Annotated in this window: 87 protein-coding genes, 1 other RNA gene, 3 pseudogenes and 1 riboswitch (1 of these 92 only partly in view); of the genes and pseudogenes, 32 read left to right on the plus strand and 59 right to left on the minus strand. The window is 44.4% G+C overall.

Annotated elements, in window-relative coordinates; genetic code table 11:
• From recB to AB4558_RS01020, 4 genes are all read right to left on the minus strand, one after another.
• Nucleotides 1–933, minus strand: partial view of an exodeoxyribonuclease V subunit beta gene (recB, locus tag AB4558_RS01005; RefSeq protein WP_372157699.1) — the start only. The gene continues 2,742 nt to the left of window position 1, outside the view; 933 of the gene's 3,675 nt are visible here — the first part of the coding sequence; it begins with the start codon at nt 931–933; the stop codon falls past the left edge of the window.
• A 240-nt stretch (nt 934–1,173) separates the two neighbouring features.
• On the minus strand, nt 1,174–1,314 hold the full coding sequence (locus tag AB4558_RS01010) for a hypothetical protein (RefSeq protein ID WP_372157797.1): 141 nt from the start codon (nt 1,312–1,314) through the stop codon (nt 1,174–1,176).
• 27 nt (nt 1,315–1,341) lie between these two features.
• Nucleotides 1,342–4,818, minus strand: a complete 3,477-nt coding sequence (recC, locus tag AB4558_RS01015; protein ID WP_372157702.1) for an exodeoxyribonuclease V subunit gamma — start codon at nt 4,816–4,818, stop codon at nt 1,342–1,344.
• Nucleotides 4,819–4,945: 127 nt separating this feature from the next.
• Nucleotides 4,946–5,896: a TDT family transporter gene (locus AB4558_RS01020; RefSeq protein ID WP_372157705.1), complete on the minus strand. Its 951-nt coding sequence runs from the start codon at nt 5,894–5,896 to the stop codon at nt 4,946–4,948.
• Nucleotides 5,897–6,104: 208 nt separating this feature from the next.
• Here AB4558_RS01020 and AB4558_RS01025 point away from each other — a divergent pair, with 208 nt between their 5' ends.
• The 5 genes and pseudogenes from AB4558_RS01025 (at nt 6,105) to AB4558_RS01045 (ending at nt 10,392) form a co-directional block, all read left to right on the plus strand.
• Nucleotides 6,105–7,001: a LysR family transcriptional regulator gene (locus AB4558_RS01025; RefSeq protein ID WP_372157708.1), complete on the plus strand. Its 897-nt coding sequence runs from the start codon at nt 6,105–6,107 to the stop codon at nt 6,999–7,001.
• A gap of 88 nt (nt 7,002–7,089) precedes the next feature.
• Nucleotides 7,090–7,383, plus strand: coding sequence for a YebG family protein (locus AB4558_RS01030; protein WP_004735185.1), 294 nt, complete (start codon nt 7,090–7,092; stop codon nt 7,381–7,383).
• 154 nt (nt 7,384–7,537) lie between these two features.
• Nucleotides 7,538–7,621, plus strand: a riboswitch (Fluoride riboswitch).
• Between the two features lie 194 nt (nt 7,622–7,815).
• Complete coding sequence (locus AB4558_RS01035) at nt 7,816–8,508, plus strand: iron-sulfur cluster assembly scaffold protein (protein ID WP_017068533.1); 693 nt, start codon at nt 7,816–7,818, stop codon at nt 8,506–8,508.
• 24 nt (nt 8,509–8,532) lie between these two features.
• The gene (locus AB4558_RS01040; protein ID WP_372157711.1) at nt 8,533–9,522 is read left to right on the plus strand and encodes a GGGtGRT protein; all 990 of its coding nucleotides are present in this window, start codon (nt 8,533–8,535) and stop codon (nt 9,520–9,522) included.
• A gap of 228 nt (nt 9,523–9,750) precedes the next feature.
• Nucleotides 9,751–10,392, plus strand: a pseudogene (locus AB4558_RS01045) (MarC family protein).
• 84 nt (nt 10,393–10,476) lie between these two features.
• On the opposite strand, the gene ushA reads toward AB4558_RS01045, so the two are convergent.
• Nucleotides 10,477–12,177 carry a bifunctional UDP-sugar hydrolase/5'-nucleotidase UshA gene (gene ushA, locus AB4558_RS01050; RefSeq protein WP_017064205.1) on the minus strand — a complete coding sequence of 567 codons (1,701 nt, stop codon included), beginning with the start codon at nt 12,175–12,177 and terminating at the stop codon, nt 10,477–10,479.
• Between the two features lie 505 nt (nt 12,178–12,682).
• On the opposite strand from ushA, the gene dapD reads away from it, so the two are divergent.
• The 4 genes from dapD to AB4558_RS01070 all read left to right on the plus strand — a co-directional run bounded on the left by dapD (nt 12,683) and on the right by AB4558_RS01070 (nt 19,146).
• Nucleotides 12,683–13,714 (plus strand): 2,3,4,5-tetrahydropyridine-2,6-dicarboxylate N-succinyltransferase, encoded by a 1,032-nt coding sequence (gene dapD, locus AB4558_RS01055; protein WP_017059885.1) that lies wholly within the window; start codon nt 12,683–12,685, stop codon nt 13,712–13,714.
• 509 nt (nt 13,715–14,223) lie between these two features.
• Nucleotides 14,224–14,598 (plus strand): EF-hand domain-containing protein, encoded by a 375-nt coding sequence (locus tag AB4558_RS01060; RefSeq protein WP_372110118.1) that lies wholly within the window; start codon nt 14,224–14,226, stop codon nt 14,596–14,598.
• Between the two features lie 124 nt (nt 14,599–14,722).
• Nucleotides 14,723–16,045: an efflux RND transporter periplasmic adaptor subunit gene (locus AB4558_RS01065; protein ID WP_032545691.1), complete on the plus strand. Its 1,323-nt coding sequence runs from the start codon at nt 14,723–14,725 to the stop codon at nt 16,043–16,045.
• Entirely contained in the window at nt 16,042–19,146 is a 3,105-nt protein-coding gene (locus AB4558_RS01070) for an efflux RND transporter permease subunit (RefSeq protein WP_017063782.1), read from the plus strand. Before AB4558_RS01065 ends, AB4558_RS01070 begins: the two co-directional genes overlap by 4 nt.
• 372 nt (nt 19,147–19,518) lie before the next feature.
• On the opposite strand, the gene purL is transcribed toward AB4558_RS01070, so the two are convergent.
• Complete coding sequence (gene purL / locus AB4558_RS01075; RefSeq protein WP_229647790.1) at nt 19,519–23,442, minus strand: phosphoribosylformylglycinamidine synthase; 3,924 nt, start codon at nt 23,440–23,442, stop codon at nt 19,519–19,521.
• 329 nt (nt 23,443–23,771) lie between these two features.
• Here purL and mltF point away from each other — a divergent pair, with 329 nt between their 5' ends.
• Entirely contained in the window at nt 23,772–25,340 is a 1,569-nt protein-coding gene (mltF, locus tag AB4558_RS01080; protein ID WP_065584391.1) for a membrane-bound lytic murein transglycosylase MltF, read from the plus strand.
• Between the two features lie 316 nt (nt 25,341–25,656).
• Complete coding sequence (locus AB4558_RS01085; protein ID WP_017059878.1) at nt 25,657–25,788, plus strand: hypothetical protein; 132 nt, start codon at nt 25,657–25,659, stop codon at nt 25,786–25,788.
• Nucleotides 25,789–25,849: 61 nt separating this feature from the next.
• On the opposite strand, the pseudogene tadA reads toward AB4558_RS01085, so the two are convergent.
• The 7 genes and pseudogenes from tadA to AB4558_RS01120 all read right to left on the minus strand — a co-directional run bounded on the left by tadA (nt 25,850) and on the right by AB4558_RS01120 (nt 32,765).
• Nucleotides 25,850–26,454 (minus strand): annotated as a pseudogene (gene tadA, locus AB4558_RS01090) (tRNA adenosine(34) deaminase TadA).
• 86 nt (nt 26,455–26,540) lie between these two features.
• Complete coding sequence (locus tag AB4558_RS01095) at nt 26,541–27,830, minus strand: hemolysin family protein (protein ID WP_372157714.1); 1,290 nt, start codon at nt 27,828–27,830, stop codon at nt 26,541–26,543.
• A 214-nt stretch (nt 27,831–28,044) separates the two neighbouring features.
• Nucleotides 28,045–29,607: an AbgT family transporter gene (locus tag AB4558_RS01100; RefSeq protein WP_017059875.1), complete on the minus strand. Its 1,563-nt coding sequence runs from the start codon at nt 29,605–29,607 to the stop codon at nt 28,045–28,047.
• A 298-nt stretch (nt 29,608–29,905) separates the two neighbouring features.
• Entirely contained in the window at nt 29,906–30,355 is a 450-nt protein-coding gene (locus tag AB4558_RS01105) for a prepilin-type N-terminal cleavage/methylation domain-containing protein (protein WP_372157717.1), read from the minus strand.
• Nucleotides 30,345–31,649: a hypothetical protein gene (locus AB4558_RS01110; RefSeq protein WP_017062784.1), complete on the minus strand. Its 1,305-nt coding sequence runs from the start codon at nt 31,647–31,649 to the stop codon at nt 30,345–30,347. Before AB4558_RS01110 ends, AB4558_RS01105 begins: the two co-directional genes overlap by 11 nt.
• Nucleotides 31,646–32,278 (minus strand): PilW family protein, encoded by a 633-nt coding sequence (locus tag AB4558_RS01115; RefSeq protein WP_029235082.1) that lies wholly within the window; start codon nt 32,276–32,278, stop codon nt 31,646–31,648. The genes AB4558_RS01110 and AB4558_RS01115 overlap by 4 nt, the downstream gene beginning before the upstream one ends.
• On the minus strand, nt 32,259–32,765 hold the full coding sequence (locus AB4558_RS01120; protein WP_017067642.1) for a GspH/FimT family pseudopilin: 507 nt from the start codon (nt 32,763–32,765) through the stop codon (nt 32,259–32,261). Before AB4558_RS01120 ends, AB4558_RS01115 begins: the two co-directional genes overlap by 20 nt.
• A gap of 102 nt (nt 32,766–32,867) precedes the next feature.
• On the opposite strand from AB4558_RS01120, the gene AB4558_RS01125 reads away from it, so the two are divergent.
• Nucleotides 32,868–33,299 (plus strand): type IV pilin protein, encoded by a 432-nt coding sequence (locus AB4558_RS01125; RefSeq protein ID WP_372157790.1) that lies wholly within the window; start codon nt 32,868–32,870, stop codon nt 33,297–33,299.
• Between the two features lie 135 nt (nt 33,300–33,434).
• Here the strand turns inward: AB4558_RS01125 and AB4558_RS01130 are convergent, their stop codons facing one another.
• The 7 genes from AB4558_RS01130 to grpE form a co-directional block, all read right to left on the minus strand.
• Nucleotides 33,435–34,277, minus strand: coding sequence for an IS3 family transposase (locus tag AB4558_RS01130; protein WP_371721134.1), 843 nt, complete (start codon nt 34,275–34,277; stop codon nt 33,435–33,437).
• A complete protein-coding gene (locus AB4558_RS01135; RefSeq protein ID WP_029235845.1) occupies nt 34,274–34,783 on the minus strand; it encodes a helix-turn-helix domain-containing protein in 510 nt (169 codons plus the stop codon). The genes AB4558_RS01130 and AB4558_RS01135 overlap by 4 nt, the downstream gene beginning before the upstream one ends.
• Nucleotides 34,784–34,898: 115 nt before the next feature.
• On the minus strand, nt 34,899–36,047 hold the full coding sequence (dnaJ, locus tag AB4558_RS01140; protein WP_017068546.1) for a molecular chaperone DnaJ: 1,149 nt from the start codon (nt 36,045–36,047) through the stop codon (nt 34,899–34,901).
• A gap of 284 nt (nt 36,048–36,331) precedes the next feature.
• Nucleotides 36,332–38,245 (minus strand): molecular chaperone DnaK, encoded by a 1,914-nt coding sequence (gene dnaK / locus AB4558_RS01145; protein ID WP_017059868.1) that lies wholly within the window; start codon nt 38,243–38,245, stop codon nt 36,332–36,334.
• A 389-nt stretch (nt 38,246–38,634) separates the two neighbouring features.
• Nucleotides 38,635–39,672, minus strand: coding sequence for a polysaccharide lyase family 7 protein (locus tag AB4558_RS01150; RefSeq protein WP_017059866.1), 1,038 nt, complete (start codon nt 39,670–39,672; stop codon nt 38,635–38,637).
• Nucleotides 39,673–39,928: 256 nt separating this feature from the next.
• Complete coding sequence (locus tag AB4558_RS01155; protein WP_017072011.1) at nt 39,929–41,203, minus strand: dicarboxylate/amino acid:cation symporter; 1,275 nt, start codon at nt 41,201–41,203, stop codon at nt 39,929–39,931.
• 388 nt (nt 41,204–41,591) lie between these two features.
• Nucleotides 41,592–42,173, minus strand: a complete 582-nt coding sequence (grpE, locus tag AB4558_RS01160) for a nucleotide exchange factor GrpE (RefSeq protein WP_017069543.1) — start codon at nt 42,171–42,173, stop codon at nt 41,592–41,594.
• Between the two features lie 143 nt (nt 42,174–42,316).
• Here grpE and nadK point away from each other — a divergent pair, with 143 nt between their 5' ends.
• From nadK to bamE, 3 genes are all read left to right on the plus strand, one after another.
• Nucleotides 42,317–43,201 (plus strand): NAD(+) kinase, encoded by an 885-nt coding sequence (nadK, locus tag AB4558_RS01165; RefSeq protein ID WP_136974100.1) that lies wholly within the window; start codon nt 42,317–42,319, stop codon nt 43,199–43,201.
• Between the two features lie 281 nt (nt 43,202–43,482).
• The gene (gene recN, locus AB4558_RS01170; RefSeq protein ID WP_017059862.1) at nt 43,483–45,147 is read left to right on the plus strand and encodes a DNA repair protein RecN; all 1,665 of its coding nucleotides are present in this window, start codon (nt 43,483–43,485) and stop codon (nt 45,145–45,147) included.
• A gap of 167 nt (nt 45,148–45,314) precedes the next feature.
• Nucleotides 45,315–45,674 (plus strand): outer membrane protein assembly factor BamE, encoded by a 360-nt coding sequence (gene bamE / locus AB4558_RS01175; RefSeq protein WP_010438918.1) that lies wholly within the window; start codon nt 45,315–45,317, stop codon nt 45,672–45,674.
• A gap of 171 nt (nt 45,675–45,845) precedes the next feature.
• On the opposite strand, the gene AB4558_RS01180 is transcribed toward bamE, so the two are convergent.
• The gene (locus tag AB4558_RS01180; protein WP_016796754.1) at nt 45,846–46,154 is read right to left on the minus strand and encodes an RnfH family protein; all 309 of its coding nucleotides are present in this window, start codon (nt 46,152–46,154) and stop codon (nt 45,846–45,848) included.
• Nucleotides 46,155–46,157: 3 nt separating this feature from the next.
• Entirely contained in the window at nt 46,158–46,586 is a 429-nt protein-coding gene (locus tag AB4558_RS01185; RefSeq protein ID WP_010438915.1) for an SRPBCC family protein, read from the minus strand.
• 119 nt (nt 46,587–46,705) lie between these two features.
• On the opposite strand from AB4558_RS01185, the gene smpB reads away from it, so the two are divergent.
• From smpB to AB4558_RS01200, 3 genes are all read left to right on the plus strand, one after another.
• Nucleotides 46,706–47,191, plus strand: coding sequence for an SsrA-binding protein SmpB (gene smpB, locus AB4558_RS01190; RefSeq protein WP_004735156.1), 486 nt, complete (start codon nt 46,706–46,708; stop codon nt 47,189–47,191).
• Nucleotides 47,192–47,257: 66 nt separating this feature from the next.
• Nucleotides 47,258–47,624, plus strand: a transfer-messenger RNA (tmRNA) gene (ssrA, locus tag AB4558_RS01195).
• 174 nt (nt 47,625–47,798) lie between these two features.
• Entirely contained in the window at nt 47,799–48,716 is a 918-nt protein-coding gene (locus AB4558_RS01200) for a DUF6236 family protein (protein ID WP_102393636.1), read from the plus strand.
• On the opposite strand, the gene AB4558_RS01205 is transcribed toward AB4558_RS01200, so the two are convergent.
• A complete protein-coding gene (locus AB4558_RS01205) occupies nt 48,713–49,267 on the minus strand; it encodes a recombinase family protein (protein WP_017071865.1) in 555 nt (184 codons plus the stop codon). The two genes, AB4558_RS01200 and AB4558_RS01205, sit on opposite strands and share 4 nt — an antisense overlap.
• Nucleotides 49,268–49,665: 398 nt before the next feature.
• Here AB4558_RS01205 and yfcC point away from each other — a divergent pair, with 398 nt between their 5' ends.
• Nucleotides 49,666–51,144, plus strand: a complete 1,479-nt coding sequence (gene yfcC / locus AB4558_RS01210; RefSeq protein WP_017071864.1) for a putative basic amino acid antiporter YfcC — start codon at nt 49,666–49,668, stop codon at nt 51,142–51,144.
• Nucleotides 51,145–51,272: 128 nt separating this feature from the next.
• Entirely contained in the window at nt 51,273–52,280 is a 1,008-nt protein-coding gene (locus AB4558_RS01215) for a succinylglutamate desuccinylase/aspartoacylase family protein (protein ID WP_017059743.1), read from the plus strand.
• A gap of 113 nt (nt 52,281–52,393) precedes the next feature.
• Here AB4558_RS01215 and AB4558_RS01220 read toward each other — a convergent pair whose 3' ends face one another.
• The 6 genes from AB4558_RS01220 to AB4558_RS01245 form a co-directional block, all read right to left on the minus strand.
• Nucleotides 52,394–53,407 carry a DUF2955 domain-containing protein gene (locus AB4558_RS01220; RefSeq protein ID WP_017059742.1) on the minus strand — a complete coding sequence of 338 codons (1,014 nt, stop codon included), beginning with the start codon at nt 53,405–53,407 and terminating at the stop codon, nt 52,394–52,396.
• Nucleotides 53,397–54,461: an HlyD family secretion protein gene (locus AB4558_RS01225; protein WP_017059741.1), complete on the minus strand. Its 1,065-nt coding sequence runs from the start codon at nt 54,459–54,461 to the stop codon at nt 53,397–53,399. Before AB4558_RS01225 ends, AB4558_RS01220 begins: the two co-directional genes overlap by 11 nt.
• A 237-nt stretch (nt 54,462–54,698) precedes the next feature.
• On the minus strand, nt 54,699–56,579 hold the full coding sequence (locus AB4558_RS01230) for an ATP-dependent zinc protease (RefSeq protein ID WP_372157723.1): 1,881 nt from the start codon (nt 56,577–56,579) through the stop codon (nt 54,699–54,701).
• Between the two features lie 305 nt (nt 56,580–56,884).
• Nucleotides 56,885–57,694 carry a M15 family metallopeptidase gene (locus AB4558_RS01235; protein ID WP_372157725.1) on the minus strand — a complete coding sequence of 270 codons (810 nt, stop codon included), beginning with the start codon at nt 57,692–57,694 and terminating at the stop codon, nt 56,885–56,887.
• A gap of 82 nt (nt 57,695–57,776) precedes the next feature.
• The gene (locus tag AB4558_RS01240; RefSeq protein WP_372157727.1) at nt 57,777–58,505 is read right to left on the minus strand and encodes a DUF429 domain-containing protein; all 729 of its coding nucleotides are present in this window, start codon (nt 58,503–58,505) and stop codon (nt 57,777–57,779) included.
• 45 nt (nt 58,506–58,550) lie between these two features.
• A complete protein-coding gene (locus AB4558_RS01245) occupies nt 58,551–59,345 on the minus strand; it encodes a YeeE/YedE thiosulfate transporter family protein (RefSeq protein ID WP_017065618.1) in 795 nt (264 codons plus the stop codon).
• A 187-nt stretch (nt 59,346–59,532) separates the two neighbouring features.
• Here AB4558_RS01245 and AB4558_RS01250 point away from each other — a divergent pair, with 187 nt between their 5' ends.
• From AB4558_RS01250 to dndE, 6 genes are all read left to right on the plus strand, one after another.
• Nucleotides 59,533–60,060, plus strand: a complete 528-nt coding sequence (locus AB4558_RS01250) for a hypothetical protein (RefSeq protein ID WP_372154783.1) — start codon at nt 59,533–59,535, stop codon at nt 60,058–60,060.
• A gap of 26 nt (nt 60,061–60,086) precedes the next feature.
• The gene (locus tag AB4558_RS01255) at nt 60,087–62,105 is read left to right on the plus strand and encodes a DNA phosphorothioation-associated putative methyltransferase (protein WP_372157729.1); all 2,019 of its coding nucleotides are present in this window, start codon (nt 60,087–60,089) and stop codon (nt 62,103–62,105) included.
• A gap of 205 nt (nt 62,106–62,310) precedes the next feature.
• A complete protein-coding gene (gene dndB, locus AB4558_RS01260; RefSeq protein WP_213865439.1) occupies nt 62,311–63,390 on the plus strand; it encodes a DNA sulfur modification protein DndB in 1,080 nt (359 codons plus the stop codon).
• The gene (locus AB4558_RS01265) at nt 63,387–65,021 is read left to right on the plus strand and encodes a DNA phosphorothioation system sulfurtransferase DndC (protein WP_372157731.1); all 1,635 of its coding nucleotides are present in this window, start codon (nt 63,387–63,389) and stop codon (nt 65,019–65,021) included. Before dndB ends, AB4558_RS01265 begins: the two co-directional genes overlap by 4 nt.
• Before the next feature lie 8 nt (nt 65,022–65,029).
• Complete coding sequence (gene dndD / locus AB4558_RS01270; protein ID WP_372157734.1) at nt 65,030–67,042, plus strand: DNA sulfur modification protein DndD; 2,013 nt, start codon at nt 65,030–65,032, stop codon at nt 67,040–67,042.
• On the plus strand, nt 67,042–67,392 hold the full coding sequence (gene dndE, locus AB4558_RS01275) for a DNA sulfur modification protein DndE (RefSeq protein WP_102479233.1): 351 nt from the start codon (nt 67,042–67,044) through the stop codon (nt 67,390–67,392). The genes dndD and dndE overlap by 1 nt, the downstream gene beginning before the upstream one ends.
• A 41-nt stretch (nt 67,393–67,433) precedes the next feature.
• Here the strand turns inward: dndE and AB4558_RS01280 are convergent, their stop codons facing one another.
• The 5 genes from AB4558_RS01280 to dptF all read right to left on the minus strand — a co-directional run bounded on the left by AB4558_RS01280 (nt 67,434) and on the right by dptF (nt 78,978).
• On the minus strand, nt 67,434–68,633 hold the full coding sequence (locus AB4558_RS01280; protein ID WP_372157736.1) for a hypothetical protein: 1,200 nt from the start codon (nt 68,631–68,633) through the stop codon (nt 67,434–67,436).
• Nucleotides 68,626–70,692, minus strand: coding sequence for a hypothetical protein (locus AB4558_RS01285; RefSeq protein WP_108145123.1), 2,067 nt, complete (start codon nt 70,690–70,692; stop codon nt 68,626–68,628). The genes AB4558_RS01280 and AB4558_RS01285 overlap by 8 nt, the downstream gene beginning before the upstream one ends.
• Before the next feature lie 283 nt (nt 70,693–70,975).
• Nucleotides 70,976–76,060 carry a DNA phosphorothioation-dependent restriction protein DptH gene (gene dptH / locus AB4558_RS01290; RefSeq protein ID WP_372157739.1) on the minus strand — a complete coding sequence of 1,695 codons (5,085 nt, stop codon included), beginning with the start codon at nt 76,058–76,060 and terminating at the stop codon, nt 70,976–70,978.
• On the minus strand, nt 76,041–77,381 hold the full coding sequence (gene dptG, locus AB4558_RS01295; RefSeq protein ID WP_372157741.1) for a DNA phosphorothioation-dependent restriction protein DptG: 1,341 nt from the start codon (nt 77,379–77,381) through the stop codon (nt 76,041–76,043). The genes dptH and dptG overlap by 20 nt, the downstream gene beginning before the upstream one ends.
• A gap of 1 nt (nt 77,382) precedes the next feature.
• Entirely contained in the window at nt 77,383–78,978 is a 1,596-nt protein-coding gene (dptF, locus tag AB4558_RS01300; protein ID WP_372157743.1) for a DNA phosphorothioation-dependent restriction protein DptF, read from the minus strand.
• Between the two features lie 318 nt (nt 78,979–79,296).
• Here dptF and AB4558_RS01305 point away from each other — a divergent pair, with 318 nt between their 5' ends.
• The 5 genes from AB4558_RS01305 to AB4558_RS01325 all read left to right on the plus strand — a co-directional run bounded on the left by AB4558_RS01305 (nt 79,297) and on the right by AB4558_RS01325 (nt 85,657).
• Entirely contained in the window at nt 79,297–80,154 is an 858-nt protein-coding gene (locus AB4558_RS01305; protein ID WP_372157745.1) for a WYL domain-containing protein, read from the plus strand.
• A 72-nt stretch (nt 80,155–80,226) separates the two neighbouring features.
• Entirely contained in the window at nt 80,227–81,171 is a 945-nt protein-coding gene (locus tag AB4558_RS01310) for a hypothetical protein (RefSeq protein ID WP_372157748.1), read from the plus strand.
• Between the two features lie 196 nt (nt 81,172–81,367).
• Complete coding sequence (locus tag AB4558_RS01315; protein ID WP_017065917.1) at nt 81,368–82,135, plus strand: 1-acylglycerol-3-phosphate O-acyltransferase; 768 nt, start codon at nt 81,368–81,370, stop codon at nt 82,133–82,135.
• Between the two features lie 147 nt (nt 82,136–82,282).
• Nucleotides 82,283–83,653 (plus strand): MBL fold metallo-hydrolase, encoded by a 1,371-nt coding sequence (locus AB4558_RS01320; RefSeq protein WP_136974080.1) that lies wholly within the window; start codon nt 82,283–82,285, stop codon nt 83,651–83,653.
• Between the two features lie 456 nt (nt 83,654–84,109).
• On the plus strand, nt 84,110–85,657 hold the full coding sequence (locus tag AB4558_RS01325; RefSeq protein WP_372157751.1) for an alanine/glycine:cation symporter family protein: 1,548 nt from the start codon (nt 84,110–84,112) through the stop codon (nt 85,655–85,657).
• Nucleotides 85,658–85,803: 146 nt separating this feature from the next.
• Here AB4558_RS01325 and AB4558_RS01330 read toward each other — a convergent pair whose 3' ends face one another.
• From AB4558_RS01330 to guaB, 5 genes and pseudogenes are all read right to left on the minus strand, one after another.
• The gene (locus AB4558_RS01330) at nt 85,804–86,397 is read right to left on the minus strand and encodes an acetate uptake transporter (protein WP_010440610.1); all 594 of its coding nucleotides are present in this window, start codon (nt 86,395–86,397) and stop codon (nt 85,804–85,806) included.
• Nucleotides 86,398–86,749: 352 nt separating this feature from the next.
• Nucleotides 86,750–88,299 (minus strand): annotated as a pseudogene (locus AB4558_RS01335) (Na+/H+ antiporter NhaC family protein).
• 274 nt (nt 88,300–88,573) lie between these two features.
• Complete coding sequence (locus AB4558_RS01340; protein WP_372157754.1) at nt 88,574–90,271, minus strand: glycoside hydrolase family 19 protein; 1,698 nt, start codon at nt 90,269–90,271, stop codon at nt 88,574–88,576.
• A 324-nt stretch (nt 90,272–90,595) separates the two neighbouring features.
• Nucleotides 90,596–92,149 (minus strand): glutamine-hydrolyzing GMP synthase, encoded by a 1,554-nt coding sequence (gene guaA / locus AB4558_RS01345; protein WP_372157757.1) that lies wholly within the window; start codon nt 92,147–92,149, stop codon nt 90,596–90,598.
• Between the two features lie 378 nt (nt 92,150–92,527).
• Complete coding sequence (gene guaB / locus AB4558_RS01350; RefSeq protein WP_017062496.1) at nt 92,528–93,991, minus strand: IMP dehydrogenase; 1,464 nt, start codon at nt 93,989–93,991, stop codon at nt 92,528–92,530.
• A gap of 244 nt (nt 93,992–94,235) precedes the next feature.
• Between guaB and xseA the strand changes: the two genes are divergently transcribed.
• On the plus strand, nt 94,236–95,582 hold the full coding sequence (gene xseA / locus AB4558_RS01355; RefSeq protein ID WP_372157760.1) for an exodeoxyribonuclease VII large subunit: 1,347 nt from the start codon (nt 94,236–94,238) through the stop codon (nt 95,580–95,582).
• A 93-nt stretch (nt 95,583–95,675) separates the two neighbouring features.
• Here xseA and ureG read toward each other — a convergent pair whose 3' ends face one another.
• The 20 genes from ureG to hisS form a co-directional block, all read right to left on the minus strand.
• Nucleotides 95,676–96,314 carry an urease accessory protein UreG gene (gene ureG, locus AB4558_RS01360; RefSeq protein ID WP_017062498.1) on the minus strand — a complete coding sequence of 213 codons (639 nt, stop codon included), beginning with the start codon at nt 96,312–96,314 and terminating at the stop codon, nt 95,676–95,678.
• Between the two features lie 46 nt (nt 96,315–96,360).
• Nucleotides 96,361–97,041 carry an urease accessory protein UreF gene (locus tag AB4558_RS01365; RefSeq protein WP_372157763.1) on the minus strand — a complete coding sequence of 227 codons (681 nt, stop codon included), beginning with the start codon at nt 97,039–97,041 and terminating at the stop codon, nt 96,361–96,363.
• A gap of 42 nt (nt 97,042–97,083) precedes the next feature.
• Nucleotides 97,084–97,680, minus strand: a complete 597-nt coding sequence (locus AB4558_RS01370; protein WP_372125478.1) for a HupE/UreJ family protein — start codon at nt 97,678–97,680, stop codon at nt 97,084–97,086.
• 235 nt (nt 97,681–97,915) lie between these two features.
• Nucleotides 97,916–98,368 carry an urease accessory protein UreE gene (ureE, locus tag AB4558_RS01375; protein ID WP_017062501.1) on the minus strand — a complete coding sequence of 151 codons (453 nt, stop codon included), beginning with the start codon at nt 98,366–98,368 and terminating at the stop codon, nt 97,916–97,918.
• A 63-nt stretch (nt 98,369–98,431) separates the two neighbouring features.
• Nucleotides 98,432–100,135 carry an urease subunit alpha gene (gene ureC / locus AB4558_RS01380; RefSeq protein ID WP_371725301.1) on the minus strand — a complete coding sequence of 568 codons (1,704 nt, stop codon included), beginning with the start codon at nt 100,133–100,135 and terminating at the stop codon, nt 98,432–98,434.
• Between the two features lie 39 nt (nt 100,136–100,174).
• Nucleotides 100,175–100,510: an urease subunit beta gene (locus AB4558_RS01385; protein WP_004735120.1), complete on the minus strand. Its 336-nt coding sequence runs from the start codon at nt 100,508–100,510 to the stop codon at nt 100,175–100,177.
• Between the two features lie 11 nt (nt 100,511–100,521).
• Nucleotides 100,522–100,824, minus strand: a complete 303-nt coding sequence (ureA, locus tag AB4558_RS01390) for an urease subunit gamma (protein ID WP_004735119.1) — start codon at nt 100,822–100,824, stop codon at nt 100,522–100,524.
• 133 nt (nt 100,825–100,957) lie between these two features.
• The gene (locus tag AB4558_RS01395) at nt 100,958–101,905 is read right to left on the minus strand and encodes an urease accessory protein UreD (protein ID WP_372157767.1); all 948 of its coding nucleotides are present in this window, start codon (nt 101,903–101,905) and stop codon (nt 100,958–100,960) included.
• Nucleotides 101,902–102,597: an urea ABC transporter ATP-binding subunit UrtE gene (gene urtE, locus AB4558_RS01400; RefSeq protein WP_017062505.1), complete on the minus strand. Its 696-nt coding sequence runs from the start codon at nt 102,595–102,597 to the stop codon at nt 101,902–101,904. Before urtE ends, AB4558_RS01395 begins: the two co-directional genes overlap by 4 nt.
• A gap of 1 nt (nt 102,598) precedes the next feature.
• Complete coding sequence (urtD, locus tag AB4558_RS01405) at nt 102,599–103,441, minus strand: urea ABC transporter ATP-binding protein UrtD (RefSeq protein WP_017062506.1); 843 nt, start codon at nt 103,439–103,441, stop codon at nt 102,599–102,601.
• Nucleotides 103,438–104,610 (minus strand): urea ABC transporter permease subunit UrtC, encoded by a 1,173-nt coding sequence (urtC, locus tag AB4558_RS01410; RefSeq protein ID WP_372083902.1) that lies wholly within the window; start codon nt 104,608–104,610, stop codon nt 103,438–103,440. Before urtC ends, urtD begins: the two co-directional genes overlap by 4 nt.
• 10 nt (nt 104,611–104,620) lie before the next feature.
• Nucleotides 104,621–106,249: an urea ABC transporter permease subunit UrtB gene (urtB, locus tag AB4558_RS01415; RefSeq protein WP_372157770.1), complete on the minus strand. Its 1,629-nt coding sequence runs from the start codon at nt 106,247–106,249 to the stop codon at nt 104,621–104,623.
• A 133-nt stretch (nt 106,250–106,382) separates the two neighbouring features.
• The gene (gene urtA, locus AB4558_RS01420) at nt 106,383–107,669 is read right to left on the minus strand and encodes an urea ABC transporter substrate-binding protein (protein WP_004735113.1); all 1,287 of its coding nucleotides are present in this window, start codon (nt 107,667–107,669) and stop codon (nt 106,383–106,385) included.
• Between the two features lie 294 nt (nt 107,670–107,963).
• A complete protein-coding gene (locus tag AB4558_RS01425; protein WP_017056199.1) occupies nt 107,964–108,191 on the minus strand; it encodes a zinc ribbon domain-containing protein in 228 nt (75 codons plus the stop codon).
• Between the two features lie 36 nt (nt 108,192–108,227).
• Nucleotides 108,228–109,229 carry a sensor domain-containing diguanylate cyclase gene (locus AB4558_RS01430; protein WP_372157773.1) on the minus strand — a complete coding sequence of 334 codons (1,002 nt, stop codon included), beginning with the start codon at nt 109,227–109,229 and terminating at the stop codon, nt 108,228–108,230.
• 289 nt (nt 109,230–109,518) lie between these two features.
• Nucleotides 109,519–110,421, minus strand: coding sequence for an alanyl-tRNA editing protein (locus tag AB4558_RS01435; RefSeq protein ID WP_372137600.1), 903 nt, complete (start codon nt 110,419–110,421; stop codon nt 109,519–109,521).
• A 131-nt stretch (nt 110,422–110,552) separates the two neighbouring features.
• Nucleotides 110,553–112,034, minus strand: coding sequence for a ribosome biogenesis GTPase Der (der, locus tag AB4558_RS01440; RefSeq protein WP_017062511.1), 1,482 nt, complete (start codon nt 112,032–112,034; stop codon nt 110,553–110,555).
• A gap of 158 nt (nt 112,035–112,192) precedes the next feature.
• Complete coding sequence (gene bamB / locus AB4558_RS01445; protein WP_017062512.1) at nt 112,193–113,353, minus strand: outer membrane protein assembly factor BamB; 1,161 nt, start codon at nt 113,351–113,353, stop codon at nt 112,193–112,195.
• A gap of 10 nt (nt 113,354–113,363) precedes the next feature.
• Nucleotides 113,364–113,978, minus strand: a complete 615-nt coding sequence (locus tag AB4558_RS01450; RefSeq protein ID WP_017062513.1) for a YfgM family protein — start codon at nt 113,976–113,978, stop codon at nt 113,364–113,366.
• A gap of 79 nt (nt 113,979–114,057) precedes the next feature.
• Nucleotides 114,058–115,326, minus strand: coding sequence for a histidine--tRNA ligase (hisS, locus tag AB4558_RS01455; protein ID WP_017062514.1), 1,269 nt, complete (start codon nt 115,324–115,326; stop codon nt 114,058–114,060).
• Nucleotides 115,327–115,343 lie beyond the last annotated feature (17 nt).

Consider the following 115,343-nt stretch of genomic DNA (forward strand, 5'->3'; position numbering starts at 1 on the left):
CTCGATTAACGTGGCTTGTGAAAACTTCTCTAATTTATCTGGGTATTGATAATCATGGGTGTCGCTTTGCGCCCATGCCGTCACCGCCTCTAGCCATGTCGGCAGAGACTTCTTGGTGTAGCTACGTTTGTTCACATCCGAACCAGAGATCAAAGCTAAAAAATCCGCTTCAGACTCACACCACAGTGCTTTAAGCTGCTTCACTTTGTCTAGGTTTTGATTGTGTAGAGTTTGCAAATCACCCGACATCGCGTCGACGGTTAGCTTCAATGGAGAACCCGTCAGATAACGATTGACGTCTGCTAACAATGCAGCCGGTGAACCCCAGATATTACGCACCTCACCTGCTAGCTGAATAGGTAGCGGGTAAAACTGCTTACGCCAATAGTCGGCTACTACTTGCGCTTTAAGATGGCTTTCATCTGTCACAAACTCATTATCAAATCGGCTGCCAGACTCGAAGGCATTTTGAGTCAACGTTCGCTGACAAAAGCCGTGAATGGTGTAGACCGCGGCTTCGTCCATTTGCCTTTCGGCATTGAGCAGTGTTTTTGCAGCGCCAGCGTGGTCTTCGATTTCTTGCAGCAAAGGAGCAATCACTGGGTCGTCACTTTGCCCGCGAGCAAACGCAATGCGCGCATCATGGATTCGAGCACGGATACGATCTCGCAGCTCAGCCGTTGCTGCTTCAGTAAAAGTCACCACCAGAATTTGGTCTACGGTTAGTGGCTCATGGTGTCGGGTGGCTTCCGCGAGCTCGCCTTGTGGTGCTGCCGTGCCGTGTCCGAGCAGTAGGCGTAAGTACAAGCCAGCGATGGTAAATGTTTTACCTGTACCCGCCGATGCTTCAATTAAACGCGCGCCATGAAGTGGAAACGTCATGGTATTGAGTGTCTGTGGAGCAATTACCTGAACACTGCTTGTGGTCGTCATGCCTTACTGCCTTCTGATAAATATGTTGTTACAAATGTGACCTAGCATGGAAAACGTCATTCAATTTACGTCCTACGCTGATTTGTTAATAGTTAGTGCGATCTCTCTCACGGATCAATTCGGATCGCCTCGCTACTATGCGCCCACGAGTTCAGGAGCGCGATTCGAGTCTTATACTCATTGCCTACTTAGAACCACAGAATAATGGTCCCTCTGACCTGTGGCCGTACAGCGAACGCCCTACACTAATAATGATTTACTGGCGGCCACTTTATTTACTGTACCTTGCTTCTCTTCATCTTGATTCCCTTCACCTTGAAAGCAAGCGTCCCAAATGCTTACCAGCGACTCTCTTTCGTCTTTCATTAGTTCAGCGTACACACAATTGATCTTATCGATCACAGCCACTTACTCCTGATCTTCCAGATCGGCAGCAGCCAACCTTGCCGCCTGTAACACAAGCGTTGAATACATACGCGACTCAGCCGCCAGCTCATCGTCCCACTTAGGCCAAATACGCGAGATGTAGGTATCTCGACCCTCGCCCGTGAAAGCGAAGCTGTCATTAAAAGTATCGGCCATTTTCTTGAGCGACTTCTCTTCATCATCGACCCATTTACCGCGGCTAAAACCCGCTTCAACGCTGGCCAAGGCGGTTTTCGGGAAGTACGGCAGTGGTGCCGTCATACCTTGATAAAACAGTCGCACTAACTCAGCCAATAAACTCTTCGCCTGCTGCGCATCACCGATAGGTTGTAGCGTTTGGTGAACCACACCTTCTTTTCTGTCATAACCAATAATATGAGTCGTTTTGCCGTGCCCCATCACTGCGCAACACAAGTGATCGATCCACGCGGCCAAGTAATCTTGCGAACGAATTTTGCCACTACGAAAACGTACCAGCCCCGATTGATAGTTTTGAGTAAGCCAACCCATCAAACGAACGGGTTTACCCTCGCCTAGCACGTCAAATTCAATATTTACCTCAAGATCTTGCTGTGGCTGCCCACTTACAAATCGAATCTCTTTGGCTAAGTCTTCTGCTTGAACGCGATTGGTTTCAAATTCGATATCACCAAAAGCGCCGACCGGTAATCGGCCCTGTGCTTTTTGCTCAGAGACAAACAATCGAACCGCTTCATCAGCCCCTTCTGGATGGTCTAGCAACACTTGCAGCAGAGCATCCTTAAGCTGGAAGCTTTCTAAGCCATTAAGCACGAACGGCTCATCGTCTTCCATTACCGGAAGCGGTGGCTCAAACACTACTTTTAGGCGACGATTAAAGAAGTATTGTACCGGCAAGCGCCAGAAACGCTGCAGTTCAACCAGATCGAGTTCTAACGGATAAGTCGCACCAAGCAAATAGTCATCCAACGCACGATTGAATTCGCCACTGCATTCACCGGAACGGTTAGCCGCAGGAAGCCATTCTTTGGCGTAACTCAATACATGGCTTGCATCACCTTGAGTAAAGGCTGCAGGGCTGAACGGCGTCATTGTGTGTTCAAAGCTGATCGCTTGAGTCAGTTTGATGCCTGAATCATCACTTGGTAATGATTGGTCTTCACTTAGGCAGTAGTTTTGCTGGCAGTACTCAATCAACTCTGAAACCAATACCGACGGCACTCGCTCAGTATTATCTTGAATCGAGCGGCCGACATAGCTGATGTACAAGCACTCTTGCGCCGACAACATCGCCTCTAAGAATAGGTAGCGGTCATCATCTCGACGAGAACGGTCACCGGGACGCGTGCGCCCATTCATCAAATCAAAGCCTTCTGGCGGCATTGAGCGAGGGTAAACACCGTCATTCATGCCTAATAGACAAACGGTTTTGAACGGGATAGAACGCATCGGCATCAGAGTACAGAAATTCACTTGCCCCGCTAAGAAACGCTGACTGATACGCGCGCCCGACAGTTTATTGTTTAAGTACTGATAAATGATGCTTGGCGATAGCTCTTGTTCGTACAAGGCATCATCAAGCTGTTCATTCAGTTGAGAAAGTGCATCACGAATCGACTTAAGCACCACCTCGCCTTCTAGCTCAACGGCAAAGAAATCGTCAATCATTTGCAGCAAGGTTTCACGCCACATATCGATTGATTGGGTTTCAGTTAGTCGTTGGCGGTAATGAGCGATACGGTCAATAAAGTGCGCTAACTTACCCGCAAGTTCGGCGTTAATACCCTGAACTTCGTTATAAGCGGCAATCGGAGAGTGTTCAGTTTCAAACAAGCCCGCAGAGTCCGACATCGCATAGCCCAACAACATACGCTGGATACCAAATAGCCAGGTATTTTGCTCGGTTGCAGGTAGGTCAAATTCTGTCGCCGTTGAAGCGTCAACACCCCAACGAATGCCCGCTTCTTCAACCCATTGCTTGGCTTGCTCGAATTGAAACTCATCAATACCAAAGCGCGCCATCATTGCAGGAATTTCTAATAGCTCTAGTAACTCAGACGCTAAACAACGCGTATTCGGTAGCGCGACCAGCTGCATGAAAGCAGTCAATATTGGGCTTTCTTGGTCGGCGGTTCTATCTGAGATTGAATATGGGATATAGCGCTCACCCGGAGCATTACCAAATACCGCCTGAATCGCTGGGCTATAAGCATTAATGTCAGACACCATCACGATGATATCGCGTGGCTTCAGTGTCGGGTCGGCATCAAACATCGCCAACAGCTGATCATGAAGGACTTCAACCTCACGCATTGGGCTGTGACACGCATGTACGGTCAGAGAGCGATCGCCAAGCTCAACCACCTGTTTATGGTTGCTGGAATCTAAGATGTGGTCGTCTTGATGTTCTTCTAACTGGAGAATATCGGCTTGCAGTTGGTGAAGTAGGTTATCTCTCTCAACATCAATAAAGAATTCGTGCTCTTCGCTGTCAGATTGAGATAACAAGAACAGGTTATCTCTGCCTAATTTACCCATAGACGCCAGCAAACTATTACCGACAGCTTGGCTGGTGTGTAGTTCGTCTTCAACGTTTGCTTCAATGCCATCTTTCAGTGGTGATACTTCGCCTTCTAGTTGAGGTAAACCATCAACCAACGCAAACTGCTTACGACGCTGGGCTTCAACTCTTGCCAAGTATTTACGATCGCGAATATCGCCCCAGTAATGTTGGCAAGGATTGGTAAACATCAAGTGCACATCAATCTGCTCGCCAAGCGCTTTCAATGCATCCATGTAGCGAGGAGGCAACGAAGAAATACCAAACACAAATAAGCGTTTAGGCAGATGTTGCAGTTGACCTTGTTGCTTGGCTAGCGCTTCAATGAAGTCGTGATACAAGTTGCCACGGTGATACTTAGATTGGCCTTGAGACAAGGTTTTCTCATAGAGTGCTTGCCACAAAATCGGTTGCCAAGGGTGTTCTTGCTGCCCTTCACCATCAATCAATTCTGTAACGGGCTCGCCCGCTTCCCACATCGCCATCCACTCAGGACGATATACCAAGTATCCATCGAAGATATCGGCAATCTTCTCAGCCAATTGATACAGCTTCGAATCATCTTCGTCGTTTTCAAGATAGCGTTGTAAGGGTAAGAAATCAGGGTGGTCAAGCTTAGCGGGTAGCAAACTCATCAGCTTCCACGTCATCGCTTCTTTGTTAAAAGCACTGCGCTTAGGCACATCAGGAAGCACTTGGGTAAACATATCCCAAATGAAGGTTGCTGGGAGTGGGAAATCGATATTTGCTGCTACGCCAAATTCTTTGGCGAGTTCCATCTTAAGCCACTGAGACATACCCGGGCTCTGAACCAGAATCTGCTCTTTTTCGAAGGGATTGGCTAAAGGGTCACTTTTGATTAAGTGAACGAGAAGAATTTTTAAAGTATCAACTTTATTGGAATGGTAAACAGTAAACAAAGTGCACTCACGCTAATCTTGCCACAATATAAAGCCAGATTAGCATAAGTGCCGTGTTTGGATTAGGAATATAAGCTTATGAAATACTGAAAACTTAAGGTCCGTTTATCTTTTGAACTATTGCTTCTTACAATCTACTACCTACCGCACTTAGAACACGGTGAGGTTTGTAATTCATGTAATAACGAACCGCCACATAACCCACTACAAACGTTGCCACAATCAATTCTAGATACGCTAGGTTGAACACTTGATCCACATAGTGAGCTTCCACACCAACAGTTTGCATCCAAGCCGCCAGTTTAAACAAGGCTGTTGCACCAATCACGATTGGGAAGGTAAACGCTGCATAACCAGGGCTGAATGGCAGACGAAGTAGTTTGAAAAACGCCATATAGATAATGAACGTCATTAGCACTGCAATACCAAACAATAGACCGATGATAACTGGCGAAGGATTTGCCGTCACCGTTAGGTAGCCAGCTAGAGATAGACTTGCTGGTGCCGCCATAATCGCAATGGTTGGTTTCGCCGCATCTGGCACTTCATGAGAGAAGATCAAACGATAAATCATGAGAGGTAGCATTACCGCATAAACCAATAAACCAAAGACTAGAGTCGCGTGAGCAACGGGTTCTAAGATCGGGTTACCTGAAAAAGAAACGTCTGCCACGATAATACCGATTGGTGGTACAAACCAGCTTGGCACCATGTGGTGAATCTCAAAGTTTTTAGCTCTGTGGTATAAGAAGCTCACCAAGAACACGACATGCAAAGCTACCGAAGCGAGCCACACCGTTTCTTGTAAGAATTGAGAGATTGGAGCCAACGAAGCAGACACCACCATACAACCCATCGCGAATGTGGGTACAACACTGCCAACAACAGGATGTGCAAGGTCTTCACGTAATAGGTGGCCGTGAATCAAAAATTTCACAGCTAAAACAAGAAGTAATACCGCCGCAATGCCAGCACTGATCCACTGCACCAAACCCGGTGTGTGTAAGATACCTTGTGCGACTAAAACACCATCCCAACACCAGCCTAAGCTTGCAATTGCGAGTGCTAACCCAGCCATGGGTGTTGGAGCTCCTGTTAATCTATATTTAATACGTTGAATCATGTCAGCCTCTCTTAAACTTAATTCACTAAACTTGTGAACTCATCAGCTTGTTGAAGCCATAATACGCTTGCGCTTCGTTAAACAATATCCAATTATATATAACAAGTGTTCATCAATACTGAACAGAATCCATTTTCACCAGCAGAGTAAAACTAGGAATCTGATGGCTAATATTTCAATTAAACAACTCAAAGTGTTCGTCACTATTACCCAGCACTCGACATTGACCGCTGCCTCTGAGGCGATGTTTCTCTCTAAAGCTGCTGTCAGCATGGCGCTAGGCGAAATGGAGAAACAACTCGGTCACTCTCTATTTGACCGGGTTAATAACCGATTAATTCTCAATCAAGAAGGACAAAAGCTTCTTCCTTTGGCGGATGAGATATTACATCGTGCTGCTGGTATTGATGTTTTGTTCCGTGACGACCAGCCTTTAAGTGGCAATCTAAAGGTCGGTGCGAGTGACACAATTGGTAATCAGGTCGCACCGTTTATTCTGTCTGGCTTTCGTGAACGAACTCAACATCAGGATCAAAGCTTGTTCATTTCAAACAGTGCGCTGATCTGCCAAAAGTTGGTGGATTATGAACTTGATATCGCGCTAATTGAAGGAAAAACATTACACCCTGAACTCATTTCGAGTCAGTTTAGCAGCGATGAAATGTGTATTATTGTTAGTAATCAACATCCTCTCGTTTCAAAAGAAAAAGTGACTTTAAGCGATTTAGAAGATAGTCACTGGATTCTACGTGAATCAGGCTCAGGGACTCGCGAGTTTTTCCTTCGTGCCGTCGCACCGCGTATCGAACACTGGTATGAATCCTTTGAACTCAACACCACCGAGGCGATCATCAATTCAGTTTCTGCCAATCTTGGATTCGCGTGTTTATCACGACTGGCGGCGCAACGAGCAATTGACTCAGGCCGAGTGAAAGCACTCGATGTCCCACTCGACATGAAACGACGTTTCTGGATGCTGGTACACAAAGACAAATACCAGAGCCCGCTGCTGAAATCTTTCATGAGTTATTGTGAAGACTGGGCTACACATCAAGATTGAGGCCGCATTGTTAGGGCTCCAACTGGACTTTTAACATCAGAAACTGTATAAAAAGCCAGTAAAATTTATCAAACTTAGAGGATTAACCATGGCTGTTATCGTCAAGTACGTGGTGGAACGCAACGGAGAAGAGAAAATGACTTTTACCTCTAAAGCCGAAGCTGACGCATACGACAAAATGCTGGATATGGCTGATGAGCTTTTTGAACTGTTAAGCAAAAGCGACTTAGTTGAAGATGAAGGCAAGCAAGAAGAACTTGCAATGTACCTAGCGAAGAATAAAGAAGAAGTTCTTTATGCATTAGGTGCTAAGCGCAAACCAGCTCCGAAAAAAGAAAAGAAACTTGAAGCTGTTGAAGACGCAGAAGAAGATGCAGCGTAACTAGCTGATACCTCTGTTGAAACGTCAATGACACCTCTAATTAGAGCTCGTTATTGGCGTTTTTTTATACTTATCGAAATATAATGAACTCTGTTTATAGTCGAAATCGCTCTAAACATTCGCTTGCATGAAAGTGTGATAAAGATCTAATCTATAGCCATCAGGTGATGGGGTTCCACCTAAGCTTTTGCTTCAACCGCCCGTTCTTTCGAACAGTGCTAATGACTCCTACAGAATCGAAAACAGGTAATACTGTTGGACGTATCGCTATTCTTCCATTTTGAAATGGACTTAGTCTATTAAGACCAAGATCCAAAACACCTTTGGATTATCGATACTCAAGATCTGTAGTGAATTAGCCGCACCTCTTCCAACACGTCCTGTTTTCTCAACGCCCTAGGTCTTAAATGGCTCTACAAGTGAGAAAACATTATGCACTACTCTTCAGAAATTCAATCAATGTGCCCTATTCAAAGGGGTGACCTTCACAATTCAGCTCCAATTCCAGTTGAAGGCGCAATGGTTAGCCCAAAAGATGTCATCGCTATTTCTGGCTTAAGCCACGGTGTTGGCACTTGTGCACCACAACAAGGTGCTGCAAAACTGACTCTTAACGTAAAAAATGGCATCATCGAAGAAGCATTAATCGAAACGATTGGTTGTTCAGGTATGACGCAATCTGCCGCAATGGCTGCTGAAATCCTCACAGGAAAAACCATTCTTGAAGCGCTTAATACTGACTTAGTATGTGATGCTATCAACGTAGCGATGCGCGAAATCTTCCTACAGTTTGTTTACGGTCGAACTCAGTCTGCTTTCTCTGAAGGTGGTCTAGAAATTGGCGCAGCGTTAGAAGACTTAGGTCAAACACAACGCAGCCAAGTCGGCACCAGCTACTCAACCTCAGCAAAAGGTGTTCGTTACCTAGAGCTTGCAGAAGGTTACGTGACTAAGCTTGCACTTGATGATCACAGCGAAGTGATTGGCTATGAATATCTCAACCTCGGCAAAATGATGAAGGCGATTAACCAAGGCGTACCTGCGAACGAAGCTGCTGACCTTGCGACTGGGACTTATGGTCGCTTCGACGAAGCCGTGACCACGATTAACCCACGCCAACAATAATTTTTGCCAATTTAGAGGAAAGATATGATGAACACTCAATTTAATGAATCAGTAACTCGCGTATTGGCAGAAATGAACTTCGACTCTTTAGAGCAAGCAAACCAATACTGTCTATCACACAATGTCGATCCAAAAGCGCTGGTGATGGACACTCAACCTATCGCTTTTGAAAGCGCCGCTGACGCCTACACTCTTGGTGCAGCATTGGCTCTGTTCCGTAAAGCGAACAACGCAGAACAAGCAGCGAATATCATTGGTGAAGGCCTTCAAGCATTCACAAAACCCGGCAGTGTTGCGGAGCAACGCCAAGTCGGTATCGGCCATGGCGCACTGGCTGCTCGCCTTCTCAATGAAGAGAGCCACTGCTTTGCTTTCCTTGCGGGTCACGAATCTTTTGCTGCTGCAGAAGGTGCGATCAAGATTGCACTGAACGTGAACAAATCACGCAAAACACCATTGAAAGTTATCTTGAACGGTCTAGGTAAAGATGCCGCTTACCTAATCTCTCGCATCAATGGCTTTACTTATGTTCGCACTCAATTTGATTACCAAACGGGTGAGCTAGTTGAAACAGAACGTCGCCGCTTCTCACAAGGCCCTCGTGGCGAGATCTTGTGTTACGGCGCTGATGATGTACGTGAAGGTGTAGCGATCATGCACAGAGAAGAAGTGGATGTGAGTATCACGGGTAACTCAACCAACCCAACACGCTTCCAACACCCTGTTGCTGGTATCTACAAAGCAGAACGCACTCGCCAAGGTTTGCCATACTTCTCAGTTGCTTCAGGTGGCGGTACAGGTCGAACATTGCACCCAGATAACGTAGCAACAGGCCCAGCGTCTTACGGCATGACCGATACCATGGGCAGAATGCACGCTGATGCTCAGTTCGCAGGTAGCTCTTCAGTTCCTGCTCACGTGGCGATGATGGGCTTCATCGGCATGGGCAACAACCCAATGGTCGGAGCGACGGTTGCATTGGCTGTGGCAGTGAGTGAATCTCAACACGCATAACGACAAAGTGAGTCCCACAATCTGCCTGTTATGTAGAGTCTGTTAGTTGAGAATCAAGCAATAACGGACGACTAAAACTCTACACCTATCACTAAAACCAAACAGCCAGCCTTATGCTGGCTGTTTTTTATTCACACTTGCTCTACTATCTATTTCTAATAATTATTTGTATCTAAGATTAAATACATTCTGCTGTCGTATTTAACTACATATTTTCAAAGGAATAATATGAAAGAGCTCATCATTCATACCATTACCGTGTTCATGGGCTTTTTTGCCATCATGAACCCTATCGCCAACACACCGATCTTTCTTTGATTAACAGGTGATAATGATAGGGAAACGGTCAAGTCTATCGCTTTCCGCTCAGTGTTCATCGCCTTCATCATCGTCAGCACCTTTGCTGTCTCGGGTAAACTCATCTTCGACCTCTTTGGTATCACGCTTTACGCGCTTCGTATCACCGGCGGGATCCTCGTGTTCTTGATTGGCTTTCATATGCTGCAAGGTGACTCAACACACTCTAAAGCAAAAGAGAAGGTCAACTCAGACGCTCAACAAGATGCGGCGCTCAGTATCGCCGTCTCGCCACTGGCAATGCCAATATTAGCCGGACCGGGCACCATTGCCACCGCGATGAACTTTGCCAGCACCGAAGGCATCTACGAAACCATCATCACCATCGTCGCCTTTGGCCTACTATGCGCCTTAACCTACGTATTGTTTGTATTTGGCGAGCGCTTCGTTAAAGCCGTTGGACCAAGTGCATTGAATGTAATTACCCGAATGATGGGTTTGATACTCGCCGTTATTGGTATGCAGATGCTGATTGAAGGTATTGAACAAGCTCATAAGGCGCTGTTTGTTTAAGCTCAGAACAACAAATTTCTGATACAAAAATAGCCAGCGATTCGCTGGCTATTTTCTTTGGCGCTTTTGTTTACGAATTATAAATTAGTTCGCAGGGCAGCCTTTTACTTCTAAACCTTTACTCATGTAGATTAGATCACCATCCGCTGGTGCGTAATTCGCTGCAGTGACATCAGGGTTCTTAACAAAGAATTCGCGCAGTACCGAGGCATCCGTTAACTGTGTCGATTCAACGTCAATTACTGGGTAGTCATCACCACCAGCCGCACTGAAACTGATCACGGAGAACGTGTAAGTGTCTGCTAAATCAAAACCTTTGCCATTGATGTCTCGAATGGTCACATCACTCAAATCGCAGTCAACCGTTAAGCTGATATTGTCGAGTTGGGCATAAGCGCCGGATCCTGCAGTCTTCGTCGCAACAACGTCCAAATACGCTTTTACTTCAGCACCTGTCATCGTTGCTTTAGTCACGAAGTTCCCAAAAGGTTGAACCGTCAGTACATCACGATAAGCAATGTCTCCTGCCGCAATTGAGTCACGGACACCACCAGAGTTCATTACACCAAAGTCAGCATTCACCAATTCATAAGTGCGGTATGCTTCTCCTAACAAGTGACCAAGATTAGTTTGTTCTGAACGAACAACATCACGATCACCTTCCAGTTTTGCATCTGTCTTTGAGATGATGACATCGAGGAGATCTTGCCCTTGTTGTTGATATGGGTAGAGAGTAGCTTTTACAGCTGCATCAGGCTTTATTTCAGATTGAATAAACTGATAATCACCGTTTTCATCCTTCTCTTTTAGGTTCACAGGAACCAGATCGTACTTCGCTAAATGCAGTTTGCCGTCATAAAACTCAAAGTCAGCTCTGCCTACATACTTACCCCACTCGTGAGCTTGCATGATGTAGGTACCATTTTGCTGATCAGGTTTGCAGTCATCCCCTGGGTTGAAGTCGGCGTATTCATTGCCTTCCATACAAACAGGGTTTTGAGAGTGTCCACCAATAATTGCATCTAGCTGACCTTCTTCTAGAGAGCGAGCAAGCAATACATCGCCAGGCGCTTCACTACCATGCTGACCATCTGCGTAATGCCCCATATGCGTGGTAGCAAAAATCAGGTCAACCGTTTCATTGGCCTCTATTTCTTTTATGGCTTTTTTGATTTCAACTTGTGGGTCGGCAAAGTGAATTGTCGCGACGTTGTCAGGATTAACTAATTTAGCCGTATCTTTGGTTGTCAGGCCAATAACAGCAATCTTTAAACCATTAATGGTGAATACTTTATATGGAGAGAAAAGGCGTTCATCAGTAACTGTGTCTCCATCTTTGATATAAATATTCGCCGCAAGCATCGGGAAGTCAGCTAGCTCAGATTGCATCTCAAGCACATCCAAGGTGTTGTCGAATTCATGGTTACCTAATGCCATCGCATCGTAACCAAGAAGGTTCATGCCAACAAAATCTGGTATCGCATCCTGCATATCAGACTCTGGAACACCAGTATTAATGTCACCACCGGACAGTAGGATCGTCTCACCACCGTTTTGAGTCACTTCCGCACGAATACTATCAATCAACGTCTTACGAGCCGCCATTCCATACTCACCCTTACTATTTTCCCAGAAGCGACCATGGTTATCGTTGGTATGTAAAACAGTAAACTTGGTACAAGAAGCGGCAGTGTCACATGTCACTGCGATATCGTCACTGTCCGAGCCACAACCAACCATCGCTACGCCGATAGATAACACCAGTAAAGACTTAGTAAAATTCATAGAAGATCCTTTATTAATCGTTTTAATGTCGTTATGGCAGGCAATATACTGACATCTTGCAGGGTTTTAGTGATCGTTCTCTTAATTACATGTCTGGAAAGTTGAGTATTTACCCTAACTGTAGGCACAAGCGATTAATCAACAGAAGTCGAATAATTCTGATAATAAACATGAATTTATAAAGAAAGTGTGACTCACTCTATTGATACGGCTAACAAGAGGATGGACTAAAGATAAGTGTCAGGCATGGAAATGAAATGGCACCGCGCTACTTAAGTAAGAACGCCCATATTTAAGAGCGAGGTATAATATCCGGATAATGAAAACCATCTCTCAAAAGACAAGCAATATCATTTTACAGACTTTATCCCGATACGCCCTTTCATAACGAGGGCGCTCTCTTTATGATGAACGCAATTAAATTAACTTTGCTAACGGCAGCGCTTGTTATTCGAGCCGTTGTTTTGGAATAGCAAAATCAAGACTCAACACATGGAGATTCAACATGGCTTATTTTTCACTAGCCTTCGGTACGGCAACCAAAAATCGCGACAATAAAATCATTGAAGCGTTCTTCCCTAACCCGCTTCTAAACCCAAGCGACGCTCTTGTAGCAGCTGTAGCTGAAGTGTCAGGTTACGCTGAAGGCAACCAAGCTATCGAAATCTCTGCTGCACAAAGCGCAGAACTGGCGAAAGCATTCGCAGCAAACGATGATGCAGCTAACGCATCTTTCGCAGAAAAAGCGGCAGCGTCTGAACAGCCACTTGTTCTTGTTGTTCTTGCTACTGACGAGAAGCCAGCATCAGTTGCTGAAGGCTTCCTAAAGCTACAACTTATCTCTAACCGCCTAGTACAACCACACGGTACGGTACTGGACGGCATCTTCGGTCTACTGCACAACATCGCATGGACAAACGAAGGCCCTATCGACCTACCTGAGCTGGCTGAGCGTCAAATCGAAGCTCGCCTTGCAGGTCGTGCTCTGTCTGTAGATTGCGTAGACAAGTTCCCTAAAATGGTGGACTACGTAGTACCAACAGGTATTCGTATTGCTGACACTTCTCGTGTTCGTCTTGGCGCACACGTAGGCGAAGGCACAACAGTAATGCACGAAGGTTTCATCAACTTCAATGCTGGTACAACTGGCGTGAGCATGGTTGAAGGTCGTATCTCTGCGGGTGTTGTTGTAGGTAACGGTTCAGACATCGGCGGCGGCGCTTCTATCATGGGTACTCTGTCTGGTGGCGGTACGATGGTTATCTCTATCGGCGAAAACTGCCTACTAGGCGCAAACGCTGGTCTTGGCTTCCCTATGGGCGACCGTTGTACGGTTGAGTCTGGTCTTTACGTGACTGCGGGTACTAAGGTTCGCATGTTAGATAAAGAAGGCAACGAAGTAGAGATCATTAAAGCTCGCGATCTAGCTGGCGTTTCTGATCTTCTGTTCCGTCGTAACTCAATCACTGGCCAAATTGAATGTCTTGCGAACAAGTCTGCTGTTGAGCTAAACAGCGAACTACACAGCAACAACTAATCTAAGCGCTAGATGCTAGATGCTAGAAAATAATAAGCCGCTGGGGTTCAATCCAGCGGCTTTTTTGTATGTTCTGGGAATCATTATTGCCCCATTACCAGTCAGAGTTAACAGAATGTTAACATGTATTTGCCCTACTAAAAGTAATCCCTTGTCTGTTGGATATTTGCAAGGCAAACTGCTGGGCAAAAGTTCGAAAACACTCTGAATGTCTAAAAATCGCCATATTTTTCGAAACTAGGGATTTTATATCATTGGCTTTTCGGTTTCGATTTCGGTGGCTGAAAGTTTGGGATAATTTGAAAACCATTTGGACATAGCTATGCCTGTACTCTTACCAGAGTACTAGCGGCAGAAGTTTCATAATTTCTGTTGCGCTGCGCTTACAAACCGATAAGAACATAAATCGATATCTACTTAGCCATCTTTACATACCTTTACATCACATGACGTTATCTTACTTACATTAGTATATTCTTAAGTAGTGAAACAAAGAGAAGGAAAACGTCATGAAAATCAAAAGCACGATAATCGCGTTACTCGGTATCGTTATTGCCTTCGGAGCAATGGCTGGTGGAATGAATAAAGGCATGAATAAAGGCATGAATAAAGGCATGAATAACAATATGTCACGCCCAGTATTTTCACAGTTTGATCTCGATGGTGATGGCAAGATAACCGAAGCCGAGTTCAATCAAGCACGCTCAGAACGTATTGCCCAGCGAGCAGAAGAGGGACGTACGTTGAAAAATATCAATCAAAGCCACAGTTTTGCTTCGTTAGATAGCAACGCGGATCGCGCTATCTCTCAACAAGAGTTTAATGCTCATCAAGGCATGGTGAACCCCAAAAATACCATGGGCAAAGGCAAAAACAATCAGTAGCTCAATTCAATCAGGCCTCCATTTGTGAGGCCTGACTTATTTTGAGATCAAGGAAGCAAATCCGCTTATGTTGGTGTGCTACCTTTTGCTTAAGGAAAAGCTAATATATAGTAAGGGAATCGCTATGACTAGGTATAGCTGGTTACAAAGGGCTCTGTTTGTTCCTCCTGTTTTGTTGGGCATCGCGTTATTGGTGATCGCACCAGGGATGAAGGCTGAACCGCCTAATGCGAGTAATACGGCTGCTAAAAAGGTGGTTCGGGTGTTGAAAGTCGAGCCGCGAAATATCCAACCTTCTGCCATCGGATATGGACATACCGAGTCTGTTCAAGACTGGCAGGCACAGTCTGAACTTGACGGCGCGGTTGTGTGGGTTTCTGAGCAATACAAAACGGGCGCTATTATCCGCAAAGACAGCGAACTCCTTAGAATTGACCCCACCGCTTATCAACTTACTATTGCCCGTTTGCAAGCTGAGCTTGAAGTGCTAATGCTAACGAATCAGACCATTATCGATTCGCTCAAGATTGCAGAGAAAGAGTTTGAGGTACAACAGTCAGAATATGCCCGCTCAATCAAATTGAGTGAAACCGGGCATATCTCCAAAACAGAGAAAGACCGCGCGACCAAAGACTTGCTCAGCAGCCAGCAACAGCTCCAGACACAGAAAAACCAACTGGCAATTAATCAAGCGCAGCAAAAGGTTTTGCAAACGGAACTAGCACTTGCAAACCGAGATCTCGAACAAACCGTAATTAAAGCCCCATTTGATATTCGCATTGTCGAAACCTTGGTTGGACTCGCCGAGTATGTCAACAAGGGGGAATTGCTGCTCAAAGCGGATGACATCGATGCCGTTGAGGTTCGCGCGCAGTTTCCGCTTGGTAAAATGCGTCCGCTAAGAAATTCCAATCGCTTTGACTCGCTTGACGAAGATGTTCATAGCAACTTGAGCGCGACAGTCGAGCTCCAAGCAGGCGATAAAGTAATTACTTGGCCTGCCGAGATCAGCCGCTCCGGCGGTGAAATCGATGCTCAGACTCAAAGCCAAAGCCTGGTTGCACAAGTAAATCAGCCCTATCAGCAAGCCATTCCCGGAGAGAAGCCACCACTTATTCGTGGGACTTTCGTTAAAGTCACGATTAAAGCACCAATGATGGAGCAACAAGTCTTGCTACCGATAAACGCCATCCATGATGGTAAAGTTTACACTGTCTCTGAAGGTAAACTGAAAAGCAAACCTGTCAGGATAGATTTCGTCCAAGGGCAGGTTGCGGTGATCAAATCTGGCGTGGAATTCGGTGATGTGGTTGTGCTAAGTAAACTTTCACCCGCCGTTGAGGGGATGGCTTTACAACCGCAACCGGATGAGAAAATCGGCCTTTGGTTGGATACGCAGAGCGGATTTAAAGCCCTAAACGCGATTCAGAAAGAGGGCAAATTATGATCGCTTTTTTTGCTCGGCACACCACTGGCGCCAATGTCCTGATGATGGCGGTACTGCTGTTAGGGGCTTTTGCCTTGCCCAAACTGCAGAAAGACACTTTTCCGTTGACGCCGACCAAAAATATTGAGGTTCGGATCGTTTATCCGGGCGCGTCACCTTTTGAGATGATGGAAGAAGTGTGTTACCCGTTGGAAGATTCTCTCGATAAGCTGAGTGGAATTAAAGAGTTAAGCTGTGATGCCCGAGAGAGTTTGGTCATCGCCAATGTGGAAATCGGCGATGATGAAGACATTGACACTTTAACCAGCGATATTCAACAGCAGGTTAACGCCATCAGTGATTTTCCGGATCGAGTTGAGCAGATCACGGTGTCGAAACTGGACCGAGTGGCAACGGTGGCCAGTGTCGCGATTACCGGCAATATGTCAGATAGGGACTTATATCTCTATGCCCAACAAATTAAGCACAAGTTAAAAGAGAGCCCATTGATCGCTCAGGTGACCGTGAGCGGTTTTGCGGATCAAGAAATAGAAATTCGCGTATCGCAGTGGAAGTTGCAGCAGTACGGCCTGAGTGTGTCCGACTTGTCCAATCTAGTACAACAGCAAAGTATCAGCACTCCTGCTGGCGTATTTAGTAATGACTTGGAAGAGATCAGCGTCCGCTTCGACCACTTAGGCAGCAACGTCAGAGACTTCGAAAATATCGTGATTAAATCCAGTGAGACGGGGACTCAGGTTCGCCTCGGTGATGTTGCCGTTATTCAGCAGAAGTTCACTAGCGATGAAAATCAAATCCTGTTCAATGGTCAGCGTGCCGCTTTGCTTCAGGTGTCCAAAACGCAATTTCAAGATACCTTAACGGTCAAAGATGCGATCGTCAGCATCGTTGAAAAAGAACAGGCGAGAGCCCCTGAAGGCGTCGCTTTAACCATCACCCAAGATTCCAGCACCAATATTATTGAGCGTCTGAGAATCCTCACCAGCAATGGCGCACAGGGATTAGCACTGGCATTTTTGATGTTGTGGGCGTTTTTTAATATTCGCTTTAGCTTTTGGGTCACCATGGGGCTGCCGGTTTCATTCCTTGGCGCCATTTTTGCGATACAACTTCTCGGTTATACCCTGAATATGATGACGCTGGTCGGGCTGATTGTCGCGATTGGTCTGCTAATGGACGACTCGTTGATCATTGCAGAAAACATCGCTGCCAAGAGGCAACAAGGGCTACCCGCGTTTGACGCTGCAGTTGAAGGTACCAAACAAGTCTTCCCAGGTGTGATTGCATCGTTTGCTACCACCATCATGGTGATAGGGCCGCTGATGTTTCTCACAGGCAAGATGGGCGAAGTACTACGCTATATTCCCATCGTGTTATTGATTACCTTGCTTGTTAGTCTGATAGAAGCTTTCTTGATCTTGCCGTCTCATTTGGCACATAGCCATACTGAATCTCGCTCTAATCCTATACGGGACAAGTTCATTGCCGGTTTTGAAAACATCAGAGACAGATTCTTTGTGCCAGTGAGTGTCAAGGCGATGAATGCACCTTATCTTTCAGTAGGGATATTGGTGATGGTGGTGATGATTTCAACCGCTTCCATTTCGTCAGGTTGGCTGAAATTCAAAGCCATGCCTGCCTTGGAAAGTGATGTGCTGCAGGCGCGTATCTTGCTCCCTCAAGGCAGTTTACTGAGCCAGACAGAGGCGGTGGTGGAGAAGGTTTCAAACGCGCTTGATGAACTCAACCAAGAATACGCAGAGAAATACCCAAGCTCAAAACCTTTGGTCGCGAGCACCACGATCATGTTCAACTCAAATGCTGATGCTAATGAGTCGGGGCCGCATATGGCAACCGTCAGTGCCGATCTATTGCCAGCGCAATTTAGGCAGCAGAGCATTAAAGATCTGATCCAAGATTGGAAACAAAAAGTAGGCCCTACGGCGGATGTGGTTTCACTCAAGTTTACCGATAAAGAACGGGGCATTGCTGGCAATGGCATTGATATTCGGGTTCAGGGTGAGTCGTTACAAGAGCTCAATCAAGTCAGCCGCTCGCTGGTGAAATGGTTGAAGGGATTTGACGGTGTCTATAACCTCTCCACCGATCTGCGTGAGGGCAGAACCGAATTTCACGTTAACCTTAAAGATGAAGCTGGCGTGATGGGAGTTAATGCTTCCAACATTGCTCAAACGCTGCGCAGCGCGGTAAAAGGCAGTACTGATCTGACGGTTTTCCAACAAGGCGAGCTGGTGGATATTAGTGTGAGACTGGATGAGTTTACGCACCAAGCTAGCCTGTATGAGTTGAATAACTTGATGGTGACGGCAGGCAATGGAACCCTAGTTCCATTATCAAGTGTTGCGACGTTTGACAGAAAACAAGCCTTCTCGCGAATTCACCGCATTAATGGGATGAACACTGTGGTTGTGCAAGGCAATATCGATACGCGGGTTGCCAATGCGCGTGAAATCATGCTGCAGTTCAATAGCGAATTTGTCTCGCAAACTCAACACAAATTCCCAGACATCACCTTCACCTCGCAAGGTCAGGATAAAGAAAGCTCAGATACGGGCTCCTCGCTGGCGACCTTCTTTGCTCTTGGCGTGGTGGGGATTTATCTTATTTTAGTGTTCCTGTTACAAAGCTACACTCAACCGATTGCTGTGCTGCTGGCAATCCCTATGGGCTGGATTGGTGTGGTATGGGGGCACTTGGGCATGGGGTTCGATTTGACTATTCCAAGCTTGGTTGGCTTTGCTACCTTAGCGGGTATCGTCGTTAACGATAACATTCTGTTGGTCAATTTTATTAAGAAGAATATCGCCCAAGGCGAGCGCTTGATAGACGCTTGTCGAGAGGCGGTACGTGACCGATTTAGAGCGATATTTATCACCTCGTTAACCACATTTGCAGGATTGCTTCCACTGTTAACCGAAACCAGTACGCAAGCGCAATTTCTGATCCCGTTAATTGCCAGTATTGCGTTTGGCTTAGTCTCGGCTACGTTACTAGCGTCAATTGTTGTGCCTTGCGTGCTGCTTATTTTGGACGATTTAAAGCTGACCAAATGGGCAGAAGGTGCTCAATCTTCCCTTTGAGGCCCTTGGGAGTGCATGCTGAACCATGTCATTTAGCCCGGCATGAAAATGGTAGTTTGCGTAGAATTTATTTGGCGATTAAACCCTATCACTGACTGCTGTTTTTTTGCGTACAAAAAACAATAGGGTCAGGTCTTGTCTTTTGCTCTTTGGTGGCAGTTTTTCTATCAGGTTTAGTTATTTGTCATACCTGAAGTTATTAGTCATTTGCTAATGTTTGATTTTCCAAAACTCATTTCTGTCCAAAAGTTTGTTATACACACATCCACTATACGGTGATCCCTACACCACACTCACCACCAAAAAAAGCGCAGACCTTTCGATCTGCGCTTGTGGTTATTGTCCCGATAACACTGTTTAAATCGTTTTCAATTAACCCACGTTCTTACGTGCGTTTTGGAACATACGCATCCAAGCGCCATTCTCGCCCCAACCTTCCGGAGACCAAGAGTTTGCAACCGTACGGAATACACGCTCTGGGTGAGGCATCATAATTGTCACGCGGCCGTCAGTCGTTGTTAAACCTGTGATAGCGTTTGGCGAACCATTCGGGTTATTCGGGTATTGCTGCGTTTGGTTACCGTTGTTATCAACGTAACGTAGAGCAACCGTACCTGAGTTTTCAATCGCGTTTAGGTGGTCGTTATCACGTACTTCTACGCGGCCTTCACCGTGAGAAACAGCGATTGGCATACGAGAACCTTCCATGCCGTTGAAGAATACAGAATCTGACTTCTGAACTTCTACTAGGCTGAAACGTGCTTCAAAGCGCTCAGATTCGTTGCGAACGAAACGTGGCCAGTACTCCGCACCTGGGATAAGTTCACGTAGATTCGACAGCATCTGACAACCGTTACACACACCTAGAGAGAAGGTATCTTCACGCTTGAAGAAGTTTTCAAACTGGTCACGAGTCGAGTCATTAAACAAAACCGACTTCGCCCAACCTTCACCAGCACCTAGTACATCACCGTAAGAGAAGCCACCACATGCCACAAGGCCGTTGTATTCTTCTAGTACCGCTTGACCTGTTAGGATGTCGCTCATGTGAATATCAGTTGCTTCGAAGCCTGCACGGTCGAATGCTGCTGCCATTTCAACGTGAGAGTTAACACCCTGCTCACGTAGAATCGCCATCTTAGGCTTAGCACCTGTGTTGATGAACGGTGCTGCGATGTCTTCGTTTACGTCAAAGCTCAGTTTCACGTTCAGACCTGGGTCCGAGTTGTCTTTCTTCGCTTCATGTTCTTGGTCAGCACATACTGGGTTATCACGCAGACCTTGCATCTTGTGCGTTGTCTCAGCCCAGATAGTACGTAGTTCAGTACGGTTACGTTCAATCACTACAGACTCGCCAGACTTAATCACTAGTTCATCTGATGCTTCCCCTTCACCAACAACGCAGCCAATCACATGAGAACATGCTTCTAGACCGTTAGCTGCAAGAGTAGAAAGTACTGCGTCTAGGTCGTCGTTACGGACTTGGATTACTGCACCTAGCTCTTCGTTGAACAGTGCTGCTAGCGTGTCTTCACCTAACGCTTCAATGTTTGCATTAACACCACAGTGACCTGCGAATGCCATTTCTGCTAGCGTTACGAATAGACCACCATCGCCTTTATCGTGGTAAGCGACAACTTGGTCGTTCGCTACAAGTGCTTGAACGCCTTCGTAGAAACCTTTTAGTTGCGCTGCGTTGTCTACGTCTGCTGGCTTGTCACCAAGCTGCTTGTAAACCTGTGCAAGTGCTGTTGCACCCATACGGTTTTTGCCGTTACCTAGGTCGATAAGAACTAGGCTTGTATTACCTAGTCCTTCAAGGTTATCAGGGGTGCGAAGCTGAGGAGTAATCGTCTTACGAACATCTTCAACACGTGCAAACGCAGTGATAACAAGAGATAGCGGAGACGTTACTTCTTTCTGCTCGCCATTCTCTTCCCACTTAGTCTTCATCGACATTGAGTCTTTACCCACTGGGATAGTTAGACCCAGAGCTGGACATAGTTCTTCACCAACCGCTTTAACCGCTTCGTAAAGACCTGCATCTTCACCTGGGTGACCTGCTGGAGACATCCAGTTAGCCGACAGTTTAATGTGTTTGATATCGCCGATGTTGGTCGCTGCGATGTTAGTAATTGCTTCACCAACCGCTAGACGAGCCGATGCGCCGAAGTCTAGAAGTGCCACTGGCGTACGCTCACCAAGAGACATAGCCTCACCGTGGTAAGAGTCGTAGCTTGCCGCTGTTACTGCGCAGTTAGCAACAGGAACCTGCCATGGACCAACCATTTGGTCACGAGCTACAAGGCCTGTTACCGAGCGGTCACCGATGGTGATAAGGAATGTTTTCTCAGCGACTGTTGGCAAGCGAAGAACACGGTCAACCGCTTCGTTCATCTCGATGCCAGAACGGTCAATCGCAGGGTTGTTAGCTTTTAGCGTTTTCGCGTCACGGTGCATCTTAGGTGTTTTACCTAATAGGATGTCCATTGGCATGTCGATTGGCGTGTTGTCGAAGTGTGAATCTTCTAATTTCAGATCACGTTCTTCAGTTGCTTTACCAACCACTGCGTACGGTGCACGTTCACGCTTACAAATCGCGTCGAACGTTGCCATGTCTTTATCAGCAACCGCCATTACATAACGCTCTTGAGATTCGTTACACCAGATCTCAAGTGGGCTCATGCCCGGCTCATCGTTTGGCACGTCACGTAGATTAAAGATACCGCCACGCTCGCCATCGTCGACTAGCTCAGGAAGAGCATTCGAGATACCGCCCGCGCCCACATCGTGGATAAATGCGATTGGGTTCGCATCACCAAGCTGCCAACAACGGTCGATAACTTCCTGACAACGACGCTCCATCTCTGGGTTTTCACGTTGTACAGAAGCGAAATCGAGATCTTCAGAAGAAGAACCAGAATCCATTGAAGATGCCGCACCGCCGCCAAGGCCGATGTTCATCGCAGGACCACCTAGAACGATTAGGCTTGCACCTACCGGGATCTCTTTCTTCTGAACGTGCTCATCACGGATGTTGCCAAGACCACCAGCTAGCATGATTGGTTTGTGGTAACCACGCACTTCTTCACCTGCGTGAGAGTTTACTTTCTCTTCGTAAGTACGGAAGTAGCCAAGTAGGTTTGGACGACCAAATTCGTTGTTGAATGCCGCGCCACCAAGAGGACCTTCAAGCATGATATCCAGAGCAGTAACGATACGGCTTGGCTTACCAAAGTCAGTTTCCCAAGGTTGAACGAAGTTCGGGATCTTAAGGTTAGATACAGAGAAAGCAACAAGACCCGCTTTTGGCTTACCACCAATACCGGTTGCGCCTTCATCACGGATTTCACCGCCTGAACCTGTCGATGCGCCTGGCCACGGTGAGATTGCCGTTGGGTGGTTGTGCGTTTCAACTTTCATCAAGATGTGTGTTTTTTCTTGGTGGTAGCTGTACTGGCGAGTTTCTGGATCTGGGAAGAAACGACCAACTTCAGAACCTGTCATTACCGCTGCGTTATCTTTATAAGCAGACAGAACATGTTCTGGTGTCGTTTCAAAGGTGTTCTTAATCATCTTGAACAATGATTTTTCTTGCTTAACGCCATCGATAGTCCAATCAGCGTTAAAAATCTTATGACGACAGTGCTCTGAGTTCGCTTGTGCAAACATCATTAGCTCGATGTCCGTCGGGTTACGACCTAGCTTCTCAGTGAAGCTTTCAAGAAGGTAATCAATCTCATCTTCTGCAAGTGCAAGACCTAGGGTAACGTTTGCTTTTTCAAGCGCTTTACGTCCACCAGTTAGTAGGTCAACTTCCGCATAAGGAGCAGGCTCAGCAACGGTAAATAGTGCCGCCGCTGATTCGAAGTCAGTGAAAACCACTTCCATCATACGGTCGTGCAGGATTGCTTTCAGCTCAACAAGTTGAAGTTCAGAAAGTTCAGCAGAGGTTTCAATGTAGAAAGCAGTACCGCGCTCTAGACGTGACACTTTAGCCAGTCCGCAGTTGTGTGCGATATCTGTTGATTTTGAAGACCAAGGCGAGATAGTGCCTGGGCGTGGCGTTGCAAGCAGCAGTAAACCTTCAGGTTCATGCTCTTCAATCGTTGGACCGTAAGTCAGTAGCTTTTCTAGCTTCTCAACTTCAGACTCATCTAGGTCTGCCGTTAGATCAGCAAAGTGGGCAAACTCAGCGTAAATACCTGTTACAGGTAAGCTTAATTCACGACAAAGCTCTAAAAGCTTGTTAACACGAAACTCAGATAGAGCTGGGGAGCCACGCAAAATTCTCATGTGCTTACGTCTCTTATGCAGTTGATTAAGGTAGTATTGGAATAAATTCAGTGGGTTAAAGGAAAAACCTAACTGTTTTCTTCGAAGCTATTCCCGAAGGTTTAAAAACCTATGCCGATCCCACCTCTTCAATGCGAGCGCATTATAAAGCATTTCTTTTTGTGACGTAACACCAAAAGCAACCGTTTGCGTGATTTTTTTTATCTTTCTGCGTAAATGGTACTTTTGCTGCATTTATCACCACTTTTACAACTGTTTAATTAAACCTGCTTTGCCAGCCTTGCGGGGTTTGGTATAAAGGAGCTTCCACTTTTCGAGATTTCATTTTGATGCCTAAATTTACGCTCATCTTTTCGTCTAAGTTCCTTCTGCTCGCCATCGCCCTATTTGGGTTGGCTGGATGCCAGATTGAATCTGAACCTAAAAGTGTCCTTGAGCAGATACGAGATCGTGGCGTTCTTCGTGTCGGCACCCTAAATAACCAACTCTCTTATTACATCGGTCCTGATGGTCCTGCTGGCTTGGATTACGAATTAGCTCGTGAATTTGCGCAGGAGCTTGGTGTAAAGCTTGAGGTTAAACCCGCTTACCGTTTGTCTGGCTTGTTCCCTGCACTGCAGAAAGGCGAAATCGATCTTATCGCGACCGGCTTAACGCAAAACAACAAACTGACACGAGCTTATCGCGCCGCACCTGCTTATTACTACGTAAGCCAACAGGTCGTATACAAAAAAGGCCAGTGGCGACCGAGAAACCTTGAACAACTGATCAATTTCGAGAATGAGCGTCAGGTTGACTTTGTTAAAGCACAAACTGAATCAGAAGAGGCGGCGTCTACTGACACATTAACGCCATCTTTGGTTGTGGTGAAAGACTCACACTTTGAGCCAACACTAAAGCAGCTGCAGAAAACACACGATGACTTTATCTATGATGCGGTCGGCAATGCTGATATCAACGACCTGCTCAAAGAAGTATCGACTGGCGAGCGCTTATTTACGGTTGCGGACTCAATTGAGCTGTCACTGGCACAACGTTTATACCCAGACGTAGCTTTGGCTTTTGAACTGACAGAAGACCAACCTATCTCTTGGTATTTGCAGAAGTCTGAAGATGAAAGCCTTTATGCTCTGTTGATTGAGTTCTTCGGTAACCTAAAACAGTCTGGTGAACTGGCTTCACTAGAAGAGAAATACATCGGCCACATCGGCACTTTTGACTACGTTGATACTCGTGCCTTTATCCGCGCACTGGACAGCAAGTTGCCAAAATGGTCGCCGCTATTTCAAAGGTACTCTCAAGAATTTGATTGGCGCTTGATTGCCGCTTTGGCCTACCAAGAATCACACTGGAACCCTGTTGCGCGCTCACCAACGGGTGTTCGTGGCATGATGATGTTGACACTGCCCACCGCGAAGAGTGTTGGGGTAACCAACCGTCTCGACCCGAACCAGTCGGTACAAGGCGGTGTTGAGTACCTGCGTCGTATCGTGAACCGAGTACCAGATTCAATCACTCAACACGAAAAGATCTGGTTTGCACTTGCTTCATACAATGTCGGTTACGGGCACATGATGGACGCGCGTCGCCTCACGAAGGCACAAGGAGGAGATCCTGATGCTTGGGGCGATGTGAAAGACAGATTACCTCTGTTAAGACAGAAGAAGTACTACAGCCAAACTCGATATGGGTATGCGCGTGGTGATGAAGCGAGAAACTACGTTGAAAACATTCGCCGTTATTACCAAAGCATTATTGGCCATGTAAATAAGCGCAATAAAGAACAAGAAGCGACCCTTGAAGGTTTGGTGGTGATCCCACCTTTAGAAACCTCAGGTGCTGAATCGAGTATCAGCGCAGCTCAGTCGACAGTAAGCAGTTCTGAGCCTTCACAGTAAAACCCAAAAGAGCAATGCCATCTAGCATTGCTCTTTTTTATTGTCTTTTTTCGACTCTTCTTTCGTCACTAAGGGATAAGGGAAGCAGGCAAGAAAATGATGATGAGATCTAGAGTGTCATATTGCAGTAACAATCGAACCTTATAACGGCACACCACAATCAAGATTATGCTCTGTTGCACTGCAATGCTGGCTTTAGACTAGAACTGCTCTTCTATTTAAGCCAAGCGTGCGACAGGCCAAACAAACGAATAACACTATAATTAAATCGTTAGTCCAAACTAAAAAGTCAGACGACAAATAGGAAATCATTGAAATGATGAAGAAACTGAAATCGAAACGCCTTGATAAGACCGTTGCTGCAAACCGTCGTAAGCGTATGCTTTCAAATAATAAGAAGAAGATCATTTGGCGCAATCGCGCTTTCATGCAGATGATTGCTGAGTAAATGTAGTTACTCAGTCAGTTTGCTTGGCACTCTTGCGATAGAGAGTGCCGAAAGTACGCTGCTATTTCTTATTGCCAGCCTTCATCTCTGCTTCTAAACGCTGCTCTTCCAACAGACGTTCTTGCTTTCGCTTCTCTTTTATCTCTTTTCTACGACGCTTGAAAAACGCTTGTAATTGCTCACGGCACTCTTCCTCTAACAAACCATGTTCAACGTCGGCATAGTGGTATGAGGCTTGGCTTTCAAACAAATTCAACACTGTACCTGCAGCGCCTGCTTTTAAGTCTGGAGCACCAAACACAATGCGCTTTACTCGGCTGTGTAGCAAGGCACCTGCGCACATTGGGCAAGGCTCTAGCGTAACGTATAAAGTGGTATCGAGTAGCCGATAGTTTTCTAAGGTTTGACCGGCTTTACGCAAGGTTTCAATTTCTGCGTGTGCCGTAGCATCGTGGCTGCCAATCGAACGGTTCCATCCTTCAGAGATAATCTCCCCATCTTTTACTAATACTGCACCAACAGGAACCTCTCCCTCGCTCTCTGCTTGCTTAGCTACCTCAATGGCGCGTCGCATGAAGATTTCATCTTGAGGGGTGAATTGATGGTCTGACAAAGGGAACTCCAGAAACAAAGGATAAAAACGAAAATAGGTATGCGGTGAAGCATACCTAATCTTAGAGATAATGAACAATAAAGAGGTAATAGACAACAACAGACAATGAACCATTGCCGCTTGCTGGTTGGTCGAACTGTTAGCTATTAGCGTCTTCTATGTCATCGGCTATTGGCGTCGCTTTGATACTCACAATGCGATTGTTCTCAACAGAGATAATTTCAAACTGCCACTGCTGGTATTGAACAACTTCGCCTGCATCCGGTAAGCGCCCTATTAACCATGTCACAAGGCCATTCAGCGTTTGGAAGCTCTCGCTTTCGCCCTCAAAATCCGATAGCTCTAAACGGTTTTTCAGTTCACTGATAGGAATCAATCCATCCACCAACAAACCGTCTTCCACTTGCTCGGTCCAAAGATCGTTCGGATTATTCGATAGCTCGCCAGCAATCGCCTCAAGAATATCGTAATGAGTCACAAGACCTTGAACATCGCCATACTCGTCGACAATGAATGCCATCTCGGTGCCCGACTCTTTAAAGTAGCCAAGTAGACGCAGAGCTTTCATCGATTCTGGAACATAGATCGGCGAGCGAGACAGCCCCATGATCACTTGAATGCTTAGATTGCCCGCCTGATTCAGCAAGGCTTTGGCTGACACTGTACCCACCACTTTATTGAGGTGATCTTGGCACAATGGAAACACACTGTGTTTTGATGAACGCAGTTTCTTTAATATCTGCTCAACGGGTTGGTCGACATCCAGAAAGTCGATGTCTCGACGCGGAGTCATCAATGAGCTCACAAGACGATCATCAAGCTGCAAGATATTACGAATCATCTCTTGTTCGCCGCGTTCAATCACACCCGATTCTGAGCCCTCTTTCACAAGTGCATGGATATCATCTTCGGTAACGCTATCTTCTTCACCGCCTCGGCCTATCAACTTAAGAATACCTTCCGTTGAAGCCGACAACGCAAACACAAACGGCGTCGCGATTTTAGATAACCAGAAGATTGGCAGCGCGACTAACACAGCAATGTTTTCAGCTTGAGACTGAGCAAAACGCTTTGGTACCAACTCACCGACAACGATAGCGAAATAAGTAATACCTACCACCACAACCGCAGTAGACAAGATGTTCGCTTGTGTTGGGTCTAGTCCCCACAGTTCAAGTTGAACGGCTAGTGGAGCCGATAGCGTCGCCTCACCCACAATCCCGCTGAGTAGGCCGATTACCGTGATACCGATTTGGATTGTAGAGAGGAAGCGGGTTGGGTTTTCTTTGAGATCAAGAGCAACCTGAGCGGAGCGGTGTTTTTCGGCTAAGCGTTTCAGCCGACTATTTTTTGCTGCTACCAATGCAATCTCAGACATGGCAAACAGACCATTTAAAACAATTAACCCTACTAAAAGCAGAATTTTCATGTGGCTTGGATTTCCTAAATTTACCGGCCAACAATTAGCCGTAATCCGGAGTATAAGCTGAGTGCCATTATTTTGAATATAAAAATTTTTGGATATAGAAAGTTTTGGATATAAAAACCTTGGATATAAAAAACGGAAAAAATAGCGAAAAAAAGCCCGCACATTTCGGTGCGGGCTTAGCAATGAATAAAGCTTAGTTTTGCTTAGTTCAATCTTACATTGTGTAAGTGTAAGGTGCTTGGATACCTAGTGGGATACCAAGAGCCCAGTAAGCTAGCAAGAAGATAGACCAACCGATTAACATCGCAATCGAGAATGGCATCATTAGAGAAGCTAGAGTACCGATACCTGTCGACTTAACATAGCGCTGACAGTAAACAACAACCAGTGGGAAGAACACCATTAGTGGAGAGATGATGTTAGACACTGAGTCACCTACACGGTAAGCCGCTTGAGATAGCTCAGGAGAGATACCCACAACCATTAGCATTGGAACTAGGATAGGACCAATCAGTGCCCACTTAGCTGAAGCAGAACCAACAAGAAGGTTAACTGCAGCCGTTAGTAGAATCATACCAACAACCGTTGCTTCACCTGGAAGGTCCATCGCTTTCAAGCCTTCAGCACCGTAAAGTGCCAGCATAGTACCGATGTTTGATTGAGCGAATGCAGATAGGAACTGAGCACAGAAGAACGACATTACAATGTATGCGCCCATCGTTGCCATCGTCTCAGACATTGCTTTGATAACATCATTACTATTCTTGAATGTACCCGCTACACGGCCGTAGACGATACCCGGAATAATAAACAGGATGAAGATCAGAGGAACGATAGACTTCATTACTGGTGCTGAGAACGCCGTTAATTCGCCTTCAGGTGAACGAAGTGCTGAGTTTTCAGGCATTAGAGCCGCGATAAGCAGACCAATACCGGCAACCATTGCCCAACCAGCGAATTTGAATGCTTTAGATTCAATGGCTGTGAACGTACCTAGATCAGGTGCTTGTTCTGCATCTTCATCTACAGGCGTATTAGCAAGACGAGGCTCGATAATTTTCTCTGTAACGTACCAACCAATTGCCACAATTAGAATTGAAGACAAACCAGTAAAGAAGATGTTCGCTAGAGGGTTGATCACATATGCAGGGTCAAGAACGTTTGCCGCTGTTTGAGTGAAACCAGCTAGTAGCGGATCAATACCTGAAGGGATAAAGTTCGCTGAGAAACCACCTGATACACCAGCAAACGCTGCTGCAATACCCGCTAGAGGGTGACGACCCGCAGCGTGGAAGATGATACCGCCAAGAGGGATTACTAGAACGTAACCTGCATCAGCTGCTGTGTGAGACACGATAGCAACCAAGATTAGCATCGGCGTTAGTAGCTTAGCTGGCGTGAAGTTAAGCATCTTCTTAAGGCCAGTCGTAATGAAGCCTGAAGAGTCTGCAACGCCAACACCTAGCATAGCAACAAGTACGATGCCTAGAGGTGCGAAGCCTGTGAACGTGGTAACCATATTCGCTAGGAAGCTAGCAAGCGCTTCACCAGTTAGTAGGTTGTTTACTTCAAGAGCAGCACCCGTTTGAGGGTTGATTAAGTCGAATGAAAGATTCGATAAAAGTGCAGATGCTACCCATACAATAACTAGAGCCCAGAAGAACAGGATTGCTGGATCTGGAATTTTGTTGCCGGCGCGTTCAATGAAGTTTAGAAAGCGGTCCATACCACTGATCTTCTCAGTCGATGGTGCTTTTTTTACGGCTTGGTTACTCATTGTAACTCCATATGTGATGTTGTTTTGTTTAGGCCTAATATAAGTTTTGACCACGGCCTATTGGTACAGCACATATTCTATTAAAGTCGTTGTTAAAAAGCACAAGATTCCACCTAATTTTCCATAAATGGAGACATATTTTGCAAAAATACCATACAACCACAACAATATAAAAACATAAAAAACACCATTCCATATACAGAGTTTTAACTAGCACGTAAACAATGTCCGAGGAGTGAAAATTATCAGTAAAAGGGGTAGCATGAGCCTTGGCATGCAGTAAACGTTTGCTTGAGGGTCAATCAAACTCACTGTATTTGGAGAGCATAGTTTCGAGGTAAATACTTTGTGCGTGGTTCATACGATCTTGCCATGCAATTGTGACAGTAATGCTTTTTAATGCGCTAGACAGAGCACCGTTTGCATTAGTCACTTCACAGGTCATGGCATAGGCAGAACCCGACAAACCGGATAAAGGATCTGAACTTGCTATGTTGAGACAATGACTCGCCTGATTTAGTTTCGAAAAAGGAATTAAACTTACCGCTCCACTCACATTAGACGCCCGAGTTCGATAATACTCCATCTGCCTTTCAGCAAAATGCAGCGCCTCTACGCTGTGGAGCGCAAAATCCGATTTTTGTTCAGCGTAGATCTGCAATTTAACCAGCCCTAGTGAGGCAACACCAATCAACAGAAAAGAGATAAGAACCTCTATCAAGCTAAAACCTGAGTTCTTAGAAATCATTCCATGATCCTCGCTTCCACTTCGCTTTTAAAGGAGTGCTATGAGGGTTGTATTCACCGGTATAATCCAAATTGATTGAACCCTGAATTGTCGATAACCCACCAACGGAATCAAAGAACATCCCTCCTTTAGGGAAAAAAGAAGCAAATCCAATATAAACCGAATTACTCTGTACTAAATCAGTAATAGGAATTGTATCTGGAACTTTAGCCCACAAACCACTCAGTAGGTCGGTATCAGTATCGGGAGAGTTAGTGTTATCGAATACGGTCATATCATTTAGATGATAAAAAGCCCCGTCAAATACGCTCGCGTTACCATTCGCAACGATGCCGTCCTGAATCACTAAAGAGCGAGGCGTAATAACCCCTGGGATAGGTTCAACTACATTAATCGCAGGTGAATAAACGACGCAATCACCTATAACCCATACCTTATTCTCCCCACTTGAAAAGGCATCATTAATGGCTTTGCTACACTTATTTCCTTCATATTCACCATCAACCAAGTCAATATGCTTAGGGGGGACAACTGTCCGATCAATAAGGTCTATAACATGATAATCAAGCTTAATTTGGTCAATGTTCTCTGACGTCTTTGGCACGCCAAAATAATTAGAGAACGTATCGATATCCGGATCGAATTTGAAATCTGATTGAAAAGAGTTTGAAGGCAGCGCCCCAACGGAGTCGATGGTTGCATCATTGCTAATATTGGTGGTTTGTTGGCAAGACTCAAACGTAGAAAAAGGAGGTGACTCTGGAGTAATGGTCTTCAAACGTCCTCCTCCCTTTTGCTTATAGATAACACTATCTAAAAATCGAACCGATACACACTCGTTAATACCATCAACAGCAGTAAGAGCAATATCAGGATTAATATCGATATTGTGATCAGAAATAAATTCTAAACTCGAATTGGTTTGCATTACTCCTAATCCCGAAGCGTCTACAAAACTAATCTCTTTGTTCAGCGATAAAGACTCAGAACTCGACACCAATATATTTGGCGTGAGTGCTTCTGATCCCAACGTAACGACTTTCGACTGCTGACAATAATCCATTAAATCATTGGGAATAGCTGTCAGATCATTTTCAGCGATGTAAGTGAAGCCACACTCCAAGCCTCCTTCCGATCGCCAGTGTTCTTGTCTGCCCTGCACTTCATTCTGTGCGACTTTAATTTGATGGAATACACTGCGATACGTGCCTAATGTCACCACTAAAGCACCAATTAAAAGCACTGACGTAATCAATAACGTCACCACACCACGCTGCTTTTTAAATATCATCATTGCCAGTTCCTCTGCTTAACGGAAACCGAAACAGATTTGGAAACACCTGCGGTTGGGATTGACGCTGTAATACTGATATCAGTGAGCGTGCTCTTGATAGAATTCTGCTCCAATACTTGGGAATTAATGCTGAACTCATCAACATCAATGAGGTTGTCATCGAACAGTGAGTAACATCCAGTAACCTCATGAAATGTAGGAATTGCCTCCGATACAGTGGTGCCCTTCTCACATATTTGCAGTTTGGTTCCATTTTTTCTGTAAACGATATTTCGATGTTCTTTACTTGCGCTTGAGCCCTCTCGGAAGTAAACAAAACCAACCGCAATAGCGCCACTCACTTGGATAGTATTACTCGCACCGGATAGCTTTATGGAATCGCCGTTTGAACCATCGTAGCCTGCTCGTTGGATATCCTCTTTCATCACCTGCATGGTGCTGGTTAGATTTTGTAGCAGTAATAGCTCGATGCCTTTATCTTTGGCGATTCTCTGCCCCGTAATAAACACACTGCCAATAATAGAAATCGCGAACACACCAATCACAGAGGCCACCATCAATTCAATCAGTGATGTTCCTCGTTGCTTGTTAGGCGCTGCCACTATCGGCTTAACACGCATAATAGCCATACTGAGCGCTCGACTCGCCGCATACCTTAATTCGTCCTGGCGGGCTAGATAGCTTGATCAAAAGTCGATCAGTGGAAGTACCATTAGGGAATAGATAAATTGTCCCCCTGGAAGGCCTTCCTCTAACACTCTCAAAGCTGATTCTTGCGCCGGTGTAGTTATGGGAAAACGATAAATCTCGAAATGGTTTACCCGACAACATCAGTAACGTTTCACCAGAAAGGTCTTCAGTAGGCTTTAACCTTACAGTCCACTCTCCGGTTGATTGCACCTCATTTTTATCCATAGAGAAATGTACCCACAGATCTTGATTCCTTTTGACCGATTCAGACTTGGCCTGAATGAGAAAACCATTCAACTCTCCGGCGAGTCGCTGCATCTTGACGGTTTCAGTAACCGAACTAAAACTCGGGGCAGCCGTCGCTATCAGTATCGACAGTACCGATACCGTTATTAACAGCTCTAACAAAGTAAACCCGCGAGTCATTTCCCAAATTCCTATGTAACTCAATGCGTAACCGTATTTAATCTTGCAGCGATGCTACCACCGGAGAAGAATGTACTGGGTTATGAAAGGAAACTACTCGCGATGATTCGAAAAAATATATGCAACAGCAACAACATAAGCATGAGAGGGATGACATTGATCGAATTATTGATCGCTGTCGCCATCGTGGGGATACTCGGCGCCATTGCGTATCCAAGTTATACCAACCATGTTATCAAGGCACATCGAGTTACAGCGATGGCCGACTTAACCAAGATGCAACTGGAGATAGAAACTCTATACACAGGGAACTATGCGTCGGCAGCGGAGAATATTATTTCAGGAGGGACATGCTTGTTTTGTGATACCGATACTAACCGGTACACGCTAGCGATATCTGCGAGTAGCTCCACCTATTCAATTCAAGCTGAACCACTCTCACCACAAACAAACGATGATTGCTTAGATTCGACGACCGATATTTTGGAGCTACACCATTCTGGCGTTTCAGAGCCAGAAGCGTGTTGGAAGTAACAAGAGCAACCACCAAAGGGCTCTAGAATTTATCTGTGCAACCTCAATTCTTTCCTCTATGAGCTTCTTTTCTCTAACCTACAAACACAAAAAAGCCTGCTACATGAAGTGACCCCGTAAAGTTGGACATTTCTGTTAAGCGGCTTTCAAGGCCTGAGTTCGATATTCTATCGGAGTCAGGCCTTTTAGTTTCACTTTTATACGTTTGGTATTGTAGTACTCGATGTATTCTTTAATTTGCTCTATCAGAGCATCTGCATCTTCAAAGCTTTGGTTGTGATACATCTCTGTTTTGAGTAAAGCAAAAAAGTTTTCAGCAACCGCATTATCCAAGCAGTTACCTTTTCTCGACATGCTTTGCGTTAACCCACTCTCCGCTACCTTTTTCTGATACTGTCGATGGCGATATTGCCAACCTTGATCGCTGTGTATAATTGGCTTTGAGTTGGGTTTCAGCTTTGATATAGCCTCCGTCAGCATATCCGTGACAAGCGGCAAGCAGGCATTCTTGGCCACTCTATAAGCAACCACCTCCTGAGTAAACAAGTCGACAACGGGAGATAAGTATACTTTCTGTTCTTTGACTTTGAACTCCGTGACATCAGTTACCCACTTTTCATCGGGTTGAGTCGTACTAAAATCTCTTTCAAGAACGTTGGGAGCTGCTTTTCCTGACTCTCCTCGGTATGAACGATACTTTTTAATCCTGACCGTCGATTTAAGGTTGAGCTGAGCCATAAGTCTTTGAACCGTTTTATGATTAAGCACGAACCCCTGATTTTTTAGTTCCAAGTGAATACGGCGGTAGCCGTATCGCCCCTTATGTTCATGATAAATTGACTTTATCAACCGCTGCTCACGTTCGTAGCTATTTGGGCGCTTGCTCGTTTGAGCCTGATAATAAAAGACACTTTTTGCCAGCTGTAGAGTGTGCAGTAAGTGCTTTAACGGGTACTTGCCTTTAAGAGTTAGAGCTATGACCGCTTTTTCTTTGTTCGACGGTTTTTTTCCTGCTCCAACTCTTCCAACTTTTTTAGAACGGCATTCTCGGTTCGTAAGTAGACCAACTCCTCTTTTAGCTCCTCAAGCGTCATTTCATTATCAGGCTTAGTGGTACGTTGAGGTTGCTGTTTCATTGAGGGTCTTCCTTTCTGGCGCATTTCGAGCCCCTTGATACCGAGCTCATTAAATCGTTTGAGCCAGACAGAGAGTATTCCAGGGGATGAGAGGTTTAATACAGCGCTAGTGTGCGTGAGAGACCATTCATTCGTCCACATTAAATTCAATGCTTTTCGTTTTGTTTGAGCAGTCGCGGCATGCTTAGTTGGTAAAAATGAATCAGTACCATGGATGGCAAAGACTTGAGTCCAATACCGTATCTGCCTTGAAGAAATTGAATATTGTTTTGCTAAGTAGAGAGATGACGTGCCATCTAAGTATTGCTTAGCAATGATACATTTTAGCTCTCGGCTATATTTGGACATAAAAAGACCCCCAATAATTGGTGTCCAACTATTGGGGGTCAGTTCAACATGAGCAGGCTTTTCTAATATTATCAACAACCTAAAGTATCAATAACCTAATACATCAATGAATTGATTACTTAGTTAGGTCATCGAAGAAGTTTTTAACGCCGCTAAAGAAACCTTCAGACTTTGGCTTATGCTTGCTTGCCGCTTCACCACCACAGGTTTCTTCGAATTCACGCAGTAATTCTTTCTGGCGAGCGCTTAGCTTAACTGGAGTCTCAACCACTAGCTTAACGATTAGATCACCCACACCGCCACCACGAACGCCTTTCACGCCCTTGCCACGCATACGGAACATACGGCCCGTTTGTGTCTCTTCTGGTACCTTAAGGTTTACACGACCATCCAGTGTTGGAACTTCAACTTCACCGCCTAGAGCAGCCATAGAGAAGCTTACTGGTACTTCGCAGTAAAGGTTGTTGCCGTCACGTTCGAAGATGTTGTGCTCTTTTACGTGTACTTGTACGTACAGATCGCCAGCTGGAGCGCCGTGCTCTCCCGCTTCGCCTTCGCCAGATAGACGAATACGATCGCCAGTATCAACACCAGCAGGGATCTTAACGTTAAGTGTTTTCGTCTTCTGTTTGCGACCTTGACCATGACATGAGTTACATGGGTCTTTGATGATCTTGCCTTTACCGTTGCAAGTAGGACAAGTCTGTTGAACCGCAAAGAAACCTTGGCGCATTTGTACTTGGCCGTGGCCATGACAAGTGCCACACGTTTGTGCAGAAGAACCCGCTTTCGCGCCGCTGCCGTCACAAGTATCACACTCTACAAGTGTTGGTACTTCGATTTCTTTAGAAACACCACGAACCGCTTCTTCTAGAGAAAGTTCCATGTTGTAACGTAGATCTGAACCACGTTGTGCACGCTGTTGACCGCCACCACGACGACCGCCGCCGAAGATGTCGCCAAATACGTCACCGAAGATATCGCCGAAGTCACCTTGGCCACCGCCGCCGAAACCACCGCCGCCGCCCATGCCACCTTGTTCAAAGGCTGCATGACCGTATTGGTCGTAAGCTGCTTTCTTTTGAGAATCGGTTAGGATCTCGTACGCTACTTTTACTTCTTTAAACTTATCTGCTGCGGTCTCATCACCCTGGTTACGGTCCGGGTGGAATTTCATCGCTAAGCGTTTGTACGCTTTTTTAATATCGCGCTCTGATGCATCGCGGCTTACGCCTAATACTTCGTAAAAATCACGTTTTGACATGTTCTAGGTCACCAAAATAATTGCTACTACCGAATGATCACTTCAGTAGTCTGTGTATCAATCTAGATAAAAGTTCTGCCGGCTGAAATGCCGAATAAAGCTATTATCTAGATCGACAAGTCTAAATACAAATTTACGGGCGTGAGAGTTACCTCTGACGCCCGCAATAATAAGTCTTTGAGACAAATTTCTAAGAAGATAGCTTGAGTCCTAAGTGGAAGCGCGGAGCCTACGTTAGTAGGTGGACACTTCCGATAACGAAATCAGGCGACTCTGCGACGAAATTATTTTTTGTCTTCTTTAACTTCTTCAAACTCAGCGTCTACAACATCGTCGTCTTGCTTAGGTTGTTCACCAGCGTCAGCGCCAGCTTGTTCAGCTTGAGCTTTCTGTTGAGCAATTTCCATTAGCTTTTGAGCTGCTTGCATAAGTTCTTGAACTTTAGCGTCGATAGCTTCTTTATCGTTACCAGACTTAACTTCTTCTAGTGCAGTGATAGCCGCTTCGATTTTAGCTTTCTCGTCTGCAGGTAGAGCTTCACCAGCTTCTTCTACTTGCTTCTTAGTGCCGTGAATCATTTGGTCAGCTTGGTTACGTGCAGTTACTAGCTCTTCGAACTTTTTGTCCGCTTCTTTGTTAGCTTCTGCTTCTTGTACCATTGCTTCGATCTCTTCCTCAGACAGGCCGCCTGATGCTTGGATAGTGATCTTCTGCTCTTTACCTGTTGCTTTATCTTTAGCAGATACGTTCAGGATACCATCAGCATCTAGGTCGAATGTTACTTCGATTTGTGGCATGCCACGTGGTGCTGGTTGGATACCTTCTAGGTTAAACTGACCAAGAGACTTGTTGTAAGTCGCTTGCTTACGCTCACCTTGAAGAACGTGGATAGTTACTGCGTTTTGGTTGTCTTCAGCTGTAGAGAACACTTGATCCGCTTTAGTAGGGATAGTTGTGTTTTTCTCGATAAGCTTAGTCATCACGCCGCCCATCGTTTCGATACCGAAAGATAGAGGAGTAACGTCTAGTAGTAGAACGTCTTTAACGTCACCCGCTAGTACACCACCTTGAACAGCAGCACCCATTGCAACAGCTTCGTCAGGGTTCACGTCTTTACGTGGCTCTTTACCGAAGAATTCAGTTACTTTAGCTTGAACCATAGGCATACGAGTTTGACCACCAACTAGGATAACGTCAGTGATTTCGCCTACAGATAGGTCAGCATCCGCTAGAGCAACTTTTAGTGGCTCAAGAGAACGTTGAACTAGGTCTTCAACTAGAGACTCAAGCTTCGCACGAGTCACTTTGATGTTCATGTGCTTAGGACCAGTCGCATCAGCAGTAACGTAAGGTAGGTTTACGTCAGTTTGAGTAGTAGAAGAAAGCTCGATTTTCGCTTTTTCTGCTGCTTCTTTAACACGCTGCATTGCTAGTGGATCAGCTTTAAGGTCGATACCTTGTTCTTTCTTGAACTCATCTACTAGGTAGTTGATCATGCGGTTATCGAAATCTTCACCACCAAGGTGAGTGTCACCGTTAGTTGAAAGAACTTCGAAAGTCTTCTCGCCTTCTACTTCATCGATTTCGATGATAGAGATATCGAATGTACCACCACCAAGGTCGTATACAGCGATAGTGCGATCACCACCTTGCTTGTCTAGGCCGTAAGCTAGAGCAGCAGCAGTTGGTTCGTTGATGATACGTTTAACATCTAGACCAGCGATACGGCCAGCATCTTTCGTTGCTTGACGTTGAGCATCGTTGAAGTAAGCAGGAACAGTTACTACTGCGCCAGTTACTTCTTCGCCTAGGAAGTCTTCAGCTGTTTTCTTCATTTTCTTAAGAACTTCAGCAGATACTTGAGGAGCAGCCATTTTTTGGCCTTGCGCTTCAACCCATGCATCACCGTTGTCAGCCTTAACAATGTTGAAAGGCATGATTTCGATATCGCGTTGAACTTCTTCATCTTCAAAACGACGACCGATTAGACGCTTAATTGCGTATAGCGTGTTTTGAGGGTTAGTAACTGCTTGACGTTTCGCAGGTTGACCAACTAGCGTCTCGCCGTCAGTGTATGCGATTACCGATGCTGTTGTGCGTTCGCCTTCAGCATTTTCTAGTACGCGTGGTTTGTCGCCGTCTAAAACAGCAACACAAGAGTTAGTAGTACCTAAATCAATACCAATGATTCGACCCATCAGGCTATCTCCGAAATATAATCTATATTAGTTTTTTGCTATACCCACATATGTGGGGGGCGGTAATCAGGGATTCAACCCTAATACACAAAATTTAAGTGCAAATGTAATTTGCTTTCGTATGCACCATAGATAAGGGCTGCAAACTGGTTTTCAAGGGAATAAGTAAAAAAAATCTATTTTTTCCCGTATCTTTTTACATAAAGGTAAAAAGTGACCGATCCCTTGCCAATTAAGGCTCCAATGTTGAGAAACTCTCGCATTTGTCGCCACATTGAAACCTCAACCCTATTCCAGATGCCATAAAAAAAGACCTTCATGTGGAAGGTCTTTTTCAAATAGATATTAATCAGTTAAATATTGTTCAAATGGTGACTGATTCAGCCACATTATTGGTTGAGCACTAACTGGTAGAAGCTCGCTTGAGTGTAATCACCCGCTTCCATACCACGCCATTCACAGGCTGAGCTCGACTTCTTAGTGTTGCATTGATTGTATGCGCCCGCCTTGAAGTACATCCAGTCCTGTCCATAACCAAGGTCGATATCATGCCCCTGATACTTACCCTTAGCCAAATCAACATCATACGTCTTCACAATAGGATCGGCTGAGTTTGGATTCTTAGTAAAGGTTAAGTGCATGATGTTATCTTTGATATTCACATCGTATGAGAACACTTCACCTAGCTTGATGCCATCAGCAGGGTCCGAGCTGCCTTTTTTCAGATTGTATTGACCAAATACATCATGGCGAATGTCTTTACGAAGTTTCTTTCCGTTTTCATCCTTCGCGTTTTTCATCTCTGTCGGCGGGTTTAACTCATAGTTCCACGTTAACGAACCATGCTCATGTTCTGGCAACTTGCGGTAAACAATTTTCAGAGGTTCATTATCCGACCCATGGATTTGACCAATAACCACAGAGAATGCACCGGTTTTCTTATAGTTACCGCTGGTGCTCACCTGATCAACAGAAAGTGTTGCCGTCATCTGGCCACCGATAGAGCCAAACTCTTCCGCGTTCTTATGGCTTGAAATCGCGAAGTTGTTGCTCGGCGCAGAGTAGCTATCCGCTAGCATCGCTCTTAGCTCACTACGCGTGTTTTTACTGTTTGGCGTCGTTGGAGCTGTATTCGGAGCCACAAACACCATCGCACCAGACTCGGCATCCGTGTAGAACCATTTAGGGTGAACGTAAGGCGTGTCTACATTCGACAGTTCCTTTTTACCAATCTCCAGCGTTTTACCTTTTCTAGACCCTTCAGTCGTCAGCTCCGGTAAGTTAATTTTCCATTTAGATAAATCGAAGTTTTGTGCTGGTGCTTTTGCAGGGTCAAGATTGAACTGTTGACCAATATCGTGATTAGAAGCAAGAGCGGGAGCGGCTAAAAGGCTGGCAGTCAGTAGGCTAAGGTAAGACAGCTTCATTATTGGGTTTCCTTTATGTCGTCATAATGTAGGTTGTCAGAACAATAAAATAATATTGTATTATTATATGTGATCTATATTAAATATTGAAAACTGATGACCCATTCAGCGCGAGTAAAAAGAAAAAATGAGACTTAACACCAATCAAAGATCTTTTTAGCTAAGTTATCAGATAGCCCAAAGCACTTATCATCAGAAACAAAAAAGCCCCGCTCTCATTGAGCGGGGCTTCTAATTATCGAATCTTAATTAAGAATTATGCTTCTGCTTTCTTTAGCTCAGCTTCTTCGTTAGCTTCAACGCCGATTTCGTTTTCAGATTTCGCTACGATAGTGTTAACCGCAGTATCACCAACAACGTTAGAAGAAGTACAGAACATGTCACAGATACGGTCAACAGCAGCAACAATCGCTAGACCTTCTGGTGGCAAACCTAGTTGGTGCAATAGAACACCGACCATAACCACACCACCACCAGGAACACCACCAGCACCGATAGAAAGTAGCAAGATAGTTAGACCTAGAGTAAAGATATCAGCAGTGTTGATTGGCTGACCGAATGCGTTTGCTACGAACATAGTTGCTAGTGCGATGTAGATAGATACACCAGACATGTTCATTGTTGCACCTAGTGGTACACCGAAACCTGCCACTGACTTAGATACGTTTAGTTTGTCCGTCAGAGTACGCATTGTTACTGGGATTGTTGCGTTCGAACTTGCTGTAGATAGTGAGAATAGAACTTGCTCACGAGTTGCACGTAGGAACTGCTTTGGAGAAATACCAGTGAATGAACCAACCATCATTGGATAGAAGAAGAAAATCCAGAACACAAGCATTGCAACCACAAGCGCCACATAGCCAGCAACTGACATTAGCGTGTCTGCATCCAGTGTTGCGCCCAGTTGAATCATCAGAGCAAATACACCGTAAGGCGCCAAGCTCATTACTAGGCCGATAAGCTTCATCATGATTTCGTTAGCCATCTTGAATGTCTTGATAGCTGGGCCACCACGAGAATCAAGCGCTTGAATAGCAAGACCTGTCAAAATTGCCATGAAGATGATTTGTAGCATGTCGCCGCTTGCGAACGCTTCTACAGGGTTGCTAGGAACGATGTTAACAACAAGAGAGAAGATGTCTGGTGTTTCAGTTGTTGTAAGCGCAATTGTCTCAGAAACCGTACCCGCAAGGTTCGCACCTGCACCTGGTTGGAAAATAAGACCAATCGTTAGCGCTGCTGAAATCGCGATGATGGTGTTAATAATGTAAAGACCAAAGGTTTTACCACCAAGACGACCAAATGAACGAATATCTTTTAGCTCAACAATACCGCAAACAATAGATACGTAAACAAGAGGAACTACAAGCAATTTGATAAGTGATACGAACATACCACCAGCACCTTCGGCAGCGCCAAGTAGATACGTATCAAAAATAGCAATACCGCTGAATAGGTACTGAATAGCAGTACCAATAAGTAGACCGGCGAACAAGCCTACAAAAATTTTACTTGAGAGCGATTTATCCATCGTTCTTCTCCAGTTTGTTGTGTTTGAAATTTGTACTTTTATAGTTATATATGCGACCAAAATCGCTATATGGCAGTGGATTTTACATACAAAGATAACAATTAAAAGTATTTATTTACAAAAACACCACAAATGTGACATCAAAACATTTACTCAATCACAACAAGTTTCATAACACAAAACTCTAAATCGCTGATCTGAATGAAATAAAAAGAACGACATTCTTAATGCGGTTTTGATGCTTATTTACGTGGACTCTCAAGTTATAGGCACAAAAAAAGAGAGGCCTATACCTCTCTTTTTATTTTACGCAAACCAGTGATTTATTTTGTCGCTGCGACTAACTCAGTCAATGCACCAGTCAATCACTTGGCAACGTAATTCGTCATTACTTAGCAACCATAACCATCGCTGGGCGAACCACACGACCGTTTAGTTCGTAGCCTTTTTGCATCACAAACATAACCGTGTTCGATTCGTGATCTGGGCTTTCTTGAATAGACATCGCTTGGTGGAATTCAGGGTTGAACGCTTCACCTTCAGGGTTGATCTCTTTAAGACCAAACTTAGCAACTGTGTCTACGAACGTTTTGTGCGTTAGCTCAACACCTTCATACAGTGGCTTAACCACTTCGTTTTCAGCGTCTGCTGCTTGCATTGCACGCTCTAGGTTGTCGATTACAGGAAGCAGACCTTCAGCAAACTTGTTCAAAGCGAATTTACGCGCTTTATCAATTTCTTGTTCGCTACGGCGACGCATGTTTTCAACTTCAGCTTTCGCGCGAAGAACAGAATCTTGCTGCTCTTTCACTTTAGATTCACTAGAAAGCAGTGCAGCTTCCAGTTGAGCGATTTTTGCTTCCTGCTCATCAGCAGCGTCTTCATTCAGTTCAGCTTCTTCAACTTTCTCAGCTTCAGCGATGATCTGATCTAGCTCTGCTTCGGTTACTTTGTTTTCTTCGTTGCTCATGATATCTCCAGAATTCGTTTTCAATGCAAGTGACAGGCGTGTTTGCACCCCAAATTGATATAAAACACTCGCATAGACGTTCAACTTGCCTTTATTATGGGGATGAAGAATTTTGATTCAAGCCTAATTCGTTTGGAAACGTTATGAAAAAGCCATTTGAAGTCATCGCCATTATCGGTAAACCTCGAGATCAGCAAGCAATTCAGACTCATAGAGAGCTCTATCAGTGGTTAAGTGCTGAGGGTTATCAAGTGTTTGTTGATGACAGACTCGCCACTATTTTGGACGACATCCCAAAAGAACATTTTTCTAGCCTGATTGAATTAGGTAAACGCGCCGATCTCGCTATTGTGGTCGGTGGTGATGGAAATATGCTCGGTGCGGCTAGAATTTTGTCACGTTTCGACATTTCAGTGATTGGTGTTAACCGAGGCAATCTTGGTTTCCTAACCGATCTCAACCCTGAAAACTTCCAGAGTGCGCTTACTGATGTACTCAAAGGCGAGTTCATGGAAGAAGAGCGCTTCTTACTTGAAACGGAAATTCATCGTCACGGCCAGGTAAAAAGCCACAATGCAGCACTTAATGAGGCTGTACTGCACCCCGGCCAAGTTGCTCACATGATCGAGTTCGAAGTGTATATCGATGACAGCTTCGCCTTCTCACAGCGCTCTGATGGCTTAATCGTCTCAACACCGACAGGTTCTACCGCCTACTCGCTTTCCGGCGGCGGCCCTATCCTGTCATCAAGCCTAAATGCTATCTCACTCGTGCCAATGTTCCCGCACACCCTTTCAAGCCGCCCATTAGTGGTGGATGGCAAGCGTCGTATTAAGCTTATCGTATCGCCTGATAACCGTGGAACTCAGGAAGTGAGCTGTGATGGTCAAATCTCGCTACCGGTTTCTCCTGGTGATGAGATCCACATTTACCAAAGCCCAAATGTGCTCAAACTGATCCACCCTAAAGACTACAACTACTACCACGTTCTACGTAACAAGCTAGGCTGGTCGAGCAAGCTGTTCTAAGTGAAAAGCGAACGATTTTAAAAAGGCTGACGACATTCGTCAGCCTTTTTTATTGCCGATTAAAAGCCCACCGCCTCTATCTTTACGCCAATCCACCACATCGTCATTCCCAAGAGGGAGGAACGACTGAGTTGGGAATCTATAGCGGTTTCAGTGATCTACAGACAAGCTCAATTCTGAGAGCTGTCGCAAAAAATTTTCACCTGTCGACTTTACTGTATAAAGAAACAGTATATACTGAGCTTATATACAGTATTGTTCAGTTATACAGGTAAATAAAAATGCTGGCTCATTTAAGTGTTAATAATTTCGCTATTGTTAAGTCTTTACAGCTAGAACTCTCTAAAGGCATGACAACAATCACCGGGGAAACTGGTGCGGGTAAATCTATCGCTATCGATGCTTTAGGCTTATGCCTTGGAGGAAGATCCGATGCAGGAATGGTTCGACAAGGTGAAGAAAAAACCGAAGTCAGTGCCGCTTTTTTACTTGAGAACAATCTGCATGCTACCCGCTGGTTAGAAGACAACGAATTGCTTGATGGCAGTGAGTGCATCCTGCGCAGAACCATCTCAAAAGAAGGTCGTTCTCGTGCATTCATCAACGGTAGCCCTGTCCCTCTTTCGCAATTGAAATCGCTAGGACAACTGCTGATCAACATCCATGGTCAACACGCGCATCACCAGTTGATGAAAAGCGATTACCAAATGGCCATGCTTGATCAATACGCAGGCCACTTGAACCTATTGAAATCGACACGTAATGCTTATCAAGCCTGGCGACAAGCGGATAACCACTTAAAAGAGTTACGTGAAAATAGCCAGCAAAACCAAGCTCAAAAACAACTTCTTGAATACCAAATCAAAGAGTTAAATGAGCTGTCTATTGGGGAGGAAGAATATGAAGACCTCGAACAAGAGCATAAGCGCCTCTCCAATAGCGGAGAACTGGCCACAACCTGTCAGCAAGCTATCGAGCTTATTTATGAAGGCGAAGAAGTTAATGCGCTTGGTATTCTGCAATCGGCCAATAACTCCTTAATTCAGCTAGCTGAGCTAGATGAAAGATTGGCCGAGTTACCGAACTTGCTTTCTGAAGCCATTATTCAGATCGAAGAAACCAACAACGAGTTAAGAACCTACCTAGACAGCATTGATGTTGATCCCGGTCGTATGGCTTACGTTGAGGAACGTTTCTCTAAAGTGATGTCGATGTCTCGTAAACACCACGTATTACCTGAAGAGCTGTATAAGCACCATCAAGACTTACTACAACAAGTTGAAGCGCTTGATTGCTCTGATGAAAAATTAGAAGAACTGGCCAACGAGGTGGAAAACCAATACCAATCGTTCGTTGCTAAATCAGAAAAGCTTCATAAATCTCGAACTCGTTACGCAAAAGAGCTCAACAAGCTGATCACGCAAAGCATGCACGAACTGAGCATGGAAAAAGCGCAGTTTGCCATTGAAGTGAACAACACCAACACACACCCTTCTCCATTGGGTATGGATAACGTGACCTTCATTGTTTCGACCAACCCAGGCCAACCGATGCAGCCGATTGCGAAAGTGGCCTCTGGTGGTGAGTTATCACGAATCTCATTAGCGATTCAGGTGATCACAGCGCAAAAAGTGGATACACCAAGCCTGATTTTCGATGAAGTCGATGTGGGTATCAGTGGACCAACCGCTGCGGTTGTCGGAAAAATGCTACGTAAGCTAGGCGAATCGACACAAGTTATGTGCGTGACTCACTTACCTCAAGTTGCCGGTTGCGGTCACCAACAACTTTTTGTAGCGAAGAACACTAAATCAGGTAAAACCGAGACTCAAATGCACACGCTTGATGAGCAACAACGCGTTTCAGAGCTTGCTCGACTGCTTGGTGGCAGCCAGATTACCGAATCGACGCTTGCCAATGCAAAAGAGTTATTAATCGCAGCATAGGTTACATATTCAGCAACTTTCTGATAATTTACCGAAAATTCTTGGCAATTTTGCAACTTAATTCAAAATTGCCAGTCATAACAAGCTCAAAGCGCAAGGAGCTTTTTACTTCTTGCTGGAGCTTGTTTATTATCAGGCAGTATTTTAGCGAAGAAAGATCTCAAACTATGCGAATTAAAAAGTGGTTAGTTGCAGTTCCACTTGCACTAACAATGTTGACCGGTTGCTCTCTATTAGAGAAGTTGGTTTATCGAATTGACATCAATCAGGGTAACTATGTTGAACAGGAAGCTGTCGATCAGCTCAAGTTTGGCATGACAAAAACACAAGTTCGTTACGTTATGGGCTCACCTATGCTTATCGAAAATGGCTACCCAGATACGTGGTACTACATTTACCACCACACAAAAGGCCATGAAGACTCGATTCAAAAAAATCTTGTTGTTAACTTTGATGCAACGGGCACCTTAGTGACGATCAATGGTGATTTTGAAGCCAGTGATGAATTCTTCGAAAGCCTTCGCTAGCTTTCAACTAACAAAGCTTTCCAGTCAAAAGCAAGAATCGCAAAAGCCTGCTCATATGAGCAGGCTTTTTAATATCTGCTAACAAATGAGACTGTAGACTGTATTGTCTAACAAACAGATGAAAAAAAGCTCGCTAATGCGAGCTTCTTTATCATTCAAATTTGTTTGGTATTACGATTTAGCCGCCGCTTTCGCTTGTTCAGCACGCTTACGGCGAATTTCTTTTGGATCGGCTAACAGTGCTCGATAAATTTCGATACGATCTTTATCTCGAACGGTTGCATCTAACTTAACGTTGCGGCTGTATACGCCAACTTTATTTTTCGCCAAGTCGATTTCTGGATACAACTCTAAAACACCAGACTGCGCAATAATCTCTTCAACGGTCGCGTTCTTATTTACCACTAAGGTAAATACACGCTGCTCATGTGGAAGCGCAAACACAACTTCTACGTGGATCATATCTGATTCAATAGTCATGGCTTAGTAAACCTGTTTCGCTCGTTGAGTAAAAGCACTGACCATATTGCTTGTCAGTTCATTGAAAATCTTGCCAAATGCCATTTCAATCATTCGACTAGAAAATTCAAACTCTAGTTTAAGTTCAACCTTACATGCTTGGTCGTCTAGAGGAGTGAAATACCAGCCCCCCTCCAGCTTCTTAAACGGGCCATCTACCAGCTCCATTAAAATTTCAGCACCATCCGCCATTCGATTCGACGTAGTGAATGTTTTACTGATACCAGCTTTAGAGACATCAACCGAAGCCACCATCGCGGAATCTGAAGATTCGATCACACGAGAACCAGAACATCCTGGCAAAAACTCAGGATAACGAGCAACATCATTGACCAAGCTGAACATCTGGTCGGCACTAAAAGACACTAATGCTGAACGAGTAACCTTTGGCATATAGACTCCTGTTAAAGACAGCGTTACATTAACACAAACTGCAATTTTAATTGTATTGGGCCAGAGCGCAAATAAAAAGGATTCCCCATCTAGGGCGCATTCCGTATAATGAGGCCATTATGGCAAAGAATAAATCAAAATCAAAAGCCGGTAGTAATACCATTGCGCTTAATAAGAAAGCTCGCCACGAATATTTCATCGATGATGAGATAGAAGCGGGGCTTGAGCTACAAGGCTGGGAAGTAAAATCCCTACGTGAAGGCAAAACCAATATCGCAGAAAGCTACGTATACATCCGAGATGGCGAAGCATTCATCAGTGGTATGACGATTACTCCGCTAACTCAAGCGAGTACTCATATCGTGGCGAACCCAACACGTATCCGTAAACTATTAATGTCGAGAAAAGAACTCGACAACCTTATCGGTCGTATTAACCGTGAAGGCATGACGCTTGTCGCAACCGCACTTTACTGGTCTCGCTCTTGGGCGAAGATTAAAGTTGGCGTAGCGAAAGGTAAAAAGCTGCACGATAAACGTACTGATATGAAAGAAAAAGATTGGGCGAGAGATAAAGCACGAATTATGAAGAGTAATTTGCGTTAATTTTAAGCACTTAAACGCACAGTGCTAGACAGGGTAAGCTTTTCTGGTACTATGCAAATAACACTTGGGGCTGATTTAGGATTCGACAGGAATTTTGAAGTCTGAGGTGCATGCCGTGGGGCGGTTGGCCACGTTAAAAGCCGCAAAAAAATAGTCGCAAACGACGAAAACTACGCACTAGCAGCTTAATAACCTGCTCAGAGCTCTCTTACCCTAGCTTCCGCTCGTAAGACGGGGACCAATAAGAGATCAAACCCAAACTAGCTAGCGTGGCTTCTCCCACCTGAGAGGAAAAGCGCGAATTATAATTCAGGTTAGCCTTTAACTAGCGTGTCGGTTCGCAGGTTGCTGGTGAAATTAAAGATCGACTAAGCATGTAGTACCAATGATGAATGATTTTTGGACGCGGGTTCAACTCCCGCCAGCTCCACCAAACGTTTTGAAACAGCGTTATTTCAATAGGTTAGCGCCTTTTGGGATAGCGCTGTTTTTGTATGGGTGCCACAGTAAAGTGCCACACTTCATAAAGTCTATTCTCTTCCTTTCCCCTATTCAACACCTTGCATTATCATAATAACCTAACTATCTGAGTGTAAGGCGATTATCAATGGAAAGAGGTATTGTTCTATCTCCTCAATTTGAGTATCCAGAAACAGGTGGGGCTTTATTTCGTTCTGCTACTGATGATTTTGAGTTACGTAAGTACCTACTTTATTGGGATAAGATTGAAGTTCCTAAATGCTCCTCGATAGAGTTTGATTGCTGGCAGTTCCAAGAACTAGAAAAAGCTGGTGCGTTACAACGAACTCGACATGGAGAAAAACCTCGCTCGCTTGGAATGCGCATGGAACAAAGCAGTGTGATTAATGTATCTAACTTTATGACTGCTGAGATTGTTGATTGCACTGATGTAACCCTAAGCAAAAAGGCTGGAGATGAAATCCTTGCTTCACATGAAGCAATTTTTAAACAGCTCAATGAAGCACATCCAGGCTTATGGTCTAAGGCTCAAATCTCGGATAGCATTCTCACCACAACTCCTGTAGATAAAGAGAGTATTGAACTGGAGCTTCACGGTTTACTACCCGTCCCTACTGTTAGCACACACTTCGATTCTATACTTGAATTTAAGTACAAGCATCATGATGAACTGCTCGCGTTCCGTAGTTACCTAGATGAACTCTACCAGTCAGTGCTAACTGCTGGTGACATACCTAGAGCAAAAAATACCGCAATGATTAAGCTGGAAGCTTCCATTAGAGATGTCAATCGCACCTTAGAACAGTCCAAAATAGACATTAGTGTCGATAGCCTTCGCTCTGTGATTTCAGATACAACTGGTATCCTAGGCTTAACTCTTGCTGCACTAGGTACAGCATCGCAATTTGGTTTTGACCCGTTAAAAGCTGGCTTAGCTGGTGCAGCAATAGGAATTGCACCAAAACTAATACGCCAATCATCCGACTCCACTCCAGCGGAACTCATGTACCTCAAGAGCGTGAGAAGAGAGTTTAAACCAGCTTAATACTCTCTAGCGTCAAGGAGCCGATACAGTGTCGCACGACCTATTCCTAACTCCTTGGCTGCTTTAGCTTTAGGTACACCGTTATCCAATAGCTTCTGCACATCCTCTTTCGTCACCTGTGCTTTCGGTCTACCTATGTGTTTACCAGCTGCCTTCGCTGCTGCTATCCCCTCAGCCTGACGCTCTTTAATCAATTCCCTTTCCATCTGTGCCACTGCTGCCAGTATCCCTAGTACACCTTTCTGCGCTGCACTCATTACACCATCGAATCTCATTCCTTCCTTGTGGAACTGTACCGATACACCTTTCTGGTTCATCTGCTCCACCAGCCCTACAGCATCACCTGCACCGCTACGACAGATACGGTCTAGGCTGTGAACATGCAGCACATCACCATCCCTGACATAATCCAAGCACGCCTGTAGCTGTGGTCTGTCTACTGTCTTAGCTGATACCTTTTCCTCGAACACCTTATCCAGTTTCACATCTGCTAACTGTCTGCTGGTGGACTGCTCTGCTGTACTAACTCGAATGTAACCTACGTTCGCCATGCTTACTCCTAGTGTCTCAAAACCTCTTAACACTTACAGGGTTGTATGTATCAAAACTCTAAGTCAATGCTTTTGAGACAACCTTAGATACAGTCTCATAAGGTATAGTTTTTTATATATCCAGAGTCGCTCTATGAAACTTACCGCACTGCTTAAAAAGCACCTGAGCTAGGACTTTTTACCTCTAAATAAAACCAGGCAATAACAAGTTAAAAATAAAAACCATCATGCCACGCAAAAACAAGAACATAACACCACCAAACAAGCCAAAAACCAACTTAAAATTGACATTATATGCTTAATTAGTGATATTTTATGCCAATCTTAATTATAGCTAAAAACTGACAATGAGCACGACAACCACAACATCGGATACCATCCAAAATAAGACATGGAAAATGCCAGATACTCTGGTGCTAATTTTCTTTATCGCGTTGCTTGCGACTGCAATGACATATGTCATACCTGCAGGCATGTTTGAAACACAAGACATCAGCTATGTTTCTGATGGTGCAGAGAAAACTCGTACCGTTCTAGATCCAGCTTCATTTGCCTATCACACCGACCCCCAAGGCAACCCGATTTACAATACTGTCGGACTATTCGCCAGCGGTGGTGATATCGGCTTAATGAACTTCGTATTTGAAGGTTTAGTGTCTGGATCTAAGTGGGGTTCAGCAATCGGCGTTATCATGTTTATGCTTGTGATTGGCGGTGCTTTCGGCATTGTGATGCGCACAGGTACTATTGATAACGGTATCTTGCGTCTCATAGACAAAACCAAGGGCAGTCAATCTCTTTTCATTCCAGTATTATTTGCACTGTTCTCGCTCGGTGGGGCTGTATTTGGTATGGGTGAAGAAGCCGTCGCCTTTGCCATTATTATCGTGCCGCTAATGGTACGTATTGGCTATGATGGTATTACTACGGTAATGGTGACGTACGTAGCGACTCAGATTGGTTTTGCTGCTTCTTGGATGAACCCATTTTCTGTTGCTGTTGCCCAAGGCATTGCTGGTGTACCTGTCTTATCTGGGGCATCGGTGCGTATCGCTCTATGGGTTTTCTTCACCGCGCTCGGCATCGCTTTTACGATGTGGTATGCGAATTCGGTAAAGAAAGACCCTTCGAAATCTTACAGTAAAGCTGGTGATGTTTACTTCAAGAAGCAACAAGGAGACTTGACTCAATCACGTTGGAATATCGGCGATACGTTGGTGATTCTCACCGTGATAGCGAGCATGACCTGGGTTATTTGGGGTGTAGTGGTTCACGCATGGTACATTCCTGAAATTGCCTCTCAGTTTTTCACTATGGGATTTGTTGCTGGCTTAATCGGTGTTATTTTCCGATTAAATGATATGACCATCAACGACATGGCCGATTCATTTAAGGAAGGCGCAAGTGTGATGCTAGCGCCCGCTATTCTTGTGGGTAGTGCTAAAGGTATCTTGCTGATTTTAGGCGGCGGCAGCGATGCAACCGAGCCAAGCGTACTGAATTCAATCTTAAGCAGTGCGGGCGGTGTGATTAGTGCATTGCCAGAAGCGATGGCTGCTTGGCTGATGTTCGCCTTCCAAGCTATTTTCAACTTCTTTGTAACGTCAGGATCAGGGCAGGCAGCTCTAACGATGCCATTAATGGCGCCACTCGCCGATTTAGCAGGTGTGACTCGTCAAGTCGCGGTTTTAGCATTCCAGCTAGGTGATGGCTTTACCAATATCATCGTCCCAACATCAGCTTCTTTGATGGCAACACTAGGTGTATGCCGCATTGACTGGGGTGATTGGGCAAAATTCTGCTGGCGCTTTATCGTGCTGCTATTCTGCTTGTCGAGCGTTATTATTGTTGCGGCTCACCTGCTGGGTTTTGCATAACAGCGCCTTTCAATATTTACGTGTATCTCAATGGGCAGTTTACTGCCCATTTTTAATCACAGCTTTCAATAACAATCATCCAACACAGACTCAGAATAGATTGTGAACCAGAGACAAAGGAAACTAGTGTGAGAAAAACTACTTATACCAATGATGTTCTAAATGGACACCCTGTAATATCTCAACTCAATGTTGATGACTTACCGATGGGATGCCATCGTTTCTGGTTTGAGGCACAAACTAACGGTGTTGGTCAAAATCATCATTTACCTGTGGTCGTCTATCGCGGTGAGCAAAGTCAAAATGCTCGCAAAATAATGGTAACGGCAGGCGTTCATGGTGATGAATTAAATGGAGTTATTACCGCACAGAAGGTCATTCAAAAGCTCGTAAACGAGGAGATACACGGCACAGTCATCATTATTCCGATGATTAATGTGTCAGGTATGTTGATGCACAGCCGAGATTTTATTTCATCGGATCCGGATGCATCCCCAGCAAACCTTAACCGTATATTCCCTGGAAACCCGAACGGTGATGCCTCACAACGTTTTACACATTCAATTTGGCAGAACCTACTCAGCCATAATGCGGATCTTGCTATCGATCTGCATACCCAAACTCGCGGAGCAGAGTATCCTTTGTATGTCTTTGCCGATTATCGAATCCCCGCAGCAATCAAAATGGCTCGATTGATCAATCCTGACTGTATTTTTGATGATCCAGGTGATGATGGCGTTTTAGAAACGCAGCTCAATAAAAGTGGGACGCCCGCTATCACCGTCGAGGTTGGTTCTGGAAAGGTTTTACAACCCGACCTCATTGAGCGTTCAGTGAATGGCGTGATGAATATCCTGCACTCGGAAAATATCATCTCTACAAAGATAGATCAGCCTCACTATGCCTGCTTTGAAGGCAAAGAAACGGTGACCATTAGAGCCAATGTCGGTGGTTTCGCTCTCCCTCAAGTTAAGGTCAGTGAATCAGTACAATCAAAACAATTGATTTCAATTCAATATGATAGTTTTGGTTCTGAAAAACAACGTTATTACGCCCCTGCTGATGGCTATGTACTCAGTGTCAATCAAGATCCGATGCGTGAACCGGGCGCTTTGTTAGTCAGACTATTGAAGTAACACGTCACTTCATCAAATGGCTCTTTACTGATGGCATTTGAGTCGTTAACCCATATTGTGAAAAGGGGATAACTCGGCAGAGCTATCCCCTTATTATTACTTATAAATATTAATCACTTACTGTGATCGGTATGACTATGATTAGTATTACTGCTGAGAAAGCCCAGTACCACTGCGCCAACCATGACTGCACAAACAATGGCAAATAGACGTGTCATTTGTGCCGAGAGGGACGCAGATCCTGGGTGGCTGATGATCTGATAAGCCAAGGTCGTAAAATTAGTAAACAAGAGCTGATAAATCGTCAGATTCGCCTGCCGCCTGATAGCAAAACACGCAAGTTGCAAACCACACACCAAACTCACGCCATAAATAACCAAGATTGGAGCGCCTGACACCATCATGATCATCACAGGTAACGTAAACAGAATGCCAACGCCAGTGGTGACAAGCTTGTTTCGGCTGAATGTACGGTGGTCGTGATTCGATGGGCTTTTCAACATACTGCCAAGCGTAATCGCAATCAACATCGTTTGTGACACCGAATTTCCTACCAAAATCGCCAGCACAACCACAACCGCGGTCGCTTTAAATGCAACCATGATATAGTCACCAGTAGTGGGCGCATCGGAAACGGCCGCAGTCGGAAGGACATTCACTTCATCCCCCGGGAACAACCAGAACCCCAAGTAAGTGACGATCAAAGCTATCACCAGCTTTTCAAAGAACAATAGGGGCAATCCCGCCATTGGGAGATGCATCTGCTTGTTGACCACCACCATCACGATGACCACGATAATGGTCAGTGTCGCGATGATATCTTTTGTATTCTGATGGCTACGCTGATAACTCCAGAACAGCAATAGCCAGCAATAGAGGACAAAACCGGTTGGCGAGTCGACCAATACACTACCAAAAAACACCACACCAAAGCTGATTAAGATTAATGCAACAATCACCTTTAATATTAAATTAATCGGTGGTTTGGATGGCATCAATGTCATGAACATCACAACAAATATGGGCGACAAAACAGCGAGCATCTGCCCACTTTGTTGATGGTAGAACAATAGCGAAAGCGGCAGTAACACCAATCGAATAATGGAGTTAGCTGAGCTATGAAACATAAGTCCACACGCTTAGAATTCTCATCCAAAGCTGAGCAAGCCACTCACCTGGGGTACTTTGCTCTGTCATGACAGCCACTGTGGCTTGTGAACCAAAACGAATGTTGCTTGGAACCTCACCATGATCAAACACAATATTGACTGGGTAGCGCTGCGCGGCAATAGAATTGGTGTCTGAATTTAAAAAGCCAGTCTCTTGGTCAGTGCTATTGCTGCCACCCGTTCCCCAACCAATGCTATCAACCGTGCCGTATAGCACTCGCCCCGGTAACGCATCCAATACGATCTCAACTCTTTGCCCGACTTGTATATGCTCTAGCGAGTTTTCTCTGTATAACGCAGATATCCACACCTCTCGCGGATCAACAAAGGTCAAAACAGGTGAGCCTGCGGTTGCTCGCTGGCCTACCGTCAGTTGTAGGTTACTCACCACGCCATGAGAAGGAGCCATCACTTGGGTTTTCTGTAAGTTGAGCTGAGCCTGCTCAAGGGCTGCAATCGCCGCCAACACTTGTGGATTATCACTCCCTTCTGGCCCTAACGCTTGTTTTGCCTGAACCAAAGAGGCTTCTGCGGCTTTCAATGACGCTTCAGCACGATCACGATTCTCTATGGCGTTGTCTAATTCAGAGCGGCTAACCAGCCCTTTACTGGCGAGTTCACTCACTCGACTCGCTTGCTCTCGAGAATTATCCCGAGCCGCAACCGCCTCGGTCACTTTCGCTTGTGCAACGTTAACCGCCGCTGTGCTTGCGCCAATATTTTGGCCTACTTGAGCAAGATTCGCTTCAGCGGAACGCAAACTGATCTGATAGTTTCGAGCATCAATTTCAAACAACACTTGGTTCGTTTCAACGACCTGATTATTTTCAGTTTGCACAGACGTGATATTGCCAGAAACTTCAGGAGCAATACGCACAATATAAGAGTGAACACGGGCGATCCCCGTCATTGGTGTGACGCGGTCGGCCCACAAACTGTAAAGCCACACTACTAAAATAACCGAAATAATAATTAAACTAAGCTTACGCGAAGATTTTTCTGCTTTTGACATGCTCTCTCTCTCGATCCGACAGCACGATTTACTCGCCTGCCGAATACGATGTTTTAAAAATTAAAGTGAATTCCACTTCATTGTAGTCTAGTCGATCTGTCTCTTGAGTAAAAACAAACGATTACTTGAAATATTGTCACGGCAACAATTAACAATCAACAAAAAGCCACACATCCCAATACTGAAATGTGTGGCTGTTTAGATCTGTTCTGCTACGAACTTAGATAAGTTTAGGGGTTACTCCATATCACCTAACAAGTAATCTTCATCGCTGCTCACTACTGCGCCGTGCTTCAAGAAGTTCTTACCTAGGATCATGCTGTATTCGAAGCGAGAACGGTCTTGAAGGTTTACCCTCACCTCTTTCTCTAGGTCTCCGAGCTTAACCTTCATTTCTACCACAGGGCGAATGTTCACCTTCTCGCCTTTCTTGGCTTTGATACGCATTACATCAATCACTGGCTTGGTGAAATCTTGCTTATCGCCTTGGTTGTTTTGATAGGTAAAGCTCACCATGTCTTGGCCATCTTTCTTAAATCGTTTGATGTTGACTGCGTTCATTGAGCTTACATCCGCACCAGTGTCGAGCTTGGCCGGGAACTTCATGCCGTTCACTTCTACTACTTCAATATGCCCAACTTTAAACAGTGGTTCGGCTTTCAGAAGGTAATCAGAACGCGTATTAACGTAAACGCCCTCTTTTGCCATCTTCTTGCCTAAAATAAAGTACGCTTCTTTCTCATTTGTATTGAGCACGTCGATGGCGAACTCTTGCGTACGCACTTTTCCAGACACCGCAAACTCACCACTTACAACAGGGCGAGTATCATCCCCGACTTTAAGCTTCTTAATAATTGGCTTGGTCACCTTCTGCTTCTCACCATTTACATCCGTAAGATAAAATTCAACGGAAGCATCTTTGCCTTTACCTGTCATTTCAAAACTGTCGACCTTCAGCAAAGGTGTATTGACAGTGAAAGAAGCCACAGCCTTAAGCGGGAAGTCATCTAGGGTGATGTCCTCTTCCGGCGAGATAATCATAGGCTCACCAGACTCAGCCACATCACTAAAGTTCTCTGAACCTTCTAATAAAATATTCTCAGCACTGGTGTCAATCATGAAGAGTTCGCTGGCGGTGTTGGTTCCAAATCTCAACTGCGATTCACTACTCGAGCGCTCACGTAGGTACACCAGAACGTCTTTAGTTGTGTTTTCATCGAGTTGAACAGGCACATACACCAAAGGTCTCTTCTTACCGCTCACGCTTAACATACGAACCAACGGCAATGTCATCTCTTTTTGCTTGCCGTCGTTGTCGAACATATCAAACGTCACTTCACTGTTCTTCTTATCTATATCGATGTCTTTTGCATGAAGGATGCTGTAGCGATTTTTTAATGAGAAGGTCGCGTTCATCGCCATTCCAGAGATAGACACCACCTCTTTTCGGCCAACAACGGTCGCGTTCTCTTGCTCTTGTAAATAGTCATAACCTGCAAACACCAGCGCGTTATCCGCAAGGAAGGTTTTACCAATCAGCACTGGCGCAGAGAAGTGGCTTCTGTCGGTCAGGTTAACGTCGGTTTTTAGCTCTTGGTCTGCAATGGTGAGCGACATTTTTACGGTAGGGCGAAGCAAAGGCGTGCTGCTGGTGCGGCTGCGTATCATGCTGACACGCTCTAAAGGCGCTTCGATTAATACCATGTCTCCCGTCCGCGGGTTTTGAACCTTAAAAGACACCACAGCTTCATATTTTGCAAAGGTGCTGCCATCCCAATCATCATAATCAACATCGGAATTATTCAACAGGTCTTCGGTTAACGCCGCCATCAACTCTTTGTCTTTGAGGTTTTGGTAGTCAGCATTAGAGCTCTTCACATGAATGTCTTCAGCATGCATAGAAGTGGTTTCCGCACCAGTATCAATTTTACCAATGAAAGGAACGTCTTTTAACCCTTGAACGCTAGATAGGTACACGTTCTCAGTGCGGCCTAATACCGACTTACCATCGAGTTCGTAAGTAGGATTTTGAGTGGTGTGTGAAGTATCTGTAGCCAAAGTGTATTGTGAAAAAAGTAGAGTGCTTAAAAGAGTTAGAGCCAAAGGTATCTTTTTCATTAGTTGGTCCGTTGTGATCAGTTCACTAATAATACTGGCGTTTCAGCGAAGAGTTCCCCCACCAGCAATGGTTCTCACATAACGTTAACGCTATGAATTTTTAAATGACAAACCGATGACTTTGCGCTGCATTCGCTTATCGATTATTGACTAATGGATACCCAATAACCTTTTCAATGCTCGGTGTTCTATTGAAGAAATGAATACAAAAAAGGCCAACGACGAGCGCTGACCTTAGCTATTCAAAACACACCTGAAGCGAGTTTAACTTGCTAAAACACAAACGGTTCTAGATAAACATAGCACTAAAAAGTCCCGACTGTTTTCTTTGCACAGATAGCTCGAGCTTTTTCTGCGTCCTCACCTTTATTTTTGAGATAGCACTGTCGATAAGATTTGACGTAGCGCTCAAATAACACCTCGGCTTCAGGTTGTGGTTTAGAGAGCAGTTGGTTAACGAACTTTCTTGATCCAACCTCAAAATGCTGAGTATCGATTGGGCTATTCCAATCCCCTCCCCAGATCATAAATCCGTGATGGGCAAACAGCTCCACCACATCTTCAGCCATGCCGCGGCGTTCAATTTCATCACGAGCACGAAAACGAGTACGGTTCACATAACGAGTCGCAGATTGTGAAGGCTTTACCGTGATTGTTCCGTTGCTATCGAACTCTAAGAAAGGGTTTTGAACTGGGTTGATGTCTATCGCCACGCCATAAGCATGTTTCGACCAACCACCTCCGCCTGTAATAGGACGAGCGTTAAACGCACTGCTGTTGTTAGCGTCCATCGATGCATTATCGTCACCTTTAAACTCACGCATAAGACGTGCAGAATGAAGAGGGAAATTACGCAGTTTTAGCTCTGAAAAAATTTGCCCAACAGAAGGCGCAACAACATCAAGCACGATCATATTGCCCTGTTGCGTTTCCCCTTTAAAGTTAATGAAATCGAAATCCACTTTGGATAACCGCTCGCAACCAACGGGGGCACCGCTACTCAAGACATTGTTCTTTTTCATCATGTCACATTGCCATTGAGATATAGGAGCGACTTGGGCATAACTCGCAGCACTGAGCACAGTAGCCAGCCAACCGACAATAAAACGTTTCATATCAAAGACTCAATAATAGTAAGAGTGAAAAGTAGCAGGGATTAGAAATTAACATATTAAGCCAAGTTGAGCGCACGCTTTGTTAGCGCGTTTTGTCCCAATAGACAATCTCTCGAACTCGTCCGTTCTGATCCTTGTCAGCTTCTCCACCAACATCAGAAAGTTCAGGTAAGGTCGATAATTGCGGAGCGTAATAGGCAACTAACATAAGTACGAACGCATCGTAAATATCGTCTATCGCGGCGTCTTTACGTTTGGTATTTGAAATGGCCAACGACAAGCGGTCACACCATTGAGGGGATAGCTGCTGAATAATAGAAAGCCGTTCCTCTTTGCCTTCTTGCGTTCGTTTTGAAAACGTCAGCGGTTCGTCTTTCAATGCTGCAAACACCACTTCAGGATGTGATTCCCTGATAGAAAGATTGGGATGAGTTTCAATGAGCTCATCAAGCTCGCGAATCTTGGGCACAACTCCCCAAGTCTGTTTAGAAAACTTCTTATCAAGCTGCTCCACATTTGCACTGCACGCCGCAATGTAATCGGTTTGATAAACCGCCTCACGACACGGTACCGGAAACACCGAAGATCCACGTTTGCTGGTAAGAAAACGCCTTGCTGCTTTGTCGCATAATCTATTCGGAGTCTGTGAATCGCTAAAACCAATCGGCATATCGATTAACGTCGTCGAACCTGCAAGTTCATCGACTAACTCATCGAGCGTGTTTACCACTTTGAACGTAGGTAGCTCATTGCCAGAGACAATCCAAGCGATCCACCCCGCCTTGCAGCCATCAATTCCGATGTATTTCATTATGTTCTCAAATTGCAAACTTACACTAGCTTGTACTGTCGCTAACTATCGACTTTGAATCAACTTAACTCCGGTATATATGCCAACAATGATACTTAACACAGAAAAAACACCCGCCAGAGAAAGTACAGGCATCGCCACTAACAGTTGAGTATCGTTCCCTCCACCAGCCATCACAGCGCCAAGCCCCATAAGCACACCAGCAACCAAATGTTTACCCAATCGACGTATAGGGCTTAACCTCAGTGAAAACGACCCAGTAAATAACGCGGCGCTAACCATTCCAACTAACAGAGAGATCATCAAGATAAAACGCTCACTACTTGGCCAATCTTCGGTTTTACCGTGCCAAAGAGAAGTCCCTATAGATTTCAGCAACCCACTTGGCGTCCAGTGTGGTTCATAAAGGAATACAAAACCTGCCGTTAAGCCAATACCCAGCATCGAAAACCACAGCTTACGATTAACCGAGTTCATAAAGTAACAGCTCACTACAATTGTGAGCGAGATACTTCCAAGGAATACGTATCTGGAAAAATCGGACAGTACCAACCTAGAACCTTTCAACTCCGAAGGTAAAACTGGAGCAAACACCAGCCATGCAACAAACCACCCTAATATCGTCGCCAACATAACCACTTCGCCGCGAGCTAATCTACTCACTGTAGACACCCCACAGCCGCTATTGATTGCCGCGCCAATACCAAATAGAAAGCCACCAAGCAGTGAGAACAAACTCGGCCAAAAAGCCGTAGACAGCTGGCGCCCCTCAATCACTGAGCCCAATCCCATGGAGACCCAAGCTAGCGATCCACTAAAAACAATCGCGACGATGAACATTGGTGAGCCTTTTATCGCCTCTTTTATTCCTCTCACCATACAGAGGCCTGTGGTTTGGGCTAGATATCCCAATAAGAAAATGCAGAGTAAAGCGAGAATGAACAACATACATAGCCCCCGAATTGCATTGATTTTGCTGTCGTCGTTCGTTAAATATAGTAGGAAGCAAGAATCCTAAGGACAGAATATGCACCACAAGCTTATTGATTGGCATAAGTCTAGGCACCCTAATTACTTAGGAGACAACAAGGTTAATAAACTTTCTGCCACTGAGCTTCAGTGTTTAACGGTTCAAATTTTACAGCCTATCGAACGCTCACTGGGAGAAGTAACGGTGACCTATGGTTATACAAGCCATCCTCTTTTGAGGTGGGTATTGAAAAATAGCCCTGGAGATATGGCGCCAGATATTGACCAACATGCCTCTATGGAACTCAACTCCCGGGATAGCCGTATCTGTAAGCGAAATGGGGCTGCGTGTGATATTTATGTTGAAGGGTATGAGCAACGTATGGATGAGGTCGCTCGATTTATCTGTACACATTTAGAATTCGACCGCCTCTATTTTTATGGCAAAGATAAACCGCTGCATATTAGCGTTGGGACAGATAATTCAAAATATGCCCTTATCCGACAACGCCGAAGTGATGGGCTTCGCGTAAACACAAAAAGTGCAAAAGGCAGCGCCACACAGGCATTGTTTGATGATTTATAATCTTCAAAAACACCTAAGGAATAGGAATGAACGAAGAGCTATTTGCTGAACTTACCTCTCAAATAAAAGTTGGAAAACAACTTCCCGATGCCATTTATCTTCATAAAGACGCATTCAGCGCATTGCCTAAAGTATTAACACAGTTCATTCCCGCCGTAGCAAAAGCCGTTAACTTAGATGAAGAAGACTGGAACCTCGTTAAGCTGTTTAAAAAAGAGTTCCGTTTATCTCTTCTTCATTACCCTGATTTTTATACTGATTCCTATCCCGCATTAGAACAAAGCCTCAATGTAGACCTCTCTAAGCTAAGCCACAAAATTACAGGCTATCGCGAATCTGAAAACCCACCGATCTTACATAGAAAAGAAACCATGGTTTTGCCAACAAGTGAATATTACGAGCACTTTGTTTCACTCACACAAGAAGGCGAGAATGCAGGCCTGTACGAAAACAGCCGTTTGATTGGTTTTAAACGTTCTTGGGAAAACCTAATAGCACGCCATGGTTACGAGCTTGTCGATGGTCGACTATTCCGATGCTCCTCTATGACAACGCAAGAAGAGGCAGGGATTGATAGGCACAGAACTGCCATCGTGCGCCATGAACTCTCTGCACCAATGAAGACTCTCGTTAAACATGGTTACTTAAAAGGCGAGCACTCAATTTTCGATTACGGCTGCGGCCGCGGAGACGATTTAAGAGAGCTCGAAGCACATGGCCTCGACGCTCTGGGTTGGGATCCGAACTTTCAACCCGACAACGACAAATCCAATTCTGATATCGTAAACATAGGGTTTGTTCTTAACGTAATAGAAGATCAAGATGAAAGACTCGATGCCCTACTAGGCGCATGGGAGCTAGCAGATAAATTTCTGGTGGTTTCTGTCATGCTGGCCAACGAAAACTACATTGCTCAGTTCAAGCCTTATAAGGATGGGGTCATCACCTCTCGTAACACCTTCCAAAAATACTATGCGCAATCAGAGATCAAAGCGTACATAGAGAGAAGCCTACAAGAAGACGCCATTACCGTCGCGCCTGGTATTTTCTATATCTTCAAAGACAAATTGGAAGAGCAACAGTACCTGCAGAGTAAATACAAACGCCACCATAAATGGCAGCAACTGACTTCGCCAGAGCCTATTGAAGCCAAAGACAAAGCCAAACTGCTTATTACCCAGCATCAAGACTTGTTTAATGACTTTTGGAACACCTGCTTAGAGCTAGGGCGTATTCCTGCCAATGATGAATTTGAACAATCTGACAAAATTCGAGAGTTAATAGGCTCACACAGAAAAACCTTTAACTTACTGCAAGAGATGTTTGATACCAAAGAGTTTGAACAAGCAGAAAAGAGCCGAAAAGAAGATCTTCTCCTCTATTTTACTATGGGACTGTTTGAGAAAAGAAAACCCTATACGCAGCAACCAGAGCCGCTAAAGCGCGACATCAAAGCCTTGTTTGATGACTACAAAACCGCGATCAACCTGGCTGCAGAATTACTGTTCGCGATTGCAGACACCGACTTAATTCATCAGCAATGCCAGAAAGCACATCACCAGTTACCAGCCAGCCTTCTCAATGAAGGACATTCATTGATTCTACACCGAGACTTTATTGATGATTTGCCATTGCTGCTGCGAGTATACGTTGGTGCAGGGTTGCAAATGTATGGCGAACTGGATGAAGAAATAGACCTAATTAAAATTCATATCACATCCGGAAAACTTACCCTCACCGCCTATGATGATTTCGATAAATCGGTTCCCTTCTTAGTAGAACGCATAAAGATAAAGATGGCAGAACAAGATATCGACTTCTTCGATTACGTTAATGAAGATCGCAGGCCACCACTCCTGAATAAGCACCTTTACATGTCAGCCGAGCACGAGGACTACAAGAAACAACAGAGTTTTGATAAACGGTTAGCAAAGCTCATGGAGTTTGAACCAACCGAAGAAACACAGATGATAAGAACAGAATTTGAGGTGCTTTTAGGGAAGGAACACAAAGAAATCAAAGGGTTTACAATAAGTTCAAAATAGCGATTTTTTAGTACGATAAAAACCTATCGTTACCATAGAATTCTGACCTACATACCTGTAAAATATTCAGCCTATTTTGGCATACCTATGTAATAATTCGCATAGATAAGACTAAAGCATAACAAACTAAAAGCTTAGTTTGTCAAAATATGACACACCAACTATGGTTTATGTCATAGGCAAATAACATAACTTAGAGTTCACTATGCAAAATCAAGATTCAGGCTATTGCTATTCATTTCCAGCTGTCAGAGGTATTCAAGCAGGACGTCCATTTTACATTGCGACATGCCCTCTTCGAATCATCCCGAAGATTTTCAGTTATAACGAAGATGATGTTCCACCAGAGCTTAGAGCTCAAAGAACATTAAACAAGACTCGCATACCTGAAATGGTCAGATACCTACTCGACAACCCTAAAGAATACGTATTCTCAGCATTAACAGCATCGGTTGGAGTTGATATATCTTTCCACGATCATGAAGGTGCGCCTAATTTAGGTACACTTCAAATCCCAATGGATGCGCAGATTCTAATTAACGATGGCCAACACCGTCGTAAAGCGATAGAAGAAGCACTAAGAGAGAATCCAGACCTTGGGCAAGACAACATTCCAGTATTGTTCTTCATCGATGAAGGTTTAGGTAGAAGCCAACAAATGTTTGCTGACTTAAACAAATACGCAGTAAAACCCAGTCCATCTCTTGGCACTCTCTACGATCACCGAGATGAAAGCTCTGAATTAGCGCGTGAATTAGCAGCTAAAGTGAAGCCCTTCACCGGAATGACTGAAATGGAAAAGTCCAACATCAGTCCAAAGTCGAACAAGCTATTTACTTTAAGCAGTATTAAACAATCAACACGAGCACTTTTAAGTAAAGGCCCTAAAGATGGTTTCACTGAAGAAGAGAAGCAGTTAGCTGCTGAGTTTTGGGAAGAGGTCACTCGCCATATTAAAGATTGGCAAATGGTGATCGACAAACAAGTATCTCCTGCACAGCTTCGCCAAGAATACATCCACGCACATGGTGTCGGGCTGCATGCGATTGGCGTCTTGGGTAAACACCTGTTGTGCCAAGAGCCAAAACAATGGAAAGAAAAGCTCCAGTTACTAGGGAAAGTTAATTGGTTGAAAACCAACCCTGAATGGATAAAGCGTAGCATGAACCACGGCAAGTTGAGTAAATCAAACATCAATATTCAGCTCACGGCAAACGCACTTAAAATTGAACTGGGGTTACCACTAACCCCAGAAGAAAAAGCTCTAGAGAAGCAGTTATCATGATACACGAGCTAAAATTGGCAGAAGATCTCGCCGAAGAATACCAAGAATTCATCAACGCTGAAGAGTTCGCAAATAACAAACTCAGCTACTATGTTGCTGACGTTCAACGCGTCTATTGTGCAGACAACCGCCCATGGGTGATTGGCTACAGTGGTGGTAAAGACTCCTCCGCTATCATGTCTTTAATCTATATGGCACTACTTGGCCTAGAAAAAGAACAACGCCACAAACCCGTATTTGTTGTTTCATCAGACACACTGGTCGAGACACCTGTTGTTGTTAACCACATTAAAGACTCCTTAGCTGCGATACAAAAAGGAGCCAAGCGCGACGACTTGCCAATCAGCTGTCACAAAGTTGTACCAGAGTCAGACCAAACGTTCTGGTCAAGTCTTCTTGGTAAAGGCTACCCAGCACCGACACGTTCATTTCGCTGGTGTACAGAGCGAATGAAGATCGATCCAGTTAGTGACTTCATTAAAAGCAAAGTATCTCAATTTGATGAGGTGATTGTTGTATTGGGTTCACGTAGCCAAGAAAGTGCCTCGCGTGCTCAGGTTATCGCTAAACACAAAATTGATGGCTCTCGTCTAGCTCGTCATACAACGCTAGCCAATGCATTCATTTACACCCCTATTGATACATGGGCTGTTGACGATGTTTGGAAGATCTTGCGTTTATGTCACCTAGAGACAAAAGAAACGCCACTAGGTACAAGAAACATCTGGAAAGATGACTATGACCTAGAATGGGAAAACCCATGGGGCGGTAAAAACCTAGTACTTTGGAATCTATATAAAGACTCTTCAGGCCAAGGTGAATGCCCAATGGTGATTGACGAAACTACCCCCTCTTGTGGTAACTCTCGTTTTGGTTGCTGGACATGTACCGTAGTAACCAAAGACCGAGCGATGGAAAGCCTTATCCAAAACGGCGAAGAGTGGATGGCACCTCTTCTTGAGTTCCGCAATAAGTTAGCAATGACGACAGATCCTGCTAACAAAGCAGAGTTCAGAAACCATAAACGTCGTACCGGTCGCGTAAGTTACCAATACGCAAAAGAAGGCGAAGATATTGCTAGCGAACGTAAGCACGTCCCAGGTCCTTACTGGCTTAAATACCGCCGCCAATGGCTCCGTGAATTACTAGAGCTAGATAATAAATTTAAAGCTGAAGGCCGAGAGATTGAGTTAATCACCGTGCCAGAGCTGCATGCTATTCGCCAAGAATGGATCCATGATCCAAATGAGCCGGATTGGGATGACTCTCTACCAACTATTTTTAAAAACGTTTATGGCTACGACCTTGATTGGGTGTATGACGATAACGCAAGTTTTGGTAAAGATGACGCACAGCTAATCCATGAGCTTTGCAATAATTTCGATGTCGAACCTGAAATGATCATGAAGCTCATCGAGCTAGAGGTCTCTATGGAAGGTTTAAGCCGTCGTAGTGGTATCTCGAACAAAATCGCATCGCTATTGAAACGAGACTGGGGAAGCTTGGAAGAGATCAAACAAAAGCATGCTTCACTGCAAAGCAAAGCCGAGTTTGATATTCACCAACAAGAAATTGAGCGCTATAACGAACAGCTTGCTGACCTAGATAAACAGCTTCAAAAAGAGTTTTAAATACTGAAATGTTGATTACAAAACTAACTTTAAACAACTTTCGCGTGTTTCGCGGTGTGCACGAAATTGACTTGCGCCCTGCTCCAGCTCGTTTAAGTAAAAGTGGCCCTATCGAAGGGACCGAACGACCTATTATTTTATTTGGCGGCTTAAACGGTGCCGGTAAAACATCAATACTAACAGCCGTTCGCTTAGCGCTTTTCGGGCGTCAATCATTTAGTCAATTACTTTCAAATGGTGACTACGTTGACGCTTTATCGGAACTGATTCACAAAGGTGTCGGCCATGGTGGTGTTCAAGATAATGCATCGATCGAGCTTGAGTTCAAATACAGCCAGAACGGCGAAGAAAACACCTATAAAGTAATTCGCGGCTGGAAACGAGGCAAGAAAGACAACCTTTGCCTTGAGAAAGATGGTATCCAAATTCCAGAACTCAATTACGAACAGTGCCAAGGTTTTCTTAATGAACTGATTCCAACAGGCATCGCTGACTTATTCTTCTTTGACGGTGAGAAAATCGCAGAGCTAGCTGAAGACGAATCCGGAACAGTTTTAAAAACCGCAGTTCGCCGACTACTAGGGTTAGATGTCATAGCTAAGCTTAAAAGCGATCTGAACATCTTCTTAAAAAAACAGGGAGCAGGCGCTTTAAGTCAGTCTCTAAAAGAAGAGATGGATAATCTCGAAGATATTCGTATTAGACATGAAAGAGAATCAGACAAACTCCGCTTCGAAGCTGAAAACGAAGTCTATAAGCAGATTATCCATACTAATTCTGATATCCAAATTTTGGAAAACAAGCTTGCACAAAATGGTGGAGCTTGGGCAAAAACCAGAGAAGATGAACAACTAAAAGTTGAAAGCTTGCTGAAAGAAAAAGTGGAGCTTGAGAAACAGATCCGTATGGAGATGGAAACCAACCTTCCATTTTCACTTGCTCCAAAGGCAATGCAAAGACTGCAAACTCAAATCAAGCAAGAGCAGCAGGTTAAGAAGAAGCAAAACTTTGGTAATGAGCTAGATTCATTCTTAGAAACCCTATGCTCAAAATACCCAAGTTTTGATACTGAGATGGCGCAAAATGCAATCGCAGACAGCTTTAAAGCTCATGTAGGTGAATTTGATTCTACTGATCTACTTCTAGATATTTCAGACCGTCAGTCGAACACCATCGATTACCAGTTATCAAACCTTTCGCAAGATTCTTTTTCTCGTTTTGATAAGGCACGAATACGTCTTCAAAAAGTTGAAGACGAGATCGACAATGCTTCAAATAATATCGCGCGAGCTCCCGAACAAGAGCAAGTGCAAGAGTTGTTTGCAGATGTCCGCGCATTAGATAAGAAAAAAGAAAAACTGATTATCGAATATCATGATTTACTGGAAAAGGCTAAGCGAGAACTTCGACTAGCTTTAGAAACAGCACGTCAAATTCAAAAGCTGCACGATAAGCACAAAGACCAATCGAACAAAGATCAAAGTATTAGTAATGCGCAAAACTCAATCTTATTGCTAGATAAGTTTGGTGAACAGCTAACTAAATCGCGTGTGAACCAGTTAGAAAATGAGTTCGTTCAGTCATACAAAAAGCTTGCTCGTAAGGAAGATTTACAACTCACAGCCTCAATCAACCCAGCAACATTCGATGTTGAGTTAGTTGATGAACACGGTATTAAGATCAACCGTAAGGCGATGTCTGCTGGTGAGAAGCAGATCTACGCAATCTCGATTCTAGAGGCTCTTGGTCGTACATCTGGTCGTAAGCTGCCAATCATCATTGATACACCATTAGGCCGACTAGATTCACACCACCGCGACAAACTGGTTGAGAACTACTTCCCTACAGCAAGTCATCAAGTCGTTATTTTATCAACGGATACCGAGATCGACAGAAACTACACAAGCCTCATCCAAGACGATCTTGCACGTACTTACGAAATCTGTTTCGACGGTACAACCAAATCTTCAACGTTAAAAGAAGGTTACTTCTGGAAAGAATCGATTAAGGAGGCAGTGTAATGCTACCTAACCGCATGAACTTAACTCGCTCTACTGAAGAACAGCTTAAAAAATTGAAGGGCTATACTGGAATCACTCCAAACGTTTCGGCACGTATCGCTTTCTTCCGCTCTATTGAAAGTGACTTTCGATACCAAGGCCAAGAAGCCAAGTTAGATGGTTCACTTGTACTAGATAAGTACACTTGGCTCGGTGAGACTAGTGATGTGACTGAGCTAATGCTGAAAATGTACTACCCAGAGCTTGATAGTAAAGAATGCCAACAAGCTTGGGCAGCACATGTTGAAGATGGGATTGCTTCTGTGCGTAATCACAAATTAATATCAGCCTTAGCAACTAAGATTGCTTGATTTTTTAAGCAACAATAGGGCTTCCTCTGCAAGCCCTATTGTTAGAAGTTTTGTTCATCGCAAAAATATGAAATTTCGTCAAATACATCAATCGACAAAAATTCATCAAGTCGATGAGAAATATTATACCATTTTGATGCTTGCTGATTTATTTCATTCTCAAAAGCCAAAATGAAACTAGATATTATATCAATTGATGCCCTCGATATTTGCTTAGTAAGCTTCACATTTCCATGAGTTAGCACAAAATTATTTCTCAACTCTTTAATTTTCTCCAATTCATTGATTAAATTGGGATCAATAGAACTAAACTCATCTTGAGTTTTTATCTCAGACCACTTTCCACCAAAACCAGAAATAAAACGGTTGTTAACTAGTAAAGTATCAGGCTTAAATATTTCACCTTGGCGATTTAAAGCATCACCAATACGAGCTCTTCCAAAAAAAACCAGCAAACCATCACAGTACGCTTCTAACGCTCTAAAAGCATACATAAATGAACTAGAAATAACATTAGATGACAATTTAAACTCGGCAGCTTTAATAAAAAACGAGGACAATAGTTTAATAGATATTGGATAGCCATCCACCTGCTTCAGACTTAAGTCACTATTATTTCTCAGGCTAAATAAATCATTCAGGCATGAAATCTTTCTTTCCTTAAAAGTATTAGTACATAGGTAATAATCGAAAACTGAACTTTGATAAAAAGATCTTACTTTATCTAATTCATTTAAATTGAGCATTTCTAAATACGTTTCATCTTTTCGATTCCAAACTTCCTCGTCTAAAAAAAAACCATCTTTAGATATAAATCTTTCATCATATGTAGAGATGTTTTCTAGAAAATTAATATAATTACTTAAATTATACTTCAAAGTCGAAGATAGTGTACTTGATGCTACCATAGACTTTAACCTGAACAATCGAACCCTAGCTTGAGTTCCAAAATTATTTCCCTGAAAGTCATATATATCAATTTCTAAATTTAACAATCTTCCCGTGTTCACACAAACTGGCATTAATTTTTCAACTTTCAAGGATTCCAGAAATAACACGTCGCTATACTTTTGATTAGTAACCCTTAAACTAAAGTCTATTTCCAATTCCGTTAAAGATTGTAGTTCATGTTCATATAACTCTCTAGAGGATACAATTATAACAGGTGAGTATAAGCACATACCCACCATTGCATTGTCATTATCATCCTCCCTAATATCAACTAGATAATTACTATTCATCTTCACCATCATCAGAAGTAAAAACTAGTGCGCTAGCTTCAATACCAAAGCAAGAACGTAAAGAATCCAAAGCAGTATCTAATTCTGTAGAAATAGCTTCTGTAATAGCTTTATCAAACGGTTCATTTGCATTTCTTCTCTCAGACGCTGTTGATGCTAAAATCAACTTTTCATCTCTTTCAGATTCTAATTGCAATAGTTTTTCCCTATCGAATGAAGAAACAGAAAAATTAACTTTATAATTTTTCTCAAAGTATTTCTTCTTATCTAAGGTCATTCTGTTTACATACGAACTAAATTCTTTAGAAGCTAGATTTAACAACCTTTCAGCACATGACTCACTAACGATCCCCTTAACTTTCGCTAAAATAGAAGGAGAATTCAAAGAGCAAATTATCAATCTTGATAGCTGCTTCCTTGTTTCTTTTGTTACTTTAAGCTTATTAGCATTATATATAGTATTTTGAACATAAGGCTGTCTGAAATCATAATTTCTACCACAGTCAATCAAGCTTGAATCCAATAGTAATATCAATATTTCAGTTGCTTCTTTCACCGTAAACCCAGAAGCGACTACAATTTCTAGTATTTTAAACCAAGACTCTATTATTGACTTCTGAAATATTGATCTTCTAACAATTTCAGAAACCTTCCCTTTTCTATTAGCAAGTAATACATTATAGAATTCCGAACGAAGTTCCCTTGCTTTCTTTTGAGAACTATCTATCGGATCATTGAATAATATATTATTCTTTACCAGAGATGCAGAGTCAGAGATAGATTTCCTTTCCGAAATTGCTTTTTCAATAACTTCATCTAATGAGTCTTTAAATGTATCATATAGAACCTTATAAGACTCAGACTCAAAAAATATCTCTACCAAATGCTTGGTTATATTATCGTTAACTAATTCAGTTAATTTGGATTTATGTTTAATAGAGATAGATTCTAAAGGGAATTTTTCTGGTTTAGGCTTTTTATTTTCATACTCATCAACCCCAAAGTCAAAATCTGATATATTATCATCTATCTTAAGAATTTCATTAATCAGTTGAATACCAGATTTATTGTTAAACATCTCTTCAAATGCTGAGTTCAAAACTCCAATGCTAGTTGTGGTATGTTCCCGACTTATATTCAATGATTCTTTGTGATTTTTAGTATTCCATTCAATTAAACCTAACCCTTCATTAGATAAACTAGGAGAGTTGAGAACTTCATTACAAAAATCTCTACAAATAACAGAACCAAGAGAATCATCTTTTAATAAAGTAAGAAAATGCCCACTGACTCTTTCAACGGTCGAGTTAACATCGACAAATAAACTTCGCATAACGCTCTGGATATTTGGAATATCTTGTCCATCAGAAGACAATGACTTTATTGATTTTGGTGAGTACACAACACAGACCGGTAAAACAATATTTTTAACGCTTTCGTAATGTTCTCTTCTTAAGTAGTTCAGGGCATATAGACGGTGCTGCCCATCAATAACAACTAATTTAGCTCCTTTCATTTGCTTTGGACTCAAATTTAGAGAAATTTCTGCCTGAGTGGATGTAATTCGTATCGACTTATCAACAAGGTCACTATCTAAAATATTTAAGTCAAATCCCTTCTTTGCAGGATAGTTTTCAACTTTGAATACTCCTGGCCATTCTCTCGTATGTGTCCCACCAAATTTATCTTTTATAAATTCATACTCTGAGTCAGGGTAAGTTTCTACAATATTATCTTGATTATCAGTCTCGACTACTGCCACTAATAAAGGCGGAAGAAATATAATTTCCTTCTGCTTTTTTGTTCCATCAGTATAAATATACTGACTAATTTCACTTAAAGCTCTCTCTTCATCAATATCCCTCTGAATTAAATAGTCAAAATTCAATTCAGAGTACAAATCTCTAGCCAGACTAAGGTGTGGAAGTTCATTAATGGTAAAAGAAGTCATTACAAATTCTATCGGTATTGTCGACTCAGTATCAAATATTCCAAATGCACCACTTCTACTAAACTCATACTTGTAACCATCTTCTAAAGGTCTTCTTTTGTCATTCATTATTATTACCCATTTTTCAATTCATTAACCAACCTCAGTAGTTAATACTAGTAAGCACATCAACCTTAAATAACCTGTAATGAAAGAATACCGATATTTATTCTTACTAACTTTCATATACAACGTATTACTTTATAAATTTAAGTTACCTAATGGGCTAGAGTCCATCTAACTAAAACGCGAGGAACTCCCGGATCCAATTACGAGTTAATATGCATCTGCATTATATTACTATGATATAGCATAACAAAAAACGCCCTAAAGGGCGTTTAAAATCAGTTGTTTATTGAAGAAGCTCCCAAAATGCTCTATCTCTCATTGGGAGTATCTTCTTCGCCCCATCAATGTATAAGCTGTAGTGCTTCTCTAGCTTATTGATGGTTTCCATCAGCTTCTCTTGTTCTGCTTTTTCGTTTACACCAAACATAGCTTTTAGCTCTTGTGGGCGAATCTTCGCGACGCGGTGGATGACCCAAGTAAGTACATAGCTTGAATAGTCGTTCTCGCCTGTTTGGAAGTGAGTGATGTCTTGTGTAGAAAGAATTACACCTACCCCGTACTCGCGGCCTTCCTTTAAGATCTTACGTAAGCTTGGGAAGTTCTGAGACATGAAGTTATCCGCTTCATCCACCAAAATCATCTTGGTGATTTGACGGAAGTCGCCTTGTACTTCAGGCTTACCTTTCTTCTGCATTTGCGAGTAGAAAAGATCTAATGTAAGTGCGACTACAAGGTTTTGGATCTCTGATGGGTAACCCGCCAGCTCAACTACTGTGATACCATCAACCAAGTCATAAAGGCTCATGCACTTGGTATTGTCGTCTTCAAAGATCTCTAGCTCGTACAAGCTCTCAAGTGCCGCGTATAATGAATCTTCGTCTGGGTCTGTCTCAATGAACAAGTCCCATACTTGTGAGATTGTTGGAGCTGGTTTTGACCAAGTGCTTGGATCCGCTTTGCGGATACCCGCTAACTCATACGCTTCACCCACCAGCTTACGCAAACGCAGTTGCTGTTTTTGGCCTAAGCCAAAGGCTTTACCCATGGTTTCAGAGAAACCACGTGCGGTGTGCACTGGCAGCATTGGTGTATCACCAAACAAGCTCAGTGGATTGTACGGCAGTTTATGAAGGTTAAACTTCTTACCTGCAGTCGCTTGTTGGAATTTATCGTCTACATAATCGGATTTGTAGTCGAAAATAAGCATACCAATAGGCGCACCGTTTACGTTGTCTGCTTGGTTGCGGTAAAGCTGAGTGATCACTGACTTAGTAAACTGCGTTTTACCTGTACCCATTGTGCCGATAATACCGGTATTGGTATTCATGAATTTGGCAGTATTAGTTGGCTCCCAGTTGAGTGGTGCTTGTGTTAACGCATTGTGGCCAAATAACACGTTTAGGTTGCTATTAGCCTCAACCTTCATAGGCTCAACTGCTGGCACTACTTGCTCTTCAACAGCAGGCTGTTCAGGCTGCACTGATTCTGTAGTCTCCACCTCATCAGACTCCACAAGTACTGGCTGAGGTTCAGTTTCAGCGAGTTTTTCTAAGTGAGTTTCGCCATTCAACACATATTCACTTGGTACATGGCAGAGTTTCACTACATCTAATTCGTTTAACACTTCTTGCAGCGGAGTTTCCACTAAGCCAGGAAGTAGCCCCATCGGCAGGTCGACTTTTAACACCCCTTCCATCATTTGGTAGTCGGGTTGTAAACAGCCAGCCCCTTCAAGGTGGCTAACCACAAAGCCCTCTGGGTAGTCTGCAATTTGACCAAGTGAATAGTCGCCTCTTAGCCACTCTTCTTTGTTTGCCAGCAAAGTGTCGAAGTAATCATCAGCAAAAACTTTGTATAAGCGATACTTATCAACTTGCATCAATACTTGGCGCATAAATAGGCCACGGTAAAGCTTGCTCGCTAGGTCATCATTTCCTAGTAAGTCTTGGCTTAAGTAACGTAGTAGCTCTTTCGACTGTTTAACGGCTTTGTTGTAATTCGGCACCGAGCCCGTTTTCACTTCCACAGGTAACAAATACATGTCTTGGTCTTTGAAGCCAACCAGCAACACATCGTCAGAAATTTCGCCTTTCTTGTAACCTTGAACATTACGAGAAAATTCACTGTCAGACATCTTCAGGCCAATATTACCCGATACACGAATCATCTCGGCGACAGACAGCGGCACCCATGTAATGTCTGAATCATGCACTAGGCTAGTCACAAACTTGTAGGCACCAATCACGCCTTTGCGCTCTTTATTGATGGTTGGCGCACAGGTCATCATTTTCAACAGCCAATCACCGTTGAACGCGTTGAACTCATTGATTTGGCCACCATCACCTTGCTTGATGACTTTCTCAAACAAATCGCGTTGCGCAGTAACGGTGATTGCATCGTAACTAGATGAGCTAGTGTACTGATCTGAATAGTGAATCAATACCACGTCTTCATTACTATGGAAGAAGTCCAACGTCACTTTAGGATCAATAATGGTCGTCCAGATAGAGCTGTCGTACGAACGTTCAAGTAAACCTTTAAAGTCTTCACTTACGGCAAGGGCAACCGCGTTTGCACCGTGATATTGAGTATTCGGCTTGAGTGCAGGTTTTAACAGAGCACCGACGTATTTAGCCATCATCAAATGTGGGTAGTCTTGGTAATCCGTACCTTTCAATCCAAAGCCCGTAAAGTACGAGCCAGATTTACTTTCAGAAGCATCACCCGTTAGTAGGCCGTCACAAGCTATGCCTGATGCCATATCTTCAATCGCAATGTCTGAGCAATCGACCTTGTCGTTATTACGGAAAAAGGAAAGATGCGCATAAGACTGACCATCTTTTTCGGCTTGGGCATTCGTGAACTTGCTGTAAGTTAGGCGCGTGCGAAGAATATCGATAATAGTATCGGCAACTTCACGAACTTTACCCTTGTTCAGCTCTAACCACTCTTTCAATTCATCGTAATTGGCTGTTTCTGCGAATCGGTCAAACGCATTAAACGCTAACTTGTCGTCATACAGATTAATATGAATCGACGCAGCCTGATCTTGGTTACTGCGGACATAATCCACCAGCCCCATAAATAACTCTTCAGCGCTGTCTTGGTTCACCGCATTAACGATAATGCTCTTCTCGGAGCCAGTGAACAATTGGCTGAATGCCGTTTGGAACTCGTCGATTTTCTCTTTTACCAACTTACGAACGAAAGTAAGAGAGCTTTTCTCTTGAGGTACACTCTTGATCCAGAACGCGTTCTCTTTGACCTGTTGGTTATAAGAGAACTCATGTTTTGGATGGTAAACGTATGGCAGTAAACCTTTTGGCGACAAGCGTTCAAACGTAACATCAGGAAGCTGAGCAAAGCTCTTGTCATTACGAATCGCATTTCTTAGGTTGAGGTAATACGCCAAAATCAGCGGGTGGAAAGGTGAGTAGTACTCTTCACCTTCAGATTGTACCAAACCGATTTTCAACGCTGATTTTTGCTCTTTGGTCAGCATGCTACCCGTTGGGATCGCTTCAAAATACGCTAAGCAAGCATCCACTGTATTTTGGACAAGTGTTGTAAACTCATCGCCCCAAGATGCTAATGAAGGAGTACTGCGGCGTTGTTCTAGGTAATCAAAAAGCTCAACGTAAGAAGAGTGAATAGCCTCATCAATCGCTTGCAGGTCATCGAGCTTAATCGCACCCGAATCAGCAATAGAAACAACTTTTTGGTTGATGAAATCTTCTTCCCAACGAAGCAGCTTTAAACGAACACCCGGTACAACGAACTCGCTATTATCGATGCCTACTTTGCCTTTTTGAGAATAAAACTCGCCGTTATATTCATCTTTGAAAAGCTTGTGATAACGACCTCTATTGATCAATAAAGGTAAGCTCAATGAATCGGTGGCTACTGCACCTTCCACATTAAACTTAAGCTGGTTATCGCCAGATTTTACTGCAAAGTCAATTTCATCAGCTTCATTAGCTAAGGCTTCAAAATCCACTACGGCGTAATCTGCTGCATCAACAACCTGCTTAGCATCAAGCAGTGAACATGCGCTGCCTTCGTTGGCTCTGATTTGCAACTTGTTCTCTTCCATATTCAAAGTTAAGCGCTGCTTCGCTGGTGCAGGCTCTACCAAGAAGATGTTTTTGAACGGTTCAATATAGAACTCGCCCTTACGAATAACTAGGCAACGGAAATTATAGACTTCAGATTTGTTCTCACGCTTCAACGCCAAGTTAAAGAACAGTGGCTCATGCTTATACGTACCTTTCAAGCTAGCTCGTGTCGTTTTAAAACTGTTACGTGTTTCAATTACTTCTTCGTTATTCAGCGCTTTTGCTGGCTGAATTTTGAATTGGCTTTTATCAAGATTACTCGCACCCTGGAAGAGAAGCTTCAGTTCAAACTCATTTACATCTTCATCTAACTCGATGATTAAGTGGCGGTCACGCATGCCCGCTTTGGTCTCTGCACGGTTACGTGCAGTGATTGCCATGCCATCGCTAGCTTGCTCCTCTTCAAGAACAAGTTGCTGCTGAGCATTGCGCTTTTTCTCTTGTAGGAATGCTTCGAGCTCAACGTCTTTCCATGCATCCGTTTCTGAGAAGTTCTCTTTAATAAATTTCTCGCCGAATGATTTCAAGCGGTCTTGAAGCTGACCACCAAAGTGTTCAACTTCAAAAGATAGCTCTTCATAAAGCGCACGGTTATCTTCTAGGCGTTTTTTAATTTGCTTAGGGTTACCACTCATTTCAGCTACAAGTGGATCTTCAAACATACCCAACTCATTGAAGCGTAAGTCACCGTCTTCAACTGCTTTGTATAGAGACTCGAAACCAAACATGGTTGCGCCATCTTCTAAAATGGCATCGAATTGGTCATCAAGCAGACAGTTCGATACATCGCGCCCTTTGTCTTGCTGATCAATTAACCCTTTCATTGCCGCTTTGATCTTTGATGCGCTCCAAACCTGTCCCACTTGAGCCAAGTCTTCTGCAGAATTTATCAAGGTATCAAGCAAGCTGTTGTGGATCACTACTAGTGCGCAACCTTTTAAGTAGCCTGATTGACTCGCCACTTCGTCACGTAAGTGAGAGATGTAGTTTTCAGTGAAGCCTTCGAACTCTGCTGGGTTTTCGCTATGAATCACAGGTACGATTTTGCAGCCTAACAGTTCAATGAATGGCAACTTGATATCATTAGTCGCATCAATACTGTTTTCAGAATGAGCCGTCATCGCCTGATACAAACGCATGCTATTTTCATTGTCTGGCGACTTAAACTGATAACGGAAACCTGCCTTAATATGTGTTTCAGCATCCGCTAAAAACTGCTCTACTAGAAAGGTCTCAAATTGTTTTACGGACATATACTGCGTCTCCACTATCACTCATGCGCTCTACGTTTCCGATGCGCTCATAGAATTTAATTAGTTCTTGTTCTGTTTGTTTATCAACGAAAATGCCACGTTGCTCAAAGGCCGTGATCAGTTCGTGGAAACGGAGTTTGTCCTTTTCTCCAACAACTAGGTTGGTTAATAAGATTACGTAGTCTTGGTTAAGTACTAATACTCGACCGCTGCGGCCTCGGCTTTGAATAAAAGGGGCTGCCATAATTTTCTCTATAGAAGTGGCATACTTTTCATCCAATCCTTTTTTACCACCGGACTTAAACTGTGCTTCAGCTAAATAAAGCGCATTGCCAAGCCAATCTAATGCTGAATTTGCACCTTTCATTTCCACATTCAAGCCGCGCTTAGTTTTAAATGCATAAGCAAATTTCTTCAGTCTATCTTCTAATCCCTCATGATTAGAATCCTGAATACGGCGTGAAATCTCCCACAGTGGAACTTTTACTTTTTCTTCACCACCTTTACAAGGCTGAAGCATCTCTAGCATTGTTAACATTGGGAATATACGAATGAACGATTCGCTAATTAACTGGTAACCATGATTTTTTATATGTGTCCTTTCTTTACTTGCTCGCTCATGATCCATAATAAAGTAAAGAGGTTTTGCTACAGGCTCTTTTCCTGTTCGCCAGTCAGGTAGTGATAAACTTAGCTGAGCCGTATATGTGAACGCATAAAAAGAAAGAAAGTTCTCAAATTCACCCTGTAAATACTTTGGGCGCTTAGATAAGAATTTAAAATCTTCACGAAAAGCACGCGTTAACCCTGGAAGGTATGGAACTTCAGTCTGAGGCTCTAGTTTGCCATCTTCTAACTTCTCATTGAGAACAGACAGGAATTCTCTTTCAATAAAATTAGACTTGGTATTAAAACTCTGAACTTGTAAGTTCATCAATAGATTGGCAAACATCCTTGCTACACGCTCATCAACTGGAGAGCACTCATCTTTGTGAGCTTTGAAAAGCAGCATTTCCGGGCTAGTTCTAAGGACGTCCTTCTTTTCAAAGTACATCTCACGCAGAACTTCCCAAAATTCTTCTTGTCCTAGTTTTTCTTCAAACAGTTCATGGCAATCTGCTTCAAAACGGTCAATTGTGTACTTACCAATTTTCTTTCGCAGCACTCCTTGAAGTAGCAAGCCAATAACAGTATCCCAATCAAAAGGTTTTTCATTTGTTCGAATAGGAAAATAGCTATTTAGACTATTGATACTCGAAACTTTATCGGATTGAGTTGGCAATTCAGGGCTAAACGGGGTTATAAACTTATCCATAGTCATCTTAAATACCACTCACTTCGAAATATTCATCATCTTCATTCACGACCTTATAGCGTTTGTCGTTTTTCAGAATAAACAGAGTATTCTTTTCGTTCGCTACCGTGATGATCTGCTCTATTACTTCATCCAACAAAAGCACCGCATTTTTGTCATGCTTATTCGGTCGGTACCCTTGGTTGATTTTTTCCAACAACTCCAACAAGTTAATACTTATCGGCATTGGCAGAAGTGAATGGTTGTCAACTCGAATATGAGCGTTAAATGAGCCTATCTTGCCCACCGCTTGTGTTTTAATCGATGAAAAATCAGGTTTCACTTCAAGTTCAGCTGCTGTTTTGAAGCCGTTGTATTCAGAGACAAAGAATTGGTCTTTATCAAGTGATGGCGAATTGCGGTTACAGTAGCGATGCACAGCTGAAATGAGAGTGTCTTTATAAAACTTATTCAACTCTTTCTTCTGCTTTCCTGAACCATCAAACTCACGGTGAAGCAGCCAGATGTTTGCGTATTGATCGACCAACGAATTATCAAAGTCTGCTTTCAGCTCATTGATATAGTCATTTGCAAATTGCTCTTCGTCTTTCAACAAGTAAACCATACGCAAGTATGAAGCAGCAGTGAGCACATCAAATACACCGAGCGCTTTCACCTGATCTTTAAGTTGTGTAAAGCCTTCATTTTCAATTCCCAAACCAAACTGAAGAACAAACTCATCTACTTTACGAGTGTGAATGTTACTTGGGTCAAAGCTTTGAATATGCTCTAAAAGCTCGTTATCTGAGCCAGAGAATAGATTGTCGAACAGGTAGTCATCACCCGCTAAGATCTGGTACACAAAATCCAGAAGCGCTCGCGCCGTTAGGAACTGATCTTTGATTAAGCGAGCTTTCAGTAGCAAAGAAATAATATTCTTCTGCACTGACTCTAGCCCTAGCAACGCATAGTTTGCCGTGAGCTTGCTGTGACCTAGTTTTTGCACTTCACTGTCATACAGTGCGTAAAACGGATTATCTAGCGTTGGCTCAGTCAAGCGAGCGAGAAACTTAGCTGCAAAGTCAGAGGTGCTAACTTCATGGCCCAGAGTAAATTTAGGGTATTGCTCGAAATCTAAGAAAATATGGTTCGTTGGAATATCGTCCGTTTTGTTTTCCAAGAACGCTTTTATCGAAGCTTTAATATCATCATGTTGTTCAGCACCTTCCTCAGCATAGTTGCCTAACATTCCGATATTAATGCCAACAACAAGTGGCTTATCATTTCCTTTGAACTGTGAGAATCGCTCATCCAACGCATTGATTGCCGTCTGATTTGGGTTAAAGCTGTGTGTCGCATCCAGATGGAATTCATGTGTCGCTTTATGCTTCTGGCTGTACTGAGTCAGAATCTCAGATTTACCATCACCGCTACTGCCACACAAAAATATGATGTCACTTTTCTTAGAGGACAGCAGCGACTTTTTAAAGTCCACTTCGATGTCTGTGGTGATGTACACATGGCTTTTATAATCAGCCAGAAGATCTTGATTTTGCTCTCTTTCTGTACTTACCGCGTAGGGCGATGATTTAGAAAGTATGCTGAGGGCTTTTTCTAAGTTCAAAGGAATCTCTTCAAAATTTGATTAAACGGACTTTTTTTGTGGAGATAAATAGTATCAAACACGGAAAAGTAACGGTACTTATAACCATAAAAAAATGGAATGAGTGGATGAGCTAACATCGCCATATGCAAATTGTTTATCTTACTCGCTTTACAAACAAATATTGTGTTTAGTATTAGAAAAGTATGATTTAGCTTACATTGCGTTACGTAACACTCCGCAATTTTAACCGTTGAGTGTGTACTATACCCATGTAAAAAATGTACGTATATTCTGTACACATCAACATGTATCATTTTCAGGCATTAGATAATTGTTATGACAATAAAGTGGGATCAGTTACTGCGCTTCAAATTAATCGAAGTTGTTGCATTGTGGGAGGGTCGCGTTACGACTAATCACCTATGTAACTCTTTCAACATTAAGCGACAGCAAGCCTCTAGAGACATCAAAGCTTATCAAGAGCACTTCTCTGCTCCACCACTTGTTCATGATCGTAGTATTAAAGGCTTCCGACTTACTGATCATTTTGCGCCAAAGTTTACAAAAGGCACTCCGAATGAGTATTTGTCACTACTACACAAATACAACAGTGACCATGTAGACGGCTTTAATTTAAAAGATCTGGGGTTCGCAGACTCTATTGTCCTTTCAGTCCCAGACAGGCAGATAGCCCCTATAATCGTTCGTAGACTTCTTCAAGCGGCACGAGAAAGACGCAGAGTTGATATAGAGTATGTATCAATGGATAACCCTGAAGGGCGAGGCAGAAATATTGTCCCGCACACTATCGTATTTGATGGATTTCGCTGGCATGTGAGGGCATATTGCGAAGAAAGAAGGATGTTCTTAGACTTTGTATTGAGCCGATTTAGAGGTGAGCCTGAGCTGCTCAACCAATCAGAGATTAACATCGAAGACGATGAAGATTGGGCAACAGAAGAGATAATCGAAATCATCCCAAATCCACACCTTTCACCAGCACAACAGCAAATAGTGAAAGTCGACTACGGGATGCATGATGCGCCATTTACAATTGACTGTCGACGAGCATTGATTAAGTATTTGCTCAAACGTTTGGATGTCTGCGTAGATACTAAGAAGCTCTCTTCAGCTCCCAAAAAGTACCAATTAACCCTAGCGAATCCAAAGAATATAAAACGCTGGTTGCTATAGTGGTATAACAAGACATTCCCCATAGGTAAATACTCACTACCTTTACCTCGATAATTCAGAAATGGTTCAAAATTGACAGTTAACACATACTCGCACATAGATACCCCATTCAATCTGCGCCACACCTGTTGGTTTTGTGGTGAACCTTCCAGTAACCTTGTTGAATTCCCTAAGACAGCGCAGGCTGTTGCCAAGATAGGCCATTCACCGATAGCACTGCCGGCTTGTAATGAGTGTGCGAGAATTAACTATTCAAAGAATCTAACCTCAATTTGGTCAGTGCGCGATCAGATAAAACACACTCTGATAGACAAGTACGCTAAGCACCTTAGCATCGGTGAGAACTGGACGGAGCAAGAGCTTATTGATTCTGATTTCTCGGGTTCGACGCTCGGTGGGTTTGGGCGCAGCGCTTGGAAGATGTATCAAATCGCCAAACAACGCGTCGATTATAAAGGCTGGCCTTTGTCGGTTGATGACATCCCACTTGAGGTATACGACGAAACCAGTGGCTTTGAGTTTGACGGTACTCGTTATGCCTCAATCAATTCATGTATCGACTATTTCACCAAGGCAGCAGGCGTAGACAAAGAGCTGTTGTCGCAGCTTGTCGACATCGTTTCATCAGAAAGGTTTAGCTACGCACTGCGAATCACCAAGCTGAACAAGAATGTCTCTAATACCAAGCGCTCGGAGATCGTCGAAGAGGTACTACAACAAGAGTCTGAACAAGAAGAGATACTGCTTGAGCAAGCTAATTCAATGTTTAACCCAAACGTCGAAGAGGTGAATATTTCAGGCTCAATAGCGCCTGTATTTGCCATTCAGTGGGCGCTGGCTAACAAGGTTAAAGATTTAGCCCACCTTTGTGCTCTCGAAGATGAGTATTTTGACTATTTCGAGCACCTCGGCGGCCCTGCAGCTTTCATGTCCTATAACGGCCTACAACTCTATTTAGAGTCGCGTCAAGATCCTGAATGGGTAGAAGAGTTGGATCCAAATAAACAGTATTGGTGAACATGCCTCGCTACTGGTGAACACGTGTAAGCTCGATAATCGTGTCAAACACCCATTGTTAGTCCTTGTTTTATATAAAGATCTAAAAACAGAACCCTATAACAGTTAATTGTTGCAATTCGGTTAAATAGAGTGAAAACTTCAAGCATCTAAAACTATTTAATCACTGCCATCTGCGGTGAGTAAGGAGTGAATTGTGCTTGCTGTTCTTCGTATTATTTTGGCTACGGTGTTTATTATTTTCACCACTCTATGTGCTTTTGTTTACTGCTTGTTTAGCCCCAAGAACCCCAAGCATGTGTACGTTTTCTGTCGTTGGTTCAACCAACTCCAAAAGATCATCGGTGTAAAACTGGTGCAACGCGGCCTAGACAATGCCCCGACACCAGAAAACAGCGTCTACATCTCTAACCACCAAAGCATATTGGATTTTGTGACCGATCCAGGAATGCTAAGACCACGCACCGTTTCATTGGGCAAGCGCGATTTGTTGTACGTGCCTTTCTTTGGCCTGCTGTATTGGATCACCGGTAACATCATGATTAACCGCGAAGATAAGTCCAAAGCACGCGATACCATCAAGCAAGTGGCGGAAGCGATTCATCAGAGAGATCTGTCTGTTTGGGTTTACCCGGAAGGAACCCGTAGTAAAGGGCGTGGACTATTGCCATTCAAAACGGGCGCTTTCCGAATGGCAATCGAAGCTGGTGTGCCTATCACCCCGATGTGTACCAGCACCACGCACAATAAGATCGACTTGAATCGAGCCAATAATGGCATTGTGATCACCGAGATGCTGGAACCTATCGATGTATCCGGATACAAGCTTAGCGACGCAAGAGAGCTGGCCAATCGCTGTCACGCACTCATGGCAGAGAAAATAGCAGAGCTTGATGCCGAAGTGGCTCGTTTAGAGGCGCAGCAAAAACCAGAGTTGGATTCAGACCGTTCTTCTACGAACTAACTCGCAACGAAACCACTGAGTCATCGCTCAGTTACTTAAAAAGACACTCAACGATCGCAACTCTCATTGTTCTTGTTTTACTTGCTGGCGCTTATCCGCAAAATAAAAACAGGCGTTAACGGCTTTATAGAGCAATGGGAGCAAACGATGGAAGTGATTCACCATGGTGGCAAACATACTGTCACAGGATCTTGTCACGAATTAAGAGATTCAGGCCAAGCGGTGCTCATCGATTGTGGCCTTTTTCAAGGTTTAGATCTTCAAGGTAAAAAGCTTCAAGGTGCGGACACTCGCCCTCTTGATATTGAATTTGAAACATCTCACCTCAACGCTCTGCTGCTGACCCATACTCACATTGATCATATTGGCCGATTACCTTGGTTACTCGCCAGTGGGTTTAACCAACCGATTTATTGCACGCAAGCCACCGCTGAACTTGCCCCTTTAATGATTGAGGATGGCTTAAAGCTGCAAGGACTCAGCAATAAACAGTCGAAGCTGATACTCAAAAAGATTCATTCGTTAATTGCTCCCAAGCCTTACGGGGAATGGTTTCCAATCACGTCTAAACAGCAAAACAACGGAAAGGATCATGATAGGCCAAATACTCTGTATGCTCGCTTTCAACCTGCGGGGCACATCTTAGGTTCTGCCTATATCGAGATTAAGTTACCCAACCAAGAGGTGGTAGTCTTCTCTGGCGATTTAGGCCCAAGTAACACACCACTACTGCCCGATCCTAAGCCACCACGACAAGCCGACTATCTGTTTATCGAATCCACTTATGGCACCAGTACACATGATGATATTGCTACGCGAGCTGAGCGTCTCAAAGCAATCATTGATCGTTCACTGCTCGACGGTGGCGTTATTCTAATTCCGGCATTTAGTATCGGCAGAACGCAGGAATTGCTGTTTGATATCGAACACCTGATCTTTGAGCATCAACTCAGTAGCGATATTCCTATTATTCTCGATTCTCCGATGGCTCAAAAAGTGACGCGTTCATACCGACGTTTTAAAGAGTTGTGGGGACAAGAAGCAAAGCAGCGTCTTGAACTGAAACGCCACCCACTCGCTTTTGAGCAGTGCATTACCGTTGATGGACATAGAATGCACAAGAAAATCGTGAATCGCCTCAAGTCGACAGGTGAACCTGCGATTGTGGTCGCAGCTTCTGGGATGTGTCAGGGTGGAAGGATAATGAACTACTTATCCGCCTTGCTTCCCGATAAACGAACCGATGTAATTTTAGCTGGCTATCAAGCGCACGGAACGCTCGGACGAGAGCTGCAACAAGGGGAAATGCAGGTTTATATTGATAACAAAGACGTTGAGGTTAATGCTCAAATTCATGGCATGTCTGGCTATTCTGCCCATGCTGATAAAGGGGACCTCTACCAATTTATAGAAGGCATCGCGACGCCACCGAAAGAGGTGCATTTGATTCATGGCGAGCCAAATACTCAGTCTGAATTCGCTAAAGAATTACAGGCGCGAGGGTTCGTGGTTGTTTGAAACAGGCATCAAATTAACAACTTTTACTAGGTAGATATTAAAGCCTCAATTATCAAACCTTCAAAAGCCATAGTCTCTTAGACCTGCTAGCTCACCCAATGTAGGTGATATATTCCAACCTACTTATCTCACCATCCATATGTCAGCCGTTTATGCTAAGCGGCTTTAACCGCTGTTTTGCGCAATTTCGTTTCTTATGCGCATCTCAAGATCCCCTTTCTGTATTAATCACTATTTATTCACTTTGCAAAACACCAGAAAAACACAACCAGTTGCATAGGTAATTAAATAGAACGATTATCAAATTAGCACTAAGCGTTAACAAACACCCCCTGTAACATGCTTTATGTCACAGTAATCCTAATGGGCAGTTAAATAATTTAACACTCGAGTTACAAGTGAAGTATTGTGTTGTTCGAAAAACAATCATAAGCAAAACTAACAGGGAAAATACTCATGCAGTCATTCGTTGATTTTTTGAATGGAATAATCTGGAGCCCAGTACTTATCTACCTATGTTTAGGTGCAGGTTTGTTCTACTCCATCATGACTCGATTTGTTCAAATCCGTCACTTCTTTGAAATGTGGCGCTTGCTACTATCGGGTAAAAGCTCATCAAAAGGCATCTCGTCTTTCCAAGCTCTAGCCGTTTCGCTATCTGGCCGTGTAGGTACAGGTAACATTGCTGGTGTTGCTGCCGCTATCGGTTTCGGTGGCCCAGGTGCAGTATTCTGGATGTGGGTTGTAGCCTTCTTTGGCGCCGCGACTGCTTATGCAGAATCTACGCTAGCGCAAATCTACAAAGAAGAAGACGAAGGCCAGTTCCGTGGTGGTCCGGCTTACTACATTGAAAAAGCAATGGGTCAGAAGTGGTACGCATGGATCTTCGCAATCGCGACTATTTTTGCATGTGGTATTTTGCTTCCAGGTGTTCAGTCAAACAGTATTGGTAATGCTGTAGAAGCTGCATTTGGTTCAGGTGACATGATTGAAACAGCTGTCGGTACATTCAGTTTCGCTAAAATTTTCACCGGTACTGTTGTTGCTATCATCCTTGCTTTCATCATCTTTGGTGGTGTTAAACGTATTGCGAAATTCACACAGATCGTTGTTCCTTTCATGGCATTGGCTTACATCATCATCGCGTTCGTTATCATTCTGCTAAACATCAGCCAAGTGCCAACTGTTTTCGCAATGATTGTTGGTGATGCATTCACACCTATGGCAGGCTTCGGTGCTGCAATTGGTTGGGGTGTTAAGCGTGGTGTTTACTCAAACGAAGCAGGTCAAGGTACTGGTCCTCACGCGGCAGCTGCTGCAAGTGTTGATCACCCAGCTCAGCAAGGTTTAGTACAAGCATTCTCTATCTACATCGATACTCTTCTAGTATGTTCTGCTACAGCGTTCATGATCATCATCACTGGTGCTTACAACGTTCACGGCGGCGCTGAGGGTGTGTTCCTTGTTCAGAACCTAGCAGCAAACATTGGTGCCAACGGTCCTGTATTTACACAGCTTGCTATTGAAAGTGCACTACCAGGCATTGGTAAGCCGTTCATCGCATTTGCTCTGTTCTTCTTCGCATTTACAACGATTCTTGCTTACTACTACATCGCAGAAACGAATATTGCTTACCTACGTCGTACCATCAAGATCCCTGGCATGATGTTCGTACTTAAGCTTGTTCTTATCACTGCCGTTTTCTATGGCACAGTTAAAACAGCGAACCTTGCATGGGCAATGGGTGATGTTGGTGTTGGCTTGATGGCATGGTTAAACATCGTTGGTATTCTGATCATCTTCTTCATGTCTAAGCCTGCGCTTAAAGCTCTAGCTGACTACGAAGAACAGCAGAAACAAGGCGTAACTGAGTACACGTTCAACCCTGTAAAACTAGGCATTAAAGGTGCTACTTACTGGGAAGAGAAGTACAAGCGTAAGACAGGCAAGTCTCCTGAAGCAGAAGCTGCAGACACTAAACCTGTAGAGCAACCTTCAGCTTAAGCTTTCCTTAGCAAATAGGTCGCTTTAAAAAAATAGCGCTATTAATAACGCATAAAAAAGGGGTTAGCTATTTCGGCTAACCCCTTTTGTTTTATTCATAACCAATAAATGGCTTATAACAAACTAACTGTTCCCGAGTTAGAGTATTAAGCAGCGATTTCTTGTGTTGCCATTTGAGGTGCTTTCTTCTCACCGATAGGCAGTACTGTGCGGCCGTATTCGTTGTTGATTACTTGTGCCATTGCAAAGTAAATAGCTGAAGCGCCACAGAAGATACCTTCAAAACCAGCGATAGTGCCGATTAGTTCGCTGCCAGTGAAATCACGAGCTGCAAGTAGGAAGAACAAGATAGTTAATGAACCGAATACTACTTGTTTCGCCACTGGGTAGCATAGAGAACCGATGAACATGAAGCCTGTGAAGATGCCCCATAGTAATAGGTACCAACCCATGAATGCAGCAGGGCTTGCAGGTAGGCCCATGTAAGGCATCACGATTAAACCAACCAAAGACAACCAGAATAGGCCGTAAGAAGTAAACGCAGTTGTACCGAACGTGTCACCACGTTTGAAACACATTGTGCCCACGATAACTTGGCTCAAACCACCGTAAAAAATACCCATAGCAAGAATCATTGAATCGATTGGAAAGAAACCTGCGTTGTGGATATTAAGAAGAATAGTGGTCATACCGAAACCCATTAAGCCTAGTGGCGCTGGGTTAGCTAGTTTGGTCGACATTGCGAATTTACCTTATTAAAGTGGTTGATTAAAAAAAAACAATAAAAGTTGTCAGAAAATTTTAATCTATAAACCGTACAACTAGGTAATCCAGTTATCGAAAACTAAGATTGTGTAAATGATCTTATGGAAAATTAGTTTCATAACAACGCTAATTAATTCATAGAACCTATAAATGAACAAATTCCCTGTCGCGCTATGAAAAAGATGCGAGTAACGAGATGCGAGATACGAAAAGAGTCTTTAGATTCGAGTAAGCGGGAAACTAAATTGCAAACACGAGTAATAATAGGGCGAGCTTTTCGTGACTTGTTTACTCCATTAAATCTCGTATCTACTTGGACAGATTAAATTACGCTTGTTGTGGTTTAGATTCAGACACTTGAGATTGAACGTCTGAAGAAGCGTTTTTACTCGCATCGCGCTTGGCTAACAACGTCACGACAATCAACTGAGCAACAAGAGCGCCTAACACAACCAATGCACTTCCCGTAAAGCCTGCGACTACAAAACTAATCAGAGCAATAGAGCCGTTCATCAATGCGTAAGGAAGCTGCGTCTTAAAGTGTTCAAACTGATCACACCCTGCCCCGGTTGAAGAAAGAATCGTGGTTTCAGAAATCGGTGAGCAATGGTCACCAAACAAGCCACCAGACAACACAGCGCCAATTGCGACGAGAAGCGGAGCATCTATCGCAATCGCGGTTGGAATAACCAATGGCATCATTATCGCGAAGGTTCCCCACGACGATCCCGTTGCGAATGAAATGATAGCCGATAATAAAAACGCGACCGCAGGTACTAACCAGTAAGGGAAACCGCTCTGTGCTTGCTCAGCAATATAAGCCGCTGCACCCAACTCTTTACCAACGGTGCTTAATGCCCAAGCCAGTACCAAGATGATCGCGACTGGCATCATGTTTCCCATACCTTTTAAGTACACAGAAACACCATCTGAAAGCTTTCTTACACCGTAGTAAGCCATTAGCGAGATTAAGGTAATCGCCGCAAAGAAGTAAGCCGATGATAAAGCAGCTCTGAACGATGAACCTGCGACCTTTTGGAATGGGAAACCTTGTGGTACCAGCATGGCACACAACACCACCAGCATCACTAACAATGGTGCCCAGACAAAAGATGCCTTTGCATTTTTATGCGAGAACGGATTTAGTGATTCGTTATTCACGCCAGAGTTAATTCCCGCCTGGCAATCACGCTCAGCTTTTGCCATTGGCCCAAAATCTAAACCTTTAACGGACACGAGCGGAACGATGAAAATCGCGAGGAATGCGTAGAACTGAAAAGGAATCGCACCGATGAACGCATCCCAATCAGACATATTGACATTCAACGCCGTAAACTCTTTTTGAATCAGGCTCATGATATACACGCCCCACCCGATAAAAGGGATAAGGATCGCGACGGGTGATGATGTAGAGTCGATGATGAATGCTAGCTTCTGTCTTGAGAGTTTCAGTTTATCGAAAAGGGGACGAAAAACAGGGCCAACAATTAACGGAGTACCTAAGTCTGAGAAAAATATCACGATTCCACCCAACCATGCTGACAATTGGGCTTGGCATTTGTTGCTTACCCATTGAGTAACACGCTTGGCAAACGCAACACCACCACCTGACTTCTCCATCAGAGCAACAAAGCCACCGATGAATACCAACAGCATGATCACGCCAGCGTTGTAACTGTCAGTCAATTGAGGGACTAGGTAACCTTTAACCATGGTACCAAACGTATCAAGTGGGTTAAGTTCGCTAAACATGCCAGTCAGCATTGCAACACCACTCAGCACACCAGCAAAAGGCCTATCACCACATTCCTTGTCGCCAACGACAACACCAAAGTAATCACAATGGGGATGAGTGACGTGATATCTGTCTGTTCCATAGGTACACCTTAACCCTAAAATAAAAGAATAAATATAAATTAAATTTGAATATAAATTCACAATCACCATTTGTACAGAACTTTATCCTCTAACTGGATAATTAGTCTTTAAATGCGCTTCAGCATAGCCAAATAGACCAATCGCCCTGCTTAAATAGCCAAGTTCGAAACGGAAAAAAGCCGAAAGTAGAAACTTTCGGCTTTTGATTATTTATATCGCTATGGTCGTACTACTGAGCTCGTAACTTAGGCCACCTCTTCAGTATTCAGACTATCAATTACAACTGATTTCATCCCAGAACCAATTTGACTGAACTGGGCTTTCCCAAACACCTGGGCCGTTTTTAGCCACGAAGCACTTACCGTTATGCGTCACTTTATCGCCATTACTCACTTGGCTAACGCCCGCTTGCCACGTGATAAACACAGATGGGTCAACAACGACAGGTGACTCGGTAACTGGCGGTTCAACTGGTGTTGGGTCTACCAGAGCAGGATCAACAGGCGATGGATCTGTCACTACCGGTGGTGTTGGCTCTCCAGCAATCAATTTCCAAGGGCCGCCATTGGTAGGGTCATCCCCTTGTGTCCACCATTTCGCTTCATAGGTTGCACCGTTGTGAGTCACTTGGTCACCCGCGTTGTAAACCTTGGTCGCACTCCAACCATTACCACCCGGATCAGTACCAGGATCTACCGGATCCAGCTTATCGACCACTTTCACTTCAGGCCAACTCGCATGAGAACCATAAAAGTTGGTCACACACTTCTCGTAATCGCCAGCCACCAGTGCGGAATAAGCAGTTTGAAAGCCCACTAGCTCACACTCAAATGAATACCCTTCTGGGCGGTCTGCGTAGTATTTCCAGTTACCATCCCAGTTGGTGTACAACACATCCGTTGCTCCGTTGAGATTCAAGCTTCCGTAAGGCGTTTGCTGCCAACATGTATTGGCTTCATCGGCTTCTACAGGAATTTGATAGTGCGCGGCTAACCCTTCCCAGTAACGAATACGGTTAACGGGTTGGCCTTTGTCTTTGTTCTGCTCACCACACTCGATACCACCATTAATCACGTTGATTGTGGTACCAAATCCATAGCCAATTCCTGCATCCAATTCGCGCTGAGAGGGTGTCCAAGTACGGTCAATAACATGCAGCATGGCTGGTTTAGGTGCTTGAGGAGTAAGGAAGAACCAGATAGCAGAAGCCAAGTTCAACCATGAATCAGCAACCAAGCCTGGATTATTCAATAGCACCGTTGCATCGCCATCGAACATCACTTCCGAGAACGCACCGTAATTAAAGTGGTAAGAAAGCTGTTTAGCACCACGACCGAAGTAGCCCTGCCCCGCGGCACATGGCCAACGTGCATTCTGCCAATCGTTCTGACCACAACCCGTGGTATAACCTTCTTGGCCTTCAGACCAACCCATTTCACGAACATGCACCAGCGCTTGCTGCCACTCTTCTAGAGCTAATGGATTATCAGAGGTGTTGCCTATCGCGATGTGCCCACCCGTCTCTTGTGAAAAGTGAGCAAAGGCCGTGATGATGGATTTCTTACAGATGGCATCGGAGTCACGGCCATCGGTGTACTCTCCACAGAACGCTGGGAATTTACCGATCGCACGTAAGAAGCGAGTGTAGGTGTATTCTGGCGCTGCCATCTGAGTGAGGAAGTCCCATTCAGATTGAGGGAACACGCGCTCTACACGCTTTATGTTTTCAGGATTCGAGGGGGAACCGGGTTCAATCGCTTCAACGATTGTATTCGGGCGAGTTTGAAGGGCCTGTGACCAGATCGCATACATAGGATCGGATGTTTTCGCTTGTTCAGCAGCTTGTAGAGCCGACTTTTCAACAAGGTAACCATTCGGGTTTTGCGGATCAGGTTGAATGTTCAAAGACGCATGACTTTGCGCTGCTAATGTGCAGCCCAGTACTGTCGCCAAATATTTGATTTTTAACATGATGGATTCTCTTATCTGTCCTTAATAAGTCCATCAAAGAGTATGCTTCACATGTGGAATGGCCTAGCTGTAGCTGTGTGAATTTATAAAAAGTGCGAGTGATCTTTTTGATACATGGCTCAGCACAACAAAGCGTCTCATGGTTTCTTGAGCTGATATCTAGTTTCCAACTCATTTGGTTTCTAGTTATTGTTCATTTGATTTCGAGGTATTGCTCATAAGCCTTTAATGTAATGAATCAATATAATCAATCGAAAAGAAAAAAGCCCCGAACTGAGTTCGAGGCTTAAGATCTTAATCAAAGCTGGTTAAATCTCTAAGAGATTATTCCCACTCGATAGTTGCTGGTGGCTTACCAGAAATATCGTAAACAACACGTGAAATGCCGTTAACTTCGTTGATAATACGGTTAGAAACTTTACCTAGGAAGTCGTATGGTAGGTGTGCCCAGTGAGCAGTCATGAAGTCGATAGTTTCTACGGCACGTAGAGATACAACCCAATCGTACTTACGGCCATCGCCCATTACGCCAACTGAACGTACTGGTAGGAATACCGTGAATGCTTGAGATACTTTGTGGTAAAGGTCAGCAGCGTGAAGCTCTTCAATGAAAATAGCATCTGCGCGACGCAGTAGATCACAGTACTCTTTCTTGATTTCGCCAAGAACACGAACACCTAGACCAGGACCCGGGAATGGGTGGCGGTAAAGCATGTTGTATGGAAGACCAAGCTCAAGGCCGATCTTACGTACTTCATCTTTAAACAGCTCACGTAGAGGTTCAACAAGACCCATTTCCATATCATCAGGAAGGCCACCAACGTTGTGGTGAGATTTGATTACGTGTGCTTTACCTGTCTTAGATGCAGCAGACTCGATTACGTCTGGGTAGATAGTACCCTGAGCAAGCCATTTAGCATTCTTCAGTTTCTTAGACTCTTCATCGAAGATATCTACGAATACGTGACCGATGATTTTACGCTTAGCTTCTGGTTCAGCTTCGCCTTCCAGAGCTTTAAGGAAACGATCTTCTGCATCGACTTTGATGATGTTTAGGCCGAACTGGTCACCAAACATATCCATAACTTGCTCAGCTTCGTTTAGACGAAGAAGGCCGTTATCAACAAATACACATGTTAGTTTGTCGCCGATAGCGCGGTGAGCAAGCATCGCAACTACAGATGAATCAACACCACCAGAAAGACCAAGGATAACTTCGTCGTCACCTACTTGTTCTTTAATACGTGCAACTGCATCTTCAATGATTGAAGCTGAAGTCCACAGACCTTCACAACCACATACGTTAAGAACGAAGTTCTCAAGCATTTTCAGGCCGTTTTTAGTGTGTGTTACTTCTGGGTGGAATTGAACACCGAAGTACTTCTTCTCTTCGTTTGCCATTGCAGCGTATGGGCAAGTGTCTGTTTCAGCGATCTTTGTGAAATCAGCTGGAATCTCAACTACTTTGTCGCCGTGGCTCATCCAAACATCTTGAGTAGACTCAAGGTCAGCGAAAAGTGCAGATTCGCCAGTCACTTGTACCGCTGCGTAGCCGAACTCGCGCTCAGTAGACGTTGCTACTTTACCGCCAAGTTGCTCAGCCATAGTTTGCATGCCGTAGCAGATACCGAATACAGGAACACCTGAATCAAATACGTACTGAGGTGCACGTGGAGAGTTCTCCTCCGTTACACTTTCAGGACCACCAGATAGGATGATGCCGTCTGGATTGAATTCACGAATATCCGCTTCTTCTACGTCCCAGCTCCAAAGTTCACAGTAAACACCGATCTCACGAATACGACGAGCTACTAGCTGTGTGTATTGAGAACCGAAGTCTAGAATTAGAATACGTTGGTCATGAATATTTTTAGTCATTGTAAGCAGTCTTATTGGCTATGTGATAAAACGGAGGTGAGTTTACTCACCTCTGATTAACTCTTCAAGAAATAAAGCAAACGTTTTCGTTAGATATCTTTAACCACGTGTTTTGAGACAATCGGACTTTTAACAAAACAGGCGGTAGATATAATACCAATCACAGTAAGTAAGTGTTCAGGAATAGCGTAGGAAAAAAGCCTGAGAACGAGGCTGCTCTATTCGACAAAGAGTTCTGATAAGTAGTTATTCTACAATCAAAAATTCTAACGAAGTTATCGAGGTTTTTAACAAGCTAGGATGACCAGTTATTTACTACGATTGGTATATTAATGTGCCGACTAAATCAGCACATTATTCAAACGTTTGGACGTATTATTAACCTAAACGGTAGTTAGGTGCTTCTTTCGTGATTTGAACATCGTGTACGTGAGATTCTTTCATTCCCGCACCAGAGATACGAACAAACTCAGCTTTAGTACGCATGTCTTCAACAGTTGCAGAACCCGTTAGGCCCATGCTTGAGCGTAGACCGCCCATCTGTTGGTGAACGATCTCTTTTAGACGACCTTTGTATGCGATACGACCTTCAATACCTTCTGGAACAAGCTTGTCTGCAGCGTTGTCAGATTGGAAGTAACGGTCAGAAGAACCTTGAGACATAGCGCCAAGAGAACCCATACCACGGTAAGACTTGTAAGAACGACCGTTGTAAAGAATAACTTCACCCGGTGCTTCTTCAGTACCCGCGAACATTGAACCAACCATCACACAAGATGCGCCAGCAACGATAGCTTTACAGATATCGCCAGAGAAGCGGATACCGCCATCTGCGATTACTGGAATACCGTATTCGTTAGCTACTTCAGCTGCGTCTGCGATTGCTGTTACTTGAGGAACACCAACACCAGTAACGATACGAGTCGTACAGATTGAACCTGGGCCGATACCAACTTTAACTGCACTAACACCCGCTTCGATAAGAGCACGAGCGCCAGCGCCAGTTGCTACGTTACCACCGATGATTTGTAGATCAGGGTATGCAGCGCGAGTTTCGCGGATACGGTTAAGTACGCCTTCAGAGTGACCGTGTGAAGAGTCGATAAGTAGAACGTCTACGCCAGCTTCAACTAGAGCAGCAACGCGCTCTTCGTTACCAGCGCCAGCACCAACAGCTGCACCTACACGTAGGCTGCCGCGCTCATCTTTACAAGCGTTTGGTTTACGTTCTGCTTTGTGGAAATCTTTTGCAGTGATCATTCCAGTAAGTTGGAAGTCATCATTTACAACAAGAACTTTTTCAACACGCGCTTCGTGCATTTTCTCTTGAACTTCTTCACGAGTTGCACCTTCTTTAACAGAAGCAAGGCGAGCTTTAGGTGTCATTACTACATCAACTTTCTTAGAAAGGTCAGTAACAAAGCGAACGTCACGGCCAGTAATAATACCAACAAGTTCGTTTGTTTCAGTAACAACAGGGAAACCGGCAAAGCCGTGTTTTTGGGTAAGGGCTACAACATCAGCGATTGTCGCGTCAGGGCTTACAGTTACTGGGTGAGAAACCACACCAGCTTCGTAAATTTTAACCTGGCGAACCATTTCAGCTTGCTGCTCGATTGACATATTCTTATGAATAAAGCCAATACCACCTTCTTGCGCAAGGGCAATTGCTAGGCGTGCTTCCGTAACAGTATCCATCGATGCAGAGATCATTGGGATGTTTAAAGAAATGTTTTTCGTTAACTGAGTGCGAAGATCAGCTGTGTTCGGAAGAACGGTTGAGTGTGCTGGGACGAGTAAAACGTCATCAAAAGTTAAAGCTTCTTTTGCGATTCGTAGCATTTGCAATATCTCACAACAAAGGTGTTAAAAGGAGTAAACCCAACTTTATCGTTTCGCATAATAAAGTGATTTGGATTTGATATTGCAGACGGATTATACGCACGGCGAAATCGCTTGGCTACACATTTTTGTACTTTTAATTTGCATTTACCCCCTTGCTATGTATTATATTGCCGCTATCTTCCATACTCACGCCCTGTGAGATTCCAAGAAAGACCTTCCTTCAAGGAAAGATAGTGCTTCTATGACTAATCCAAACATCTTTACTGTTTCTCGCCTCAACTCAGAGGTTCGTCTCCTATTAGAAAACGAAATGGGAATAGTCTGGCTCGTTGGTGAAATCTCAAACTTCTCTGCACCTGTATCTGGTCACTGGTACCTCACGCTTAAAGACTCTCGCGCTCAAGTTAAGTGCGCCATGTTTCGTGGCAATAACCGCCGTGTCACCTTTAAGCCCCAGAATGGTAATCAAGTTCTAGTCAAAGCTCGCCTGTCTCTTTATGAGCCACGTGGTGATTATCAACTGATCATCGAAAGCATGCAGCCAGAGGGTGACGGCAAGCTTCAGCAAGAATTTGAAAAGCTGAAGATGAACCTTGCCGCAGAAGGACTGTTTGCTCAATCAAGTAAGCAAGCTCTTCCTGAACACCCAAAACGTGTTGGCGTTATCACATCTAAAACCGGTGCAGCGCTGTTTGATATTCTTGATGTACTAAAAAGGCGCGATCCTTCGCTACCGGTTGTGGTTTACCCGACCATGGTTCAAGGCGAAGAGGCGGCGATTCAGATTGCCCAAGCGATTGGACGCGCTAACGAACGCAATGAATGTGATGTGTTAATCGTCGGCCGTGGTGGCGGCTCACTGGAAGACCTATGGTGCTTCAATAACGAGATCTTAGCTCGCACAATCGCAGCAAGCCAAATCCCGATTATCAGCGCCGTTGGCCACGAAGTGGATGTCACTATCGCTGATTTCGTTGCCGATATGCGTGCCCCAACGCCATCAGCTGCCGCAGAATTGGTTAGCCGTGATAACAGTCATAAAGAACAAGCTTTCGCGTCTAAACGTGCTCGCTTAGTCAGTGCGATTCGTCATGTGTTAATCAAACAGGCGCAATCAACTCAAACGTTGAAATACCGCTTAGAGAAGCAACACCCTAGCTACCAACTTCAAAAGCAGAGTCAGCAGCTTGATGACCTAGATATGCGTTTGCGTCGTGGTATGACTCAATACCTAAAACAGCATGCACAGCGTGTTGAACGTAAACAGCACCAGCTTCAATTGAACTCGCCAGTGAAACGCCTTGGCGAACAGAAACTGCATCTGCAACGTTCAGAGCAAAAGCTATTGGATGCAATGGACAAGACATTACTAACCACTCGCCACCAGCTCGCTATGGCTGCAGAGAAGTTAGAGACCGTTAGTCCACTGGCAACCCTAAAGCGTGGCTACAGCATTACTCATTCAGAATCGAGCAAGACGGTATCATCGATTAACGATGTCGAAGTCGGTGAAGTGATCACCACTCAAGTTGAAGACGGTGTGATTGAGTCGCAAGTGACCACAAGAGTGACTAAGAGCGAGCTTTAAGTTCGACCTAACGTTTCAAACCAGAAAGCCCTATCGATAATCGACAGGGCTTTTTAGTATCTAACGCTTTCAAAAAACTAACCTATTCCAACCCTACTCAGTAGTAGAAGGCTCCTTCATGGTTAGCATCCCTTCAGTCACAATAAAGTTGATGATGAAGTCTAGCCCTTGGCTCTCTTTGAGGTTGGTGAACACGTATGGCTTGGTTGGACGCATGCGTTGTGTGTCTTGCTCCATCACCTCAAGTGACGCACCCACATATGGTGCTAAATCGATCTTATTGATAACCAGCAGATCAGAACGCGTAATACCCGGTCCGCCTTTACGTGGGATCTTCTCCCCTTCCGCTACATCAATCACGTAGATGGTAAGATCGGCTAATTCAGGGCTGAACGTCGCACTCAAGTTATCACCGCCACTTTCGACGAATACCACATCGAGGTTCTTATGCAGCTTAGCCAGCTCTTCTACCGCAGCTAAGTTCATCGACGCATCTTCACGGATCGCCGTGTGCGGACAGCCACCCGTTTCAACACCAATAATACGATCTGGTTCTAGAGCCTCTGCTCGCGTAAGTATCTTGGCATCTTCTTGAGTGTAGATGTCGTTGGTTACCACGGCAATGTTGAGCTTGTCGCGAATAGCTTTACATAGCACCTCTAACAGCGCTGTTTTACCAGATCCTACTGGGCCGCCAATACCAATTCGAAGTGGTTGCTTATAACTTTCCATTGTCTACTTCCTTATATTCTTTTTACTATACCGTTCGAGCTGACCGCTACGAACGAAATAGTCGTGTGTATTGTGTTTCGTGCAGTGAACTTGCTAATGCCATTGATGGCGAGAAACTGCCTACCATCCAATCTTCTATCGCGTGGGCCTTTTCGATCACCTCAGGAAAGGTGTTGGTGATATTAATCAATGCCAACTGCCCGTCGGTTTGACCTAAAGGCACCAGTTTCACGCCTGCGGTAACGATATTTTCAAGCCAGCTCCATAAGTAACCTTGCTTGAGGCTTTCTAAATCAATGCCCCAATGCTGAGCCGCCATACACATGCCCAACAATTGGTTTGGGTGACTATCAACAGAGTCCACCTGTGAAATATCGATATCTAAGCGCTTCAACAAGGTGTTCAATGCATGCCCACGCTGCTTTTCTTCCGCTCGCAATTCACTGGTTTCACGGCTTGAGTATAAGTAGTTACACCAATGCTCAATCTCATCGATTTCACCCTTTTCTAGCGCGTGATAAAGACGCTCTAAGATAGGTAATTCCAAAGTTGCGACACTGGAACTGACGATGGTATTAAGCCACTGTTCCATGCTGTTGCGATCGGTCACCCACCCCGCTTCAACCGCTAACTCTAAGCCTTGCGAATAAGTGAACCCACCAATCGGCAACGATGGACTGATCAATTGAAACAGACGATAGACGGCTACATTTTCTGTTGTGGTCATAATCGTGCCCTCAGTCTTCCAGAATCAAATAAGTTCGAGAGCCTACGCGCCTAACAGCAATAGTGCGCTTGCTGAAGCCACGCCGACTGACAACCATTTAGAGTAAACCGCGCGACCAACAAAAGTACCGATAACCATCAGAGCCAAAGCACTGATACTCATGCCTGTTGCGAACTGAGTCAGGTTGCTCGCGGCTTCAACGCCGTGTGCGTAACCATGGAAAAACAACATAGCAATCGAAGCAACTAATACGCTGTTTACACGCTTGGTTGATGGTGAGAATACATGCCATAAACATAAGCTGACGACAAACAGAGAAGCGATAATGGCAGGCTCAACAATCACAGAGAAACCTAGGGCTTGGCCTGCGATAAGCCCTACCACTAAAGACACCAATCCACCGCCAATCAGAGCTGCTTTTGTCTTGGTGGAAAATGACAGTGCGCCAATTAATAAACCGAAAGCGATCAGCATGATCAGATGATCCATGCCAGTCACAGGGTGAGTTAAGCCAGACATAAACGAGTGAGACTCATGAACTGAATGCGCCCCATGTCCTGGGTGAGCGAAAGCCATCGTTGATGTTGTTAGAGAAGCCAGTGTGAAAGTACATAAGCCTGCAGCTGTTTTAAAGTTCATCGCGAGTTCCTTGCTTTATACCAATCGTAGTAAATAATTGCTCACCCTAGCTTGCTAAAATGCTCGATAACTGCGTTATAATTTTTGATTGTAGAATAACTACTTATCGAAAAATCATGCCTTGTTCTCAAGCCTTTTTTCTGCGCTATTGTTGGTCACTTACTTACTGTGATTGGTATTATTGTTATTAATATCGTTGTTATATAAATCGTTTAGTGAGTCATCAATGACTCGATTAATGATGGTGATGATGTCCACCAGAGCGACCGCCATAAGCACCGCCTTCTGGTTCAAACGGTTGTTTCTCAGTGGTCACTTTCGCGCCTAAGCCTTCAACCATTTCATCTAAAACATGGTCGTGTTGATAACGAACCCAACCCGCTTCCACTTGCAGCGGAACATGACGGTTACCAAGGTGATACGCCACTCGCGTTAACAGGAGCAAGTCTTCACAGTAAACAGTCGAAACGGTTTCTGGTGCCGCTTTCACTTCTACGACTAAACCGCATTTACTTGAGAGTTGTTCGCCACCACGCAAGATATGACCTCGTGGTAGAAACAGTCCGGCATTGCGCCCGTCATCGAGCATCACCTTAAGACGGCTCTTAATGCGGCTATCGATCGGCAGGCTTAAGTAGCCGTCCGGTGCATTTTGTATTTGAGTATTCAGTTGAGTCAGTTCAATCATGCTATTACCTCAATCTCCTTGTGAGATTTATAACGTTTAAATTAGGAGCCTTCAGCCGAGCTCTTAAAATAGAAAATACCGTTGTGCCATTGGTAGTTCTTCAGCAGGCTCACAAGTTAGCAATTCACCATCGGCGCGTACTTGATACGTCTGAGAGTCGACCTCAATTTTTGGCATCCAATCATTGAGCTTCATGTCGGCTTTGCTGATGTTTCGGCAGTTGCTCACAACACCAATCAAGCTCTGCAGACCCAATTGCTTGTCGATGTTCTGCGCCTTGGCTTCTTTAGAGACAAACAGCATTGATGTGTTCTGACACGCCTTGCCGTAGCTACCAAACATCGAGCGATAGTGAACTGGCTGAGGTGTTGGGATTGAAGCGTTTGGGTCACCCATCGGCGCCATGGCGATCATGCCGCCTTTCAAAATCACGCTTGGTTTCACGCCAAAGAAGGCAGGCTTCCACAGTACTAGATCCGCCAGCTTTCCAGCTTCGATAGAGCCGATCTCATGTGCCATACCGTGCGTAATCGCAGGGTTAATGGTGTATTTAGCGACATAGCGTCTTAGGCGGAAGTTATCGCTGTAGTCGGAATCTTCTTTTAGGCTGCCGCGCTGAACTTTCATCTTGTGCGCAGTTTGCCAAGTTCGAGTGATCACCTCGCCTACACGTCCCATTGCTTGTGAGTCCGAAGCGATCATCGAAAAGGCACCTAAGTCATGAAGAATGTCTTCTGCGGCAATGGTTTCACGGCGGATACGTGACTCTGCGAACGCGACATCTTCAGCAATCGATGGTGACAAGTGATGACAGACCATCAACATGTCTAAGTGCTCATCGACGGTATTGATGGTGTAAGGGCGTGTTGGATTGGTTGAGGAAGGCAAAACGTTCGGCTCACCTGCAGCACGAATAATATCGGGAGCATGACCACCGCCCGCACCTTCGGTGTGATAGGTATGAATCACGCGGTCGCCGATTGCGCCAAGTGTCGATTCAACAAAACCAGATTCATTCAGAGTGTCGGTATGAATCGCAACTTGTACGTCCATCTCGTCAGCCACACTCAAACAGGTATCGATTGAAGCGGGAGTGGTTCCCCAGTCTTCGTGTAACTTCAAACCCACCGCGCCTGCCGCTACTTGCTCACGTAGTGCTTCTGGCTGACTGGCATTGCCTTTGCCTAACAAACCAAAGTTCATCGGGAATTGATCGAGTGACTCTAGCATGCGGTGCATGTTCCAAGGCCCCGGTGTGCATGTGGTCGCGTTAGTACCTGTGTTTGGTCCAGTGCCACCGCCGATCATGGTTGTCACACCTGACGCCAATGCTTCTTCAATCTGTTGCGGGCAGATAAAGTGGATGTGTGAATCAATGCCACCAGCAGTCAGGATTGAACCTTCGCCGGCTAAAATTTCCGTGCCTGGGCCAATCACAATATCAACGCCCGGTTGAACATCAGGGTTGCCCGCTTTGCCCAATGCCTGAACGCGACCATCTTTGATAGCGACGTCGGCTTTTACGATGCCCCAGTAATCCAACACAATCGCATTGGTGATCACCAAATCTGGAGTTTCGGCACTTGGACGTTGGCTTTGCCCTTGTCCATCACGGATAACTTTGCCGCCGCCGAATTTCACTTCGTCGCCGTATACGGTGTAATCTTTTTCAACTTCTAGCCATAAATCAGTGTCAGCAAGACGCACTCGGTCACCGACTGTTGGCCCAAACATTTCGGCATAAGCCTGTCTGGATATCGTCGCCATGTTCAATCCTTTGTTATTTTCATTATTCCGTGGGAGCGCTTAGAGCTTGCCCATCACCTTTCCTTGGAAGCCATAGATCTCTAACTTACCGGCGTAACGCACTAACTCGACGCTGCGCGACTGACCCGGCTCAAAGCGGGTTGCAGTACCAGCAGGGATATTGAGTCGAAAGCCTTTAGTGGCTTCTCGGTCAAAGATCAGCGAAGGGTTTGCTTCATAGAAGTGGTAATGAGAGCCAATTTGAACAGGACGATCGCCAATGTTTTGAACCTTAACGGACGTTGTGTCACGGCCTTCATTGAGAGTGATGTCACCGGGAGCGGTTTCGACTTTTCCGGGAACGAATCCTGAGTATTGTTTTGTGGAACCAGCCATATTACTTCTCCCTACACGATAGGTTCATGAACGGTCACCAGCTTGGTGCCATCAGGAAAAGTGGCTTCGACTTGTACATCAGGGATCATGGAAGGGATCCCCTCCATAACGTCATCGACAGTAAGCAGTGTGCGTCCAAAATCCATCAATTCTGAAACGGTTTTACCCTCACGGGCACCTTCGAGAATGGCACTGCTGATCAGTGCAATAGATTCTGGATAGTTGAGTTTTAAGCCTTTTTGTTTGCGCTGCTGTGCCAGCATTCCTGCGCAGAAGATAAGTAGCTTATCTTTTTCTCTTGGTGTTAATTCCATTTAGCCGCCCGCTGTTAGTGTTGTTTTCTTATTGCTCAAAAACGCATGAGCAGTAAGTGGGATTCAATCACAGCAAGCTTGAAAAAATGTACCTAGGGTCGGAAGTCACCCTAGGTACAAAAAGGGCTAATCGCTAAGTCGCCCAAATCCTTGGTAAATCAGGAGTCGTACCACATAAATGAGAGCGAGTTGCTTGCCATATCTGACCAAAGGCCTGGAGGATGTCTTCACTCCAATTACCCAAGGCTCGCACCACAATCAATCCTTCTATCTGAGTTGCGCCCAATATTAATGTGGGTTCACTCGACGTTTTTGATGTAACTGATTGCTGTGAAGCTTGCTGTGTAATAGATAAGAGCAAGCTCTGTACCAACTCTAAATCTTGCTTCTCATTTGAGGTAATATAAAAGGTTCCCATCATTGAATAATCAAGTAACCCCATATTTATCATTAACTTATCGCCACCGTGAAAATTAAAACCTTCAGTCAGAAGCCTTTGATTATCAAGATAGATTTCTGTTTTCCCAACGAGGTGACCATGCTCGAATCCCTCATTCTGTGCAGGACGTCCAAAACAGTGCATCTCCCAACCCCAAAATTGTGCACCCTTTTCTAGGCGAATTTCAGTGTCTAAACGAACGTGTGCATTCGGGAAAAAGATGTTCTCTTGCGGCATCCATTCCAAGCGTGCACCTTTCTTCACTCGTAGGGTCTGCTTCTGCTTGGCGTACTTGTTATTTGAGCGATAAAACTTGGTCGCACCGGGTGTGGTGATCAACGCATGCGCACCGCTTTCGATGGTCGCTTCAATATTGAGAGTGTCACCACCTACCACTCCGCCGGGGGGATGGAGTAAGTAGGTGTGACACGTTTCCCCATCAGGATACAGGGGGCGTTGCACCGCAAGCGGACCAGACTGCTGACGATTCTTTAATACGGTTTTATCACCTCGATCGACAAAGGTGAGGTTTAAACTCGCTTGCCAACCATCACGAATATCTTGTTCGATGGTCTCATTCAAAGATAAAGCTTCTACTAAAGAAGCCTTGCTTACTTCATTCGGAGAAAAGAGAGAATTCATACGGTTAGGTACTCCTTTATCAAGGACTCATCGAGCCCTGTCATTTCACCTTCTGCCACTTGGCGTCCACGGTCGATAATGCAAAAACGGTCACCGACCTTTCTTGCAAACGGCAGCTTCTGTTCAACCAACAGAACCGTGAGCCCCATTTTCTCGTTGAGCATGCGAATGATGTCGCCAATCTCTTGCACAATATTGGGTTGAATACCCTCCGTCGGCTCATCCAAGATCAATAGCTTTGGATTAACCACCAGCGCACGCCCAATCGCTAGCTGTTGCTGCTGGCCACCCGATAAATCACCACCGCGACGATGTAGCATCTCTTTTAACACTGGAAAAATATCGAAGATGAATTCAGGGATCTTGCGGTCACCCTTTTTACGAATCGGTAAACCGACCTCTAGATTTTCTTGAACAGTGAGCATTGGGAAGATCTGGCGACCTTGCGGTACATAGCCGATCCCTTGGCGTGGACGGTCCTCGGCATCGGTTTTCAAAAGTGACTCACCCGATAAGGAGATGTCACCGCTTTCAACCTTCACCAACCCCATAATGCATTGCAGTAAGGTGGTTTTACCGACACCATTTCGCCCCATTAGCACCGTGCATTTACCTTCTGGGATCTGCATATCCAAATCCCACAGCGTGTGGCTCTCACCGTAATATTGATTAACTGATTTAACCTCTAGCATCCTATTCTCCGAGATAAACTTGTTTAACTTCAGGGTGAGCCTGCACTTGATCCATGGTGCCTTCAGCCAACACATGACCTTGATGAAGCACGGTGACATGGCTGGCGATAGAACGAACGAAATCCATATCATGTTCAACGACCACAACCGAGTGCTTACCTGCCAGTGAGTTAAGTAACTCAGAGGTGCGATCCATTTCTTGGTGAGTCATACCTGCCACGGGTTCATCCACCAGCAACAGCTTAGGGTTTTGCATCAATAGCATGCCGATCTCTAACCACTGCTTTTGTCCGTGAGACAGGTTACCTGCCAAATTCGCCGCTTCGTCTTTTAAATGAATCAGCTCAAGTACCGAGGTCAATTTGTCTTTCTGTTCACCAGACATCACAGCGGTGAACGTCGCCCACACTGAGCGGTCACCGGCCATGGCTAATTCAAGGTTCTGCCACACAGTTAAACACTCAATCACGGTCGGTTTTTGGAATTTACGCCCAACGCCTGCATTGGCGATTTCGGCTTCGTTCATCTTCAATAAGTTGATGTTCGAACCCAACCACACCTCGCCGGTGTCTGGCTTAGTTTTACCTGTGATAATGTCCATCATGGTGGTTTTACCTGCACCATTAGGACCTATGATACAGCGTAGCTCTCCCTCTTTGATGTAGAGGTTGAGGTCGTTTATCGCTTGGAAACCATCGAAGCTTTTGTTGACGCCTTCGACATACAACAGCACGTTATGTCGAGTATCGATGGCAGGATGAATATCGGGTTTGAGGTAATCAAAGACTTCGTCTCGACGAGTGAACGCCTGAACCGATTCCTTTACGCTATTAAATGTGGTCATGCGATCACCTCCTTGGCCTTGTGCTGATCATCCTTATCTTTATCTTGGTTTTTCCCATTTGATGCCTTGCGCAGCTGCTGCCACTTTTCACTGACAAAGCCAATCACACCTTGTGGGAAGTACATGGTTGAGAGTACGAATAGTCCACCCAGAGCAAACAGCCACACCTCCGGGAACTCAACCGTAAACCAACTCTTGGCGTAGTTGATGATCAATGCACCGACAATGGCACCAAACAGAGTGGCACGACCGCCTAAGGCTACCCAAACCACAATCTCAATCGAGTTAAGAGGAGCAAATTCTCCCGGATTGATAATACCCACTTGAGGGACATATAAAGCCCCGGCAATACCGGCGATAACCGCAGAAAGAACGAAGACCCACAGCTTGATGCCATCGACGTCATAGCCCATAAAGCGAGTGCGTGATTCCGTATCACGAATCGCTAATGCCACACGACCTAATCGACTGGTCACCACCATGCGACAAGCTATGTAGCTGAGAATAAGCGCAATACCAGTCGCGACAAACAGACCTATCTTGACCGCATCACTCTGCAAACTCAGACCGATGATGTCTTTGAAATCCGTCAGTCCGTTGTTGCCACCAAAGCCCATTTCGTTGCGGAAAAATGCCAGCATCAATGCGTAAGTTAATGCCTGAGTCATGATAGAAAGATACACCCCGGACACACGAGAGCGGAAAGCTAAATAACCGAACAAGTAAGCCAATGCGCCCGGCACTAGCACCACCATCAGGCAAGCAAACCAGAACTGGTCAAAGCCATGCCAGAACCACGGCAACGCAGACCAATCAAGGAACACCATGAAATCTGGTAAGACTGGATCACCATAAACCCCACGGTCACCAATCTGACGCATCAAGTACATGCCCATCGCATAACCACCAAGCGCAAAGAAAGCACCGTGGCCAAGGCTCAAGATTCCGAGATAGCCCCACACCAGATCGAGCGCCAACGCCAACATTGCGTAGCTCAGATATTTGCCCATCAGCGAGATAGTAAAAGTCTCTACATGGAGCGGGTGCCCACTTGGTAACATGGTGTTAGCCAGTGGGATAAGAATAACGGCCGCTAGAATGGCAAGGATGGTCAGTTGGCCACCTTTGTCACCACGCATTGCCGAAAGTACAAATGATTTTGACTGCATGATGTTGTCCTTAACCTTCAGCCGCACGACCACGTTGCGGGAAGAGTCCGCGTGGGCGTTTTTGAATAAATAGAATGATGAAAACCAGTACCAGAATCTTGGCGAGAACCGCACCAGCCCATGGTTCTAAAATTTTATTGAACAGACCAAGGCTTAAGCCTGCGACTAGCGTGCCCCATAGGTTGCCAACACCGCCGAATACCACCACCATGAATGAGTCGATGATGTACGCCTGTCCCATATTAGGGCCAACGTTGGTCAGTTGAGACAGTGCCACGCCTGCAACACCCGCAACGCCAGAGCCTAAACCGAAGGTCATCGCATCAACTCGCTCTGAACGAATACCCATCGCACGAGCCATGCCACGGTTTTGAGAAACCGCACGAACCTGCAAACCTAGTGGTGTCTTTTTCAGAACCATTAATAAGCCCATAAACACCAAACCACAGAAGAGAATGATGTAAAGGCGGTTGTAGGTCAGGGACAACATTGGGTTTAATTGAAGTGCGCCAGACATCCATTCAGGTGTGCTCACTGAGCGGTTCAAAGGAGAGAAAATAGAACGAACAGCCTGCTGCAAGATTAAGCTAATACCAAAGGTCGCGAGTAAGGTTTCCAATGGGCGACCATAAAGATGACGAATCACACTTCGCTCGATCACAATGCCCACCAAACCTGAAACAATAAACGCAGCAGGGATAGAGAGTATCAGTGCCAAACCAATATGATTGGGCATCAACAATTGCATGACATAGGTGGTATAAGCGCCAATCATGATCAACTCGCCATGAGCCATGTTGATAACACCCATCACACCAAAAGTGATCGCTAAGCCGATACCCGCTAACACCAATACCGAACCTAAACTCAAACCGAAGAATACCGTTTCTACACCCGAATAGAGTGCTTGGCTTTGTTGATAGCTATCCATCGCACGTTCTGCTGCAGCGGTAATGCTTGGATCTTGCTCACTGTTCAATAGTTGGTTCAGTGTTTTCAGAACGACCGAGTGTTTGAAGTCGCCAACTCGTTCAATTGAAGCCACACGATCTTCAATGGTGGCACTGTTATTAAGAGAGGTGGCAATCGCTAACGACAAATCCATTAGCTCAGCTACTTTGCCATCTGATTCATTGGTTCTGAGTTCAGTTAGTCGTTCGATAATGTCAGCGTCTTTGGTTCCTAACAAATCCAAAACCGCTTTATAACGCACATCAGGATTGCCGCTGTTCAGTCCAATAGAAGCAATTTCCCCGCGTAATATCCCGCGAAGTTTGTTATTCACACGAACCTTTTTAAACTGTCTCGTATTCTCGATATTAAGCGTTGAATCAGTCCATACTGACTGAGCTGACGTTGCCGTTTTGATGTTTTGAATGAGGTAGAGCTGTTTGTACTGCTCGCTCTGTTTCTCATTGAAGTAGTAAAGGTTTCCGTTTAACCAGCCATCTAAAATAGGTTTCGACACATCTTCCGTTTGCGTCTCAATCACCCAATCGATAGCTAATTCTTTATCCGATGTTTTCTTACCAACTAGCGCCTTGGTAAAGCTAGCTTCATCCGTTATTCCAGCAAAAGCCAACTGAGCACTGACTGCCATGAGCAACAGCGCTTTAAATACGTTTAATACGTTTTTCATCCCTGCTTCCTTAACCAACCAAGTTAGATATTGTTATTTTTACTTGGAGGATGTGTGGATAGTGGTTGTTACCTGAAACGATGAGCCTTCCCTTGGCTTGGTTTGCCAAAGACAAGGCTCAAAATTAATGACTCTAGTTACCGCCAGAACATTTCTTCGTTTCGACGTTAAACGCACCACATGAGAATGGCTTCGACCAGCTAGAGAACAGTTTTGCCGATTCAGGTAAGTAACTCGACCAGGCATCACCCGCCACTAGTCCAGTGGTTTCCCAAACAATGTCGAATTGACCATCGTCTTGGATTTCACCGATCAGGACTGGTTTGGTGATGTGGTGATTTGGTAGCATGGTAGAGTAGCCGCCAGAAAGGTTAGGTACAGACACGCCAATCAAGGCATCTTGCACAGATTCAGGATCGGTTGTGCCCGCATTAGTGACCGCTTGAGCCCACATGTTGAAGCCAACATAGTGCGCTTCCATTGGGTCATTGGTGACACGCTTTTCACTCTTGATGAACGACTGCCACGTTTCAACGAACTCTTCATTAGCTTCAGTATCAACACTCATGAAGTAGTTCCATGCCGCTAGATGACCAACCAGTGGTTCTGTGTCCATGCCTGACAGTTCTTCTTCACCAACAGAGAATGCAATAACTGGGATGTCTTCAGATGAAATGCCTTGAGCGCCTAGCTCTTTATAGAAAGGTACGTTCGCATCGCCGTTCACAGTAGAAACAACAGCCGTTTTCTTGCCCGCTTCACCGAACTTCTTGATGTCTGAAACGATAGATTGCCAATCAGAGTGACCAAATGGCGTGTAGTTGATCATGATGTCTTCTTCTGCGACACCTTTATCTTTTAAGTAGGCTTCAAGGATCTTATTGGTGGTACGTGGATAAACGTAATCGGTACCTGCAAGTACCCAGCGCTCAACTTCAAGCTCTTCCATCAAGTAATCCACTGCAGGGATCGCTTGTTGGTTTGGCGCGGCACCGGTGTAGAAAACGTTTTTAGAAGACTCTTCACCTTCATACTGTACTGGGTAGAAAAGGATGCTGTTGAGTTCTTCAAAAACAGGCAGCATGGATTTACGTGATACCGATGTCCAACCACCGAACACCACATCTACTTTCTCTTTTTCGATAAGCTCACGCGCTTTCTCAGCAAATAGCGGCCAGTTTGACGCAGGGTCAACCACGACAGGCTCTAGCTTCTTACCAAGCAAACCGCCCTTTTTGTTCTGCTCTTCGATGAGCATTAGCACGGTATCTTTTAGCGTTGTCTCACTGATCGCCATGGTGCCAGAGAGTGAGTGTAGAACACCGACCTTGATGGTCTCATCAGCAGCAAACACTGTTGCAGAAGAAAATGAAAGTGTTGTACACAGTGCAGCTAGCGATAAATTGAACACCTTGTTCATGATATTACTCCATAATTGTATTTTTGTTATTCAATTACAGAGTTACAAGAAGAGTGCCAAACTTATAAACCAACGAAATTATTTATAAGTAATTGTATTAATATAATTTAAAAGAAACTCACACCAATAGAGTGCATAGCAATCATGTAACTATGTTTCATACTGGTGCAGTGACGGTGGGAATGAACCAAGATGACACATTCCTGTTCTTCAGATACAAAAAAGACCCAACACTTTAGTATTGAGTCTCTGGTATAACATCACCGATGGTCGTTCAAACCATGTAGTTTAAGGCTATTCCGCAGGTTGAAATTCGAATTTTACTCTCGACTTTGATTTCAACTCGTTGCAATCACCGTTGCAAAAATAGCTCGCCGCACCACAGGCTTGAAGCTTCTCAAGTTGGCTGCTGCACTCAGGGCAAAACCCAACTTTAGTAAAGTGAGCCTGACAACTTTCACAATGATACTTGCCATCCCAAGCTAGCTCAGACTGGCACTTAGGGCAGATATTTTCACTCATTAGCATTTCCTAATTCACTACTATTTTTACAATCTACTACCGCTGAGACTTCGCTTGCTTGATTTGGTACATGTTCTTATCAGCTTGTGCGATCAACTGGTCTAATCCTTGAGGATCTTTGTCACAAGACAACCCAACACTCACTGAGAACTGCACATCATTGATATAAAGCGCTTGTTGCAGTGCTTTCTCTAAGCTGTGGTAGAAGCTAACAACGCTTTCTTGATCATCAAAGCAAGAGAACACCACAAACTCATCGCCACCATAACGGCCTATCTTGGCACATGCTGTGGTTGCCTCATCAAGAACTTCGGCAACCGCCAACAGCACATCGTCACCGAAACTGTGGCCATAGGTATCATTTATCGATTTGAACTTATCGACATCAACAAACAAACACGCCATCACCTTTTCAGAAAAGCATCGCTTGGCCAACACTTTCTCCGCTTCATTAAACAATGCGCGACGATTCAAGCAATGGGTTAAAGAATCTCGATTAGCGAAAAAGTTTAGCTGGTTCTCCAGCTCAAACTTCTCTAGTGCTACCGAATACAGGGAAGCCAGTAGCTCTAAGATCTCGAGCTCAAATTCATGTGGTTCAGAGATGTACTGACTATAAATAGCGAAGGTACCCAACACATTACCGCGTGACGAGATAATGGGGACCGACCAACAGGCATGCAAATTCGCTTGATTGGTGAGGGCCAGAAAAGGTGCCCAGTTTGGGTGTGCATTTATGTTGGAGATCATCACTGCTTTCTTAAGCGCAGCTGCCTCGCCACAAGAGCCTATCCCCGCACCAATTCCTACCCCTTCAATCTGTTGATTGTAAAAATCAGGCAGGTTTGGGGCATATTCAAGGTGTAACGTTTTAGACTCTGAGTTGAGCAGTAGAATTGAAGCCATGCGCTGCCCAAAAAGCTGCTCGGTAAGCTGAATAATCTTGTGATTTAAATCTTTGCGATCCATCCCAAGCGCAAGCTTCCGTAGCAAGCTATTGACGGCTCGATGACTTTCTAATAAAAATTGTTGTTCCATTCACTAAGGCTTTCAATTGTGTAATCGGGTACAACTTGTTCTTATGCAAGCTTGTTATTGGTTAATAATAACACACTAAATTAGTACGACACACAATCGAAGATCATAGGTTGATCTTTCGCTTTATCTATTTTGATCAGCGATCTACCCCAAAAAGAATATTTATATCACCACACACCGAAAGCATAAGTTACATATGCTGCATTTCAATTTCAAATAGTCATTTATATCAAAAGTGACATGTAAAAATAAAATAAACAGCACAAGCCATTTCGATCTGTAGTCTAAATCATCGAATTACATGCGTCAGCATTTCAATGTTTTGGCCATCTAGCTGGGTCAGCTTAACGGACAGCGCACCAAGTTCTGAGGTATTTCCAATGTGTGTGCCACCACAAGGAATAGTGACCTGAGTATCTGCGTCAAGCTGCCACTCCCAGTAACGAGAGTCTGTTAACGCCTCGCCTTCTAGTCTCATCGCAACTGGCGTCGGCTCTGCAAGCCAGCCCGCAAGCATTTGGTTGATATCAGCTTCGATGTCATCAAGATTTGCTAGCATGTCTGCAACGTTCAAACCGCGCTTCTTCAGGGTTTTGCCTAAGCGATACTTATCGGTACACAGCTCTGGAGTCACAAAGCTCGTCACTTGTGCATAACTATTGAAGTCGTAACTGCCAAGCGGATCTTTTCTGTCCGCATCTTTACGCCAGTAGCTCTCAGCCAATACTTTATTCAAGGCTAGGAAAGCGATGTGGCCAGCACTGTGACCACGGCTCAAACTGGCTTGGTACTCTTTATCAACCGACAACACGACTTCGTCGTTAACCTTAATCATAGAAGCAGATGTAGGTAGCTGGTGGACAACAACAAACGCCCACCCTTCCGTATCACGCTTAACAGGGATATCTGCTGCGATATGAAGCTTGCCAGTAGATTGTTCTATAGCACCAACAAGGCAGTCTTCAACGGGAAATTGCACGTCACCAACATTCACAAAGCCTTGGTCTGCAGGGTGATCGGGCCAAATATGACTCACTGGGTGGAAAGGTGTCACGTCGGTGATCAGGTAAGTTTTGCTGTCATCGCTTTCAACGTACTGCGCTTTAGCATTGAGCTGCCAAGCCTGATGACAAAATTGAGTGATGGTTGGTGTGATTGCTGACACAGGTGTAATCAAATCGCTAGTAGTCATATCGTTCTTCTTCTGGAATCTAGTCTGATTCGTTGAGCCATGATGATAAAAACGTATTGTTATGGCTTAACGTGAATTTTGCTTAAAAAAATACCCGAGACAGGCTCGGGTATCAAATCTATTGGAAAGGTTTACTTACGACCTTTAACCATGCTCATCATACGTTTACGTTTACGTTCTTGAGAAATTGTCAGCTTGTTAGTCTTAGCTTCAAATGGGTTCTCGCTGTTCTGGAATTGAATGCGAATAGGTGTACCCATGATTTCTAGTGAACGACGGTAGTAGTTCATCAAGAATCGTTTGTATGAATCTGGCAAGTTACGAACTTGGTTGCCGTGGATAACGATAATCGGTGGGTTGTAGCCACCAGCGTGCGCGTATTTCAGTTTCACACGACGGCCACGAACCATAGGCGGTTGGTGATCATCAGTCGCCATCTTCATGATACGAGTTAGCACAGAAGTACCAACACGAGTAGTCGCTGACTTGTAAGCTTCTTGTACAGACTCAAACAAGTGACCAACACCTGTACCGTGAAGTGCAGAGATAAAGTGAATACGTGCGAAATCAACGAAGCCTAAGCGACGGTCTAGCTCTTTCTTAACGCGTTCTTTAACGTCGTTATCTAGGCCATCCCACTTGTTTACGGCAATAACAATTGAACGACCAGCGTTCAACGCAAAGCCTAGCAAGCTTAGATCTTGATCAGAGATGTTTTCGCGAGCATCGATAAGCAGCAATACAACGTTAGCATCTTCAATCGCTTTCAGTGTTTTAACCACTGAGAACTTCTCTACCGTTTCGTTGATGTTTTTACGACGACGAACACCCGCAGTATCGATTAGAACGTATTCACGCTCGTCACGCTGCATTGGGATGTAGATAGAGTCACGAGTCGTACCTGGCATATCGTAAACAACCACACGCTCTTCACCAAGAATACGGTTCGTTAGCGTTGATTTACCTACGTTAGGACGGCCAATGATCGCTAGTTTGATCGGTTGATCTTGAAGACGCTTGAATTCTGCTTCAGCTTCTTCTTCTGTAAATTCAACCTGCTCTTCTTCTTCGTCTTCAAACTCAGTTAAGTCGCTTACTTCGCCATTCTCAGCTTTTAGCGCTTCTGCGAATGGGTTAAGAGCAAGGTCAATAAGTGCAGTAACACCACGACCATGCGCCGCAGCGATTTGGTACATGTCTTCTACACCTAGTTGCCAGAAGTCAGCACTTGCAGCATCAGGGTCGATACCATCAACCTTGTTTACTACTAGCATTGAAGGCTTTTCTAGTTGACGTAGGTGCTTAGCAATCGCCACGTCTGAAGGTGTTAGACCCGCACGGCCATCTACCATAAATAGAACGACATCAGCTTCATCAATCGCCGCTAGCGACTGTTCAGCCATTTTAGTTTCAACACCTTCTTCAGTACCGTCGATACCGCCAGTGTCAATAACAATAAAGTCATGCTCGCTAAAATGAGCATGACCGTATTTACGGTCACGCGTTAAGCCAGGGAAATCCGCAACCAATGCATCACGAGTTCGAGTCAATCGGTTAAATAACGTAGATTTACCTACGTTCGGACGCCCTACTAGAGCAACAACAGGTACCATAACAACCTCTACAATTTCTTCTCTAAATGTAGTTATAGGTAAGCACTTGTTCGCAAGTTTAAACTCTTACCTATAACCACACGGTTTATTAATTTTTAACAACAAAACGGCTCCTGGCTGTTACCAACCAGGAGCCGACTGTGAATTATATCACGCTTTTATTGGCTAATCGTTAGTTTCTTTACATCGCCATTGCGAGTCGTCACTAAGTAGCCTTCAGGCAGTTCAATTGGTGCAACCGCAAAGCCGCTATCATCGACAAGCTGTTGAGCAACAAACTCACCCGATGAACGATCCAACCAGTGCAGATAACCTTCAGTATCACCCACGACTACATAACCATTAATAATAGCAGGTGCTGTCAGTAAGCGGTTTTCTAACAATGGAGTGCTCCACAGTTCAGTACCACTACGCGCATCAACCGCAACCACATGGTCTTTGTCGGTAACAACGAACAAACGGCTACCATCACTTGCTAAATCAATCGCTGATGAGTAGTTACGTTTCCAAATTGGCTTACCAGAACGAAGGTCGATAGCAATCAGCTGACCATTGATACCTACGGTATACAGGGTGCCACCAAGAACAATTGGAGATGCATCAACATCAACCAAACGATCAATTTCCGTTGCACCTTTTGGTGTGCCTACTGGCTGTTGCCAAATAAGCTGACCACGATCAACGATAGCCGCAGCTAGACGACCATTTGCTGTACCCCAGAATACACCACCAGAAACTGCAACAGGCGAGCTATCGCCACGCAGTGTTAGGCTTGGTACTTCCGTACTGATGGTCCATTTTTGTTCACCGCTTGCTTGATCTAACGCGATCAACATACCGCGACTGGTATGAACAATGACCATGTTGCTATCAGTTGCTGGGGATGCAAGCACCTCGCCATTGACTGATACACGCCACAGCTCTTCACCGGTCGATTCTTCCAGTGCGATCACTTCGCCATTTTCAGAACCAACAAAAACTTTACCGTAAGCCGCCGTTAAACCACCCGATAAACGAGCCAATACGTCTTTCTCAAGATCGACTTTCCACAGCGCTTTACCTGTATCAGGATCAAGCGCTTTAACCATACCTTCACGGCTTGCAACAAACACTTTGTCGTAAGCCAATTCTGGCGTTAGTTTTGAAAAGTAGTGACCAACACCATCACCAACCGACGTAGACCATTCCTGACTAGGAGTGAACTCGCTGTTTACCGTTGGGACTGGAGCCATGATTACGGTGTCTTCTTCACCCGCACAGCCAGCTAGTAGGCCAAGAGCAATCGCACACAACGCCGCTTTTGGAAACATCTTCTTCATTCAAAGCGCCTTATTTAGCTAGGTCGTCAAGTTTGATTTGAAGCGTTTGGCTAGCGTCAACAGCTTGCTGTGCTTCTGTGTAAGCACTGTATGCTGCGTCTGTGTCGCCTTTACGAAGTGAGATATCACCACGCAGTTCAGCAACACGGCCTTTCCAAGATTCATCTGTCATAGCAGCAAGATCAGTCAGTGCTGCGTCAAATTCACCTTGCTCAGCTTTAATACGTGCAACACGGTAAGTAAGTAGTGGCGCAAGTGCCGCGTCCTTAGTTGCCGATTTTGCCCACTCGAGCTGTTCAAGTGCCGCCGCTAGATCGCCTGCTTGTACTTGTACTTTTGCTAGTTGCATAGCAGCAAGTACTGAGTACTCAGCATCTTTGTTTGCGTCGATGAAAGCTTGAATATCAGATTGAGCATCAACACCCTTAACATCAAGAGCTGAAATTACAGAGGTGTAGCTTTCTGAAGCTGCTTCACGCGCTTCAACTACTGAATCTTGGTAATAGCGCCAGCCAAATAGACCACCTAAACCAATAACCGCACCAAAGATTACGGCTTTACCGTTCTCTTTCCACCAATCTTTAATGGCTTCAACTTGTTGCTCTTCGCTATCGTAAAGTTCCACTTCCTGTCCTCTTTAATTCTTTAAACGCCAGCATAGTGCTGACGTTAGTATTCATTATGAGCGTTTGCTCAATGGCTAATTAGATTAGCGCAGCAACTTTCTCTGCAACTTCCGTTTGAGACACGGTTTCTTGCTCGCCGCCAACCAGATCTTTTAGCACAACTGTATTGTCAGCAACTTCGTTCTCACCAAGTACCAGCGCCACAACAGCACCTACTTTGTCAGCACGTTTGAATTGCTTCTTGAAGTTACCACCACCGAAGTGGTTCATTACACGCACGCCTTCAACGGTGTCGCGTAATTGATTCGCTAACTGCATGCCCGCGATCATAGTACCTTCGCCAGCAGCAACTACGTATACATCAACGCTACGACGAACTTCTGTTAGCTCTAGCGTTTCCATCATCAGAACCAGACGCTCTAGACCCATTGCGAAGCCAACTGCATTGGTTGCTTTGCCGCCTAGTTGCTCAACAAGACCATCGTAACGACCGCCGCCACATACTGTACCTTGAGCACCAAGGCTGTCTGTGATCCACTCAAATACAGTGCGGTTGTAGTAATCTAGGCCACGTACTAGACGCTCATTAACTTGGTATTCGATACCAACAGCGTCAAGAAGTTCACACAAACCAGCAAAATGTTGCTTCGATTCTTCACCTAGATATTCAGATAGTCGAGGTGCGTCACCTAAGATAGCTTGAACATCAGGGTTCTTAGTATCAAGTACACGTAGAGGGTTAGTGTGCATGCGACGTTTGCAGTCTTCGTCAAGCACATCAATGTGTTGCTCAAGGAAAGCCACTAACGCAGTGCGGTAGCTAACGCGATCTTCTTGAGAACCGATTGAGTTCAGCTCTAGGCGAACGTGCTTGTCGATGCCTAGCTCACGCCATAGACGTGCTGTCATCATGATAAGTTCTGCGTCAACGTCTGGACCGTCTAGGCCAAACACTTCAACACCACATTGGTGGAATTGACGGTAACGACCTTTTTGAGGGCGCTCGTGACGGAACATAGGGCCCATGTACCATAGGCGCTGTTCATCACGGTTGATAAGGCTGTTTTGAATACATGAACGTACACAACCTGCTGTGCCTTCTGGACGCAGCGTTAGGCTATCGCCATTGCGGTCGTCAAAGGTGTACATCTCTTTAGAAACAACGTCTGTCTCTTCACCAACTGCACGGCTAAATAGGTTTGTTTCTTCAACGATAGGCATACGTACTTCGTTGTAACCGTATGCACTCACCACGTTTTTAACTGCGCTTTCTACTTTCTGCCACAGTGGTGATTGAGTTGGAAGGCAGTCGTTCATGCCTCGAATTGCTTGAATATTTTTAGCCACAGTATTTATTCCGTAAT

The sequence above is a fragment of the Vibrio sp. 10N.222.51.C5 genome (assembly GCF_041474575.1).
GTDB classification, from domain to species: Bacteria; Pseudomonadota; Gammaproteobacteria; order Enterobacterales; family Vibrionaceae; genus Vibrio; species Vibrio crassostreae_C.

Excerpts from the sequence above, each read along its gene's own strand:
- AB4558_RS01020 (WP_372157705.1), bottom strand. The coding sequence starts at position 5,896 with ATGGCTGGGTTAGCACTCGCAATTGCAAGCTTAGGCTGGTGTTGGGAT.
- AB4558_RS01025 (WP_372157708.1), top strand. The coding sequence starts at position 6,105 with ATGGCTAATATTTCAATTAAACAACTCAAAGTGTTCGTCACTATTACC.
- AB4558_RS01030 (WP_004735185.1), top strand. The coding sequence starts at position 7,090 with ATGGCTGTTATCGTCAAGTACGTGGTGGAACGCAACGGAGAAGAGAAA.
- AB4558_RS01035 (WP_017068533.1), top strand. The coding sequence starts at position 7,816 with ATGCACTACTCTTCAGAAATTCAATCAATGTGCCCTATTCAAAGGGGT.
- AB4558_RS01040 (WP_372157711.1), top strand. The coding sequence starts at position 8,533 with ATGATGAACACTCAATTTAATGAATCAGTAACTCGCGTATTGGCAGAA.
- ushA (WP_017064205.1), bottom strand. The coding sequence starts at position 12,177 with ATGAATTTTACTAAGTCTTTACTGGTGTTATCTATCGGCGTAGCGATG.
- dapD (WP_017059885.1), top strand. The coding sequence starts at position 12,683 with ATGGCTTATTTTTCACTAGCCTTCGGTACGGCAACCAAAAATCGCGAC.
- AB4558_RS01060 (WP_372110118.1), top strand. The coding sequence starts at position 14,224 with ATGAAAATCAAAAGCACGATAATCGCGTTACTCGGTATCGTTATTGCC.
- AB4558_RS01065 (WP_032545691.1), top strand. The coding sequence starts at position 14,723 with ATGACTAGGTATAGCTGGTTACAAAGGGCTCTGTTTGTTCCTCCTGTT.
- AB4558_RS01070 (WP_017063782.1), top strand. The coding sequence starts at position 16,042 with ATGATCGCTTTTTTTGCTCGGCACACCACTGGCGCCAATGTCCTGATG.
- purL (WP_229647790.1), bottom strand. The coding sequence starts at position 23,442 with ATGAGAATTTTGCGTGGCTCCCCAGCTCTATCTGAGTTTCGTGTTAAC.
- mltF (WP_065584391.1), top strand. The coding sequence starts at position 23,772 with ATGCCTAAATTTACGCTCATCTTTTCGTCTAAGTTCCTTCTGCTCGCC.
- AB4558_RS01085 (WP_017059878.1), top strand. The coding sequence starts at position 25,657 with ATGATGAAGAAACTGAAATCGAAACGCCTTGATAAGACCGTTGCTGCA.
- AB4558_RS01095 (WP_372157714.1), bottom strand. The coding sequence starts at position 27,830 with ATGAAAATTCTGCTTTTAGTAGGGTTAATTGTTTTAAATGGTCTGTTT.
- AB4558_RS01100 (WP_017059875.1), bottom strand. The coding sequence starts at position 29,607 with ATGAGTAACCAAGCCGTAAAAAAAGCACCATCGACTGAGAAGATCAGT.
- AB4558_RS01105 (WP_372157717.1), bottom strand. The coding sequence starts at position 30,355 with ATGATTTCTAAGAACTCAGGTTTTAGCTTGATAGAGGTTCTTATCTCT.
- AB4558_RS01110 (WP_017062784.1), bottom strand. The coding sequence starts at position 31,649 with ATGATGATATTTAAAAAGCAGCGTGGTGTGGTGACGTTATTGATTACG.
- AB4558_RS01115 (WP_029235082.1), bottom strand. The coding sequence starts at position 32,278 with ATGGCTATTATGCGTGTTAAGCCGATAGTGGCAGCGCCTAACAAGCAA.
- AB4558_RS01120 (WP_017067642.1), bottom strand. The coding sequence starts at position 32,765 with ATGACTCGCGGGTTTACTTTGTTAGAGCTGTTAATAACGGTATCGGTA.
- AB4558_RS01125 (WP_372157790.1), top strand. The coding sequence starts at position 32,868 with ATGATTCGAAAAAATATATGCAACAGCAACAACATAAGCATGAGAGGG.
- AB4558_RS01135 (WP_029235845.1), bottom strand. The coding sequence starts at position 34,783 with ATGTCCAAATATAGCCGAGAGCTAAAATGTATCATTGCTAAGCAATAC.
- dnaJ (WP_017068546.1), bottom strand. The coding sequence starts at position 36,047 with ATGTCAAAACGTGATTTTTACGAAGTATTAGGCGTAAGCCGCGATGCA.
- dnaK (WP_017059868.1), bottom strand. The coding sequence starts at position 38,245 with ATGGGTCGAATCATTGGTATTGATTTAGGTACTACTAACTCTTGTGTT.
- AB4558_RS01150 (WP_017059866.1), bottom strand. The coding sequence starts at position 39,672 with ATGAAGCTGTCTTACCTTAGCCTACTGACTGCCAGCCTTTTAGCCGCT.
- AB4558_RS01155 (WP_017072011.1), bottom strand. The coding sequence starts at position 41,203 with ATGGATAAATCGCTCTCAAGTAAAATTTTTGTAGGCTTGTTCGCCGGT.
- grpE (WP_017069543.1), bottom strand. The coding sequence starts at position 42,173 with ATGAGCAACGAAGAAAACAAAGTAACCGAAGCAGAGCTAGATCAGATC.
- nadK (WP_136974100.1), top strand. The coding sequence starts at position 42,317 with ATGAAAAAGCCATTTGAAGTCATCGCCATTATCGGTAAACCTCGAGAT.
- recN (WP_017059862.1), top strand. The coding sequence starts at position 43,483 with ATGCTGGCTCATTTAAGTGTTAATAATTTCGCTATTGTTAAGTCTTTA.
- bamE (WP_010438918.1), top strand. The coding sequence starts at position 45,315 with ATGCGAATTAAAAAGTGGTTAGTTGCAGTTCCACTTGCACTAACAATG.
- AB4558_RS01180 (WP_016796754.1), bottom strand. The coding sequence starts at position 46,154 with ATGACTATTGAATCAGATATGATCCACGTAGAAGTTGTGTTTGCGCTT.
- AB4558_RS01185 (WP_010438915.1), bottom strand. The coding sequence starts at position 46,586 with ATGCCAAAGGTTACTCGTTCAGCATTAGTGTCTTTTAGTGCCGACCAG.
- smpB (WP_004735156.1), top strand. The coding sequence starts at position 46,706 with ATGGCAAAGAATAAATCAAAATCAAAAGCCGGTAGTAATACCATTGCG.
- AB4558_RS01200 (WP_102393636.1), top strand. The coding sequence starts at position 47,799 with ATGGAAAGAGGTATTGTTCTATCTCCTCAATTTGAGTATCCAGAAACA.
- AB4558_RS01205 (WP_017071865.1), bottom strand. The coding sequence starts at position 49,267 with ATGGCGAACGTAGGTTACATTCGAGTTAGTACAGCAGAGCAGTCCACC.
- yfcC (WP_017071864.1), top strand. The coding sequence starts at position 49,666 with ATGCCAGATACTCTGGTGCTAATTTTCTTTATCGCGTTGCTTGCGACT.
- AB4558_RS01220 (WP_017059742.1), bottom strand. The coding sequence starts at position 53,407 with ATGTTTCATAGCTCAGCTAACTCCATTATTCGATTGGTGTTACTGCCG.
- AB4558_RS01225 (WP_017059741.1), bottom strand. The coding sequence starts at position 54,461 with ATGTCAAAAGCAGAAAAATCTTCGCGTAAGCTTAGTTTAATTATTATT.
- AB4558_RS01230 (WP_372157723.1), bottom strand. The coding sequence starts at position 56,579 with ATGAAAAAGATACCTTTGGCTCTAACTCTTTTAAGCACTCTACTTTTT.
- AB4558_RS01235 (WP_372157725.1), bottom strand. The coding sequence starts at position 57,694 with ATGAAACGTTTTATTGTCGGTTGGCTGGCTACTGTGCTCAGTGCTGCG.
- AB4558_RS01240 (WP_372157727.1), bottom strand. The coding sequence starts at position 58,505 with ATGAAATACATCGGAATTGATGGCTGCAAGGCGGGGTGGATCGCTTGG.
- AB4558_RS01245 (WP_017065618.1), bottom strand. The coding sequence starts at position 59,345 with ATGTTCATCGTCGCGATTGTTTTTAGTGGATCGCTAGCTTGGGTCTCC.
- AB4558_RS01250 (WP_372154783.1), top strand. The coding sequence starts at position 59,533 with ATGCACCACAAGCTTATTGATTGGCATAAGTCTAGGCACCCTAATTAC.
- AB4558_RS01255 (WP_372157729.1), top strand. The coding sequence starts at position 60,087 with ATGAACGAAGAGCTATTTGCTGAACTTACCTCTCAAATAAAAGTTGGA.
- dndB (WP_213865439.1), top strand. The coding sequence starts at position 62,311 with ATGCAAAATCAAGATTCAGGCTATTGCTATTCATTTCCAGCTGTCAGA.
- AB4558_RS01265 (WP_372157731.1), top strand. The coding sequence starts at position 63,387 with ATGATACACGAGCTAAAATTGGCAGAAGATCTCGCCGAAGAATACCAA.
- dndD (WP_372157734.1), top strand. The coding sequence starts at position 65,030 with ATGTTGATTACAAAACTAACTTTAAACAACTTTCGCGTGTTTCGCGGT.
- dndE (WP_102479233.1), top strand. The coding sequence starts at position 67,042 with ATGCTACCTAACCGCATGAACTTAACTCGCTCTACTGAAGAACAGCTT.
- AB4558_RS01280 (WP_372157736.1), bottom strand. The coding sequence starts at position 68,633 with ATGAATAGTAATTATCTAGTTGATATTAGGGAGGATGATAATGACAAT.
- AB4558_RS01285 (WP_108145123.1), bottom strand. The coding sequence starts at position 70,692 with ATGAATGACAAAAGAAGACCTTTAGAAGATGGTTACAAGTATGAGTTT.
- dptH (WP_372157739.1), bottom strand. The coding sequence starts at position 76,060 with ATGTCCGTAAAACAATTTGAGACCTTTCTAGTAGAGCAGTTTTTAGCG.
- dptG (WP_372157741.1), bottom strand. The coding sequence starts at position 77,381 with ATGACTATGGATAAGTTTATAACCCCGTTTAGCCCTGAATTGCCAACT.
- AB4558_RS01305 (WP_372157745.1), top strand. The coding sequence starts at position 79,297 with ATGACAATAAAGTGGGATCAGTTACTGCGCTTCAAATTAATCGAAGTT.
- AB4558_RS01320 (WP_136974080.1), top strand. The coding sequence starts at position 82,283 with ATGGAAGTGATTCACCATGGTGGCAAACATACTGTCACAGGATCTTGT.
- AB4558_RS01325 (WP_372157751.1), top strand. The coding sequence starts at position 84,110 with ATGCAGTCATTCGTTGATTTTTTGAATGGAATAATCTGGAGCCCAGTA.
- AB4558_RS01330 (WP_010440610.1), bottom strand. The coding sequence starts at position 86,397 with ATGTCGACCAAACTAGCTAACCCAGCGCCACTAGGCTTAATGGGTTTC.
- AB4558_RS01340 (WP_372157754.1), bottom strand. The coding sequence starts at position 90,271 with ATGTTAAAAATCAAATATTTGGCGACAGTACTGGGCTGCACATTAGCA.
- guaA (WP_372157757.1), bottom strand. The coding sequence starts at position 92,149 with ATGACTAAAAATATTCATGACCAACGTATTCTAATTCTAGACTTCGGT.
- guaB (WP_017062496.1), bottom strand. The coding sequence starts at position 93,991 with ATGCTACGAATCGCAAAAGAAGCTTTAACTTTTGATGACGTTTTACTC.
- xseA (WP_372157760.1), top strand. The coding sequence starts at position 94,236 with ATGACTAATCCAAACATCTTTACTGTTTCTCGCCTCAACTCAGAGGTT.
- ureG (WP_017062498.1), bottom strand. The coding sequence starts at position 96,314 with ATGGAAAGTTATAAGCAACCACTTCGAATTGGTATTGGCGGCCCAGTA.
- AB4558_RS01365 (WP_372157763.1), bottom strand. The coding sequence starts at position 97,041 with ATGACCACAACAGAAAATGTAGCCGTCTATCGTCTGTTTCAATTGATC.
- AB4558_RS01370 (WP_372125478.1), bottom strand. The coding sequence starts at position 97,680 with ATGAACTTTAAAACAGCTGCAGGCTTATGTACTTTCACACTGGCTTCT.
- ureE (WP_017062501.1), bottom strand. The coding sequence starts at position 98,368 with ATGATTGAACTGACTCAACTGAATACTCAAATACAAAATGCACCGGAC.
- ureC (WP_371725301.1), bottom strand. The coding sequence starts at position 100,135 with ATGGCGACGATATCCAGACAGGCTTATGCCGAAATGTTTGGGCCAACA.
- AB4558_RS01385 (WP_004735120.1), bottom strand. The coding sequence starts at position 100,510 with ATGGCTGGTTCCACAAAACAATACTCAGGATTCGTTCCCGGAAAAGTC.
- ureA (WP_004735119.1), bottom strand. The coding sequence starts at position 100,824 with ATGGAATTAACACCAAGAGAAAAAGATAAGCTACTTATCTTCTGCGCA.
- AB4558_RS01395 (WP_372157767.1), bottom strand. The coding sequence starts at position 101,905 with ATGAATTCTCTCTTTTCTCCGAATGAAGTAAGCAAGGCTTCTTTAGTA.
- urtE (WP_017062505.1), bottom strand. The coding sequence starts at position 102,597 with ATGCTAGAGGTTAAATCAGTTAATCAATATTACGGTGAGAGCCACACG.
- urtD (WP_017062506.1), bottom strand. The coding sequence starts at position 103,441 with ATGACCACATTTAATAGCGTAAAGGAATCGGTTCAGGCGTTCACTCGT.
- urtC (WP_372083902.1), bottom strand. The coding sequence starts at position 104,610 with ATGCAGTCAAAATCATTTGTACTTTCGGCAATGCGTGGTGACAAAGGT.
- urtB (WP_372157770.1), bottom strand. The coding sequence starts at position 106,249 with ATGAAAAACGTATTAAACGTATTTAAAGCGCTGTTGCTCATGGCAGTC.
- urtA (WP_004735113.1), bottom strand. The coding sequence starts at position 107,669 with ATGAACAAGGTGTTCAATTTATCGCTAGCTGCACTGTGTACAACACTT.
- AB4558_RS01425 (WP_017056199.1), bottom strand. The coding sequence starts at position 108,191 with ATGAGTGAAAATATCTGCCCTAAGTGCCAGTCTGAGCTAGCTTGGGAT.
- AB4558_RS01430 (WP_372157773.1), bottom strand. The coding sequence starts at position 109,229 with ATGGAACAACAATTTTTATTAGAAAGTCATCGAGCCGTCAATAGCTTG.
- AB4558_RS01435 (WP_372137600.1), bottom strand. The coding sequence starts at position 110,421 with ATGACTACTAGCGATTTGATTACACCTGTGTCAGCAATCACACCAACC.
- der (WP_017062511.1), bottom strand. The coding sequence starts at position 112,034 with ATGGTACCTGTTGTTGCTCTAGTAGGGCGTCCGAACGTAGGTAAATCT.
- bamB (WP_017062512.1), bottom strand. The coding sequence starts at position 113,353 with ATGAAGAAGATGTTTCCAAAAGCGGCGTTGTGTGCGATTGCTCTTGGC.